The 114,896-nt window shown below is 66.0% G+C and carries 95 protein-coding genes, 1 tRNA gene, 2 pseudogenes and 1 riboswitch (2 of these 99 cut by a window edge); of the genes and pseudogenes, 47 read left to right on the plus strand and 51 right to left on the minus strand.

What is annotated here, in order from left to right:
- The 4 genes from dnaA to gyrB form a co-directional block, all read left to right on the plus strand.
- Positions 1–277, plus strand: partial view of a chromosomal replication initiator protein DnaA gene (gene dnaA, locus GIW81_RS12430; RefSeq protein WP_229309402.1) — the end only. The gene continues 1,139 nt to the left of window position 1, outside the view; the window shows 277 of its 1,416 coding nt (coding positions 1,140–1,416); the start codon falls outside the window, past its left edge; the stop codon is at positions 275–277.
- Between the two features lie 336 nt (positions 278–613).
- Positions 614–1,732 carry a DNA polymerase III subunit beta gene (dnaN, locus tag GIW81_RS12435; protein WP_154739711.1) on the plus strand — a complete coding sequence of 373 codons (1,119 nt, stop codon included), beginning with the start codon at positions 614–616 and terminating at the stop codon, positions 1,730–1,732.
- Between the two features lie 50 nt (positions 1,733–1,782).
- Positions 1,783–2,958, plus strand: a complete 1,176-nt coding sequence (gene recF, locus GIW81_RS12440) for a DNA replication/repair protein RecF (RefSeq protein ID WP_154739712.1) — start codon at positions 1,783–1,785, stop codon at positions 2,956–2,958.
- 112 nt (positions 2,959–3,070) lie between these two features.
- The gene (gyrB, locus tag GIW81_RS12445; protein WP_154739713.1) at positions 3,071–5,512 is read left to right on the plus strand and encodes a DNA topoisomerase (ATP-hydrolyzing) subunit B; all 2,442 of its coding nucleotides are present in this window, start codon (positions 3,071–3,073) and stop codon (positions 5,510–5,512) included.
- 19 nt (positions 5,513–5,531) lie between these two features.
- Here the strand turns inward: gyrB and GIW81_RS12450 are convergent, their stop codons facing one another.
- Together GIW81_RS12450 and GIW81_RS12455 are read right to left on the minus strand one after the other, a co-directional pair.
- Positions 5,532–6,407 (minus strand): hypothetical protein, encoded by an 876-nt coding sequence (locus tag GIW81_RS12450; RefSeq protein ID WP_154739714.1) that lies wholly within the window; start codon positions 6,405–6,407, stop codon positions 5,532–5,534.
- On the minus strand, positions 6,404–8,179 hold the full coding sequence (locus GIW81_RS12455; RefSeq protein ID WP_154739715.1) for an AAA family ATPase: 1,776 nt from the start codon (positions 8,177–8,179) through the stop codon (positions 6,404–6,406). Before GIW81_RS12455 ends, GIW81_RS12450 begins: the two co-directional genes overlap by 4 nt.
- A 157-nt stretch (positions 8,180–8,336) precedes the next feature.
- Here GIW81_RS12455 and GIW81_RS12460 point away from each other — a divergent pair, with 157 nt between their 5' ends.
- Positions 8,337–8,828, plus strand: coding sequence for an MmcB family DNA repair protein (locus tag GIW81_RS12460; protein WP_154739716.1), 492 nt, complete (start codon positions 8,337–8,339; stop codon positions 8,826–8,828).
- Between the two features lie 16 nt (positions 8,829–8,844).
- Here the strand turns inward: GIW81_RS12460 and GIW81_RS12465 are convergent, their stop codons facing one another.
- On the minus strand, positions 8,845–9,414 hold the full coding sequence (locus tag GIW81_RS12465) for an ActR/PrrA/RegA family redox response regulator transcription factor (protein WP_154739717.1): 570 nt from the start codon (positions 9,412–9,414) through the stop codon (positions 8,845–8,847).
- 256 nt (positions 9,415–9,670) lie between these two features.
- Positions 9,671–11,038 (minus strand): ActS/PrrB/RegB family redox-sensitive histidine kinase, encoded by a 1,368-nt coding sequence (locus tag GIW81_RS12470; protein ID WP_229309282.1) that lies wholly within the window; start codon positions 11,036–11,038, stop codon positions 9,671–9,673.
- A 324-nt stretch (positions 11,039–11,362) separates the two neighbouring features.
- Here GIW81_RS12470 and GIW81_RS12475 point away from each other — a divergent pair, with 324 nt between their 5' ends.
- Positions 11,363–11,971, plus strand: coding sequence for an SCO family protein (locus GIW81_RS12475; protein WP_154739718.1), 609 nt, complete (start codon positions 11,363–11,365; stop codon positions 11,969–11,971).
- A 214-nt stretch (positions 11,972–12,185) separates the two neighbouring features.
- A complete protein-coding gene (locus GIW81_RS12480; protein WP_229309283.1) occupies positions 12,186–12,911 on the plus strand; it encodes a M48 family metallopeptidase in 726 nt (241 codons plus the stop codon).
- A gap of 6 nt (positions 12,912–12,917) precedes the next feature.
- On the opposite strand, the gene GIW81_RS12485 is transcribed toward GIW81_RS12480, so the two are convergent.
- Together GIW81_RS12485 and GIW81_RS12490 are read right to left on the minus strand one after the other, a co-directional pair.
- The gene (locus GIW81_RS12485; protein ID WP_154739720.1) at positions 12,918–14,891 is read right to left on the minus strand and encodes a transglycosylase domain-containing protein; all 1,974 of its coding nucleotides are present in this window, start codon (positions 14,889–14,891) and stop codon (positions 12,918–12,920) included.
- Between the two features lie 130 nt (positions 14,892–15,021).
- Positions 15,022–15,312 carry a hypothetical protein gene (locus GIW81_RS12490; protein ID WP_154739721.1) on the minus strand — a complete coding sequence of 97 codons (291 nt, stop codon included), beginning with the start codon at positions 15,310–15,312 and terminating at the stop codon, positions 15,022–15,024.
- Between the two features lie 172 nt (positions 15,313–15,484).
- On the opposite strand from GIW81_RS12490, the gene GIW81_RS12495 reads away from it, so the two are divergent.
- A complete protein-coding gene (locus GIW81_RS12495; protein WP_154739722.1) occupies positions 15,485–15,952 on the plus strand; it encodes a DUF4112 domain-containing protein in 468 nt (155 codons plus the stop codon).
- A gap of 9 nt (positions 15,953–15,961) precedes the next feature.
- On the opposite strand, the gene ppk2 is transcribed toward GIW81_RS12495, so the two are convergent.
- Positions 15,962–16,843 carry a polyphosphate kinase 2 gene (gene ppk2, locus GIW81_RS12500; protein WP_154739723.1) on the minus strand — a complete coding sequence of 294 codons (882 nt, stop codon included), beginning with the start codon at positions 16,841–16,843 and terminating at the stop codon, positions 15,962–15,964.
- A gap of 138 nt (positions 16,844–16,981) precedes the next feature.
- Here ppk2 and GIW81_RS12505 point away from each other — a divergent pair, with 138 nt between their 5' ends.
- The 8 genes and pseudogenes from GIW81_RS12505 to phoB all read left to right on the plus strand — a co-directional run bounded on the left by GIW81_RS12505 (position 16,982) and on the right by phoB (position 25,300).
- Complete coding sequence (locus GIW81_RS12505) at positions 16,982–18,340, plus strand: ATP-binding protein (protein ID WP_229309285.1); 1,359 nt, start codon at positions 16,982–16,984, stop codon at positions 18,338–18,340.
- 263 nt (positions 18,341–18,603) lie between these two features.
- Entirely contained in the window at positions 18,604–19,668 is a 1,065-nt protein-coding gene (locus tag GIW81_RS12510; RefSeq protein ID WP_324615026.1) for a PstS family phosphate ABC transporter substrate-binding protein, read from the plus strand.
- 89 nt (positions 19,669–19,757) lie between these two features.
- Positions 19,758–21,134: a phosphate ABC transporter permease subunit PstC gene (gene pstC, locus GIW81_RS12515; RefSeq protein ID WP_154739724.1), complete on the plus strand. Its 1,377-nt coding sequence runs from the start codon at positions 19,758–19,760 to the stop codon at positions 21,132–21,134.
- 25 nt (positions 21,135–21,159) lie between these two features.
- A pseudogene (locus GIW81_RS19100) lies at positions 21,160–21,597 on the plus strand (DUF3333 domain-containing protein); the annotation flags it as partial.
- Positions 21,598–22,155: 558 nt separating this feature from the next.
- Positions 22,156–22,962, plus strand: a pseudogene (gene pstA, locus GIW81_RS19105) (phosphate ABC transporter permease PstA); the annotation flags it as partial.
- A 38-nt stretch (positions 22,963–23,000) separates the two neighbouring features.
- On the plus strand, positions 23,001–23,789 hold the full coding sequence (gene pstB / locus GIW81_RS12525; RefSeq protein WP_229309403.1) for a phosphate ABC transporter ATP-binding protein PstB: 789 nt from the start codon (positions 23,001–23,003) through the stop codon (positions 23,787–23,789).
- An 89-nt stretch (positions 23,790–23,878) separates the two neighbouring features.
- On the plus strand, positions 23,879–24,589 hold the full coding sequence (gene phoU, locus GIW81_RS12530; protein WP_154740745.1) for a phosphate signaling complex protein PhoU: 711 nt from the start codon (positions 23,879–23,881) through the stop codon (positions 24,587–24,589).
- 24 nt (positions 24,590–24,613) lie between these two features.
- A complete protein-coding gene (gene phoB / locus GIW81_RS12535; RefSeq protein ID WP_154739726.1) occupies positions 24,614–25,300 on the plus strand; it encodes a phosphate regulon transcriptional regulator PhoB in 687 nt (228 codons plus the stop codon).
- 85 nt (positions 25,301–25,385) lie between these two features.
- Here phoB and GIW81_RS12540 read toward each other — a convergent pair whose 3' ends face one another.
- Positions 25,386–25,931, minus strand: a complete 546-nt coding sequence (locus tag GIW81_RS12540) for a GcrA family cell cycle regulator (RefSeq protein ID WP_154739727.1) — start codon at positions 25,929–25,931, stop codon at positions 25,386–25,388.
- 717 nt (positions 25,932–26,648) lie between these two features.
- Between GIW81_RS12540 and GIW81_RS12545 the strand changes: the two genes are divergently transcribed.
- The 3 genes from GIW81_RS12545 to GIW81_RS12555 are packed head-to-tail and all read left to right on the plus strand — an operon-like array spanning position 26,649 to position 29,763.
- The gene (locus tag GIW81_RS12545) at positions 26,649–27,815 is read left to right on the plus strand and encodes an aspartate aminotransferase family protein (RefSeq protein WP_154739728.1); all 1,167 of its coding nucleotides are present in this window, start codon (positions 26,649–26,651) and stop codon (positions 27,813–27,815) included.
- Between the two features lie 29 nt (positions 27,816–27,844).
- On the plus strand, positions 27,845–28,792 hold the full coding sequence (gene argF / locus GIW81_RS12550; protein ID WP_154739729.1) for an ornithine carbamoyltransferase: 948 nt from the start codon (positions 27,845–27,847) through the stop codon (positions 28,790–28,792).
- Positions 28,792–29,763, plus strand: coding sequence for an Hsp33 family molecular chaperone (locus GIW81_RS12555; protein WP_154739730.1), 972 nt, complete (start codon positions 28,792–28,794; stop codon positions 29,761–29,763). Before argF ends, GIW81_RS12555 begins: the two co-directional genes overlap by 1 nt.
- 291 nt (positions 29,764–30,054) lie before the next feature.
- On the opposite strand, the gene GIW81_RS12560 is transcribed toward GIW81_RS12555, so the two are convergent.
- The 4 genes from GIW81_RS12560 to GIW81_RS12575 all read right to left on the minus strand — a co-directional run bounded on the left by GIW81_RS12560 (position 30,055) and on the right by GIW81_RS12575 (position 33,442).
- The gene (locus tag GIW81_RS12560) at positions 30,055–30,399 is read right to left on the minus strand and encodes a c-type cytochrome (RefSeq protein ID WP_229309286.1); all 345 of its coding nucleotides are present in this window, start codon (positions 30,397–30,399) and stop codon (positions 30,055–30,057) included.
- Positions 30,400–30,559: 160 nt separating this feature from the next.
- Positions 30,560–31,735 (minus strand): acetylornithine deacetylase, encoded by a 1,176-nt coding sequence (gene argE / locus GIW81_RS12565; RefSeq protein ID WP_154739731.1) that lies wholly within the window; start codon positions 31,733–31,735, stop codon positions 30,560–30,562.
- A 10-nt stretch (positions 31,736–31,745) separates the two neighbouring features.
- On the minus strand, positions 31,746–32,138 hold the full coding sequence (gene apaG / locus GIW81_RS12570) for a Co2+/Mg2+ efflux protein ApaG (RefSeq protein ID WP_154739732.1): 393 nt from the start codon (positions 32,136–32,138) through the stop codon (positions 31,746–31,748).
- 92 nt (positions 32,139–32,230) lie between these two features.
- A complete protein-coding gene (locus GIW81_RS12575) occupies positions 32,231–33,442 on the minus strand; it encodes an O-succinylhomoserine sulfhydrylase (RefSeq protein WP_154739733.1) in 1,212 nt (403 codons plus the stop codon).
- An 80-nt stretch (positions 33,443–33,522) separates the two neighbouring features.
- A riboswitch (SAM riboswitch) is annotated at positions 33,523–33,601 on the minus strand.
- 126 nt (positions 33,602–33,727) lie between these two features.
- On the opposite strand from GIW81_RS12575, the gene GIW81_RS12580 reads away from it, so the two are divergent.
- The gene (locus tag GIW81_RS12580; protein WP_154739734.1) at positions 33,728–34,753 is read left to right on the plus strand and encodes a 2'-deoxycytidine 5'-triphosphate deaminase; all 1,026 of its coding nucleotides are present in this window, start codon (positions 33,728–33,730) and stop codon (positions 34,751–34,753) included.
- A 79-nt stretch (positions 34,754–34,832) separates the two neighbouring features.
- Positions 34,833–35,144: a hypothetical protein gene (locus GIW81_RS12585; protein WP_154739735.1), complete on the plus strand. Its 312-nt coding sequence runs from the start codon at positions 34,833–34,835 to the stop codon at positions 35,142–35,144.
- 5 nt (positions 35,145–35,149) lie between these two features.
- Here GIW81_RS12585 and GIW81_RS12590 read toward each other — a convergent pair whose 3' ends face one another.
- Together GIW81_RS12590 and GIW81_RS12595 are read right to left on the minus strand one after the other, a co-directional pair.
- Positions 35,150–36,877: a histone deacetylase family protein gene (locus tag GIW81_RS12590; RefSeq protein ID WP_154739736.1), complete on the minus strand. Its 1,728-nt coding sequence runs from the start codon at positions 36,875–36,877 to the stop codon at positions 35,150–35,152.
- A gap of 245 nt (positions 36,878–37,122) precedes the next feature.
- Positions 37,123–37,785, minus strand: coding sequence for a pyridoxamine 5'-phosphate oxidase family protein (locus GIW81_RS12595; RefSeq protein WP_154739737.1), 663 nt, complete (start codon positions 37,783–37,785; stop codon positions 37,123–37,125).
- A 165-nt stretch (positions 37,786–37,950) separates the two neighbouring features.
- On the opposite strand from GIW81_RS12595, the gene GIW81_RS12600 reads away from it, so the two are divergent.
- The 3 genes from GIW81_RS12600 to GIW81_RS12610 all read left to right on the plus strand — a co-directional run bounded on the left by GIW81_RS12600 (position 37,951) and on the right by GIW81_RS12610 (position 39,275).
- Positions 37,951–38,349 (plus strand): hypothetical protein, encoded by a 399-nt coding sequence (locus GIW81_RS12600; protein WP_154739738.1) that lies wholly within the window; start codon positions 37,951–37,953, stop codon positions 38,347–38,349.
- Between the two features lie 84 nt (positions 38,350–38,433).
- Positions 38,434–38,838, plus strand: coding sequence for a hypothetical protein (locus tag GIW81_RS12605; protein ID WP_154739739.1), 405 nt, complete (start codon positions 38,434–38,436; stop codon positions 38,836–38,838).
- Positions 38,839–38,861: 23 nt separating this feature from the next.
- A complete protein-coding gene (locus GIW81_RS12610; protein ID WP_154739740.1) occupies positions 38,862–39,275 on the plus strand; it encodes a hypothetical protein in 414 nt (137 codons plus the stop codon).
- 38 nt (positions 39,276–39,313) lie between these two features.
- Here GIW81_RS12610 and GIW81_RS12615 read toward each other — a convergent pair whose 3' ends face one another.
- Complete coding sequence (locus GIW81_RS12615) at positions 39,314–40,879, minus strand: S1C family serine protease (protein ID WP_195930550.1); 1,566 nt, start codon at positions 40,877–40,879, stop codon at positions 39,314–39,316.
- 246 nt (positions 40,880–41,125) lie between these two features.
- Between GIW81_RS12615 and GIW81_RS12620 the strand changes: the two genes are divergently transcribed.
- The 6 genes from GIW81_RS12620 (at position 41,126) to GIW81_RS12645 (ending at position 45,215) form a co-directional block, all read left to right on the plus strand.
- A complete protein-coding gene (locus GIW81_RS12620; protein WP_154739742.1) occupies positions 41,126–41,503 on the plus strand; it encodes a hypothetical protein in 378 nt (125 codons plus the stop codon).
- A gap of 125 nt (positions 41,504–41,628) precedes the next feature.
- On the plus strand, positions 41,629–42,252 hold the full coding sequence (locus GIW81_RS12625; protein WP_229309289.1) for a DUF2796 domain-containing protein: 624 nt from the start codon (positions 41,629–41,631) through the stop codon (positions 42,250–42,252).
- Entirely contained in the window at positions 42,252–42,986 is a 735-nt protein-coding gene (locus tag GIW81_RS12630) for an ABC transporter ATP-binding protein (protein ID WP_154739743.1), read from the plus strand. Before GIW81_RS12625 ends, GIW81_RS12630 begins: the two co-directional genes overlap by 1 nt.
- Positions 42,983–44,257, plus strand: a complete 1,275-nt coding sequence (locus GIW81_RS12635) for an ABC transporter permease (RefSeq protein ID WP_154739744.1) — start codon at positions 42,983–42,985, stop codon at positions 44,255–44,257. The genes GIW81_RS12630 and GIW81_RS12635 overlap by 4 nt, the downstream gene beginning before the upstream one ends.
- Positions 44,254–44,829, plus strand: coding sequence for a DUF3299 domain-containing protein (locus tag GIW81_RS12640; protein WP_154739745.1), 576 nt, complete (start codon positions 44,254–44,256; stop codon positions 44,827–44,829). Before GIW81_RS12635 ends, GIW81_RS12640 begins: the two co-directional genes overlap by 4 nt.
- A gap of 110 nt (positions 44,830–44,939) precedes the next feature.
- Positions 44,940–45,215: a 2TM domain-containing protein gene (locus GIW81_RS12645; protein WP_154739746.1), complete on the plus strand. Its 276-nt coding sequence runs from the start codon at positions 44,940–44,942 to the stop codon at positions 45,213–45,215.
- Here the strand turns inward: GIW81_RS12645 and GIW81_RS12650 are convergent.
- The 6 genes from GIW81_RS12650 to dapD form a co-directional block, all read right to left on the minus strand.
- On the minus strand, positions 45,212–45,592 hold the full coding sequence (locus GIW81_RS12650; RefSeq protein ID WP_324615027.1) for a Crp/Fnr family transcriptional regulator: 381 nt from the start codon (positions 45,590–45,592) through the stop codon (positions 45,212–45,214). The two genes, GIW81_RS12645 and GIW81_RS12650, sit on opposite strands and share 4 nt — an antisense overlap.
- Positions 45,593–45,683: 91 nt before the next feature.
- Positions 45,684–46,853, minus strand: coding sequence for a succinyl-diaminopimelate desuccinylase (gene dapE, locus GIW81_RS12655; RefSeq protein WP_154739748.1), 1,170 nt, complete (start codon positions 46,851–46,853; stop codon positions 45,684–45,686).
- Positions 46,850–47,314, minus strand: a complete 465-nt coding sequence (locus GIW81_RS12660) for a DUF805 domain-containing protein (protein WP_154739749.1) — start codon at positions 47,312–47,314, stop codon at positions 46,850–46,852. The genes dapE and GIW81_RS12660 overlap by 4 nt, the downstream gene beginning before the upstream one ends.
- Positions 47,311–47,775 carry a DUF805 domain-containing protein gene (locus tag GIW81_RS12665; protein WP_154739750.1) on the minus strand — a complete coding sequence of 155 codons (465 nt, stop codon included), beginning with the start codon at positions 47,773–47,775 and terminating at the stop codon, positions 47,311–47,313. The genes GIW81_RS12660 and GIW81_RS12665 overlap by 4 nt, the downstream gene beginning before the upstream one ends.
- Positions 47,776–47,781: 6 nt before the next feature.
- Positions 47,782–48,540 carry a hypothetical protein gene (locus GIW81_RS12670; RefSeq protein ID WP_154739751.1) on the minus strand — a complete coding sequence of 253 codons (759 nt, stop codon included), beginning with the start codon at positions 48,538–48,540 and terminating at the stop codon, positions 47,782–47,784.
- A gap of 240 nt (positions 48,541–48,780) precedes the next feature.
- Positions 48,781–49,635: a 2,3,4,5-tetrahydropyridine-2,6-dicarboxylate N-succinyltransferase gene (gene dapD / locus GIW81_RS12675; protein WP_154739752.1), complete on the minus strand. Its 855-nt coding sequence runs from the start codon at positions 49,633–49,635 to the stop codon at positions 48,781–48,783.
- A gap of 179 nt (positions 49,636–49,814) precedes the next feature.
- Here dapD and GIW81_RS12680 point away from each other — a divergent pair, with 179 nt between their 5' ends.
- Positions 49,815–50,315 (plus strand): hypothetical protein, encoded by a 501-nt coding sequence (locus GIW81_RS12680; protein WP_154739753.1) that lies wholly within the window; start codon positions 49,815–49,817, stop codon positions 50,313–50,315.
- Here the strand turns inward: GIW81_RS12680 and GIW81_RS12685 are convergent.
- The gene (locus tag GIW81_RS12685; RefSeq protein WP_154739754.1) at positions 50,312–50,956 is read right to left on the minus strand and encodes a TlpA family protein disulfide reductase; all 645 of its coding nucleotides are present in this window, start codon (positions 50,954–50,956) and stop codon (positions 50,312–50,314) included. The two genes, GIW81_RS12680 and GIW81_RS12685, sit on opposite strands and share 4 nt — an antisense overlap.
- A gap of 56 nt (positions 50,957–51,012) precedes the next feature.
- Between GIW81_RS12685 and argH the strand changes: the two genes are divergently transcribed.
- The 6 genes from argH to GIW81_RS12715 all read left to right on the plus strand — a co-directional run bounded on the left by argH (position 51,013) and on the right by GIW81_RS12715 (position 57,981).
- The gene (gene argH, locus GIW81_RS12690; protein ID WP_324615028.1) at positions 51,013–52,422 is read left to right on the plus strand and encodes an argininosuccinate lyase; all 1,410 of its coding nucleotides are present in this window, start codon (positions 51,013–51,015) and stop codon (positions 52,420–52,422) included.
- Between the two features lie 91 nt (positions 52,423–52,513).
- The gene (locus GIW81_RS12695) at positions 52,514–52,735 is read left to right on the plus strand and encodes a lipoprotein (RefSeq protein WP_154739755.1); all 222 of its coding nucleotides are present in this window, start codon (positions 52,514–52,516) and stop codon (positions 52,733–52,735) included.
- 27 nt (positions 52,736–52,762) lie between these two features.
- Positions 52,763–54,031 (plus strand): diaminopimelate decarboxylase, encoded by a 1,269-nt coding sequence (gene lysA / locus GIW81_RS12700; protein WP_154739756.1) that lies wholly within the window; start codon positions 52,763–52,765, stop codon positions 54,029–54,031.
- 97 nt (positions 54,032–54,128) lie between these two features.
- Entirely contained in the window at positions 54,129–54,365 is a 237-nt protein-coding gene (locus GIW81_RS12705; protein ID WP_154739758.1) for a hypothetical protein, read from the plus strand.
- 169 nt (positions 54,366–54,534) lie between these two features.
- Positions 54,535–57,186 carry a TIGR02302 family protein gene (locus tag GIW81_RS12710; protein ID WP_154739759.1) on the plus strand — a complete coding sequence of 884 codons (2,652 nt, stop codon included), beginning with the start codon at positions 54,535–54,537 and terminating at the stop codon, positions 57,184–57,186.
- Positions 57,187–57,330: 144 nt separating this feature from the next.
- Entirely contained in the window at positions 57,331–57,981 is a 651-nt protein-coding gene (locus GIW81_RS12715; protein ID WP_154739760.1) for a hypothetical protein, read from the plus strand.
- Positions 57,982–57,987: 6 nt separating this feature from the next.
- Here GIW81_RS12715 and GIW81_RS12720 read toward each other — a convergent pair whose 3' ends face one another.
- From GIW81_RS12720 to GIW81_RS12760, 9 genes are all read right to left on the minus strand, one after another.
- Positions 57,988–58,935 carry a hypothetical protein gene (locus GIW81_RS12720; RefSeq protein ID WP_154739762.1) on the minus strand — a complete coding sequence of 316 codons (948 nt, stop codon included), beginning with the start codon at positions 58,933–58,935 and terminating at the stop codon, positions 57,988–57,990.
- Positions 58,936–59,074: 139 nt separating this feature from the next.
- Positions 59,075–60,142, minus strand: a complete 1,068-nt coding sequence (locus GIW81_RS12725; protein WP_154740749.1) for an extracellular catalytic domain type 2 short-chain-length polyhydroxyalkanoate depolymerase — start codon at positions 60,140–60,142, stop codon at positions 59,075–59,077.
- A 36-nt stretch (positions 60,143–60,178) separates the two neighbouring features.
- The gene (gene pbpC, locus GIW81_RS12730; RefSeq protein WP_154739763.1) at positions 60,179–62,422 is read right to left on the minus strand and encodes a penicillin-binding protein 1C; all 2,244 of its coding nucleotides are present in this window, start codon (positions 62,420–62,422) and stop codon (positions 60,179–60,181) included.
- Positions 62,423–62,427: 5 nt separating this feature from the next.
- Positions 62,428–67,734, minus strand: coding sequence for an alpha-2-macroglobulin family protein (locus tag GIW81_RS12735; RefSeq protein ID WP_154739764.1), 5,307 nt, complete (start codon positions 67,732–67,734; stop codon positions 62,428–62,430).
- A gap of 227 nt (positions 67,735–67,961) precedes the next feature.
- Positions 67,962–68,543 carry a hypothetical protein gene (locus tag GIW81_RS12740; protein ID WP_154739765.1) on the minus strand — a complete coding sequence of 194 codons (582 nt, stop codon included), beginning with the start codon at positions 68,541–68,543 and terminating at the stop codon, positions 67,962–67,964.
- A 151-nt stretch (positions 68,544–68,694) separates the two neighbouring features.
- Entirely contained in the window at positions 68,695–71,298 is a 2,604-nt protein-coding gene (locus tag GIW81_RS12745) for a hypothetical protein (protein WP_154739766.1), read from the minus strand.
- Positions 71,299–71,515: 217 nt separating this feature from the next.
- Positions 71,516–73,960, minus strand: coding sequence for a transglycosylase domain-containing protein (locus tag GIW81_RS12750; protein WP_154739767.1), 2,445 nt, complete (start codon positions 73,958–73,960; stop codon positions 71,516–71,518).
- 549 nt (positions 73,961–74,509) lie between these two features.
- Positions 74,510–77,890, minus strand: coding sequence for a BREX system ATP-binding domain-containing protein (locus GIW81_RS12755; RefSeq protein ID WP_154739768.1), 3,381 nt, complete (start codon positions 77,888–77,890; stop codon positions 74,510–74,512).
- 21 nt (positions 77,891–77,911) lie between these two features.
- Positions 77,912–79,045 (minus strand): hypothetical protein, encoded by a 1,134-nt coding sequence (locus GIW81_RS12760; protein WP_154739769.1) that lies wholly within the window; start codon positions 79,043–79,045, stop codon positions 77,912–77,914.
- A 390-nt stretch (positions 79,046–79,435) separates the two neighbouring features.
- On the opposite strand from GIW81_RS12760, the gene GIW81_RS12765 reads away from it, so the two are divergent.
- Positions 79,436–80,107, plus strand: a complete 672-nt coding sequence (locus GIW81_RS12765; protein WP_154739770.1) for a CAP domain-containing protein — start codon at positions 79,436–79,438, stop codon at positions 80,105–80,107.
- Positions 80,108–80,131: 24 nt separating this feature from the next.
- On the opposite strand, the gene GIW81_RS12770 is transcribed toward GIW81_RS12765, so the two are convergent.
- Positions 80,132–81,535 (minus strand): lipopolysaccharide biosynthesis protein, encoded by a 1,404-nt coding sequence (locus tag GIW81_RS12770; RefSeq protein ID WP_195930552.1) that lies wholly within the window; start codon positions 81,533–81,535, stop codon positions 80,132–80,134.
- Positions 81,536–81,551: 16 nt separating this feature from the next.
- Positions 81,552–81,767: a hypothetical protein gene (locus GIW81_RS18860; RefSeq protein WP_195930553.1), complete on the minus strand. Its 216-nt coding sequence runs from the start codon at positions 81,765–81,767 to the stop codon at positions 81,552–81,554.
- Positions 81,768–81,954: 187 nt separating this feature from the next.
- On the opposite strand from GIW81_RS18860, the gene GIW81_RS12775 reads away from it, so the two are divergent.
- Positions 81,955–82,140 carry a hypothetical protein gene (locus GIW81_RS12775; RefSeq protein ID WP_154739772.1) on the plus strand — a complete coding sequence of 62 codons (186 nt, stop codon included), beginning with the start codon at positions 81,955–81,957 and terminating at the stop codon, positions 82,138–82,140.
- A gap of 46 nt (positions 82,141–82,186) precedes the next feature.
- Here GIW81_RS12775 and GIW81_RS12780 read toward each other — a convergent pair whose 3' ends face one another.
- From GIW81_RS12780 to GIW81_RS12840, 13 genes are all read right to left on the minus strand, one after another.
- Positions 82,187–83,284: a D-alanyl-D-alanine carboxypeptidase family protein gene (locus tag GIW81_RS12780; RefSeq protein ID WP_154739773.1), complete on the minus strand. Its 1,098-nt coding sequence runs from the start codon at positions 83,282–83,284 to the stop codon at positions 82,187–82,189.
- 156 nt (positions 83,285–83,440) lie between these two features.
- Entirely contained in the window at positions 83,441–84,076 is a 636-nt protein-coding gene (locus GIW81_RS12785) for a DUF975 family protein (protein ID WP_154739774.1), read from the minus strand.
- A gap of 145 nt (positions 84,077–84,221) precedes the next feature.
- On the minus strand, positions 84,222–85,496 hold the full coding sequence (locus GIW81_RS12790; RefSeq protein WP_154739775.1) for a porin: 1,275 nt from the start codon (positions 85,494–85,496) through the stop codon (positions 84,222–84,224).
- 617 nt (positions 85,497–86,113) lie between these two features.
- A complete protein-coding gene (gene cobA / locus GIW81_RS12795; protein WP_154739776.1) occupies positions 86,114–87,043 on the minus strand; it encodes a uroporphyrinogen-III C-methyltransferase in 930 nt (309 codons plus the stop codon).
- Positions 87,040–89,724: a nitrate reductase gene (locus GIW81_RS12800; protein ID WP_154739777.1), complete on the minus strand. Its 2,685-nt coding sequence runs from the start codon at positions 89,722–89,724 to the stop codon at positions 87,040–87,042. The genes cobA and GIW81_RS12800 overlap by 4 nt, the downstream gene beginning before the upstream one ends.
- Positions 89,725–89,726: 2 nt before the next feature.
- The gene (gene nirD, locus GIW81_RS12805; RefSeq protein WP_154739778.1) at positions 89,727–90,056 is read right to left on the minus strand and encodes a nitrite reductase small subunit NirD; all 330 of its coding nucleotides are present in this window, start codon (positions 90,054–90,056) and stop codon (positions 89,727–89,729) included.
- 5 nt (positions 90,057–90,061) lie between these two features.
- Entirely contained in the window at positions 90,062–92,512 is a 2,451-nt protein-coding gene (nirB, locus tag GIW81_RS12810) for a nitrite reductase large subunit NirB (RefSeq protein WP_154739779.1), read from the minus strand.
- Positions 92,513–92,517: 5 nt separating this feature from the next.
- Positions 92,518–94,278, minus strand: coding sequence for an ABC transporter ATP-binding protein (locus tag GIW81_RS12815; RefSeq protein WP_154739780.1), 1,761 nt, complete (start codon positions 94,276–94,278; stop codon positions 92,518–92,520).
- 7 nt (positions 94,279–94,285) lie between these two features.
- Positions 94,286–95,371 carry an ABC transporter permease gene (locus GIW81_RS12820; RefSeq protein WP_154740750.1) on the minus strand — a complete coding sequence of 362 codons (1,086 nt, stop codon included), beginning with the start codon at positions 95,369–95,371 and terminating at the stop codon, positions 94,286–94,288.
- 79 nt (positions 95,372–95,450) lie between these two features.
- Complete coding sequence (locus GIW81_RS12825; protein WP_154740751.1) at positions 95,451–96,803, minus strand: CmpA/NrtA family ABC transporter substrate-binding protein; 1,353 nt, start codon at positions 96,801–96,803, stop codon at positions 95,451–95,453.
- Between the two features lie 361 nt (positions 96,804–97,164).
- The gene (locus GIW81_RS12830; RefSeq protein ID WP_154739781.1) at positions 97,165–98,388 is read right to left on the minus strand and encodes a CmpA/NrtA family ABC transporter substrate-binding protein; all 1,224 of its coding nucleotides are present in this window, start codon (positions 98,386–98,388) and stop codon (positions 97,165–97,167) included.
- A 2-nt stretch (positions 98,389–98,390) separates the two neighbouring features.
- Entirely contained in the window at positions 98,391–98,999 is a 609-nt protein-coding gene (locus GIW81_RS12835) for an ANTAR domain-containing response regulator (protein ID WP_154739782.1), read from the minus strand.
- Between the two features lie 150 nt (positions 99,000–99,149).
- Positions 99,150–101,381, minus strand: coding sequence for a TonB-dependent receptor (locus GIW81_RS12840; protein ID WP_154739783.1), 2,232 nt, complete (start codon positions 101,379–101,381; stop codon positions 99,150–99,152).
- 285 nt (positions 101,382–101,666) lie between these two features.
- Here GIW81_RS12840 and GIW81_RS12845 point away from each other — a divergent pair, with 285 nt between their 5' ends.
- The 3 genes from GIW81_RS12845 to GIW81_RS12855 all read left to right on the plus strand — a co-directional run bounded on the left by GIW81_RS12845 (position 101,667) and on the right by GIW81_RS12855 (position 104,947).
- Positions 101,667–102,248: a hypothetical protein gene (locus GIW81_RS12845; RefSeq protein ID WP_154739784.1), complete on the plus strand. Its 582-nt coding sequence runs from the start codon at positions 101,667–101,669 to the stop codon at positions 102,246–102,248.
- Positions 102,248–103,777 (plus strand): PepSY-associated TM helix domain-containing protein, encoded by a 1,530-nt coding sequence (locus GIW81_RS12850; protein WP_154739785.1) that lies wholly within the window; start codon positions 102,248–102,250, stop codon positions 103,775–103,777. Before GIW81_RS12845 ends, GIW81_RS12850 begins: the two co-directional genes overlap by 1 nt.
- Positions 103,778–103,906: 129 nt before the next feature.
- Entirely contained in the window at positions 103,907–104,947 is a 1,041-nt protein-coding gene (locus GIW81_RS12855) for a linear amide C-N hydrolase (protein ID WP_195930554.1), read from the plus strand.
- Between the two features lie 37 nt (positions 104,948–104,984).
- On the opposite strand, the gene GIW81_RS12860 is transcribed toward GIW81_RS12855, so the two are convergent.
- Positions 104,985–105,071 (minus strand) — tRNA-Leu (locus tag GIW81_RS12860).
- Positions 105,072–105,230: 159 nt separating this feature from the next.
- On the opposite strand from GIW81_RS12860, the gene GIW81_RS12865 reads away from it, so the two are divergent.
- Together GIW81_RS12865 and GIW81_RS12870 are read left to right on the plus strand one after the other, a co-directional pair.
- Complete coding sequence (locus tag GIW81_RS12865) at positions 105,231–105,992, plus strand: hypothetical protein (protein WP_154739787.1); 762 nt, start codon at positions 105,231–105,233, stop codon at positions 105,990–105,992.
- Between the two features lie 130 nt (positions 105,993–106,122).
- A complete protein-coding gene (locus GIW81_RS12870) occupies positions 106,123–107,181 on the plus strand; it encodes an AI-2E family transporter (protein WP_154739788.1) in 1,059 nt (352 codons plus the stop codon).
- A 1-nt stretch (position 107,182) separates the two neighbouring features.
- Here GIW81_RS12870 and GIW81_RS12875 read toward each other — a convergent pair whose 3' ends face one another.
- The 3 genes from GIW81_RS12875 to GIW81_RS12885 form a co-directional block, all read right to left on the minus strand.
- The gene (locus GIW81_RS12875; RefSeq protein ID WP_154739789.1) at positions 107,183–107,536 is read right to left on the minus strand and encodes a hypothetical protein; all 354 of its coding nucleotides are present in this window, start codon (positions 107,534–107,536) and stop codon (positions 107,183–107,185) included.
- Between the two features lie 31 nt (positions 107,537–107,567).
- A complete protein-coding gene (locus GIW81_RS12880; RefSeq protein ID WP_154739790.1) occupies positions 107,568–109,562 on the minus strand; it encodes a protein meaA in 1,995 nt (664 codons plus the stop codon).
- A gap of 101 nt (positions 109,563–109,663) precedes the next feature.
- Positions 109,664–110,044 (minus strand): hypothetical protein, encoded by a 381-nt coding sequence (locus GIW81_RS12885; RefSeq protein ID WP_154739791.1) that lies wholly within the window; start codon positions 110,042–110,044, stop codon positions 109,664–109,666.
- A 238-nt stretch (positions 110,045–110,282) separates the two neighbouring features.
- On the opposite strand from GIW81_RS12885, the gene ccrA reads away from it, so the two are divergent.
- On the plus strand, positions 110,283–111,599 hold the full coding sequence (gene ccrA / locus GIW81_RS12890; protein ID WP_154739792.1) for a crotonyl-CoA carboxylase/reductase: 1,317 nt from the start codon (positions 110,283–110,285) through the stop codon (positions 111,597–111,599).
- Between the two features lie 72 nt (positions 111,600–111,671).
- On the opposite strand, the gene GIW81_RS12895 is transcribed toward ccrA, so the two are convergent.
- Positions 111,672–112,550 (minus strand): YihY/virulence factor BrkB family protein, encoded by an 879-nt coding sequence (locus tag GIW81_RS12895; protein WP_154739793.1) that lies wholly within the window; start codon positions 112,548–112,550, stop codon positions 111,672–111,674.
- Positions 112,551–112,709: 159 nt separating this feature from the next.
- On the opposite strand from GIW81_RS12895, the gene GIW81_RS12900 reads away from it, so the two are divergent.
- Both GIW81_RS12900 and GIW81_RS12905 read left to right on the plus strand, forming a co-directional pair.
- Positions 112,710–113,255, plus strand: coding sequence for a hypothetical protein (locus tag GIW81_RS12900; protein ID WP_154739794.1), 546 nt, complete (start codon positions 112,710–112,712; stop codon positions 113,253–113,255).
- Between the two features lie 103 nt (positions 113,256–113,358).
- Positions 113,359–114,896, plus strand: partial view of an acyl-CoA dehydrogenase family protein gene (locus tag GIW81_RS12905; protein WP_195930555.1) — the 5' portion only. 148 nt of this gene lie beyond the right edge of the window; only the first 1,538 of its 1,686 coding nucleotides appear in the window; it begins with the start codon at positions 113,359–113,361; its stop codon lies off the right edge, out of view.

The following is a 114,896-nucleotide window of genomic DNA, read 5'->3' on the forward strand; positions in this document are numbered from 1 at the left end:
CGAGGACATCCTGCGCATCATCTCGCGCCACTTCGGCGTGTCGAAGGGCGACCTGCTCTCGCAGCGCCGCCATCGCTCGGTCGTCTGGCCGCGCCAGGTCGGCATGTACCTCGCCAAGCAGCTGACTGCCCGTTCGCTGCCCGAGATCGGCCGCCGCTTCGGCAACCGCGACCACACGACGGTGTTGCACGCAATCCGCAAGATTGAGGGCGAATTGGCGGGCAACCCCCGTCTGAAGGAAGAGCTGGAGGAACTGAAGCGCCTGCTCAGCCATTGAAGGTCGCCCGTCACAAACGGCCCGCCGCGCTTGGGGCGAGTGCGACGGGTTCTAGCGGGGAGGGGCGGCGTCGCACGGCGCCGCTCCTTTACCGTAGCTGGGCCCAGCCAAGGCAGCCGGGCCCGGCAAACCCTGCGGGATACCCGCCGGCTCTTGAAAATAACCGCCGCATCGGGTCATGTTGACCGGGGGCGAATCCTTTAAAAGACCGCCAGTCTCTGGTCCCGCCGAGCTTCCCCCCTCTCAACAAGGCCTGTCTTGCGACCTCGGCCGAGGTCGGCTCCAGGCAACGCGGTTCAGGCAATTGGCCAAAATGAACGTGCCGAGGATGCTTCCATGCGGCTAGTGATCGAACGTGGTGAACTGTTGCGGGCGCTCGGCCACGTGACCAGCGTCGTCGAACGGCGCACCACCATTCCCATACTTTCCAACGTACTGTTGCGGGTGCGCGAGTCGACGCTCGAGTTCAAGGCGACCGACCTGGAGCGCGAGGTGATAGAGGGCGTTGCGGCCGACGTGCAGCAGCCCGGCGCCGTGACCGTGCCAGCGCACATGTTGCACGACATCGTCCGCAAGCTGCCCGACGGCAGCCAGGTCGACATTCGCCGCGACGCGGAGAAGGAGCGGCTGACGCTCGCCGCGGGGCATGCGCGCTTCGCGCTGCAGACGCTTCCCGCCGAGGACTTTCCCGACATCGGCATCGGCGAGATGGGCCAGGAGTTCGAGCTCACCGCGCAGGACTTGAAGCGGCTGATCGACAAGACGCGCTTCGCCATCTCGACGGAAGAGACGCGCTACTACCTCAACGGGATCTATCTGCACACCGCGCAGTCGAACAACAAAGCGACGCTGCGCGCCGTGGCGACCGATGGGCATCGTCTGGCGCAGGTGGAGCTGCCGCTGCCGAAGGGCGCGGAAGGCATGCCGGGCGTCATCATCCCGCGCAAGACCGTGCACGAGCTGAACCGCCTGATCGAGGGCAGCTCGGCGGCGGTGAAGGTGGCGGTGAGCCCCGCCAAGGTGCGCTTCGAGATCGGCAGCGTGACGCTGACGTCGAAGCTGATCGACGGCACGTTCCCCGACTACGGCCGCGTCATCCCGCAGGGCAACGACAAGGAGCTGACCGTCTCCAATGCCGAGTTCATGAGCGCCGTCGACCGCGTGTCGACGATCGCGTCGGAGCGCGGCCGGGCGGTGAAGCTCAACATCAAGCCGGACAAGCTGGTGCTGTCGGTCAACAACCCCGAGGGCGGCAGCGCCACCGAGGAGATCGGTGTCGAGTACTCGTCATCGCCCCTTGAGATCGGCTTCAACGCTCGCTACCTGCTCGACATCGCCGGGCAGCTCGAGGGCGAGCGGGCGACGTTCAAGCTCGCCGATCCGGGCTCGCCGACTATGGTCAACGATCCGGGCGACGCGACGGCGCTCTACGTACTGATGCCGATGCGCGTCTAGCCGTGGCGTTGGCCGCCCGCTGCATCGCTATCGAAGGCGCGAACTAACCCATGCTCTGGGTCGAGCGGCTCACGCTGTCCAACTTCCGCAACTACACGCACGTGGCGCTCGAGGCAGGGCCCGAGCCGCAGGTGCTGATCGGCCCCAACGGCGCTGGCAAGACCAACCTCTTGGAAGCCGTGTCGTTGCTGTCGCCGGGGCAAGGCATGCGCCGCGCCGCTTATCCCGATCTCGCCCGCGCGACCGGCGACGGCGGCTGGGCGGTCGCCGCGCATACGCATACGCACACGGGGCCGATCGACATCGGCACCGGGCTCCTCGCCGAGAATGCGGAGAGCGAGCGCGCGGGAAGAATCGTCCGCATCAACGGCGAGACGGCGGGGGCGGGTTCGCTCGCCGACTACATAGAGGTCGTCTGGGTGACGCCGGCGATGGACGGGCTGTTCTCCGGCCCGGGTTCCGAACGCCGCCGCTTCCTCGATCGGCTGATCCTGTGCTTCGACCCCGGCTATCGCAGCGTCGCCTCCCGCTTCGAGCGCGCCATGCAGCAGCGCAACCGCCTGCTCGCCGACGGCGTACGCGATGCGTCGCGCTTCGAGGGTCTCGAATTGCTCATGGCGGAGACCGGCGTCGCCATCGCCGCGGCGCGGGCCGAGGCGGTCGCCGCGCTCGCTGCAATCATGGCCGAGCGTACGGCGCGCGATCCGCATTCGCCGTTCCCGCCCGCTGGTCTGGCGCTGGAAGGTGGCCTCGAGGCCGATCTCGAACGACTTCCGGCCGTGGACGTCGAGGACACCTACATCGAGCGCTTGCGTGCCGGCCGCGAACGCGACCGCGCCGCCGGGCGGACGCTCGACGGGCCGCATCGCACTGATCTGCTCGTGGCGCACGCGCCGAAGGCCATGCCGGCGCGGCTGTGTTCCACCGGCGAGCAGAAGGCGCTGCTCATCGGCTTGGTGCTCGCCCACGCCGAGCTGGTGACGCGACGGCGGGAGGCGGCGCCCATCCTCCTCCTCGACGAGGTGACGGCGCATCTCGACGCCGAGCGGCGAGCGGCGCTGTTCGCTGAAATCCTGCGTCTGGGCGCGCAAGCGTGGATGACCGGGACCGACGCGGAGGCCTTCTCCTGGCTCGCCGGAAAGGCTCGATTCTGGCGGGTGGAGGACGGCCTTCTGAGCGCTTTGCCGATTGTGCCTGCGCACGGTGCCGCAGCACCTTCTAACTAACGGAAATTATTCATATTTTTGTTCAGGCTCGCACGGCCCAAAAGGTGCTTTTCGCGGGCTTTTGTGGTATACATAAAAGCGACGCAGAACGACCCCTAGGACAATCCGGAAAATGAGCGCTTCGCCCGCGAAGAAAACCACGGGCGCCGAAGAGTACGGCGCCGACCAGATCAAGATGCTGAAGGGCCTCGACGCCGTTCGCAAGCGCCCGGGCATGTATATCGGCGACACGGACGACGGGTCGGGCTTGCACCACATGATCTACGAGGTCGTCGACAACGCCGTCGACGAGGTCCTCGCCGGACATGCGAAGGCGTGCACCGTAACGCTCAACCCCGACGGCTCGTGCACCGTGCGCGACGACGGGCGCGGCATACCGACCGGCATCAAGTCCGACGACGACAATGACCCCAAGCGCTCGGCGGCGGAGATCGTGTTCACCGAGCTGCACGCCGGCGGCAAGTTCGACCAGAACTCCTACAAGGTCTCGGGCGGCCTGCACGGCGTCGGCGTGTCCGTCGTCAACGCGCTGTCCACGTGGCTGCGGGCGCGCATCTGGCGCGAAGGCAAAGAGCACTTCATCGAGTTCCACGACGGCGTTCCGGTGGCGCCGCTGAAGGCCGTCGGCGACGGCAAGGGTGAGCGCGGCACGGAAGTGTCGTTCCTGCCAAGCCCCAACACCTTCACCAAGACCGAGTTCGATTTCGCCACGCTCGAGCACCGCCTGCGCGAGCTCGCGTTCCTCAACTCCGGCGCCAAGATCGTGCTGACGGACGCGCGCCACGCCGACGTGAGACGCGAGGAAATGCAGTACGACGGCGGCACCGCCGCGTTCGTCCGCTACCTCGATCGCTCGAAGCAGTCGCTGATCGCCGAGCCCATCATGCTGACGGGCGAGCGCGACAAGGTCATCGTCGAGGCGGCGCTGTGGTGGAACGACAGCTACCACGAGAACGTGCTGCTGTTCACCAACAACATCCCGCAGCGCGACGGCGGCACCCATCTCGCCGGCTTCCGCGCGGCGCTGACGCGCATCATCAACAAGTACGCGGGCGAAAGCGGCATCGCCAAGAAGGAGAAGGTCGACCTCTCCGGCGAGGACGCGCGCGAGGGTCTCACCTGCGTGCTGTCCGTCAAGGTGCCCGACCCGAAGTTCTCCAGCCAGACGAAGGACAAGCTGGTCTCGTCGGAGGTGAAGCCGGTCGTCGAGAGCATCATCGGCGACCAGCTGATGGCGTGGTTCGAGGAGCACCCCAAGGAAGCCAAGACGATCGTCGGCAAGATCGTCGAGGCGGCGCTCGCCCGCGAGGCGGCGCGCAAGGCGCGCGAGCTGACGCGGCGCAAGAGCGCCCTCGACGGCCTGCGGCTGCCCGGCGGCCTCGCCGAATGCCAGGACCGCGACGCGGCCAACACCGAGCTGTTCATCGTCGAGGGCGACTCGGCAGGTGGCTCCGCCAAGCAGGGCCGCAAGCGCGAGTTCCAGGCGGTGCTCCCGATCCGCGGTAAGATCCTCAACGTCGAGCGGGCGCGCATCGACAAGATGCTGTCGTCGGAGCAGGTGACCAACATCATCGCCGCGCTCGGCACCGGCATACGTGACGACTTCGACGTGTCGAAACTGCGCTACCACAAGATCATCATCATGACGGACGCCGACGTCGACGGCGCTCACATCCGCACGCTGCTGCTGACGTTCTTCTACCGGCAGATGGTGGAACTGGTGGAAAAGGGCCACGTCTTTATCGCCCAGCCGCCGCTCTACAAGGTGGCGCGCGGCAAGTCGGAGACCTACCTCAAGGATCAGCCGGCGCTGGAGGACTTCCTCGTCAATTCGGGCCTCGAGGACACCGTGCTGGTCACCGGCGCGGGCGAGGAGCGGGCCGGCAAGGATTTACGCTCGATCGCCGATCAGGCGCGCCGCGTCGTCGCGCTGATCGACGGATTGCATTCGCGCTATTCGCACAGCGTCGTCGAACAGGCGGCGATTGCCGGAGCCTTCGACACCACATTGGTGCAGTCGGCGGCGCAAGCCAACGCCATCGCCGAAGTCATCGCCAAGCGGCTCGACTCGATCTCCGAGGAGACGGAACTCGGCTGGCACGGGCGCTACGGCAACGACGGCTTCCATTTCAAGCGCGAGGTCCGCGGCGTTACCGAGGCACACACGCTCGACCTGGCGCTGCTCGGCTCGCTCGATGCGCGCCGGCTGAACGAGCGGCACAAGTATCTGGCCGAGGTCTACTCGAGCCCGGCGAAACTGCGCCGCAAAGCCGAGACGATCCCGGTCTATGGCCCGCGCACGCTGCTCGATGCGATCTATGAGGCGGGCAAGAAGGGCATTTCGCTGCAGCGCTACAAAGGCCTCGGCGAGATGAACCCCGATCAGCTGTGGGAGACCACCCTCAACCCGGATGTCCGCACCCTGCTGCAGGTGAAGGTGGGCGAGGTGTCGGAAGCGGACGAGATCTTTTCCAAGCTGATGGGCGACGTGGTGGAGCCGCGGCGCGAGTTCATCCAGGACAACGCGCTCACCGTCGCCAATCTCGACGTCTAGCCGTCGCCCGCGCTCGCACCTAGCGGACGAGGAAGAGCGGGCACTCGAGCACTTGGGTAAGCGGCCGCAGGCTGGCGCCGGGCGCGATCAGCCGGCCGCCGTACTGCGCGAGGGCAAAGCCCGGCTTGTGCCGCTGCAGGACCGCGGCGAGCGGCGCCGGGTCGTCGTTGGCGGCCAGCACCGTCTCGAACTCGGCGATCTCGCCGTCGTCGCCGTCGGCACAGAGCAGCCGCGCCTCGCCCTCCATCCAGGCAAGCTCGTCGCGGCGGTCGCCGACCAGGGTCAGCTTCACGTCGCCGCCGGTGACCGTCGTCAGCCGCTGTGCCGCTTTCAGCATCGGTCCGAGGCGCTCGAATTCCTCCACCACGGCCACCACCGGGCCTTGGGTGCGCCGCGCCAGCGGGCCGACGATCACGGCGCCGGTCGTGTCGCGCACCCGCTCGAACAGCTCGGACAGGCGGGCTTCGTCGCTCGGCGCCAGCGGCTCGCCGACGACAATGACGTTCCACGGGCCGTTCTCGGCGCAGGCGCGTGCCAGACCACGCAGCGGCTCGTCGCGGACGACGCGCGCGTGGCAGGGCACGGAAACGGCTGCGCCGGCCTCTGCCACCTGCCGATGCAGGGCGGCGGCGGCAAAGCGCATCTCGCGCTCGAGCGTCGCTTGCGGCAGTGGCTGCCAGCTGCCGCCCGAAGATCCGATGGCGCGGGCGAAGGGGAACTCGGCAAGGTCGAAAAGTTGCTTGTCCTCGATGTAGAGACTCTCGACCGCGGCCTGGAAGGCCTGGGCGATCGACATGGCCGCGTCGATGGCGATACGGCTGGCGCCGGCCGAGCCGCCGAGCCACAGCACGACGCGGCCACTGCGTTCTCCGGCGGCGGCGACGTGCGCGATCATGATGCCTCCGCCAACTTTCCACTAGGCTCCGACGAGCGCCGCTGGCGCAGCGCTCGTTCGACGTCGAGGGCGGAGATAGCGTCGCGGCTCTCGTTTGCCGCCCAATGGTCTGCCCCGCGGCAGACGTCGATAAGATCGCCGATGAGCACGGACAGCTTGCCTTTACCGCCGGCACGGTGCGCCGCCTCATCGATCAGCAGCGCAACGCCCGCAGCATCCACCGGCCGCAGGCCCTGCTTGTCGATGATGCCGGCAACGATACGTGCCAACATCTCGACCGTCTCTTTCGTACGCTCCACCGCGTGCTCGAACACCGCTTCGACCTTGAACATGCGGCGCAGCGCGGCGTTGCTGGTGAGACGGCGTTGCATCTCTGCGTTGGCGAAAACAACCAATCGCACATTGAGCGGGATCGACTCTAGGTCCGGCACCTCATCGCCCACGGCGCCGATGGGGCTCGTCGGTGGATCGAAGCGGATCTCCTCGGCATCGAGCGCGCGCCGCAGCGCCTCCGCCGTCGAAGGACTGTCGAGCAGCGCATCGCAGTCGATCAAGAGATAGCCGCCGTTGGCGCGATGCAGCGAGCCGGGCTTGATGCGCACCACCTGGCTCGGTCCATCTCCGCCGGGCGCGAGCTCGACGCGTCCAAATAGATTGGCATAGGTGGGGTTGGCGTCCTGCACGATCGGGGCGCCCGACCCGGCCGAGGTCGTCGCCATCACGTGGACGGCATAGCGGCCAAAGCGCGGGTGCGCTGCCGCCGCGCGCGAAGGCTTGCCGACGTGGGCTCCGGGCTCGGCGACGAACAGCCCGGCGTTGCGCACGAGGTCGCGCGCCGCCGCCTTGAGGTAGCTTTCGACACCGGCAACATCGGCAAATTCCGATTTGATATCGTCGAGAGCCGCACGCACGTGGCGGCCGGCGATCTGCTCGTTGAGCGCAGCGAGGCGGGCGCGGCGGTCCTTCTCGGCTTCGGGCCGCTCGGCGAGGATCGCCTCGATCTCGGCCTCGAGCGCTGCGATCTTCGTTTCCACCTCGCGGCGTAGCGCCTCGGGGACCGAGTTGAAGACATCGGTCTTGACCACCTTGCCTTCCAGAACGGGTGCCACGGCGATGCCGGCAGGCGTGCGCAGCAGCGCTATGTTCTGCGACTCGGCCTCGCGGCGCAGGGCCTCGAGCGCGTCCTCGCGGCTGAAGCGGAACTCTTCCTCGATGGTGCGCCGCTTCAGGTCGTAGTCATCGGCGGCGAATGCGGCGGGAAGTGCCTCGGCAAGGTGATCGATAGCGAGCGCCATCTTCTCCGCGAACGGCTTGGCCGCCCCTGGGGGCAGTTTCAGAGCGCGAAAGCCGCCAGTTGGATCGAAGGAGCTGACGTAGACCCAATCGGCTGGCCGATCGGCCTTGGACGCGGCCTCTTGCAGCTTGGTGCGCGTCGCCGTGCGTCGGCCGGAGCCCGTCGGCCCGACGACCAGCATATGATAACCCGAGCCCTTCATGCCGGCCGCAAATGCGATGGCTTCCATCGCCTTCTCCTGGCCGATGGGCCCCGCGGCGGGTTGCAAGTCGGCGGTGGTCTTGAAGCCGAGGCTCGCCGGATCAGTTAGCCCGGAGGAATTCGTGTGCGCGCCGAGCGGCAACGCCGGCTCGATGGGTTCGGCCGGTGTGGCAGCGACGGGCGCTTCCCCGGGCTCGGCGGATTGTGCGGCCGGCGCCGCTTCGGGCGCTTCGGCAGCCGCCTTGCTCTTGTCTACCTTGGAGCGTTTGAAGAACATGGGGTCGGCGCTCGTCCCTCGATGAGTTGCCCGCGACACCTAGAAGATTCGAGCACGCCACGGCCAGCTCGATTGGCAGCGGTACGAGCGCAAGACGCGCCGAGCGTTCCACCCCCTCGATCGTCGCCAGCCGAATGCACCCGTGCATGGTGGTTAAATGACGGCAGTTACGCATAAACCCGGGGAAACGGGCGGCGATGTGGCAGAAGCGCCGTGCCGCGACGCGGTCACGCGCGAGGTGTGCCGCGGGGTAGGGCGGCTGCTGCGGGCGCTCTCATTCGCAGTCATCAACGAGCTGCCGCTGCCCAACGGCCGGCGCGCCGACGTGGTGGGATTGTCGCCATCGGGCGACATCTGGATCGTCGAGGTGAAGTCGTGTCTGGAGGACTTGCGCGTCGACGCCAAGTGGCCGGAATACCGAGAGTTTTCCGATGCGCTGTTCTTCGCGGTGGCCCCGGACTTTCCGCAAGCCGTGCTGCCGGGAGACACCGGGCTGATCCTCGCCGACCGCTATGGAGCGGAGATCGTTCGCCAGGCGCCGGAGACGCGGCTCGCGGCGGCGCGGCGCAAGGCGATGACGCTGCGCTTCGCGCGCGCGGCGGCATTCACCCTGCAGGGGCTGGTGGACCCAAGCCTGGAGAACTCGTGAAGGGTGCGGCGCCGAATTACTTCGGCGCGCGCTTGGCGAGGATGCGTTGCAGGGTCCGGCGGTGCATGTTGAGGCGACGCGCCGTCTCCGACACGTTGCGGTTGCACAGCTCGTACACGCGCTGAATGTGCTCCCAGCGAACGCGGTCGGCCGACATCGGATTCTCCGGCGGCGGCGCCTTGTCGTCGGAAGGAGCGAGCAGCGCGTCGGTGACGTCGTCGGCGTCGGCGGGCTTCGCCAAATAGTCGACGGCGCCGAGCTTCACGGCGGTCACCGCGGTGGCGATGTTGCCGTAGCCGGTCAGCACGATGGCGCGGGCGTCGGGACGCGCGCGGGCAAGCTCGGCGATGACCTCGAGGCCGTTGCCGTCCTCAAGACGCATATCGACGACGGCGAAAGCAGGCGCGCGCTCGCGGATGAGATCGATGCCCTCGGCGATCGAGTGCGCGCCGCGCACCTCGAAGCCGCGCAGCTCCATCGCGCGCACGAGGCGCTGCGCGAACGCGCGGTCGTCGTCGACGATGATCAGCGATCGATCCTCGGGAAGCTCATCCTGTCGGAAGGAAAGATCTTCTGGTTGGTTCATTGTTCCTCCGGCCGCTCCGGACTCGGCAGCAGCGTTTTTCGCCTCCACGGACGCCTCCTACGCAAAACGAGAATTGCTATTTGAGGGTCGTCTTGGCGATCGCAGGCCGACCCACGGCGACCTCAAACCTGGCTCAGGCGTGTAAGGTCGCACCTTGTCGCAGGTCTGTCAGCCTCAAGTTAGCCTTTTTGTCAACGCGGAATTAGTTGAAACGCCGTTTTTGAGCGCTGCGGGGCCTGAATCTCAGGCCGCTTGGTTACTGACTGAGAATAACTGCGCGGGGCCAGCTGACGGTCACGATCGCTCCGCTCTGGCCGCCGGTGCGATTGGCGAGGCCGACGGTCGCGCCGGATCGCTCCAGCAGCGTCTTGGCGATGAAGAACCCTAGCCCCAGCCCGGTCGAATCCTCATCCAGCACGCCGTCCGACGTTTCCGCCGGCCGCGTCGTCACATAGGGCTCGCCGATATTGTCCATGACCTCGGCGGGGAACCCCGGCCCGTCGTCGGCGATGGTCACCGTGAGCCCGCTGGCATTCCAATGGGCCGTGACGTCGACGCGCGATTTGGCGAACTCAGAGGCGTTCTCGATGATGTTGCCGATCCCGTAGATGACACCGGGACGCCGTTCGACCTCGGCCTGCCGCCGTCCCGGCGACGTGGACTCAGCTGCCGGTGCAGCGGCGATGTTGATGGCGATCTTGTCGGAAAAATAGGGCTCTGCCGCTTCCTCCAGCATGGCGCGGACACTGACGCGCGCGTGCATCGGGTCTTCTTCGCCAGGATGACGCGTCAGCTTCTGCAGGATCTCGCGGCAGCGCAGGGCCTGCGTCTTCAGGAGCGCGATGTCCTCGTACAACGGGTTGTCGGGCTTGATCGTGAGCTCGAGCTCCTTGGTCACCAGGACGATTGTGGAGAGCGGCGTACCAAGCTCGTGCGCGGCAGCGGCGGCGAGCCCGTCGAGGGCGTGCAGCTTCTGCTCGCGCGCCAGCACGATGTCGGTGGCGGTGAGCGCGGCCGACATCTGCCGCGACTCCTTCGTCAGCCGCCAGGCGTAGAGGCCGATGAACGTCGTCGAGACGCACAAGGCCGCGAATGCGCCGAGCTTGTAGGCGATTGGAAGCTCCAGCTCGATGCCGGGAATCCACGGCAGCGGCTCGTGGAAGCGGACGAGAAATGCCGCCGCGGCCAGCGCGACGAGGCCGAGCGCGATGGTGTTGCGCAAGGGTAGGGTCGCGGCCGAGACCGTGACCGGCGCCACCATCAGCATGGCGAAGGGATTGTCCATGCCGCCGGTGAGGAAGAGAAGCGCCGAGAGCTGCAGGATGTCGTAGACGAGTAGCCCGCTGGCGTAAGGGATGCTGAGGCGGTGCCGCGACGGATAGGAGACGGCCAGGAACACATTGAGCCACGCCGAGAGCGCGATCACGGTGAGGCAGGCGCCGATCGGCACGTAGAAGCCGAGGACGAGCGACACAATCGAAATCGCGGCGAGCTGGCCCAGTACCGCAATCCAGCGCAAGCGAATGATCGTGTGCAGACGCAGGCGGCTGTTGACCGGATCGGCGAGGATGCGCTGGGTCTTTTTCTTCTTGGTGAAGGTGAGCGAGCGGAACGTCTGCAGCAACGCGCAAAATCCCTAAATAGCGGCCAAGGGGAGCATAGCATGCCGGCACGAGACTGGAGTGCCGCGCTAGCCGTGCATATGCGAACAGGCCCGCATGGCGCATCAACTATATGAGATCGCGGTTTCCGCGCGGTGCTATCTTGCGCCCGATTGGGTCGCCGGACCGACGCCATCGCCGCCCGGCGCGCTAGGGTGGACGTCGTTTGGCCGCGCTGGCTGGCCTATATCGGCGCGATGGAAGCAACGCGACGCTAACGCATGGTGCGGTGAGTTGCGCTCGCGGCGCTGACGGCTTAATTGGCCGGGGCGGAGGAAGACGGCAGCATGCATACAAAGATCATCGTCAGTGTCGTGTTGGGAGTCTTGCTCGGCGCGGTGGCGGCCGTCGCCGTGTTCCCCGAGGCCCGCAATAAGTTCTTTCCACAATCGCAGACGCAGACGAGCGGCAAGGCACTCATCGGCGGACCGTTCACGCTTACCGATGCGAGCGGCAAGACGGTAACAGACGCCGACTATCGCGGACGCTACATGCTCGTCTTCTTCGGCTTCACCGGCTGCCCGGACATTTGTCCTGCGGGCCTGCAGCTGATTTCCGCGGCGCTCGACAAGATCGGCGCGAAGGCCGACAAGGTCACGCCCATCTTCATCAGCGTCGATCCGGCGCGCGACACGCCGCAGAAGGTCGGCGCCTACGCGAAGAACTTCAACGATCGCATCGTCGGGCTTACTGGAACGCCGGAAGAGATCGCCGCCGTCGCCAAGGCCTATCGAGTCTTCTACGAGAAGACGCCGAACGAAAGCGTGCCAGCCGAGTACGGCATGAACCACACATCGATCATTTATTTGATGGGTCCGGACGGGACGTACGTCGCGCACTTCAATCCGACGACGAGCGTCGATGCGATGTCGGAGAAGTTGAACAAGCTTCTTTAGCCATAGTTCCATTACGCGGCGGGATGGCCACAGTGTTGCCTCATCGACCGCTCAATGGAGCTTTGTGTCTGGCGGGGCGCTCGAATTTCGATTAGGTCAGAAGATGCCTGTCGACCAATGTGTGTTGCGCATTGGCTGCACCAGGATGTTCCGACCAACGCCGTGTTGCTACACGAGGGGGAAGTCGGTGCGGAAAAAAGTTCGGGGGCCTGCATTGAAGCGACCGCGCATCGAAGAACTCGATTGCCCGGTTGAAGTTAGACGACACCCAGGCGCGCGCCGTCTAACGCTGCGTGTCAGCCGCACGCGACGTGCGGTCATCGTAACGCTTCCCGTCCAATGCGATCTCGGCGAAGCCGGCTCCTTCCTCAATCGCAATCTCGAGTGGGTGCGCGAGCGCCTCAGCTCCATTCCGCAGCCTGTGCCGTTCACGAATGGCGCGCTGCTGCCGCTGCGCGGCGAGTTCCACAACATCGTGTTCACCGGCAAGCGCGGGACCGGCGGCGTTGTGCGCGCGCAGGCTAATCCATCTGGTCTGCCGGAGTTGCGCGTGTCGGGTCGCGTCGAGCATGCACCGCGCCGCTTGCGCGACTGGCTCGCCGAGGAGGCGCGCCGCGATCTCGATGCGCGCGTGCTCGTCCACACACGCGCGCTCGGCATGAAAGCCAAGCGCATCGCCATTCGCGATCAGGCGACGCGCTGGGGTTCGTGCTCGACGACGGGCGTGCTGTCGTTCTCCTGGCGGCTCATCCTCGCGCCAGCGCGCATCTTGGATTACGTCGCGGCGCACGAGGTCGCGCATCTCGCCGAGATGAACCACGGTCCGCGCTTCTGGGCGCACGTCGAGCGGCTGCTGCCGACGATGAAAGAGGACAAGCGCTGGCTGCAGCTGTACGGCCTCGACCTGCATCGCTACGGGCCGACCGAGCACGCCGACTGACGGCGGCTACCGCGCCAACAATTGCTCCACAGAGCCGGTTTCGCTCGGCGGTTGCTGCTGTTCCAACAGCGCGCGGGCGATGAAATCGTCAGCGATAGGCTCGGCGGGATAACCGCGCAGCGGTTCCGCCACGCGGCTCGGCTCGCCACCGGCGAGCGGCACCGGCGGCTTGCCGGCGTGGGCGCCAATCATGATCTCGCGCCAGATCTCGGCCGGCAAGCTGCCGCCGACCACACGGTTCATGCCGCTGCCGTCGTCGTTGCCCGCCCAAACGCCGGTCGTCAGGTACCCGGTGTAGCCGATGAACCAGGCGTCGCGGAAACCCTGGGAGGTTCCGGTCTTGCCGGCGGCGGCGTGCATGGGAATGGCGGCGCGCCGGCCGGTACCTTCGTTGAGCGCCGTGCTCAGCATGTCGTTGATGGCGACGACCTTCTCCGGCGCGAGAACTTGTGCGGCGACCGGAGCCTGGCGGGCGAACAGCACATCGCCCGCGAAGGTGCGCACGCGGCGCACGGCGTAAGGCTCAACGGCGCGGCCGCCGTTGGCGATGACGTTATAGGCGCCCGTCAGCTCGAGCAGCGAGACCTCGGAGGTGCCGAGCGACAACGTCGCGTCCTTGGCGAGCGGGGAACGGATGCCGAGCCGCTTTGCAACGTGTGCGACGCGCGCCGGCCCGACCTGCACCGTCAACCGTGCCGCAACCGTGTTCACGGATTTGGCCAGCGCCGTGCGCAGCGGCATCGGCCCGAGATATTCGCCGTTGTCGTTGCGCGGCGCCCAGCCGCCGACGCTGAGCGGCAGATCCTCGACGACGCTGTCGGGTGTGTAGCCGGCTTCGAGCGCAGCGAGATATACGAACGGCTTGAAGGCGGAGCCGGGCTGGCGCATCGCCTTGGCGGCGCGGTTGAACTGGGTCTCGGCATACGAGCGCCCGCCGACCATGGCGAGCAGCGCGCCGTCGCGATCGAGCACCACGGCCGCAGCCTCGCCCGCCTGCAGCGTCGGGCCGCGCTGGTCGACGAATTGCTCGACGATGGCCGAGGCATTGGCCTGCATGTGGCGGTCGAGCGTCGTCTCGACGATCAGACCTTCGGCGCCGCCGGCGACCGCCATCACGTAGACGGGCGCCAACTGATCCATGACGAAGTCGACGGCATAGTCGGCGCCGGCCGGCTTGGCGTTCTGGGACCGCTCGAACGAGCGCGAGACCTCGTCCGATGCCTGCCGTTCCTGGTCCTCGGTGATGAAGCCGGCTTCCTGCATCTGCGACAGCACGAGCTTGGCGCGCGAGCGGGCGAGGCCGGGGTTGGACAGCGGCGAGAATTTCGATGGCGCCTTGAGGAGACCGGCGATCATCGCCGCCTCGGCGAGCGTCAGACTGCGCGCCGGCTTGCTGAAATAGCGGCGCGATGCGGCGTCGATGCCGTAGGCGCCGGAGCCGAGATACACGCGGTTGAGGTACAGCTCGAGGATGTCGGCCTTCGACAGCCGCGACTCAAGCCACAGCGCGAGCGTGAACTCCTCGAGCTTGCGCGACAGCGTGCGGTCGTGGCTGAGGTAGAGGTTCTTGGCGAGCTGCTGGGTGAGCGTCGAGCCGCCCTGCACGGTGCGGCCTTCGCGGAGGTTGATGAACGCCGCACGCACCATGCCCCAGGGGTCGACGCCGTGGTGGTCGTAGAAGCGCTGGTCCTCGGTGGCGATGACAGCGTCGGTGACGTAGTGCGGCAGCAGATCGAGCGGCACGTAGTCGTCACCCCCACCACGCTCGCTGATGATGGTTCCATCGCGGGCGAGGATACGCACCAGAGGGGCGTTGTCCTTGCGGCGGAGCGTCAGCGGATCGGGATAGATGACGGAGTAGTAGATCATCAGCCCGACGATGCCGGCGACGGTACCCGCCAGCGCGTAGATGGGCGCCACGATGGCCAGGCGCTTCAACGATGAGCGCTTGGGTTTCGGCGGTGACGAAAAGAGGCCCATGCGAGGCCTGCTCCGAACGGCAAATGTTGCTGAAACCTTGCGGCACGCAGCGCGCGCCTTCTTAAGATACTCCGGCTGCCGCTAAGGCGCAGTAAACCTTGCTGTCGCAACAGGCTAAGTGCCGGACGCCTCAGGTTTTCTCGCGCAAGAGCACGATCGGATAGGCGAGAACCGCCAGGATGATGCGGGCGATGATCGTGAAGAACATCAGTAGAAGCTGACGTTCCTCGAGAAGGAGTTGCAGCCAAATGTTGTACTTGGCGTCGAGCCCCGTGCCGGTGATCACCGCTTTGAAGCTGCGTGCCCAGTCGAGCATCGTCGACAGGGTTTCGGGAGAGTAGATGGCGACGAATGCCATCAGCAACGCGCCGAGAATGAGCGAGAAAACGATGTTGCCGACGGACAGAAGAATACGCAGCACGGGAAATCCCCTCGATCGGCGCCCTGACCCCAAGGGGTCAACCTAGCACCCTGCTCTCCGCCACGAAACAGGCCTAACACTGTGGGTACATGCGTACCTATATGGAACCGCGGCGGCGGGCCGCCGGTTGGGCAGGCGACCGCGCAGTTTCCAATTTGGAGCATGGATTTAGATGGCCTACGTGAACCCCGGCGCCCCTGGCACCTTCGAGCGCGTCGAGAAGCTCGAACGGCGCAAGGTGGAGGCGGCGCTGGCGCGTCTCAACATGGTGGCGCGGACGATGGATTCGCTGTTCGCCATTCCGGGGACACGGCTGCGGCTCGGCGTCGATAGTGTCATCGGCCTGGTGCCGGTGGTGGGCGACATCGTCGCCCACGCGGTCGCCGCCTACCTCATCTGGGAGGCGAAGCAGCTCGGCGTCTCCAAGTTGACGCTCTGGAGGATGGTCGGCAATACGCTCATCGATACGGTCGTCGGCGCGGTGCCGCTTGTCGGCGACGCCTTCGACGTCGTCTTCAAGGCCAACATGAAGAACATGCGGCTCCTGCAGCGGCACCTGGAGAAGCAGGGTTATCAGATGGCCGCGCCCGGCGCCGGCTCCGGTCCGATCATCCAGGGGGACTACCGGCGCGTCGCCTGAGCGCGGGTCTCAGTCCGCTTTGAAGTAGGTGGGGCCGGTGCCGACGATGTTGGCGTCGGGCTCGCCGACCGCGCGCGCGTCCTTGCCGGCATAGTCCGAGTGGAACAGAACCCAGCGAATGGTTTCGAGGCGGGCGCGGCGCTGGTCGTTGGCGCGCACGATGATCCACGGCGCGAGCTTGGAGCTCGTGCGCTTGAAGATGTCATCCTGCGCGCGCGTGTAGTCGCTCCACTTGTCGATGGCGGCGAGGTCGACGTCGGTGATCTTCCAGCGCTTGAAGGGATCGTGCCGGCGCTCATGGAAGCGCATGAGCTGCATGTCGCGGCCGATCACGAGATAGAACTTGAAGAAGGCGAAGCCGTCGCGCACGAGCAGCGCCTCGAAGTCGGGCACGTCGCGCAGAAACGCCTCCGTCTGCGCCGGCGTGCAGAAGCCCATGACCCGCTCGACACCGGCCCGGTTGTACCAGGAGCGATCGAAGAGGACCATGTCGCCGGCAGTTGGGAAGTGGCGGACGTAGCGCTGGAAGTACCACTCGCCGCGCTCGACCTCGTTGGGCTTCGACAGGGCGACGGAGCGCGCGTGTCGCGGATTGAGCCGTTCCAGGAAGCGGCTGATGCAGCTCCCCTTGCCCGACGCATCACGCCCCTCGAACAGGGCGAGGAAGCGGATCGCCTTGTCCTCGATGTGCGCCTGCAGCTTCAGAAGCTCGAGTTGCAGGTCGGCCAGCTGCTCGCTGTAGACCTTCTTTTTCAGCTCCTCGTCGTAAGGGTAGCCGCCCGAAGTGAGCGCGTGCTCGGCGATTTCCTCCGGCAGCTCGGGGTTGCCGATGTCGAACGCATAGGGCTTTCCGGCTTTGTCCTTACCGCTCTTACCGTTCTTGGAGCTCATGGTCGACGTCCCGTTTCTGCCTCAACCCGCATTGTAAGGTGAATCCGATGACGTGCGCCTGTCATGTTTGAAAGGCGTTATGATCCCGACTAAGTAGCTTTCATGCTCTCTACGAACGATCCCGAGCCGGAAGAGAAAATGTCCCTGGTCACGGCGTTGAGCAACGTGCGCTGGGCGGAGCGCCGCGCCGAGGCCGAGGCGTGGAGCCGCGGGGCGTTGACCGCGGGTCGCCGGCGGCTTGCTGCGCGGTGGATGCCGGTGGGCGCGGCGGTCGGAATTCTGCTTGCGCTCGTGGTGGTCGGCTCGTTGAGCGGTTGGGCGGCGCTGGCCTCGGTCCTGGCGCTACTCTTCGCGGCATCGATCTGGCCGTTGGATTCGAGCGGTATCCTCGGCGCCATTGCCGGCAACGCACCGCCCGCGGTGGGCGTGCGTCAGGGCGAGTCGGAGCGCACGACCTGGCATGCGGTCGTCGATGCCATTCCGACGGCAGCGCTCGCTCTCGATGCCGCGGGCACGCTGCTGCACCACAACCGGCTCGCCGCCGAGATGTTTCCGAAGATCCGCGACGGCCTGCCGATGAGCCAGGTGTCGCGCAGCCCGGATCTGCTCGTCGCCGTCGATCGGGCGCTGGCTTCCGACGAGGAGCGCATCGACGTCGAGCTCGTCGAGCGGGTGCCGGTGGAGCGGCGCGTGGCGGCGACGGTATCGCGGCTGGCACGGCCGGGACGGCCATATGCGCCGCAAGTACTCGTTACCTTTCGCGATTTGACCGAGCAGGACCGGCTCGGGCAGATGCGCGCGGACTTCATCGCCAACGCCAGCCACGAGCTGCGTACGCCGCTCGCTTCCCTGCGCGCCTTCGTCGAGACGCTGCAGGGTCCGGCGCGCGAGGACGCCAACGCCCGTACGCGCTTTCTGAAATTGATGGCGTTGCAAGCCGAGCGGATGACGCGGCTCATCGACGATCTCCTGTCGCTCAGCCGTGTGGAGATGCGCGTGCACTTGCCGCCGCGCGGCATCGTCGAGCTGAACGAGACGGCCTCCTACGTTTGCCAGTCGCTGGAGCCGGTGGCCGAGGCGGCCAAGGCCAAGGTCACCGTCATGCGGCAGGAGGCGCCGGCGCGCATTCGCGGCGATCGCGAGGAGGTGGTGCAGGTGCTGCAGAACCTCATCCAGAACGCCATCAAATACGGACGCGAGGGTGGCACGATCGAAGTGCGCGTCGGGCGTGATGCGCCGCGCGGCTCGGCTGTGGCCAAGGTGTGGGTGAGCGTCACCGACGAGGGACCCGGCATTTCGCCCGAGCATCTGCCGCGCCTCACCGAGCGCTTCTACCGGGTGAACGCCGCCTCGAGCCGCGAGAAGGGCGGCACCGGGCTCGGCCTCGCCATCGTCAAGCACATCCTCAACCGCCACCGAGGCGAGCTGCGCATCGCCTCGCGGCTCGGGGCGGGCTCGAGCTTCACGGCGAGCTTTGAGGAGCTCGGCTCCTCCTAAGGCGGCAAAAAACTCCGCGTGCGGATGCAACGCGATGGCCCGCGGGGCGTGTAACGCGCGCTGGGGCGCACGTGCCGACCGGGGTTAGGGCAAAAAACAGAAATCTTGAAATTCATACATAAGTTCCAAGCAATTAACCTGTCACGAAAGTATTGCTAGGCTGGTCTATCAAACGGCCACGGCGCAAGGGCGCCGAAGCGGGGGGAGGTCCGCGAGTGTGGTTTCGACTGCACAACCCCGTAATCCAGCATTAGGAGATCAGTGTGAGCAAAAAGCTTATCGCCTGCACGGCGGCGGCGGCCGTCGTTGGCACGTTTGCGTTCGCCGGCACGGCCGTTGCCCGCGACCAGATCCGCGTCGTCGGTTCTTCGACGGTTTATCCTTTCACTACGGCGGTTGCTGAGCAGTTCGGCAAGTCCGGCACCGGCAAGACCCCGGTCGTCGAGTCGACCGGTACCGGCGGCGGCCTGAAGCTGTTCTGCGCCGGCGTCGGCCCTGACCACCCCGACATGGCCAACGCCTCTCGCGCCATCAAGAAGAGCGAGTACGAGGACTGCCAGAAGAACGGCGTCAAAGACATCGTCGAGCTTAAGGTCGGCTTCGACGGCATCGTTATCGCGAACGCCAAGGACGGTCCGGCCCTCAACCTGACGCAGGACCAGGTCTTCCGCGCCCTCGCCAAAGAAATCGCTGGTCCGGACGGCAAGCTCATCGCCAACCCGAACAAGACCTGGAAGGACGTTGACGCTTCGCTCCCCGACGAGAAGATCGAGGTCCTCGGTCCCCCGCCGACCTCCGGCACGCGCGACGCCTTCCTCGAGCTGGTGATGGAGAAGGGCGCCGAGAAGAGCGATGCCCTCAAGGCCATCAAGGAAGACGACAAGAAGAACAAGACCAAGAACTTTGAGAAGATCTGGAAATCAGTTCGTGAGGACGGCGCCTGGATCGACGCCGGCGAGAACGACAACCTCATCGTCCAGAAGCTCGAGGCCAATCCGAAGGCCGTCGGCGTGTTCGGGTACTCCTTCCTTGAGGAGAACACGGCGAAGATCAAGGGCGCCACTATCGGTGGCATCGAAGCGAACTTCGACAACATCGCGGGTGGCAAGTATCCCGTGTCGCGTCCGCTGTTCGTCTACGTGAAGAAGGCGCACGTCGGCGTGATCCCCGGCATCAAGGAGTTCGTCGCCGAGTACATCTCCGAGAAGGCCATGGGCGAGGAAGGCTATCTGTCGAAGAAGGGCCTGATCCCGCTTCCGTCTGATGAGGCCGCCAAAACGGCCAAGACGGGCGCTGATCTCGCTTCGATGTCGGGTCCGAGCAGCTAGGTTGCCACGATAGGACTGAGCCGGCGCGGCAATGATGCCGCGCCGGTGCCGCTCAGTCCTCGCTATTCTTCGACGTCGGCGGGACGCGTATGAGCGCGATTTATCTTCTTTCACTCGTGGCCATAGCGGTCGTGGGGTACTTGTTCGGTCGCATGCGCGGCTCGAGCTTCTATAGCAGCGGTGTGTTGCCCCACTCCTTGCCGTCGTATCACGGCTGGTTCGTTGCCATCTCGGCAGCGCTGCCGATGCTGCTCCTCTTCATCATTTGGTCGATTGCAGCGCCCAAATTTATCGAGGCGCGGGGATTGGCCGAGTTGCCCGCCGCCATGCAGCCGACCGACGATCTATCGCGTGCGACCGTGGCCCGCGAGCTGCAAAACGCGGTGACCGGCGGCGGCCTGACCGAGCAGGCAAGTCCCGAGATCCGACACGCGGCTGAGACCATGCAGTGGTTGTCGTCCGCTAGCGGATGGGCACTGCTCGCTGGCGGACTTGCCGTCGGGGCTATCGGTTTCTGGTGGGCGACGTCGCAACAGCGACCGCAGTTCCGTGCGCGCAATGTCGTCGAACGGGTCGTGGTATGGGTGCTGATAGCGTGCTCTGTAGTGGCGGTCCTAACCACGCTCGGCATCGTATTTTCGGTGCTATTCGAGACGTTGCGTTTTTTCAGTAAGTATCCCTGGTACGACTTTCTCTTCGGGACGCAGTGGTCACCGCAGATCGCCATGCGCGCAGACCAGGTTGGTCAATCTGGCGCCTTCGGATTTCTTCCGCTGTTTGTCGGAACGATGCTGATTACCGTAATCGCCATGCTTGTGGCGGGACCGATCGGTCTGTTTGCCGCGATCTACATGGCCGAGTACGCATCTCCGCGCTTCCGGGCAACAGCCAAACCGATCCTTGAGATCCTCGCCGGTGTGCCGACTGTCGTGTTCGGCTTCTTCGCGGCGCTCACTGTGGCCCCGCTTATCCGCGATCTGGGCGCCGCGGTAGGCCTCAGCGTAGCTTCCGAGTCCGCGCTGGCCGCCGGTCTCGTCATGGGCGTGATGATCATTCCCTTCGTTTCTTCACTTTCCGATGACGTGATCAATGCCGTGCCGCAGTCCTTGCGCGATGGCTCCTACGCCATGGGCGCTACGCGGTCGGAGACGATCAGGCAGGTCGTCCTGCCAGCCGCGCTATCGGGCATTGTCTCGGCGATGATGCTGGCCATTAGCCGCGCCGTGGGCGAAACCATGATCGTGGTGATGGCTGCGGGTCTTGCCGGCAACCTGACGTTCAACCCGCTCGAAGCGGTGACCACGATCACCGTGCAAATCAAAACGCTTCTCGTCGGCGACCAGGAGTTCGACAGCGTCAAGACACTGTCGGCATTCGCCCTCGGGTTCGTCCTGTTCTTCTTCACTCTCACGCTCAATGTGATCGCGCTGCGCATCGTCGAGAGATATCGAGAGCAATATGACTGATACCACTGTCTCAGGCTCGGCTCCTATGCAGCGTCGCCTCGATGTCACATCTGATGCTGCGCGCGCACGCGTTGCACGGCGCTACCGAAGCGAGCGGCGCTTCCGGCTTTATGGGCTGGCGGCAATCTTGTTTGCCGCAGTGTTTCTGCTCGCGCTCCTAACCGACATCTTCATAAAGGCCATGCCGGCCTTCACCCAGTCGGAGCTAGCGCTCAGCGTCATGGTGTCGAGCGATCTCGTCGACCCGCAAAAGATTGCGGCCGGCGACTTCGACAAGATCGTGCGCGAAGGGCTTTACGCCCTGTTCCCGCAGATGCAGAGCCGGACCGAGCGCCGCGCACTTCAAGACGTACTTTCGTCCGGTGCCGCGGACGACCTGCGCCGCATGGTTATCGCGAACCCGGCCCTTATTGGGCAACGGATCACAGCGCCAGTGCTTCTTAGTGCCGACGCAGATCTCTACCTCAAAGGCATTTCCACTGACATCCGCGTGCTGTCGGGTGCCGGCGAGGCAACCCCGAGCGCGACTGCGGGCAAGGTGACGGTGTTTTCCACCTCCAATGCCTTTGCCGACCAGCTATTGGTCGTCAAACAAATGCTGGCCAAAAATGCCGAGCGGCAGACGCACGAGGCGGACCGTCTCAGTACCATCGTGCGTTCGATGGACGCCGACCTGAAGGCGGCGCTTACGCGGCTCGATGAGGCGCGCAAGGTGAACGATGGTCCGCAGATTTCGGCGCTGGAGTCGCGTGCAAAGTCCTTGCAGAGCGACAAGGCGCGGCTCGAGGGGCAGGTGGGTGATCTGCGCGGTAAAGCTGACGCATTGATGCAGCGGCATGCCGGCCTGGGGGTTACGGAACAGCTGACGTCCGATATGCCGTCAGTCCTCATCGTCATCAACGGCGGCGTGATCAAGGCTGCCGCCGTGGGTGGGGACCGTGTCGAAGGCGACGTACTCATTCCTTTGGATTCGGTTGCTGGCGCCGCCGCCGGGCAGTGGCAGCAGGTCGTCGTCGCCACGCCGGAGACCAGCCGCAAAATTCGGGATCCGAGCATCGCCATTCTCCAAGAGCTGAAAGGGAAGGGGCTCGTCAGGAGCGTCCCCAATCTCTCGTTCTTCGAGCAGGGAGATAGCCGGGAGCCTGAGCTTGCGGGCGTCCTCGGTGCCCTCGTCGGCTCGGCGCTGACGATGTTGATCACACTTGCACTCTGCCTACCGATCGGCGTGCTAGCCGCCATTTATCTCGAGGAGTTCGCTCCCAAGAACTGGATCACGCACATTGTTGAGGTGAACATCAACAATCTGGCGGCGGTACCGTCGATCGTGTTCGGCCTGCTTGGCCTTGCGGTGTTCCTCAACTTCTTCGGCCTACCGCGCTCGGCGCCGCTGGTCGGAGGGTTGGTGCTGGCGCTTCTCGTTCTGCCCACCATCATCATCGCCAGCCGTGCCGCTTTGAAGGCGGTTCCCCCCTCCATTCGCGAGGCGGCGCTTGGCGTCGGTGCATCCAAGCAGCAGGCGATCTTTCATCACGTGCTGCCGCTGGCGATGCCAGGCATCCTTACTGGAACCATCATCGGCATGGCGCACGCGCTCGGTGAGTCTGCGCCGCTGCTTCTGATCGGCATGGTCGCCTTCATCGTCGACGTGCCTGGTAGCTTCACGCAAGCGGCGACCGTCCTCCCGGTTCAGATCTTCCTCTGGTCGGATTTGCCAGAGGTCGGTTTTCAGGCAAAGACCGCGTTCGCCATCATCGTGCTCCTCCTGTTCTTGTTCGTCATGAACGGATTGGCCATTTGGCTGCGCAAAAGGTTTGAGCGTCGCTGGTGACAGCGCTAACACTCGAGGCGAATATGGACAGTATGGTTATGCAGCATTCGGAGGCTTCCTCCGTCACCGCGCCGCCGAAGGTGGTAGCCAAGGACGTGAATGTCCATTACGGGGAGAAGCACGCCCTGCAGAACGTTTCGGTCGAGATCCCCGACCGCGCCGTGATGTCCTTCATCGGCCCCTCTGGCTGCGGCAAGTCGACGTTCCTGCGCTGCATCAACCGGATGAATGATACGGTCGCCAGTGCGCGGGTGACCGGAAGAATTACGATCGACAACCAGGACATCTACGACAAGAGCCTCGACGTGGTGCAGCTGCGCGCCCGCGTCGGCATGGTGTTCCAGAAACCAAACCCGTTCCCCAAGTCGATTTTCGAGAACGTCGCTTACGGCCCGCGGATCCACGGGATGAGCCACTCGAAGGCCGACATGGAGGAGATCGTACATACGAGCCTCGGGAAGGCCGGCCTTTGGAACGAGGTGAAGGATCGCCTCGATGATTCCGGCACCAGCCTCTCAGGCGGCCAGCAGCAACGCCTGTGCATCGCCCGCGCCATCGCCGTCAATCCCGACGTCATCCTCATGGACGAGCCGTGCTCGGCCCTCGATCCAATCGCCACCGCACGCATCGAGGAACTGATCGACGATCTGCGCAAGAACTTCTGCATCATCATCGTCACCCATTCGATGCAGCAGGCGGCGCGCGTGTCGCAGCGCACGGCCTTCTTCCATCTCGGCATCCTGGTCGAGGAAGGCGCCACGCCCGATATCTTCACCAGTCCCAAGGACAAGCGCACCCAGGATTACATCACAGGACGGTTCGGCTGATGCTGCGCACCCTCTTCGGCCGCCAGGCCGCGCAGCCCGCCAAGCCCGCCCCCGAAATCCGCCCGACGCGTTCGGCAGGAGACAAGCCCATGAATGAGCACACCGTAAAATCCTACGAAGAAGAGTTGGCGTTGCTCGACAAGAAGATTGCCCAAATGGGTGGCCTCGCCGAGCAGTTGCTTGGCCAGTCGCTCGGCGCGTTGGAAAAGCGCGATCCCAAGCTCGCCGAGGAAGTCGTCGCCTCCGACCGGCAGATCGACAATCTCGAGCGCGAGATCGAGGAGCAGGTCATCTCGATGGTGGCCCGCCGCCAGCCGATGGCCGACGACCTGCGCCACATTATGGGCGCCCTGCGCATCACTACGGACCTCGAGCGCATCGGCGACCTCGCCAAGAACATCGCCAAGCGCGCGCTGGCGATCGCCGATGAATCGCACCCCAAGCCGCTGATGTCGGGCATCCGCCACATGGTGGAGCTGGCGTTGCATCAGTTGAAGGAAGTGCTCGACGCCTACGCCGAGCGCGACGCCGACAAGGCGCTCGCCGTGTGGCGCGAGGACGCGCAGATCGACGCGATGTACAACTCGCTGTTCCGCGAGCTCCTGACCTACATGATGGAGGATCCGCGCAATATCGGCATCTCCACGCATCTGCTGTTCGGCGCCAAGAACGTCGAGCGCGTCGGCGATCACACCACCAACATCGCCGAGACGGTGCACTTCCTGGTGCGCGGCTTCAACATCGCCGACGATCGTCCCAAGGACGATCAGACCAGCTCGACGCTGATCTCCGGCAGTTGATGAGAGGGAGGCAGGGCAATCGGAATGTCCGCTAAGGTTCTCATTGTCGAGGACGAGGCGCCGCTCGCTGAGATGCTGCGCTACAATCTCGAAGCCGAAGGTTTTCGCGTCGCCCATGCCGAGACCGGCGAGGAGGCGCTCATCCTACTCGAGGAGGAGCGTCCCGATCTCGTCGTGCTCGACTGGATGCTCCCGGGCGTGTCCGGCATTGAGCTTTGCCGGCGCCTGCGCTCCAAGTCGGACTCGCGCAACGTGTCGATCCTCATGCTCACCGCGCGCGGCGAGGAGAGCGATCGCATTCGCGGCCTGTCGACAGGGGCCGACGACTACGTCGTCAAACCGTTCTCGCTGCCGGAGCTGATGGCGCGCGTGAAGGCCATCCTGCGCCGCACGTCTCCTGACCGCGTCGCCGAAGTGCTGAAGATCGGCGACATCGAGCTTGATCGGGCGGCGCACCGCGTGATGCGCGGGTTGCGCCAAGTGCGCCTTGGACCTACCGAGTTCCGCCTCCTCGAGTTTCTGATGGAAAGCTCGGGCCGGGTGCTGTCGCGCACGCAGCTGCTCGACGGCGTGTGGGGCCGCGACGCCTTCGTCGACGAGCGCACGGTCGACGTGCACATCGGCCGGCTGCGCAAGGCGCTCATCCGCGGCAACGAGCGCGATCCAATCCGCACCGTACGCTCCGCGGGCTACGTCTTCGGCGAAGCCTGACACTCCCTCCCTGCCGGCCAAAAAAGAGCGCCGAGCTCATCGCCCGGCGCTGTTGGCTAGTTGCCGAGATTGGCGCGTTGACCGCTTAAGCGGTTTCTTTGCGCTGAATGACGTCGAGAGCGCCGCCCATCGCCGGCTCCACCACCTCGCGCTCGCGGCGGCGAGCTTGAGGCGGCTGGAACGCACGGCGGGCATGAAACTCGCAGTAGGGCAAGCCGGGAACCTTGTCCTTGCCGCAGAAGTGGAAGTCGGCCATTTGCGGGTCGCCGATCGGCCAGCGGCAGCTGCACTCGAGCAGCGTCGGGATGGTTTTGCGCTCGGCGAGCGGGATGACGATCTCCTCCACCGCGGGCATGTAGGGTTCTTGCTGCTCCTGGTAGAGCGCCCGGAACGCGGGGTTGCCGGTGGCGGAAAAACGGGCCTTCGCCATGCGCTTCGACGCCATCCGCGGGCGCGGGCGATGGCTCTTCATGCGTGAGGTGGTGGCGCGACCGGAGAGGCCGAGCCGGTGAACCTTGCCGATCACCGCGTTGCGCGTGACGCTGCCGAGGCGTCCGGCGATTTGGCTGGCGCTCAGGCCTTCGCCCCAGAGCTTTTTCAACAGCTCCACGCGCTCATCCGTCCAAGCCATAAAGTCTCGCTCCCTGAGCCACAGGGGCGCGCGCAAGCCGAGGCGCACACCGATTGTCAATCGGGACAGACAGGGGACGCGACCGCGCAGTGCGAGACGCACTACGGCGAACGCGACAAGCCAATGCCTGGCCGGTTACGGGACGCTGTTACTGGGATGACGCGAACTGATTGACGCTTGACGCGAAGCGCATATTCGACAGGGCGAGCAACTGCTTCGCCGATGCGCGTCGTGGCTACTCGAGCGAGTGTCCCGCATTAAGCGCGAGACCTCGTGCCGCGACGGAGGGAAACCTACAACAGGCAGAATTGGGCCTACAAGATCAGAGATCTGGCGCGTCGGGCATCCAACGGGACAGGTGGTATATTCGCAACATGCAATGTCGCGCCACGTGGCCCAATTGCCCATCGATGCTGGGGCCGGAGGCTCCCCCGCCCGGTTTCCACAATGAGCCATCCCCAAGTGTGAGTTGCGGAAGGCGCAATTGACCGATGGACGCGCGAAAGGGGTCCCGGAGTTGACGGAAAACACTCATTCCGTTGACAGAAAAGCACCTCGCGCGTATCTACAGCCGTTCCAGGGCCGCCGCGGAGGTGGCCTTTTTTGATTTCAGCGACGCTTCGCTGCTTGAGGGTGGGCTGACCGATGTCCGCATCCTTGGCGGCCTCGGAATCCTCAACCAAGGCTGCTCCTACAACCGGCCCTTCGCCGGCCGTTATGGGTACTTACGCGCGCCAGAACCTCGTTTTCGAGCGTGGGGAGGGGGCGTGGCTCATCACGCCGTCGGGCGACCGCTATCTGGATTTCGCGTCCGGCATCGCCGTCAACGTGCTCGGGCATGCGCACCCACGTCTCGTCGCCGCGCTCACCGAGCAGGCCGGCAAGCTGTGGCATACCTCCAACCTCTACCGCGTCGAGGGGCAGGAGCGGCTTGCCGAGCGGCTCGTCGCCTCGACGTTCGCCGACAGGGTGTTCTTCTGCAATTCGGGCGCCGAGGCGTGCGAGGCAGCGATAAAGGCGTCGCGGCGCTACCAGTTCGTGAGCGGCAAGCCAGAACGCTGGCGGATCATTACCTTTACGGGCGCCTTCCACGGCCGCACGCTGGCGACCATCGCCGCCGGCGGCAACGCCAAGTATCTGGAGGGCTTCGGTCCCGCGGTCGAAGGCTTCGACCAAGTTCCGTTCGGCGATCTCGAGGCGGTCGAGCAGGCGATCGGGCCCGAAACGGCGGCGATCATGATCGAGCCCACGCAGGGCGAAGGCGGCGTCAACGTGGCGAGCGCCGAGTTCCTGCGGGCGCTACGCGCGCTGTGCGACAAGCACGGGCTGCTGCTGGTGTTCGACGAGGTTCAGTGCGGCATGGGCCGCGCGGGCACGCTGTTCGCCTATGAACTCGCCGGCATAACCCCCGACCTCATGCCTATCGCCAAGGGCCTCGGCGGCGGCTTTCCGCTGGGCGCGCTGCTCGCCACCGAGGAGGCGGCGAAGGCGCTGACGCCCGGGACGCACGGCTCGACGTTCGGCGGCAATCCGCTCGCTACGGCGGTCGGCTATGCGGTGCTCGATGCGGTTCTGGAGCCTGGCTTTCTGGAAGGCGTGCAGCAGAAGGCCCTGCGCCTGAAACAGGGCCTTGCAAGCATAAAAGACGCCCATCCCGATCTCGTCGAGGAAGTGCGCGGCCAGGGCCTGCTCGCCGGCATCAAGGTGAAAGTGGCACCCGCCGAGGTCGTCAAGGCGGCGCTCGGCGAGAAGCTGCTCGTCGCCGGCGCCAGCGACAATGTCGTGCGTCTTCTGCCGCCCCTCAATATCGCCGACGAGGAAATCGCCGAGGCGATGGAACGCTTGTCGCGCGCGCTGGGTCGCGTCGCGGCGCCCGCCACCTAAACCAGTATTCTTCAGCCGGCCGGAGTGCCATGGCAACGAAATCGCAAACCACTAGACAGCCGAGACATTTTCTCGACCTCGACGCGCTCGAGCCGAAGACGCTGCGCACCATCATCGACATGGCGCACGCGATGAAGAGGGCGGGCAAGCGCACGCCGGCAAAGTTCAAGCCCGACGAGATCGCCGAATCGACGCTGGCGATGATCTTCGAGAAGCCATCGACGCGCACGCGCGTGTCGTTCGACGTCGCCATGCGCCAGCTCGGCGGCCAGACGCTGTCGCTCAACAACAGCGACTTGCAACTCGGCCGCGGAGAATCCATCGCCGACACGGCGCGCGTGCTGTCGCGCTACGTCGACGCGATCATGATCCGCGCCAACTCGCACGAGACGCTGCTCGACCTTGCCGAGTACGCGACCGTTCCGGTGATCAACGGCCTGACCGACAAGAGCCATCCCTGCCAGGTCATGGCCGACATCATGACCTTCGAGGAGCACATGGGCCCCATCAAAGGCCGCTCGGTGGCCTGGGTCGGCGACGGCAACAATGTCGCCGTGTCGTGGATGCACGCTGCCGTGCGCTTCGGCTTCGAGCTGCGCATCGCCACCCCCGATGCACTTCGCCCGGAGGAGGCGGCGGTCGACTGGGGCAAGCGCGAGAAGGGCGCCATCAGCTATACGTCCGATGCGGCGAAAGCCGTGCGTGGCGTCGATTGCGTCGTCACCGATACCTGGGTGTCGATGGGGCAAACGGATGCGGCGCGCCGCAAGAAGATGCTCGAGCCCTACGCGGTCGACGCCAAGCTCATGAGCAAGGCGGCCGACGGCGCCATCTTCATGCATTGCCTCCCCGCCTACCGCGGCAAGGAGGTGACGGCGGACGTCATCGACGGTCCCCAGTCGGTCGTGTTCGACGAGGCGGAGAACCGGCTGCATGCGCAGAAGGCGATCCTCGCCTGGTGTCTCGGAGTTTCTTGATGGCGGGAACGGTCGCAACGACGGAGACGCCGAAGAAACCGAGCGACGACCTCGTGCTGCCGTTCCGCACCGTGCGTTCGGGCGTCATCGGCCGTCTCGTGCGTCTCGGGGCAGCCGTCGACGAGATCCTCTCGCATCACGCCGCGCCGGAGCCGGTGTCGCAGACGCTTGGCGAGGCCGTGGCGCTGACGGCGATGCTGGGCACGGCCCTTAAGATCGACGGCAAGCTGACCCTGCAGACCAAGACGGACGGGCTGCTCGATTTCCTCGTGGTCAGCTACGAGTCGCCGGGGCGCCTGCGTGCCTACGCGCGCTACGACAAGAAGCGCGTCGGCGCCGGCGATGCTATCGCGCAGGGCGCGCTGCTCGGCGAGGGACACCTCGCCATTACCATCGACCCGGGCGAGGACATGGAGCGCTACCAGGGCATCGTCGCGCTCGATGGCGAGGGTGTCGGCGACGCCGCGCTCAGCTATTTCCGCCAGTCCGAGCAGCTGCCTTCGTTCATCCGCCTCGCCGTCGCCCGCCACTACACGGCCGGTGAGAACGGTGCGCCGGGGCGCTGGCAGTGGCGGGCCGGCGGCTTGATGATCCAGCACCTGCCGAGCGCCGGCGGCACCAATACGGATCTCGAGGAAGCCTTCGAGAGCGACGAGCCGGACAGCGAGGAGGACGACGACTGGGAGCGCACGCGCATCCTGGCGTCGACGGTCGAGGATCACGAGCTGCTCGATCCGACCCTGGCGCCCGAGCGGCTGCTGTACCGGCTGTTCCACGAGGAAGGCGTGCGGGCTTTCCCCGCGGCGGCGATCGAGGCCTACTGCCGGTGCTCGCGTGAGCGCGTCGCGGCGTTCCTGAAGAGCTTCGGCGCGGCCGAGCTCACCGACATGCGCGAGCCGGATGGGTCGATCAGCGTGACGTGCGAGTTCTGCACCAAGACCTACAAGTTCGCGCCCGACGAGTTCGGCTAGCCCGCACGTTTGGGATCGCGTCCCCCTCAAAGTCATTCCCGCGCAGGCGGGAAGCCAGCCGCGCATATCGCTGGATCCTGACGCCGGCGGGAAGCGCAGCGGCGATCTGACGGCCCATTCGATCGGCTAAGTGCCCTGGGTCCCCGCCTGCGCGGGGATGACGGGGAGGCTCGGATAGCCTGCGCCATCCCCAACGTCATTCCAGCGTCATAGCGAAGTCATGCTCCGCATGGACGGGAGAGGTCGGCTGGACGCGCGTAGCGCGACAGCCGGGTGCGGGATTGCTGGCAGCTACTTCAGCGTCTTCAGGTAGTCGACGATCTTCTTGCGCTCGCCGGCGTCGGCGACGCCGCCGAACGGCTTCATGCCGTTGCCGTTCACGACAGCCTCGGGATTGGCGATGAACTTGTCGAGGTTGGCCTCGTCCCAGGTGATGCCGGAGCTTTTCATCGCCGAAGAGAACGCGAAGCCTTCGACGGAGCCGGCCTTGCGGCCGACGATGCCGTGCAGCGTCGGACCGAGGCGGTTGTCGCCTTCCTTGAACGAGTGGCAGGTGCGGCAGGCGTTGTTGTAAGCGACCTGGCCGTCGTCGCCCTGCTCCTCGGCGGCGAGCGCCGGAGCGAAAGAAGCGAGCAAAGCCAAGGTGCTAAAAAGGGTTTCGCGGAATGCGGGCCGGTTCACAGCGAGCCTCCATTATCGTTCGACTTAATCCGATACGGTCATAAGTCGAACGGCTTGCCGAAAGTTCCCGGCAAACTTTGGAAGCGCGCTGAACAAGACGTGATGCTGCCGTGCGTCAGCGCACCGCCGAGCCGTGCTCCGCCCAGTCGCCGAGACGCCCGAGGAAAGCGCTGCACTTGTCGATCTGGTCCTTGGCGATCCACTCGTTGGCAGTGTGCGCCTGCGCGATGTCGCCCGGGCCGATGACGACCGAAGGCGAGCCGGCAACCTGGAAAAGTCCGGCTTCGGTCGCGTACGAGACGGCGTGCGTCTCGTTCTGCCCGGCAAGTTTCAGCGCGAGTGCCACGGCCTCGGACTGCGGGCCGGCAGCGAATGGCGGAACCTGGTTGGCGATCACCATGTCGATGCCGGCTTCGGGTGCGACCTTGCGCATCTCTTGCACGCACACGTTGTTGGCGAAGGCGCGGACGCGCCCGTCGATGGCGGCAATGTCGACGCCGGGAATGGCGCGCACGTCGAAGTCCAGGCGGCATGAGACGGGCACAATGTTCGTCGCAGTGCCGCCGTCGATGCGAGTCACCTGTAGCGTGGCGTAGGGCGGATCGAAGCGCGGATCCTGCGGGCGCAGCTTCAATTCGTGCTCGATGTCGGCCAGCTCGCGCAGAATTTTGCCAGCGATCGCGATGGAATTGACGCCGAGCGGCGCCATGCTCGAGTGCGCCGCGCGGCCCTTGATGTGGACGTGCCAGCGCACGGGGCCTTTGTGGGAATCGACGACGCTCATCGACGTCGGCTCGCCGACGAACACCATGCGCGGCTTGACGAGGCGGGTGCCGAACTCGGCGATCATCGGGCGCACGCCGAGGCAGCCGATCTCCTCGTCGTAGGAGAAGGCGAGGTGGATCGGCACGGTGAGCGGGCGGCGCAAGAAATCCGGCACCGCCGCGAGCACGCAGGCGAGGAAGCCCTTCATGTCGGCGGTGCCGCGCCCGTAGAGCTTGCCGTTGCGCTCGGCGACGATGAATGGATCGGTTGTCCATTGCTGGCCGTCCACGGGCACGACGTCCGTATGGCCCGAGAGCGCGACGCCGCCCGCATGCGCGGGGCCGACGGTAGCGTAGAGACCGGCCTTGCGGCCATCGGCGGAGGGCACGATTTGGCTCACCACGCCGTGCTGTAAGAGGTAGTCCTCCACGAAGCGGATGAGCGGCAGGTTCGACTTATGGCTGGTGGTGTCGAAACCGACGAGTCGCGCCAGCAGCTCCGTCGCCGAGTAGCTCGGTCCGCTCATTGGTGGCTCGCTAGTTGACGCTGCGCACGGCGAAGGGGCTGTCGAGAGAGAACGCCGGAATGGCGACGTCGAACAGCTCTCCCTTTTCGTCGGTCATCTGATAGCTGCCGACCATGATGCCGGACGGCGTGCGCAGCGGACACCCCGACGTGTAGCTGAACGAGGCGCCCGGCTGAATAACCGGCGTCTCGCCGACCACGCCCGGGCCACGCACCTCTTGCGTTTGCCCTGCGCCGTCGGTGATCAGCCACACGCGCGAGCGGAGCTGCACCGTCTCGTCGCCTTCGTTGGCGATGTCGATGGTATAGGCCCAAAAGAACTCGCTCTCGTCCGGGGACGACTGATCCTCCAGATATTGCGGGGTCACGCGGATGCGGATGCCGCGGGTCACAGCTTCGTACATTTGCGGCAAATCTCCTCGCGCCGGGCAAAAGCGGCGCAACGGCGCGGATTCTAAGCGCCCGGCGCGCCGGGTCAATGCGCTGCGCGTCGTGATTAACGGCGCACTGCGGCGAGTCCGGCGTCGAGGTCGGCCGCGAGATCCTCGAAGGCTTCGAGGCCCACGGACAGGCGCAGCAGACCGTCGCCGATGCCCAACTCGGCACGCGCCTCCGGCCCGATCCGGTAGTGCGTCGTCGTGGCCGGATGGGTAATGAGCGATTTGGCGTCGCCCAGGTTGTTGGAAAGCTTGATCAGGTTGAGCGCGTTCTGCAGCTTGAACGCCGCCGCCTTGCCGCCCTCGACCTCGAAGGCGATCATCTGCCCGCCGCCGGTCATCTGCTTCTTGGCGATGCCCGCCTGCGGGTGGTCGGCACGACCGCAATAGAAGACGCGCGTGACGCCCTTCTGGGCCGCCAGGTGATCGGCGAGCCTTGCCGCCGTTGCCGTCTGCGCCTTGACCCGAACCGGCATCGTCTCCAGGCCCTTGAGCATGACCCAGGCGTTGAACGGGCTCATGGTGGGGCCGGTCTGGCGCAGGAACTCCTGCAGGTGGTTGGTCACGTAATCCTTCGAGCCGAGCACCGCGCCGCCGAGACAGCGGCCCTGGCCGTCGATGTGTTTGGTGGCGGAATAGACGACGATGTCGGCCCCGTGCTGCAGCGGCCGCTGGAATAGCGGCGTGGCGAACACGTTGTCGACGACGACGAGGGCGCCGGCGTCATGCGCAATCTTGGAGACGGCCGCTATGTCGACCAGCTCCAGCGTCGGGTTCGAGGGCGTCTCGAAGAAGAACATCTTGGTATTCGGCCGCACGGCCTTCTTCCAGGCGTCGAGGTCGCGCCCGTCCACCAGTGTGCAGCCGATGCCGTAGCGCTGGCTGAGCGTCTCGACGATATAGCGGCAGGCGCCGAACAGGGCGCGCCCCGAGACGATATGGTCGCCGGCCTTGAGGTACGACATGACCGCGCCGTTCACGGCCGCCATGCCGCTGGCGGTGGCGCGGGCATCCTCGGCGCCCTCGAGCAGGCGCACGCGCTCCTCGAACATGGCGACCGTCGGATTGCCGAAGCGGCTGTACTGGAAGCCCGGGTCCTCGTTCTTGAAGCGCGCCTCGGCCTGCTCGGGGCTGTCGTAGACGAAGCCCTGCGTCAGGAACATGGCTTCCGAGGTCTCGCCGAACTGCGAGCGCAGCGTTCCGCCGTGCACGAGCTGCGTCTCGCGTGCCCACTGTTGCGGGTCTGCCGGCCCGTTCTTCTTGCTTGCCATGCGCACTTCCTCCAGGGCTCCCGCCCAACAAAAAACCCGGCCAGCCGATGCGGCGCCCAAAAAAGGTGGCCGCGCTCAAGCTCCGGGTGCGCACGGCCCTTTTAGCGAGTTGTTTTACGTGGCTGCAAGCCGGCCGGCCAAATGACCACGAGGTAGAAGCGGGGATTACTCCCGCTTGAAGCTTGGCGTCAAGGCCTGCTTGCTCTAAGCGACAAAGCAGTGCTTGGCGGTAGGGGTTTAACGAAGATGGCTAAGCCCGAGCTTAAAGCTCCGAGGTCTGCACCGATGGCGCCCGCCGAGGGCATCCTGCCGTCGCAGGCGATCCGTGCCCTCATCGTCAGCGAGGAGGTGAAGCTCGCCGAGCCGCTGCTGCCCAACCAGCTGCAGCCCGCGAGCCTCGACCTGCGTCTGGGCAACATCGCCTACCGGGTGCGGGCGAGCTTCCTGCCGGGTCGGGGCGAGCGCGTTTCGACAAAGCTCGACGATCTGCAGCTGCACGCCATCAGCCTGTCGCAGGGCGCCGTGCTCGAGACCGGCTGCGTCTACGTCGCGCCACTTCTGGAGAGCCTGGCGCTGCCTGACGACCTGTGCGCGGCGACGAACCCGAAGAGCTCAACGGGACGCCTCGACGTTTTCACACGCGTCATCGCCGACGGCGTCTCCGCCTTCGACACGATCCCGGCGGGCTACAAGGGGCCGCTGTTCGCCGAGATTTGCCCGCAGACCTTCTCCGTCGTCGTACGCAAGGGCTCGCGCCTGTCGCAAATCCGCTTCCGCGCCGGCAGCAGCGAGGCGCGGCCGGTGCAGGATATTCCCCTGTCGGTCGATCTCGCGGGCGACAAGGACGGTCTCGTCGGCTACCGCGGCAAGCGCCACACGGGCCTCGTCGATGTCGATGCGGTCGGCGCCTGCTCGACGCTCGACTACTGGGAGCCGATCTATGTGCGCGGCAAGAAGCGGCTGATCCTCGATCCGGATCAGTTCTACATTCTCGCCTCGAAGGAATCCGTGCAGGTGCCGCCCGACCAGGCGGCCGAGATGGTGCCCTTCAATCCTCTGGTCGGCGAGTTCCGCGTGCATTACGCGGGCTTCTTCGATCCGGGCTTCGGGCATGCCGAGGCCGGCGGTGCCGGCTCACGCGCCGTGCTCGAGGTGCGCTCGCACAAGGTGCCATTCATCCTGGAGGACGGGCAGATCATCGGCCGCCTCGTCTACGAGAAGCTCACCGCGACGCCGGAGCTGATCTACGGCCGCGACCTCGCCTCGCACTACCAGGCGCAGGGCTTGAAGCTTTCCAAGCACTTCAAGTAATCCACAAGTTGCCGTTCGTTAAAGGTGCGCCGCTAGGCTGCCGGCGGCGCTTTCCGTGCGCCGTTGCCGAGGGCGCACCATGCAAAGCATTTTCGAGATCGATCCGTGGCTGGCGCTGGGCGTCGTCGTGGCGACGGCGCTGACCGACGCGGTCTACGTCATGTTCACCAACTCGGTCATCGCCCGCAAGCGCGTCGCCGCCGCTAATTGGAGCAGCCTCTGGTACACGCTCTCCTCGTTCGCGGTGATCAGCTACACCAACAACTGGGCATACGTGGTGTTCGCGGCCGCCGGCTCGTGGATCGGCGCCTATGTGACCATGACCTTCCTGCACGGCGCGGGCGGCAAGCCGCCGGCGCCGCTCGCCCCCGAGACTGCCCCGCCGGCCTGATCGGCTCAAACGTGCCAGGCCTCGACGATGCCGCGGAAGAAGGCGTGCGAGCCTGAGCGCAGGTTGCCGAGCGAGTAGCCGCCCTCCTGCACGATGAGCGTCGGCAGCCCGAAGCGGCCAATGCGCTTGCCGATGCGGTGCATGCCCTGATTGGTGACGGCGAACGAGCCGGTCGGATCGCCGCGCATGATGTCGAAGCCGATCGACAGCACGAAGAATCGCGGCTTGAAGGTTCGAACCACGCCGAGCGCTCGTTCCAGCAGCGCCAGGTAGCGCTCGTCGTCGACGGGCGGCTCGGTGGGGAAGTTGTGATTGAAGCCGAGCCCGGCCCCTTCGCCGCGCTCGTCGCTGTAGCCGGAGAAGTTGGGATAGGCGTGGCTCGGGTGGCCGTGGATCGACACTGTGAGCACGTCGTCACGGGCATAGAAGATGTCCTGGCCGCCGTTGCCGTGATGGTAGTCGATGTCGAGCAGCGCCACCTTGCCTTGGCGCGAGAGATAGTTCGCGGCGATCGCCGAATTGTTGAGGAAGCAGAAGCCGCCGTAGATGCGCCGCTCGGCGTGGTGCCCGGGCGGCCGGCAGAGCGCGTAGGCAAAGCGCTCGCCGTTGGCGACCAGCGTGGCGGCGGTGAGCGCGACGTTCGCCGCGTCCTTGGCGGCGGTGAACGAGTTCTGCGTCAGCGGCGTGAACGTGTCGGCGCAGAAATAGCCGGCGCGGTCCTCCAGCGCGCGTGGCACGCGGTCGGGGCGACGGATCGGGAACACTTCCGGGTAGATGATCGCCTTCGGGTCGAGCCGCTGGCCCATCGCCTTCAGGTAGCCGACCAGCGCCGGCGTATGCACGGCGGTGAGATGGTCCTCGCTGAAGTTGCGCGTCGGCACGCGCTCGATCGGCAGCCCTTCGAGGCCCTTGAGGATGGAGGTGACGCGCACCGGGCGCTCCACGTAGCCCTTCTCGCGCAGGTGGTGGATCATGTGGCGCTCGGAGACGACCATCTTGATCGGCAGCAGGTACTTCGCCTTGGTGGGCGCGGCGCGCTCCGGCTGGGGACCGAGCGCTTCCAGCTTCACCGGATTGTCGGTGAACGAGCGGACGATGCGCATGACGAAAGGGTCGTCGTGCTCGAACGCGTACTGATCGACGAGGATGTTGCGTACGACGACGCGCGCGTCGCGCTGGGGCAGTTGCGACTTGCGGCCGAGCGGATCGTAGAGAAGCGTCGTTAGGAAGCCGTCGTTACGCGGGTTGGCTTCGACGTCCCACAGCGTGCCGGCGACCTTTTTCGCGTCGTAGCGGGCGTAGAAGCGCATGCGCCTGCGGTTGACCGCAACGCGCGTGCGGTCCTTCAGCTTCTCGGGCTCGACCGGCGGCACGTCGAGGAACAGCCCGCGCGCTCCACGCGCCGCCAGCAACTCGCGCAGCGCCTCGTAGAGCGCGATGCCGATGCCGCGCGCCGGCTTGCGCGGGTCCGAGGCGATGTACTGCAGGTAGCCGTAGTGGATGTCGGAGAAGTAGTAGACGAAGGCCAGGCCGGTGATGCGGTCGCGGGCGTCGGTCGACAACAGCAGGATCGGGTCGAAGCCGATCGTCCGCCGGTTGAGCAGCATGTGGGCGATGCGGTCGATGGCATCGGCCTCGTGCGGGAACGCCGTGCGAAACAGGTCGCTGGCTTCGGCGAAGCGGCGGCGGTCGACATCGGAAACGAGCTCGAAAAGCCGGCGGAAACGGATCATTCCGTTAGTCTATCCTTCACCCTGCGAGCCCGGCGCCCGGTGCATATCGAACGCGTGAGCTGCGCGGAAGCAGCAGTTGTCCGCCTGCGGCACGAGGTCCAAAGTCGCGCCGACGGATGCTCTGCCTGTGGGCTGAAGGTTCAGCTAACGGGCCAGGAATTATCGCGAATAACGCGCAAGGAGCCGCCTCGCAAAGAGGCGGGCACGCCGCCGGAGACCGCTCCGGCGGCGTTGCTGATTTGTGTTCAGGCCTTCTCGTCGCCGGTGACGACGCGGCCCATCCATTCCTCGATAGCGATGGTGCCGCCGGAGGCCGCCACCTGCTCCAGCTCCTTGGGGCGCAGCACGTCCTGGATGCCGTCGATCCGCTTCCACTCACAGACCGGCGTCTCGGCGTCGACTTGCGGCACGTAGCGCGAGGTCTTGAGCCGCTCGTAGCGGTGGATGTAGCGCGGGCAGTTCATCCACAACTCGGTCACCTTCACGCGCACGACGAGCTCCGCCTCCTTGTAGGTGGCGAGCTGCTCGGGGGCATCGGAGACCTCGGCCAGGCCCTGCACCCGCAGGCGGCACGGACGCTCGAAATCGATGAACAGGAAGCCGACGTGCGGGTTGGCTGTGATGTTGCCCATCGACAGGTACATGCCGTTGCCGTCGTAGCTGGGGAAGGTGAGGTGGGTATCGTCGATGGCCCGGACGAAGCCGGGGGCGCCCCCCTTGTAGGAGACGGTGGGCCGGCCTTGGCCGTCGACGGTCGTCAGGAAGAAGAAGTCGCGGCTCTCGATGAAGGCCTTCTCGTCCGGGCCGATCTCGGTCTTGAGGGCGATCTGCTCGATCCGGTCGGCCATGGGCCGCGACTGGAAGCGGTCCTGGAGGGCGCGGTGCGGGTCCTGGTAAAGCCGGCTCATGGGTTTGATTGTCCTCCCTTTATTGACTGGTTGTTGACCGGCATCTTGGCACGGGGCGCCGTCTGGCGCGACGGCCGTTTACGGCGCCGCCGGCTATCTCTTTTCCGCAGTCAGATCCAAGGATAAGAATTGTAGGATTGCGCACGTCCACCGAGGTTTTCCCGTATGTCATTTCGCTTCCTCGCTGTCCTCGCCGTTTGTCTTGCACCCGTGGTGGCCGCTGCGGAACAGGACCCAATCGTCGGCGTATGGGCGGGCGACATCGTGCAGGGTGACATCACTTTCCAGGCGCGCGTGGTTTTCGTCTCGCCGCGCGGCGGCGTAAGCCGGTATCCCACCTATTCGTGCGGCGGCATTCTCTCCGGCGATCGCAAGGGCGACGACTACGAATTCACCGAGACAATCACCTACGGCGGAACGGACGAAAAAGTGCAGGGCTGCATCCCCGGCTCCGTGCATGTCAGCGTCAACGGCGACAAGTTGAAGTTCGTGTGGAGCGGCACCGACAAAGGCGAGAACATTTCCGCCGAAGGCGAGCTGCGCCGCGTCAAGCGACGGCGATAATGGAAGGGGCGAGTAGAGGTGAGCACTAGAGCGCATATTGATGGCCATCGGCGCATGATCGGCGCGGTGCTCGGACTATTGACCATGGCAGCAGCGGCCAGCGCATCGCTCGCGCAGGACGTCGACGGCGTCGCAGGATCTCTGACGGACGCCATCGTCGGCACCTGGACGGGCACGGCGGCGGAGCCGGAGAAGGAGGCATACCAAGTGCGGCTGACGTTCGTCTCTCCCAAGGGGGGGATCGTCCGCTATCCCGGGGAAACACCTTGTGGAGGTATGCTCACGGGGGATCGCAAAGGCGACGACTACGAATACCAGGAGAGCATCAACTTCAACGGGCTCGACGAGCGAGACGACGGCTGCTTTGACGGGGTCATGCGCCTGTCAGTCGACGGCGACACGATGAAATTCGATTGGTCCGGGACGTTCGAGGGCCAGGAGCGTACGGCTACCGGCGAGCTGAAGCGGCAGAGCAGACGCGGTAGATAGAAGCCGTTCATGGAGGGTGCACTGTGCAGCGTTGTTTTCGCGTGATCGCCGGAGCAATGGCGTTTGTCGCGGCGCCCTGTCTCGCGGACGCGGCCGAAACCGATCCGATCGTCGGCACGTGGGTCTGTAGCGGCAGCCACGAAGGCAGAGAAGGCCAGTTCAATATGCGCCTGACGTTCGTCTCTCCGCGGGGCGGGATCAGTCGATATGTGGACATTCCGTGTGGCGGCGTCCTGGACGGCGGCCAGGACGGCGATGCCTACGAATTCACCGAGACGATCACGTTCAACGGGTCGGAAGAGCGCAGCGACAACTACTGCGTCAGCGGCAAGGTCCGGGTGACGGTCGATGGCAGGTCCATGACCTATGAATGGCTGCCGACGAACGAGCCTGCCCCGCCCAGGGCGTCCGGGACGCTCAAGCGCGTAGGCCGCTAGACGGGCGGCGGCTGAGGCCGCCGCGCCCGCCCGCGTCATCACTGCTGCTGCTTTTCGACGAACTTGGCCTTGAGGCAGGGCGCCAGAACCTGATCGGCGCCATTGAGTGAAAAGGTCTCGTCGAGCTCCACCTTCGGCTCCTCAAAGGTGACGACGCTGCCGACGCTGAGTTTTCCAATCATCTCCTTGAGCCAGCCACGCGTGTTGAGGTTCTCGACGTGCTTCTTGCCAGCCGTGAGGTCGGCGCCGTCGGTCTTCAAATCGAGTTGTAGCGGCTCGGAAAAGGCATCGATCGTCATCTGCACGCCGCGCGTACCCGTCCAGCGGTCGCGCTTGCCTTTGACCTCACCGAGGAGGACGACGCCGTCCCCGGGGCTTGGTCCGGTGATATCGCAGGCGACGACGAGGGCGGCACCCTTTTCGTTGGTGACCATCGCCATCCAGACGCCTTTGTCCTTCTCGCCAGCGCGCCAGACGCCGGGGGCCGAGGCCGTGCGGCAATCGTCCTGGGCTTTGTTCCGGGCGCGGTCGAACAGTGTGCGACGAACCTTGAGGCTTTCGACAGCGAGGGCTTCCTCGACGTTCTTGGCGCAGGTCTTGTCGAAGTCACATGGGGTGTTGATGGCACAGCGCCGGAATTCCTGAAACGCTTCTGTCTCCTTCTGCTCGGTGCACCGCGGCTCGGAAGCGGTCACGCGCACATCGATATCGGCCTGGCGCGCGTTGGCGAGCTCCGTCGAGACACGTCTTGTGTAGCGTCCCTTGCAGAGGTTGCGGTCGCACGGGCGCGCCTTGATGCAAGCGGCAAAGCGGTCGAACACCGCGGCTTCGGTCTCTTTGGTCGTGGCCGGTGCGACGTCGTTCTTCGCCTCGATGCCGGGCGTGCAGGGCTTGTCGACGCTGGTGAATGGAATGAGGTTTTCCTTCAGCATCGCCTCCAGCTCGCGAATATCGACGGCGAAGAAGATGCCCTGCGCGAAGTCCGATTCCTTGGGGAGCGTGCGCAGCGTGTTGATGCCGATGACGCGCCCGCATTCATCGAACAGCGGGCCGCCGCTGTTGCCTGGATTGATGACCGCGGTGTGCTGGATGAGTTTGGCGCCGCCCAGAACCGTCGCGTTCGACACGACGCGAGCCACGGTTCCCACAGAGTAGGAGGGCTCGAAGATGATGTTCGGCAGCACGGCTCCGCCGGTTATGGCATCGGCGGCGCTGGGATAGCCGATGGCAGTCACTTTCGCCGGAGGGTCCGTATCGTAATTGGCCAACACCACGGGCTCGCCGAAGATGTCGAAGGCCGTCTCAACGATGGCCAGGTCCTTTTCCGGATCGGTCGTGACAACCTGGGCCGGGACGGCGGTCGGCTTGCCGGCGGCCAGGAACGTGACGTAGATCGTCTTGGCGCCGGCAATGACGTGGTTGTTGGTTACGATGGTACGGCGGTCATTGATGATGAAGCCGGTCCCCTGCTGCACGCCCTGGCCGGTATCAACCTCGAGGCGCACGACGCTCTCGCGCACCTCATCGCGGTCAGAGAAGGATATCGCGGCGCCGGGGTGGCTCGATCCGAGTAGAGCGGCCGCAGCCAGAAGCGTCGAAAGCACGCTATACATCTTGCCGCAAAACGACCCGCGCATCCGAAACCCCTTAAAAAATATCCGTGTCCAGATTGCCAAACTTGCTTGCGTTCAACAAGCGCGAGTGCACTGCGGCGCCCCCCAAACACCGGGTTGTTTAACGGCGGGTGCCCAGAGTTGGCCGATGGGTAGGGGGGCGGCGTCGAGGCCTGCCGGGGCGTCTTTCGCTCGCCCTAGTTTTGAGCGTATCGTGCCAGAACCCCTGGAGACACAATGCGCTTCCTTCGGCGGCGATCGACACCTGGACTGGTAGCCCTGCTCGCGGTGGCGATGCAGGCTGCCCTGTTCGTCGCCCAGGCGCACGTGCATCCGCACGCGCATGGTCACGCGGTGCGGGTCGCCGATGCCGCGATCGCCTGCCGCGCCATCGTCCGCACCGCCCAATGCGATGCGCCCGTCAAGCCCCACGACCATCGGCATGATTGTCCGCTGTGCTGCTCGCTGGCGGCGGCAAACGGGGTGCTCCCGGAGGCGCCGGTCGCCGTCATCGATGTACGGCGCTTCGAGCCGCCGCTTCCCCTGGCTTCAACGCCTAGCCTGGCCGCTCCTGTCGCCCTATCCTTTCAGGCGCGTGCGCCGCCTGCCGCCTGAGCGCTGCGCCAAGCATCGCGTGTGCTGTTCAAGCGGCGCGAGCACTAGCCACCCCTGAACATTGCATCTTCCGCTCGCGCCAGAGGCTCGCAGCCTGTGCGAGCGACACATCTGAGGATCATGTCATGCGCTCGCCGCTGATATCTGCTCTCGCCGTCTCTTCGTTCGCCCTCCTCCTGTCGCCGGCATTCGCCGAGGATCAGCACCGGGAGCTCGGCGCCCACGTGCACGGGCACGGAACGCTCAACATCGCCATCGAGGACAAGCGCGTGGCGCTGGAGCTTGAGGTCGCCGGCATGGACGTCGTGGGATTCGAGCACGCCGCCTCCACGCCCGAGCAGAAGGCGGCGGTCGACAAGGCAAAGGGACTGTTGGAAAAGCCGCTCGACGTCTTCGCGTTGCCGGCGGCAGCGGGATGCTCTGCGGCCGAAACCAAGGTTCTCATCGAGACCGAGGCGCATGGCGACCAAGATCACGATGACCACGATCATGACAAGGACGCCAAAGGTGGCGACGATCACGACGGTCACGACCACGGCGATAAGGCCGAGGGCGGTCACAGCCATTTCCACGCGACCTATGCCCTCGACTGCACCAGCCCCGCCGAGCTGACGACCATCACCTTCAACTACTTCAAGCTCTTCGCTGGCGCGAAGGAGCTGACCGTCAATGTGGTCGGCGCCAAGGGCCAGAGCAGCTACGAGGTCAGCCGCGACCGGCCCACGCTCGATCTGGCCGGGGTCATGTGATGCAGCGCCCCACTCCCGACCCCGTCAACGCGGACGTAGTCCGCATGTCGGGCGTCCACTTCCGCTGGCCCGGCGCCCGGCCGTTCTCGCTGACGATCGACAGCTTTGTGCTGCCGGCGCGCCAGCGGGTGCTGCTGCTCGGTCCGTCGGGGACGGGCAAGTCGACGTTCCTCAGCCTCCTGTGCGGCATCGTCGCGCCGTCGGCGGGGGAGCTCGAGGTGCTGGGCACCGATCTGACGAAATTGTCCAACGCCGTGCGCGATCACTTCCGGGCCGAGCACTTCGGCATCATCTTTCAGATGTTCAACCTGCTGCCGTACGGCTCGATCCTTGACAACGTCATGCTGCCCCTGAGCTTCGCGCGGCAGCGTGCGGCGCGTGCGGTGCGCAAGGGTCCGGCGGAGGACGAGGCGAAGCGGTTGCTGAAAAGCCTCGGGCTCGACGTGGCGGAGCTGGCCCATCACTCGGCGGCCGACCTCAGCGTCGGCCAGCAGCAGCGCGTCGCCGCCGCACGAGCGCTGATCGGCGGCCCCGAGCTAATCGTCGCCGACGAGCCCACCTCGGCGCTCGACCGGGACCGGCAGCTCGCCTTCCTCGATCTCCTGTTTGCCGAGGCCGAAGCCGCGGGCGCTTGCGTCATCATGGTGAGCCACGAGGAGCAGTTGGGCGCCCGCTTCGACCGCGTCGTCCGGCTGGACGAGATCGCCCGCGCCGAAAGGAGCGTGGCCGCATGAGCGTTCCGCGCCACATCGTTCCGCGCCTTGCCCTGCAGTCGCTCGGCAACCGCGCGCTCACCGCATCGCTGACGGTGCTCGCCATCGCCTTCTCGGTGATGCTGCTCCTCGGCGTAGAAAGGGTGCGCACCGGCGCGCGGCAGAGCTTCGCCGATACCATCTCCGGCACCGACCTGATCGTCGGCGCGCGCTCGGGTTCTATCCAACTCCTGCTCTATTCGGTGTTCCGCATCGGCAACGCGACGAACAACGTCACCTGGCGGAGCTACGACGACATCGCCAAGCGGCCGGAGGTTGCGTGGATCGTGCCACTGTCGCTGGGCGACAGCCACCACGGGTTCCGGGTGATGGGCACGACGCCGGAATTCTTCGAGCGTTACAAGTACCGCCACGGCCAGAAGTTGGCGTTCGCCGCTGGTGCGCCGTTCGGCGACTTGTTCGACGCGGTGATCGGTGCCGACGTGGCGAAAGCACTCGGTTACAAAGTCGGCGACCTGATCGTCGTCGCCCACGGGCTCGGGTCCGTAGCCTTCGTCGAGCACGCAGACAAGCCGTTCCGCGTGGCGGGGATCCTCGCCAAGACGGGCACGCCGGTCGACCGCACCGTACTGGTGAGCCTCGGAGCCATCGAGGCCATCCACGTCGACTGGCAGAGCGGCATGCCGGTGCCGGGCGAAGAGATTTCGGCGGATCAGGTGCGCCAGATGGACCTGAAGCCGAAGGCCATCACCGCCGCACTGGTGGGCCTGAAATCGAAGCTCGCCACCTTCAAGCTACAGCGCGCCATCAACGAGTACGCGCAGGAGCCGCTGTCGGCGATCATGCCGGGTGCGGCGTTGCAGGAGCTGTGGGGGCTGGTCGGCACGGCAGAGACGGCGCTGTCGGTGGTCTCCGCCATGGTCGTCGCTACGGCGCTGCTTGGCATGGTGACCATGATCCTCACGACGTTGAACGAGCGCCGCCGCGAGATGGCGATCCTCCGTTCGGTCGGCGCACGGCCTACGACCATCCTCGGACTACTGGCTACGGAGGCGGGTCTTCTCACTCTCGCCGGCGTCGCGCTCGGCGTCGCTTTGCTCTATGCGGCGCTGATGCTACTGCGGCCGTGGGTCGATGCCACCTACGGGCTCAACCTCGACATCGACGCGCCGACGCAGCGCGAATGGCTGATGCTCGCGACCATCGTCCTCGCCGGTTTTCTGGCTGGCCTGCTGCCGGCGGCACGCGCCTATCGACTTTCGCTCGCCGACGGCATGACGGTGCGCACATGAAGGAGACGAAGATGCACAAGGCGTCACTTGCCCTTGCGTTCGCGCTGGTGATCTCACCGGGAGCGCAGGCTGCTGATCCGCCCATCGACCTCAAGTGGGCGCAGCTCATGCCGCCGCTCGAGGCAAAGCCGAAGCCGAAGACGTTCTTCTCCGGCGCGGCGCCGACGACGATGGCCGGGCACGACGGCGGACCGCCTCCACCCTCGACGTATCAAGAGGGCAAGTTCATGTCGATCAAGCGCCGCCAACCGGGGAGCGATCAGCCGCCTCGCGTCGTCGCCGACCTCAACGGCAAGCGGGTGAAGCTGGGCGGCTATGTCGTGCCGCTCGACTTCGAGGCGACGACCATCAAGGAGTTTCTGCTGGTACCGTTCGTCGGCGCCTGCATCCACGTGCCGCCACCGCCAGCCAACCAGATCGTCTACGTGAAGTCGGATAATGGCTTCCAGATCACAGGGCAGTTCGACCCAGTCTGGGTCACCGGCACGCTCAAGACGGAGACCGCCTTCACCGGGCTTGCCGATGCCGGCTACTCGCTCGATGCCGAGAGCGTCGAGGCGCGTCCGGAATAAAGGATATGCCCGCGGGAACAGCTGGTTAAACGTGACGCTTGTATCGCAAGCAGCTGCGCCGCGGGGCGTGCTAGGATGCTCCCGCCGCACGTCCGAGAAGGAACACGCTGATGCTGTCCTATCTTTCCAAAGGCTATGACGCGACCAGGCAGTCTGTCGGCGGGACGGTGCTCGGCGACACCGGTTTCTTCTTCCATTTCTCCGCTTACGTGCTGGTCAACCTCATCCTGATCGCCGTCAATCTCATCTTCACGCCCGACAAGCTGTGGTTCTACTGGCCGCTGCTCGGGTGGGGCATCGGCATTCTCGCGCACGGGCTGGCGGTCAATTTCTCGAAAGAGGAACAGGTGCGCCGGCGTGGCCACTCGCGTCGCGCCGCACCCTAGTTCCCGGCGGCGCTCGGCGGCTTGCGGCGCACGCGCTCGGCCATCAGCTTCATGATCTGTAAGGCAAACTCCGGCTCCTCGGCGATCAGCGCGAGGAACGTCGGCTTGTCGATCACCACGACCTCGGTCGGCTCGCTGGCGAGCGCGGCGGCGGCACGTGGCGCATCGTCGATCAGCGCCATCTCGCCGAACACGCCGCCGGCGCCGATCCGGTCCAACACGTTGCCGAAACTGATGACGTCGACGGCGCCGCTGCGGACGACGTACATGGCGTCACCGGCGTCGTCCTCCAGAAAGATGCGCTCGCCGGCGGCGAAGGCGCGCAGCGGGATGCCACGGCGGGTGAAGATTTCGAGATCGAAGAGTGCGTCCGACACGGCGCAATTCCTTTGCAAGAATCGCATGCAAGAATCGCACAACTCTATGGCGCGCGCACGCGCCACGACAACTGACCGAAGGTAGCGGCGTTCAGGCGCGTGCGAAATACAGCGCGAGGAAGCGGTCGTAGATCCGCGTCAGCGTCTCCAAGTCGGACACCGGCACGCGCTCGTCCACCTGGTGGATCGTTTCGTTGAGAAGGCCGAGCTCGATCACCGGGCAGTGGTCCTTGATGAAGCGCGCATCCGACGTGCCGCCCGTCGTCGAAAGCTTGGGAGTTTTTCCCGTCACCTCTTGCACCGCGGCCTGCATGGTCTCCACGAGCGGGCCGGGCTCGGTGACGAACACGTCGCCGGTGCCGGAGTAGGTGAGGGTGTAGCGCGCGCCGAGCTCGGCCGCTGCCGCGTCGCAGGCTTCGCGCAGGTGCGCCTCGAGGCGCGGCCGGTCGTGGGCGTCGTTGTAGCGAACGTTGAAACGGGCGCGCGCCTGCCCGGGGATGACGTTGCTCGCCGTATTCGGCACCGAGATCACCGTGAACACCAGGTGCGACGGCTCGAAATGCGCCGTGCCGTTGTCTAACTTCACGTGCGACAGCCGGTCGATGATGCGGGCGAGCTTCGGCACCGGGTTGTCGGCGGTGTGCGGGTACGCGGCGTGGCCCTGCTTGCCCTCGACGATGAGCTCGCCGTTGAGCGAGCCGCGCCGTCCGATCTTGATCTCGTCGCCGACCGTGTGGCGGCTGGACGGTTCGCCGACGACGCAGGCGTGCAGTACCTCGCCGCGCGCCTTGAGCCAGTCGAGCACCTTTACGGTGCCGTTGACGCTGTCGCCTTCCTCGTCGCCGGTGATGAGCAGCGAGATCGACCCAGGGAATGCACCGCCTCCGCGGGCGAGGAAGCGCTGCGCCGCGGCGATGAAGCAGGCGATCTCGCCTTTCATATCGACGGCGCCGCGGCCGTACAGCACGCCGTCGCGGATCTGGGCGGCGAACGGCGGCGTCGTCCAGGCTTCGAGGTTGCCGGGCGGGACGACGTCCGTATGGCCGGCGAAGCAGAGGTTGGGACCGGTGTTGCCCAGTCGGGCATAGAGGTTCTCGACGTCGGCGAAGCCCGGCTCGGAAAAAGTCATGCGGTGGCAATCGAATCCGGCCGGCACGAGCACGCCTTCGAGCATCGTCAGAGCGCCGCCCTCCACGGGCGTGACGCTTTCGCAGCGGATCAGTGCTTGCGCGAGGGCCACGGGGTCGGGTGCTGAGGTCATGCGGGCGTCTGGCCTTCTGCGAGGGGATCGGGACCGTAGCGGTTCGGACCGTGAGTGCCGCGAATGAAGCCGTTGTCGATAAAGGCGGCGACGAACGTCACTAGGAACAGCCAGAAGACTGTTACCCCCGCGATTTCCGCGTCGGGATCGATCTGAAACGCGAAGTGCGGCGCGGCAGTCACGAAGGCGCCGAAAGCGCCGAGCGCATAGCCGAGCCACCAGGGCCAGTCGCGGTCGTTGAAGCGTTTCACGGTGATCGCCGTGGCGGGTATGAGCCAGACAAGCTGCCAGATCGTATCGGGCCAGGAGGCCGGCGGCGGTCCCTCCGCGGTGAACACGGCGGGATTGAACAGGGCCATGCCCGCCAGGGTGCCGACCATAGTGATGACGAAGCCGATCCACCAATGACTTCTGCCGATGCGGCCGTCGAAAGTGGTCAAGAGCTTGATGATGTCGGTCATGTGGGGGGCGTGCTCCGAGCCAGCGGATCGGGACCATAGCGGTTCGGACCGTCGGTGCCGCGAACGAAGCCGTTGTCGATCAGGGCAAACACGAAATAGACGAACAGCACCATGAGCAAAGGTAAGAGCTTGGTGGCATCCATCGGGCCCACCCAATCCTTGAGGTGCGGTCCCAGGTAAAGGACCGCGCCCAAGGGTGCGAACAGGTAGCCGAGCCATGCCGGTCGGTCGGTGTCGTTGAAGCGCTTTACCGTGATGGCCGACATGGGGATCAGCAAAGCGACCTGCCAGAGCGTGTCGGGCAACGAGGGAGGCGGCGGCTCGTCCGCCAAAAAGAAATCCGGGTTGATGAGCAGGCCGCCGGCGATGTTGGCAATGCCGAGGACCACGAGTCCCAGCCACCACTTGGCGCGATTGATGCGGCCGGTGAAGCTGAACAGCAATGAGAACGGCGCGCCCATCCGCTCCTATCCTTCCGACATATGCCTGAGCGCTGACTCACCGGCCGACACTGCCCTGGCGCCGCGCACGTCGTCGATCTCGGTCTCTACCAGCGTGATCTTCTGCCAGATCTTCTGGCTGAGGTTGGTGGTCAGCCGTTCGATGTCGCCGACGGCATCGACCACGGCAGGGTCGCCGATCTTCTCGGCGTAAACGGCGGCCGACTTGCTGGCGAGAGACAGCATCTCCGAACAGTAGCTGAGGTAGCGCACCAGCTCGAAGCGCGTCATCTCGCGGTCGGGCGACGAGCTCGTGCGCGGTCCGCCGAGCGCGCTCGGGTCCTTGGTGAGCTGGTGCATGTCGATGACGTGGGCGATCGAGCGGAACTCGTGCAGCGCCTTGAGGACGGCGCGGCGGCGCCAGCGGCTTTCGAGGCTCGACAGGTAGAAGGCGGCACCGCCCAGCACGATGAGCAGGCTCACGCCGGCATCGACGCCCTGCATGACGTTGGTCAGCTCCGTCGACGCCTCGAGCTGCATCGCCTTGCCGAGCAGCCAGACGACGGTGCCGGCGGCGAGGAGCAGCAGCAACCACACGCCGGCGATCAGCGGGACGTTGGGGCGGGCGATCTTGTCCGCCCGCTCCGACGTCTGCTCGGCCATGACGATGAGCTCGCGGCAGACCTGCAAAAGCCCCGAGCCCGGGAACCGCTCGTTGATGCGCTGCGCCAGCGTCGTCAGCGTGTCGGCGATCTTCTGACTGGCGAGATTGCGGTAGGAGTTCATGTATCTCCGCGTGTTACGCGCCTGAACCGTCATTCCCGCGGAGGCGGGAACCCAGAACACATAGACACGCTGCGAAGGTCGAAATGCGCCGCGCTCCATGTCCGCAGGCAACGGCGCAACCGCTCCGCTCATCCGAGATCGGCTCAAGTCTAGCATGTGGCCGGCACTGAAGCATTCGCGGAGACATGGCTGGGTCCCCGCCTTCGCGGGGCTGACGGGAACGGGGACCGCCTCGGGACCCTAGTCGCGGAGCAGTTCGTTGATCGAGGTCTTTGAGCGCGTCTTGGCGTCGACCTGCTTGACGATGACGGCGCAATAAAGATGCGGGCCGGGCGACCCGTCGGGCAGCGGCTTGCCCTGCATCGAGCCCGACACAACCACCGAGAACGGCGGCACCTTGCCGAAGAACTTCTCGCCCGTGGCGCGGTTGATGATCGTCGTCGAGGCGCCGAGATAGACGCCCATCGACAGCACGGAGCCCTCGCCGACGACGACGCCTTCGGCGACTTCGGCGCGGGCGCCGATGAAGCAGTTGTCCTCGATGATCACGGGGCCGGCCTGCAGCGGTTCGAGCACGCCGCCGATGCCGGCGCCGCCGGAGATGTGACAGTTCTTGCCGATCTGCGCGCACGAGCCGACCGTCGCCCACGTATCGACCATGGTGCCTTCATCGACGTAGGCGCCGAGATTGACGAACGACGGCAGCAGCACGACGCCCGGCGCGATGTAGGCCGAGCGGCGCACGATACATCCGGGCACGGCGCGGAAGCCGGCGCGGCGGAAATCGTCGGGCGTCATGCCAGCGAACTTGGAGGGGACCTTGTCCCACCACGAGGCGCCGCCCGGGGCACCGGAAATCGCGACCATGTCGTTCAGGCGGAACGACAGCAGCACGGCCTTCTTGAGCCACTGGTTGACGGTCCAGCCCTCGGGCCCCTTTTTGGCGACGCGCACCAGGCCCTTGTCCAACAGATCGAGTGCCGTCTCGACGGAGTCGCGCACGACTCCGGTGGTGCCCGCCGAGATGCCTTGCCGCTCCTCCCAGATCGCCTCGATCGCGCTCTGCAACTCGGCGGTATTGACGTTGGCTGACATCGGGCCCCTCGGCTGACTTTTCTCGGTTGGCGGCCCGGGTTGTCGCGCGCGTGGAAAATGCTGTCAATGCAAACGCCTTCTTTCGCCCTTCGCGTCAATTGGATACGTGCCGTTAAATCCCATTGGCCATACTCAGGGAAATTCGGGCGTCGGGTCGCGTAAGACGGAGTTGCGTTGTGTTGCAGGGCGATAGAGTGATTGCCGTCCCCGGGCCCAAGGCCGTTGGGAACAAGGCTGGGGGCAAGTGGGTCGGGCGCGAGGGCTTCGTCGCCGAAGCCGCCGTCCAGTTCGACCGCCTCAATGCAACCATCGCACGGCTCGAGCGTGAGCTGGAAAAGTCGAAGGCGGCCGTCGCCGAAATGGCGGAGGAGGCGAACCGCAACCGGCGCTTCCAGGCCTTCGAGGTCAGCCTCGAGAATTCCCGCGACTACAAGATCACCGACCTGCAGCGCACCTGTAAGGACGTGAAAGGTCGCCTCGATGTCATCGAGGGCGACCGCGGCACCTTCGCCGGGCTCACCTACAAGTCGTTCGCCCAGATCGATCGCCGCCTGGCCGAGCTCGGCACGCTTCTGACGCAGGTCGAGCGGGCGGAGATCGCCGCGCGGCGCAACGAGGTGCTGTTTTTCGGCGCACTCGCCGTGGCGGCCGTCGCGCTCGCCTCGCGCTTCGTCTTCTAGAGCTGGGCTTCGATCAGCCTCTTGGCTTCCGGGCTGTCCCATTTGGCCGGCCCGATCAGCCGGCCGATCTCGCGCCCCTGCGCGTCGATGAGGATGGTCGTCGGCATGCCGATCACCTTGAGGCGCAGTCCTTCCTTGGCCGTCGGATCGGCGAAGGGCTCGAGCTTTTCGGTCTTGATGTCGGCGAGAAACTTCCTGGCGCCGTCGATGCCGGACTTGTCGACCGCCAGCGCCACCACCTGGAACTTGTCGGAGCCGAGCGCGGCCTGCAGCTTGTCGAGATCGGGCATTTCTTCGCGGCAGGGCGCGCACCAGGTAGCCCATACGTTGAGCAGCACCACCTTGCCCTTGAAGCTGGCGAGGCTCATCTCGGCGCCATTCCCGTTCAGAAAGCGGATGTCCGGGAGGGCCTCGGGTTGCGGCTTGAACACGAAGGTGGTCACCGCCCCGGTGGCGAGCGGATGCGCCCCGGTCTTAACCTCTGACGATGGGGAGGCGGACCGATCGACCGGCGGCGCTTGATTGTCAGGACCGCCCATCGTGACGTATACCCCCGCAAACGCCGCCACTGCTGCGAGTGCGGCGACCCATACGTACACCAGCGAGCGGTTGCGCTTCGGTAGCGGAGGCTGCTGGTTCATATGCCTTCTTTCGCCCAACGCGTTTTCGACCGGACCCCTGACGGAGCAACCAAGCCGTGACGGACAAGCCTGCTAACCGCATGTGGGGCGGCCGTTTCTCGGCTTCACCCGCAGAGATCATGGAGGAGATAAACGCCTCCATCGGCTTCGACAAGCGGCTCGCCCCCCAGGACATCCGCGCCTCCAAGGCGCATGCCGCCATGTTGGCCGACGCCGGCATCATCGATGCTGCCGACGCCAAGGCGATCATCAAGGGCCTGGATGACGTCGCCGCCGAAATCGAAGGCGGGAAGCTGCAGTTCTCGCGCGCGCTCGAAGACGTGCACATGAACGTCGAGAGCCGCCTGAAGGAAGTGATCGGCACGCCGGCCGGACGCCTCCACACGGCGCGCTCGCGCAACGACCAGGTGGCGACCGACTTCAAGCTCTATATCCGCGACCGCCTCGACGCGCTCGACGAGGCACTTGCGGTGCTGCAGTTTGCGTTCGTCCGCAAGGCGGAGGCGCACGCCGGTACCATCATGCCGGGCTTCACGCATCTGCAGCCGGCGCAGCCCGTCACCTTCGGCCATCATCTGCTGGCTTACGTGGAAATGCTCGGTCGCGACCGCGGCCGGCTTGCGGATGCACGCGCGCGGCTCAACGAATGCCCGCTCGGCTCCGCCGCGCTCGCCGGCACCTCGTTCCCCATCGACCGGCAGGCGACCGCCAAGGCTCTGGGATTCGACAAGCCCACCGATAACTCGCTCGACGGTGTCTCCGACCGCGACTTCGTGCTCGAGACGCTCGCCGCGGCTTCCATCTGCGCCGTGCATTTGTCGCGGTTTGCGGAGGAGGTCGTGCTGTGGTCGACGCCGCAGTTTGGCTTCATCAAGCTCAGCGACAAGTTCACCACCGGCTCCTCGATCATGCCGCAGAAGCGCAACCCGGACGCCGCCGAGCTGACGCGCGCCAAGGTCGGGCGCATTGCCGGCGCCTTCCAGAGCCTGCTCATCGTCATGAAGGGGCTGCCGCTCGCCTACTCAAAGGACATGCAGGAGGACAAGGAGGTCGCCTTCGACGCCCTCGATAGCCTCGGCCTCGCCGTCGCCGCGACGGCCGGCATGGTCGACGACATGCAGCCGCAGGCCGACACGATGCTGGCCGCGGCGGGAAGCGGCTACTCCACCGCCACCGACCTCGCCGACTGGCTGGTGCGGGTGCTGAAAATGCCGTTCCGCGACGCCCACCACGTGACCGGGCGGATTGTGGCGGCGGCGGAAGCGGAAAAACTACCTCTGGATAAGTTGTCGCTGGCGGCCATGCAGGCGGTCGAGCCGCGCATAAGCGCCGATGTTTTCTCGGTTCTGAGCCCGGAAAACTCGGTGGCGAGCCGGGTCAGCCATGGGGGAACCGCGCCACAGAACGTGGCCAAAATGGCTGCCGCCTGGCGGAAGCGGTTGGAAAAGACCTCTCCCAGGGGCTAGATTTAGCGAATGTGGCTGGGCGCCCCAGTTCCGCCTTGAGGGTGGGGTGCCTTGCTTATGCTGCTGTTTTTCAGCGTGGGACTACGGGGACATGCGCGTATCGTTGACACCAAAGGCGATGGCTGGCGCCTTGCTGGCGGCCGGACTGTGCCTTGGGTTCGGCGGCTGCGGCGTCCGCGGCTCGCTCGATCCCCCGCCCTCAGCCACGGCAACCGGCACCGCCAAGTCGGCCGAGGCCTCGGGCACCCAGCCCGAATCGGCCGCCCCGCCCAAACCGCACGACGGATTCATACTCGATCCGCTGCTGCGCTAATCCGAATCTAGGGCTAAGAAGCCCGCCATGCACCACTTCCATTACAAGGACGGCGTGCTGCACGCCGAGGAAGTCTCGCTCGCGCGCCTAGCCGCCGAGGTGGGCACGCCCTTCTATTGCTATTCGACGGCGACACTCGCCCGGCACTACCGCGTGCTGACTGAAGCCTTTGCCGACCAGGACGCGCTCATTTGCTTTGCCGTCAAGGCGAACTCGAACCAGGCCGTCTTGAGGACGCTCGGCAAGCTCGGCGCCGGCATGGACGTCGTGTCGGAAGGCGAGCTGCGCCGCTCGCTCGCCGCGGGCGTGCCTGCCTCGCGCATCATTTTTGCCGGTGTCGGCAAAACGCGCGCGGAGATGGCCTACGCGCTCGAGCAGGGCATCCTCGGCTTCAACGTCGAGAGCGAGCCGGAGCTGCGCGCGCTGAGCGAGGTTGCCGCTGGCCTCGGCAAGACGGCGCGCATCGCCCTGCGCGTCAACCCGGACGTCGACGCCAAAACGCACGCCAAGATCTCCACCGGCAAGGCGGAGAACAAGTTCGGTATTCCCTACGGCCAGGCACGCCAGCTCTACGCTGCGGCCGGCAAGCTGCCGGGCATCGCCGTGTCCGGCGTCCACATGCACATCGGCAGCCAGATCACCGACCTGGAGCCGTTCCGCAACGCCTTCCGGCTGATGCGGGCGCTTGCCGAGGAGCTGATTGCCGACGGGCACAAGCTTGAGCATCTCGACATCGGTGGCGGCTTGGGCGTTCCGTACATGTCGGATGGCGAGGTGGCGCCCCCGCCGATGGATTACGCGCAGGTCGTGCGCGAGGAGCTCGGCGACCTTGGTTTGAAGCTGGTCATGGAGCCAGGGCGCGTCATCGTCGGCAACGCTGGCGTGCTCGTCACTCGCGTCATCTACGGCAAGGAGGGCGTCGACAAGACGTTCACCGTCGTCGACGCGGCGATGAACGATCTGATCCGGCCGACGCTGTACGAGGCCCAACACGAGATCTGGCCGGTCGACGAGGCGAAGCGGGCGATGCCGGCGATCGTGCAGGACATCGTCGGACCGGTGTGCGAGACGGGCGACTATCTGGCGCTCGACCGCAAGCTGCCGCCGCTCGCAGCGGGCGATCTCATCGCGGTGATGACCGCCGGCGCTTATGGGGCAGTCATGTCGTCGAGCTACAACACGCGGCCGCTGGTGCCGGAGGTGCTGGTCAACGGTGCCGACTATGCCGTCGTCCGTCCGCGCTTCGGCACCGAGGAGCTTATCGCCCTCGACAGGCTGCCTGCTTGGCTGAAGTGAATAGCCCGTCTTGATGCCGGAACCCCTTGTGGCGCCTGGGCAAACGTGGGCAAGCTAGCTGCGCCAGTCCCCAGTTCAGCCTTTGCGAGGCTGTGCAATGAACGACCAGCAACCTTATCGTATGCTCATCCGTCACTCGATCATCGGGCTCCCGCCGGGCGCGACGCACAAGCTTAGGTTTGACCAGATCGGCGACGTTTTCCCGCCCGGGATGGTTGGCAACGACATCCACCCGCATGCGATGGCCGATCTGCGCGCGTTTGCCGACGACGTGGGCTGCGCCGTGACGAAGGACGATGCGCTGAAAGTCTTCGTCTTCCGCAAGCGGGACTAGATCGCGCCGCCGCGGTGCGCCCCGCGTTTCGGCCGCGAAAAGCTTATCGCCCAAGGGCGCCTTCCGGCCGGAGGAAGTAGCAGTGTTTCCCGGCAGGATGACCAAAGTTTAATGCAGGGGCGACGGCGCGCCGCTAGGCCCGCCGTAATGTTCCGGCTATCGTTCCGCCATGACGGAGCCGAAGGCCGCCCCCACTCCTCTCGACGCGAAATTCGCGCGCAAGGTGCGCGCGAGCCGTTGGGCGCTGTTTTTCGAGCGCCTGTGGCCGCGCGTCTGGCTGATCCTGGGCCTCGTCGGCCTTTTCCTCCTGGTGTCGCTGGCCGGCCTTTGGCCGATGCTGCCCGACCTTGCCCATTACATCGTGCTCGCCCTGTTCGCGATCGGCGGCGTGGCGGCGCTATTGCACGCCGTGCGCACGCCTTTCCCCAGCCACGACGAAGCGGTCCGCCGCATCGAGCGCGTCTCGGGCGTGCCGCACCGTCCTGCCTCGTCCTACGAGGACACCGTTACCGCCAACGCCGATGACCCGCGCACCGCCGCTATCTGGCAGGCGCACCGCGCCCGCCTTGCCGCCGCGCTCGCCCGGCTGCGCGTCGGGCCGCCGCATCCGCGTGCCGACCGGCAAGATCCGATCGCGCTGCGCGGGCTCATGGTCCTGGGCGTCGTCGCCTTGCTCGCCCTCGTCGGCGACAGCGTGTCCGACCGTTTGCGCTCCGCCTTCCGCTTCAACTCCGCGATCGCCCTGGCCGAGGCACGCCTCGATGCTTGGGTGACGCCGCCATCGTATACGGGCAAGCCGCCGGTGATGCTGGCCGACGGCGCGCGCGGGGTAGCAGCCGCCGAGGCGCAGCCGAAGCTCGTCGAGGTGCCCGAGCGCAGCGTGCTGATCGTGCGCACGAGCGGCAAGGGGCTCGGAGTTCCCTCGCTCGAGGTGTTCGCCGAGGGCTCGGCGGAACGCACCCACGTCGAGGCGAAGAAGCCCGACGCAGGCAAATCGTCGGCCCCCAACAGCGATATCGCCGAGATCCGCTACGAGATGCGCAACTCGGCGGAGATCCGCGTTCTCTCAGGCGGCAACGAGCTGGCGCGCTGGCAGTTTTACGTGAAACCCGACAAGCCGCCCGTTATCTCGATGACCAAGCCGCCGGAGCGCACGCGCCGCGGCTCGATGAAGCTTCTGTACACCGCCGAGGACGACTACGGCGTGGTCTCGGCCAACGCCGACGTGAAGCGCGACCGCAGCGCCGACAAACCCGTCGATCCGAAGAAGGCGTGGGCGCAGCCCGAGGCGCTCAAAGGTCCACGTCCGCCATACGAGAAGCCGCCGGAGATCACCCTGCGCCTGCCGCGCCCCTCGCAGAAGGAGGCGCAGACCTACATCGATTTCGGCCCGCACCCCTACGCCGGCAAGCCCGTCATCCTCACGCTCGAGGCCAAGGACGTTGCCGGCAACATCGGCCGCTCCAAACCGATGAAGCTCGTCCTGCCGCAGCGGCAGTTCGACAAGCCGCTGGCGCGCGCCGTCGTCGAGCAGCGCGCCAAGCTCATGGATGACCCGCGCACCGTGCCGCTCGTCAAGCGAGCGATGGAGGCGCTGACCATCGAGCCGGAAGGCTTCATCGATTCGACCTCGATCTATCTCGGCATGCGCAGTGCCATCCGCGGGCTGGACCGCGACACCTCCCGCGAGGGCCTGAAGAATATCGTCGACGGCATGTGGGAGCTGGCGCTGCGCATCGAGGATGGCGATCTCTCCGACGCGGAGAAAGCGCTCAAGGACGCGCAGGATAAGCTCGCCGAGGCGCTGGAGAAGAACGCGCCCGATTCCGAGATCGACCAGCTCATGCAGAACCTGCGCGAGGCGCTGTCGAAGTACGTCGAGCAGCTGACCAAGAATGCGCAGGACCAGACACCGCCCGAGGGGCTCGACCAGCAGAACCAGCAGCTGAGCCAGCAAGACCTCGACCAGATGATGAAAAATCTGGAGGACATGACCAAGGCCGGCTCGCGCGATCAGGCACAGCAGATGCTGAGCCAGCTGCGCGATCTATTGGAGCGGCTGCAGTCGGGGCAGATGTCGAAGCAGCAGGCCGAGCGCAGCCAGAAGATGCAGAAGAAGCTCGACGAGCTCGGCGGCCTTGTCGGCCAGCAGCAGCGGCTGATGGACGACACCTATCGCGAGAACCGCAAGCAGCAGCGGACGCCGGGGGGCAGTGTGCCGGGCGAGAACGGCCAGCAGCAGAGCCAGAGCCAGATGGGCCAGGGCATGCCCGGCCAGCAAGGGCAAGGACAGTCCGGCCAGAAAGGCCAGAAGGGTCAACAGGGCCAACAGGGCCAGCAAGGTCAACAGGGTCAGCAGGGCAAGGGCAGCCTCAGCCAGCAGCAGCAGGCCTTGAAGGAGGAGCTCGAGAAGCTGCGTCGCGAGCTGGACGAGCTCGGCGCCGGCAAGGACGAGCTCAACAAGGCGCGCGACGCCATGGAGAGCGCGCAGAAGTCGCTGGAGCAGGGCGACACCGACAACGCGCTGGGCGACCAGTCCGAGGCGCTCGACCAGATGCGCCAGGGCGCGCAGAAGATGGCCGAGGGCATGAGCAAGGAAGGCAACTCGCGCTACGGCCAGAACGGCGACCAGCCGCGCGATCCGCTGGGCCGTCCGCAACGCTTCCAGGGCCCGGATGCCGGCAACTCGGTGAAGGTGCCGGACGAGATCGATATGCAACGCGCACGCGAGATCCTCGAGGAGCTGCGCAAGCGCCTGGCGCAGCCATCGCGTCCGATGCAGGAGCTCGACTATTACGAGCGTCTGCTGCGCCGCTTCTGACCCGGCTGAAATTCACCATTTCTGTAATTGGTGCCGCACGACCGCGATTTCGCCACGGGTATGGCCGATGACATCGCCATGTACCGTGCGTGGGGGTTACCTCTTGTCCTCGTCCTCCTGTTGGCATGGCCCTTAGTGGGCGCCATGGCCGCTGATCCGTGCGCGACCGGCACGTTGCGCCCGGTCAAGTTCAGCAAGGACGACAAGCTGCTGCTGAGCTGGGTCGGTACGGTGAACGAGAAGATGGCGGCGAAGATCGATGCCGCCTTCGAGGCGCACAAAGGTCGCGCCAAATCGGTGGAGCTTTCCCTGCACTCCTGCGGCGGCCGCACCGACTACATGGCCGAGGCCATCGGCGTCCTGACCAACATCAAGAAGACCATCACCCTCACGACCGTGGTGGAGCCGGGGTCGACCTGCGCGTCGGCCTGCATCCCCGTGTTCCTGGCGAGCGACCGGCGCCGCGCGGCGATGAGCAGCCTCTGGTTCTTCCATCGCTCCTGGCGCTACCAGCTCAAGGGCGGCGTCGACGCGGTGCTCACCGCGGCGCCGGGCGCCTACACGGTCGACGGCTTCCTCAACCGGTTTTATGCCCCGTCGGGCCTCTCGCCTGATTGGCTAAAGCACCTGAAGCAGGTCATTGAGAACAACGACGGCTACTGGCAGACGGGCCGCGATCTGTGGGACGCCAAGAGCGGCATCATCACGGAGACCATCGGGGATATTCAGCCGCAGGACGCGCGGCCGGTGTATCTCGCCCCCGCTCCCGGCTGCACCACGATGTGCCGCGGCTGAAGTCCGTCAGCGCCCCGGCGCGAGCCGCACCGCGAGGCCGCTGACCACCTGATGGCTCACCACCTTCGTCTCGATGTGACCGCCTGGCGGCGGCTCGCCGGCGAACCAGCGCTTCACCTGCCGAATGATATCGAGGGGCAGCCAGCTGCCTTCGACCTCGCTCAAGGGCGCTTCGTAGTCGGCGTAGGTGAACTTGTACTCGACGAAGAACGACAGCTTGGCGAGACGGATCTCTACCCCGAGCAGCGCTTGGCCAGCGGGGCCGGCGTAATTGTATTCGTAGGTGCGCGGACGGCTGTTGTTGGCGAGCTGAAACTCGGTGTGCGGCAGCAGCACGCCGCCGCCAACGCCAACGTAGGGGCTTACACGCGGACCGATGCTCGGCAGGCGCAACAGGCCATTGAGCAGCAGCATATTGTGCCCGTGCGAGAACTCGAACTTCGAGGCGATATCGCGGATGCGTGCGCGCGGCGGCAGCGGCTGTCCGTCGAGCGTGCCGGAGAAGTTCGTCTCCGCGTCGAGCGGCGCGATCGCCTTCGAATGGATGAAGTCGACGCCGGCGCCGGTCTTGCCGCCGGCGAACCACTGGGCGACGCGCGCGCCGTAGTAGATGGGGCTCTTGAACGGGTCCGTGTACCAGTTGACGGGGTCCAGGGTGAAATCGGTGGCGGCCTGCGCTCCCGGGTTCACGACGCGCGCCGCGCTCGGGTAATTGTAAGGCGCACCCGAAAAGGCCGCGATAACCGTCTCGCGACCGAGGGCGATCGAGCCGTCGCGATTGCCGGAGGACGTTGATTGCGCCGGCTCGTTGTCGACGCGTGCTTGCTCGAGGATGCCGCCCAGGGCCTGTGCGGTTACGAGCACAGCGGCTGCAAGCGTGACCGCGACGTCCCGGCGTCGCCGGCTCGGCGGCCGAACGGCGCCGGTCCAGCCGAGTGTGAGCAGTTCCGCCATCGGCACGTCTCCCCCGTAAGCATTCTTGCGCCGCGCACGGCCGTTTGCTTGAGAGCAAGGTATGCGACCCCCGCCCCGCCGCCAATTCACCCGGCCCGGTGTTCGGTGTGCCCCGTTGACGCGGGAGCCGTGACAGGCCTCAGGAAGAGGTCCGCGGCGATGCCAGTCGCTCCAGCATACGGTAAACGGCGATGATCTGCGGCGCGTCGCGCGTCAGATACTCGGGCCCGGTGTAGCCCCACCAGTCCCAGCAGCCCTGCGGATTGAGCGGCGTCGCGGCAGTCTGCGGGAATAGCACGACGATGTTGTTGGTGTCGGCCCAGCGGGCGTAGCCGGAATCGCGCGCGAAGGCATCGCCGACGAACGTGCGGTTCTGCCCGCAGCCGTGGAATGCGATGTGCACGCGGCAACCGCCGTTGGTCCGGCAGGCCTCGGGCACGTAGACGACGCCGTCGTCGCTCAACCCGTGGTTGGACAGCCCCTCGGTAAAAGCGTCTTGGTCGAAGACCTGGAAATGCCCGGTCGTCTTCGCGGCCGGCTTGTTGAGCGTGCCATAAATCTGACCGAGCAGCGCGCCGGCCTGATCGTAGTCGCAGTCGACGATGTAGGGCTTGCCCGCATGGTCGCATTCCGGGCCGCGGACGTCGGTGACGAAGGCGTGCGCGGCGGGAATGTTCGAGACGAAGAGGACCTGCGAATTGGGTACGCCCACGTCCTCGTAGAATTTGCGCGCGGCTTCGACGATGGCCGGAACCACGGTCGTATCGTTCGTGCCCGAGAACAGATAGATGCGGTCCGTCTTCACGTCGGCGATCGGGTCGATGCGATCGTGCTCGGCAAGGCGCTCGGCGCGTTCAGCGAGGTGCTTGGGGTTCGGCACGCCGAATGCCTGCAGCCCACTTTGCATGCAGCCATTGATGGCCTTGGTGAGATTGAGCAGCGCGCTGCCAGGGCCGGGAATGATGTCCGCGAACAGGCTTTCCGAACAGCCATAGGGTCCTCCGGCGATGATGCCCGCGCCGACCACGTCCTTGGCGTGCGCCATCTCGAACTGGCCGGCCATGTAGGCGCCGGAGGAGATGCCCGAAACGGAGGTGGCTTCGCGCTTGGCATCAAGTGCCGGAAGTTCCGCGGACGGGTGCTCGCTACAGCCGCCAAGTATGGCGGCGAGTGCCAGAAGAAACAGAGGAAATAGCCGTCGTTTCATCGTGCTCACGCCGCTGCGGGTCCTCAAGCGCGGAGACTACCGCTTCTGCTCCTCGCCCGCCATCGTGACAACGCCCTCGGAGCCTTTGAGGCGGACCGTGACGCGGTCGACCCGGCCCTTCGCGTCGACCACCGACAGCCTTACGAAGCCGTTGCCGTCCGGCTGCCAGACGACCTGGCGGGCGCGCGGGTCCGACGTGATCGGCGCGCCGTTGACGAGCCAGGTCAGCGGCAGCACGCCGCCGCTCGCCTTGAGCAGCAGCTGGTCGCCGGTTTCGGTCTCGACCTCGGCCCGGTCGGGCGGGAAAGAGATGAGGACGCGTGGCTCGAGGAATGGACCCTGCGCCACGTCGGCAATGCCGCCTTCGCGGAAGCGTTTGAGCGGCGGTGGCAGCTCGGAGCCCGTCACGCGCAGCGCCCCGGACGGCGGACCGGACAGCGGCGTTCGCTTGTCGCCCAGGCGCGCGAAGGCATCGAAGAGGATGGGCGCGGCGGCGACGCGGCCGGACAGCCCCGGGGTGGATGCCCCGTCGGGCCGGCCGACCCACACGGCGACGGTGTACTTGCCATCGTATCCGACGGCCCACGCGTCGCGGTAGCCGTACGAGGTGCCGGTCTTGTAGGCAAAGCGGCCGGCCTTGGCATTCACGGGCGGGGGGGCATCCTTGAGGATGTCGCTGACGTACCAGGCGGCGAGCGGCGATAACAGGCGCTTACGCTCAGCCTGTTTCCCGTGAAGCAATGCCTTGGCGGCATCGGCAACGTCGGCGCGCCGGTGGACAAGCGGTACGACATCGCCGCCGCGCGCGAGGCCCGCATACAGCGTCGTGACGTCGTGCAGCGTCAGTCCGACGCCGCCGAGCGCCATGGCGAGCGTCGGCACTGTCTTGTCGGGGAAGGCCGGCTCGACGCCGATCTTGCGGAAGCGGCCGGCGAGCTTGCCGGGTCCGACGGCCGACAAAACCTTCACGGCCGGGATGTTGAGCGACTGGGCCAGCGCATCGCGGATCGTCACCGTGCCGTGGAAGTCCTCGTCGAAGTTCTTCGGCGCGTAGCTGCCGTAGCGTACCGGGCGGTCCTCGATCAGCGTCTCGGGATGGGCGAGGCCGGCCTCGAACGCCAGGCCGTAGATGAAGGGTTTCAGCGTCGAGCCGGGCGAGCGCATGGCGTTGACCATGTCGATGGCGCCGGCGCGCGCATCGTCCAGGTAGCCCGCCGAGCCGACGTGGGCGATCACCTCGCCGGTGGTGTGGTCGACGGCGAGAATGGCGGCCGACAGCTTGCGGCCTAGGAGCTTGGTCTGCTCCTCGGCGAGAGCCTCGAGCGCTCGCTGCACGCCGCGATCGATGGTGAGCAGGTGCACCGTTTCCTTCGGCTGCGCCATTACCTCGGCTTCCGCGAGGTGCGGGGCGAGCTTGGGGAAGGCGCGCCGCCCGATGGGGACCGGCTCGAGGGCGGCCCGGCGCGCCTCCGCCTCGGTGATCACGCCCTCTTCGGTTGCCCGCTGGAGCACCCGGTCGCGGGCAACGCGCGCGGCACGCGGATTGCGATCGGGTCGCCGCCACTCGGGTGATTGCGGCAGGGCGACGAGCAGCGCCGCCTCGCCGATCGACAACCGCCGCGGCTCCTTGCCGAAATAGGCGAGAGAAGCCGCGCGGACGCCTTCGATGTTGCCGCCGAACGGCGCCAGCCGCAGGTAGAGCGACAGGATCTGCCGCTTGTTGAGATGATGCTCGAGCTGCAGCGCGCCGACGATCTGGCGCAGCTTGGCGCCGCCCGAGCGCTCGTAGCGCCCTTCGATGAGGCGCGCGACCTGCATCGTGAGCGTCGAGGCGCCGGAGACGATGCGGCGGTTTTCGACGAGCTGCACCGCGGCGCGCGCCAGCGACCGCATGTCGATGCCGCCGTGCTCGTAGAAGCGCTTGTCCTCGAAGGCCATGAGCATGGCGAGGTAGCGCTGGTCGACGTCGCTCGCCTCCACCGGCAAACGCCAGCGGCCGCTTTGGGTGGTGAAGGCGCGCAGCAGGTGACCGTTGCGGTCGAGCACCGTGGTCGAGAGTTGGTTGACCTGCGCGAGGTCCGGCGCCCCCAGCCGGTCTACGGCGATGTAGCCGCTGACGGCAGCTACGGCGACTGCGCCGGCCAGCGTCCCGGCGCCGATCAGTGCGTGGCGAAGATAGCGCTTGGCGCGCGGCGCGGCCGGCGGGGAGCTGTGTGTCTCCCCGCCGTTGGACGTTCTCCTCCAGGAAAAGGAGAGCCGTCTTTTGATCGCGTCGCGCATCTGCATCACTTGCCCGGCGTCACGGTGAGCTTGCCCGCCGCCGAGCGCGCGTAGCGCTCGGGCCGGTACATGTCCTCGACCGTGGCCGCAGGATGCACGAACGCACCCGGCGTCACCGCGCGGACCATGTAAGCGACCGTTGCCGAGGCGGCCGGTCCCTTGGTCACGGCCTGACCGTCCGGCGTGCTTTCGCCCTCTGCCGTCGCCTGCTCGGAGCCGGCGCTGGAGAAGTTGAAGGCGGCGACGAAGCGGTCGTCACGGAACTCGGAATGCTCCGGCTGCACGGTCGTCTTCAGCCAGTCGAGAGCCTTGACGTCGCCAGAGTCGACCAGACGCGGGTTGTCGATCTCGAAGCCGGCGGGTAGCCGGTCGACGAGCAGCACGCGGCCGCCGGGGTCGGTCGCCGAGATTTTGACGACCGCGACCAGACGCTCGTTCTGCTGGATCTGCGCGGTACCGCCGGTGGCGCTCTTCAGGTCCACGGGCGTGCCGTCAAGCGTGTAATAGCTGCGCTCGATGGTGAAGCCCTTGGAGACCGGCGGCTCGGGCGTAAGCGCCGAGCCGATGACACTGACGACAGCGTCGACCGGCGCCGTGCCGTCGTTGGTGACGGTGAGCGGCGACTTCAGCAGCTCTTCCGCCGACATGGCGCGGGTGACCGCACCGACGACCGGGGCGCCGTTGACGATCAGCTTCAGATCGTTGCCTTCCTCGGCAAGCGCGTGCGCCGCCATCAGCATCCACGCCTGCTCCTGCGTCGACGTATAGCTGCGGCCCGTGTAGGCCTGGGCGATGACGTTGACGAGCTTCGGCGCTTCGACGTTGGAGACACGCGTTTCGGTGGCGAGCGTCACCAATGCCGCGCTGTCGCGCAAGTCGGAGCCGTAGTCGGCACGGTAGCCGCCGAGCCCCGTCGCCTCGGGCAGATCGAGGGCGTCGAGGGCCGAGGCGAACGCCGTCTCTGCACGCGGCTTGTCGCCCATCATCGCCAGCGCCGCGCCGAGCTGCGCCTTGGCGAGCGGCGTGGAGAAGCGGTCGAGACGCGTGTCGGCGTAGTAGCGCAGGTCGCCGATGGGCGCGCGGCCGTTGCGGGCAAGGACGTAGAGCGCGTAGGCCCGATCCTCACCGCCCTTCTGGAAGTCCTCCGCGTAGGCGATGAAGTTCTGCAGCCGGTCGAGCGCCTGGTTGAAGCCCTGCGGGTTGACCACAAAGCCCTGCTCCTTGGCGCGGGTGAGGAAGTCAGTGACGTAGCCGGTCAGCCACAGGTCGGTGGTGACCGGACCCCAGACGCCGAAGGCGCCGCCGGAGTCCTGCATATCGAACACGCGGTCGACGGCCGCCTGCACGCGCGCTTTCAGCTCCTTGTCCGGCGCGATGCCGAGCTGGGCGGCAACCGCGTTGGCGTAGACGAGTGGCAGCGCGCGGCTCACGGTTTGCTCGGCGCAACCGTAGGGGTAGCGGTCGAGCGAGGTGAGCAGCGCCGGGATGTCGAGCGTGGCGATGGGGCCGACGGCGATCGACACGCGGGTACGGGAGGCGATCATGTCGCGCACCAGATCCGGGCTGAGCGAGATGTTTCCACCCGCCTTCAGCTTGGCGATGGTCGTGCGCTTGATGTCGCCGGCCGGCGGTTTCACATCGAAGGTCAAATGACGCTTGACGTCGATGCCGTTGGGACCGGTGACGCGGATGTCATACTCGACGAGGCCGACGGTCTCAGGCTTCACCGGCACGTGCTCGGAGCGCCGCTCGTTCGCCTTGAGGTCGAGGCTCGCCGTGTGCACGGCGTTTTCGCCGTTGATGAGCTCGACCTTGTAGGCGGCTTGCGGTCCTTCCACGTTGTGCACGGCAATGTCGAGGCGTGCCTCGTCGCCGAGCGTCAGGAAACGGGGACCCGAGGCGGTGAGCGCCACGGCGTCGCGCACGATGACGTCCGATTGGCCGTGACCTAGCTTGTCGGCACTCCAGGCGACCGCCATGACGCGGACGGTACCGTTGAAGTCGGGGATGTCGAAGTCGACCTTCGCCGTCCCGTCGGCACCGATAGTGACGATCCCGGAGAACTCGGCGACCGTCGCTTCCACGGGCGGGCTGCCCTGCAGGCCCATGTCGGCACCGCCGTCACCGCCCGAGCGCAGCGTGCCACGCTCGGCGCGCATGCCGTCGATCAAACGGCCGTAGAAGTCGCGGATCTCCAGCCCCATGCGCCTTTGTGCATAGAACCAGGATTCCGGCGACGGCGTCTGGAAGCGCGTCAGGTTGAGGATGCCGAGGTCGACGGCGGCGAGCGTGACGCGCGCCTCCTCGCCGGCTTTCAGCCCGTCAACCTTCACGGGCACGGTCAGCGTGGTGCCCGACTTGATCTTTTCGGGCGTGCCGAGCTCGACCTTCAGCGTGTTCTCCGCCTGGTCGAGGCCCAGCCACTGCACGCCGATGGCGCGCGAGGGCATGCGCTTCAGGCCTTCGTCGAGCGGACGGTAGAGCATGGCGGTGACGTAGGCGCCGGCACCCCAGCCCTCGCCCACCTTCACGTCGGCTTCGCCGCCGCCGTTGGGAACGTCGATCTCCTGCATGGAGAGAAGGCCGCCCGACAGCACCGAGATGAGCGCCTTGCCGCCCTGCTTGGTAGCAATACGCAGCTTGGCGGTGTCGCCCGGCTTGTAGCCGGCACGATCGAGAGCCACATCGAGGATCTCCGGGCTCTCGGCCTCGCTCGCCGCCGTGTACCAGCCGGCGTTGAACGTCACGCTGGCAGACGGGCCGTTCGGGTCAGCCGAAACGATCTCGAGCTTGTAGCGGCCCCAGTCGACGTTGGCATCGATCTTGGCGAAGGCGCCGTCGGCGGTGGTCGAGATGGTGCCGTCGGCGACCTTGCGGGTAAGCGTCACCGCCTCGTAGTTCCACTGTCCGTCGCGGCGATACCACTGCCAGTTCGTGTCGAGCCGGTTGAGCACCCACGTCAGGCCATCGGCAGCGGCACGCTTGCCGGTGCTGTCGAGCTGAACCACTTCGAACGACGCGGTCTGCTTCTCGTCGAGGTCGGTGCCTTTGAACAGCGGCTTGATGCCGATGCGCGCCTGATGCAGGTCGACGGGGATGCTGATGCTCCGCTCGATGGTGCGTCCGCCCGATTCACGCAGGCGCAGGATGACGCTCGCTTCGAGCGGCTTCGCCGTCTGCGTGACCGGCGGCAGCGTAACAGCGACCTGGGCGATGCCCTCCGCGTCGGTCGTGGTCGCCGCGTCGAGCGGCTTGCGCACCGGCTCGATGGTCTCGTCCGCCTGACCGAACTGGAAGCCGGGGTAGCCCTCGACGTCCTTCTTCGACGGCTTCACCACGATGTCGCCCTCGATGGCGAGGTCGGCAGCCGGCGGGCCGTAGAGATAGCGGCCTACCGCCTTGATGGTCTGCGTCTCCTGCGGCGACAGCGCTGCGGCCGGCGGCTCGAGCTTGAGGTCGAGGCGCTCGGGAACGAAGTCCTCGACGAGGAACGTCACCTGGGTGATCGGGTCCTTGTCGGGGTCGGTGTGGAGCTTGGCGCGCCAGGTGCCCGTCTGCGACGACGGCGCCAGCGGCAGGGTGATGTCGCGGCCGCCGAGGCCGCGGTCCTTGAGTGTGTAACGGGCGTGCTCGACGCCGTCGGGACGGCTGACGATCAGCGTCACGGGCAGAGTCGCCGCCTTTCCGGCGCCGTCACGCACCAGTGCCGCGATGTGCACGTCCTCGCCGGGGCGGTAGACGCCGCGCTCCGTATAGATGAAACCGTCGAGCGGGCCGGGAGGCTCGCGGCCCTTGACGCCGCGGTCGCTCAAATCGAAGGCGCCGGACGTGAGATCGAGGAAGGCATATTCGCCTGTCGAGCTCTCGGCCATGAGAAGCGCCGGCTGCAGGCCGCCTTCGCCGCGGCTGAGGCCCGACTCGAAGCGCGCATAGCCGCGCGCGTCCGTTTTCGCCGTGCCCAGCACCTCGTTGTTGCGAGCGATCAGCTTGACGTTGACATCGGCCGACGGGTTCGTGTCGGCGAGCGAGCGAACGAAGGCATGCACGCCGTCATCGCCGGAGAAGGCGGTGAGGCCGAGGTCGGAGACAATGAACCACTGCGTCGCCTCGCTGCCGTAGTCGTTCTTCGACTTTTGCGTCGGCTTGGCGATCATCACGTAGACGCCGGGCTTCAGTTTGCCGACCGCGTCGGTGACGGGGAGCGCCGTGGTGATCTCCTCGTTGAGCTTCTGCGGTACGTCCATCGAGCCACTGAAGATCTTCTCGCCGGTACGGGCGCGGATCTGCTCGAGCTCATAGCCCTGCAGCTGCCTCTGGAAGTCGCCGTTCTCGAGGGCACCGACGAGGTTGCGGTCGCCGATACGGTAGACCTCGACCTCGACCTTGGCTGTGTTGATGGAGACGAGCGGAATACCCTGCTGGCCGCGGCTCGGCAGCACGTACGACTTGCCGGAGAAGCGCACGAACGGCTTGCGGTCGGGCACATAGACGGCGATGTCGATGGTCTTTGTCAGCTCCTCCTCGACGGCGGAGGGAAGGCCTTCGCGCACCTGCACCTTGTAGCGCTGGCCGTGGCTTAACCCGTCGATGCACAGCTGCTCGTTCTCGGGGGTGACGCTCTGCGGGTCCTTGCCGTCGACAGAGACGAACTTGGCGAAGTCGACCTGGCCGCGCGCGAGGCCCTCGGAGAACTGCAGGCACAGACGCGGCGACGCCGTTTCGGCTTCTGCCTTGTAGTCGGTCATGCGGAAGCCGTGCTCGGTGCGCAGCTTGTCGTAGGACTCGCGTACCGCGCCGTTGTCGGCGAGCGCCAGGCTGATCTTCAGGGCGTCGAGTGCCGGTCGCCAGTAGGAGCGGCGCACCAACGCGTCGCCGAGGACGGCGAGGGCGCGCGCCTTCTGCGGATCGTCCTTGGCGCGCTCGTAGGCGATGTAGGCAGCGCCGGAAGCGTTCACCGGCAAGTCGTAGCGCTCGCTATCCTTGTTCGGATCGGCGGGAATGGCGAGCAGCGAGCGAGCGAGGCCGATCCATGCGTCGGCATCGCGTCCGTCGGCAACCGCGGCACCGGCGAAAGCGCGTGACGCCGCGCGCGCGTCGCTGCGCAACGCCCGGTCGCCTTCACGCCGCAGATCGGCGGCGCTCTTGCCCGACAGTTTCCAGTTGGATTTGAGGTACGCCTCGTAGCGCTGCGAGTCCTCCTTCACGCCCTGGTGGGCGAAGGGATGCACCGCTTGGGAGGTCTGGGCCATGACGGGCGCCAGCGGGGGGAGGAGAAGCGTGAGGGCGAGTATGAGGCGCGCGAGCAAAGGCATGGTGGCCACCCTGAAGGTCTGAGCCGGAACGATCCAAGTGCATTATCGAGAAGGCGGATGTCCCGGTGAAGGCGATCAGGGTCCAATGTCCATGCGGTGGGGATAATGGTTTTCTTATCGCCTTTTCCTGGCAGTTGCGCCCGCTTGTACCCGGCCCAAAACGCAGCGGGGCCAATGCTTGCGCACCGGCCCCGCTGTCGTCGGGAGACGAAAGGTGTTTGAGGCCGTTACTGGCGGCGCATGCCGTACGGCAGGCCCTCGGCGGCGAGCATGTCCGGCATCTGCGCCAGGGCGGCGGTGATGGGCGGCATGGAGTGGAGGGGAGCGGTGGCGCGCCAGAGGCTCTCGAAGGAACGAGAGGCATGCGCCCCGGTCTGGGCGCAGTCCGGGGCATAGCGCTCGAGCGCATCGCGCTTGCCCGGCTCGCGGCGCATGCAGTCTCCGACCCAGGTGCAGGTGGGGGTCAGGGTCAGCTGCTCATGCGCGGCCAGCAGGCGCGGGTCGCGGGTGAGGCGGCACTCGCTCGGCATAGAGAACGGCGCCATCAGCTGAGCCGGCTTGGAGATATCCACCTCGCTGAAGATGGCGCGAACGTGGATGCCCATCGCTGACAGGCGAGCGGCGTGCGCGCGCAGGGCTTGGGCGACGGGACTGTCGGGCGAGCGGGCCACCAGCAGGTAGCAACCGCCGGTGACTTGCATGCCGTGGGCCGAGCGCGCGTCGAGATCTTCGCCGATGAAAGCAGTCAGCTTGGACACTTTGTCGGCAATGGACAGGCCATGGAGATATGAAGGCGTTTCAATTGTCATGACCGTAGTCCCCCATGTTGCCCGGTTTCGTAGCGCGCCACACATCGCACCCGGGATTGTTGCTGTTGCCGGCCATTAAGATGTCATTTGGGTTAAACAAGTGTTGCGGAGCGCCCTGCGCGCGCTCCCTTCTCGATGTTCCGCCAACGGCTTAATCCACCATCTTGCGTAAGACCCGTGGCGGCTCGAAGTCAGCCGATTCGAAATCCTGTGGAGTGGATTCGTCCTGCAGCGCGATCGCCTCGGCTTCTTCGATCAACTGGGCGGCCACCGGAGCGGCAGGTGACATCTCGAGCTGCGGCAATGCGGCCTCGGCCTCGAGCCGGTAGGCACCGCCGCTCAGCTTCATCAGGGCTTCCGGCAGCGACGCCTCGCTCACCGGCACGTGGAAGGTGGCGGTTTCACGCCGCAGCTCCACCCCGATGGTCGGGCGTCCGTCGACAGCTTCCGTCAATGGCTCGGCCGCCAGCGCCGTGGCGATGCGCTCGGCGAACGAGGTGGCGGGGCGCGGAGGGGCAACCGCTGCCTGCGCAGGTGCCGGGAAAGGCACGACGACTGCCGCTTCATCGGATTCGGGGCGCTCGGTATTGCTGTTGGCGTGCTCGGGAGCGTCGTCGACATCGCGATACGTCGTCAACTCCGCCTCGGCGAGGCCCGCATAGCTGCCAAACCGCTGGCGGAACGCCTTGTCGCCGGCTGCCGGCGTTGGGCGCAGCCCCGGTTCGCGCCGCCGCTCCTCGGGTGCCGGTCCAATCGACAACGTATGCCGTGGCTCGGGCGCCGCGCCCGGCCGATGCTTGAAGATATTCGGACGCTTGCGCGTGCGGCGGCGGACCATGAGCTCGCTGTCGAGCCCGCTAGTGTCGATACCGGCGCGGCGCGGCTTGGCGGCAGCCGATACCTCGCGCTCGAACTCGGCGCGCACCTCGGCGACCTCCTCGACCGTCGGCTTCACGTGCTCTTGGCGGCGGCGCTCCGCCTCGATGCTCCCCGCCGCGCCCATGACGGCGCCGAGGATCAACTCCGGCCACGCCCCGCTCTTGAAGGCGTAGATGCGAAAGGCAGGGCGGTCGTCGGCCAGGCGGTCGGCAATGAAGAGGGACTTGAGCGCCCGGGCGGCGCGCGGCACCGGCGCGACGTGGTTGTCGCGGTAGCACTCGATGAACTTCGAACCCTGGCGGCGCAGCTTGCGGGTGGCGACGAGCCCAGGCGCGATCTTCCACGGGCGGGCGAGCACGCCCTGGCCCTCGAGCGCATAGCAGAGGTTGGCGAGGGCCTGCGCATCGCGGCGGAGCTGCTCGCGCTGGGGGTGGCCAAGCGGGGCATTGAGCGGCACGGCGACGTAGTAGGTGCCGCCCGATTCGAAGATCACCTCACGGAACACGTCGAACGTGCGCCGCAGCTCGTCGTGGTTATGGATCTCGGAAAAGCGCGACAGGATGGGAAACACCGGTCCGCGCTCGGCTTCGATCATGCTCTGGCGCGTGGCGACGAAGCGGTTCATCGGCCGCCCGATCGAGACGAGCAACAGGCAGAGGTCGACGAATACGGCGACGCCGAGAGGGATGTAATCCCGCTTCGAAAGCCCGACCGCCTCATGGTTGAGGGCGTGGAGAGAACCCGGATTCTCGATCGACTGCACCGCCCTCTGCTGGAGTTCGCGCAGTTCGTCCGCCGAGGGCGGAAGCTCGAACGACAGGAGGCCGAAAAACGTGGCGGTCAGACGCCGGAACGCCTCGATGGTCGCTTCCGAGCCCTCGACCGCGGCGATCTCCGGCTTCTCGAGCGTCGGGAGCTGATCGATCGCGCGCACCACGCCGCGCACTGCGACCTGCAACTGCGCGTCGGGACAGACGATGTGCTTGCCGTTGCCGCCGTCGATGGTGGTGCGCTCGGCGCGGTCGGCCAGGTCGGTGCGGATCTGGCGCAATTGGGGATCGGTGCGGAAGGCGTTGAATCCGGTCACGGTCATGTCGAGGCGCCGGCCGAGGGTGCGCATGAACTCGTTGCGCGTACCGTGCGCATCGATGATCGAGGTGTCGTTGGAGACGATCTTGGCGAGTTCGGCATCGAGGGCGCCCATGTCGCCCTTGATGGCGCCGACGCGGCCCTTCACGAACTCGGAGGCGAAGTTGAAGCGGGCGGCGTCCTCGTCGCGCATCTTGCGCCGCGGGCCGTCGCCCGGGGACGAGTTGGGACAGGAGGTGCCTTTGTCGCGCTCCAGCGTCGCCTTGTCGGTCGACATGGTGGAGAGCTGCACCAGCGTCGCCTGTAGTTGCTCGAGGCGCGTTGCCGCGGCGTGCAGCGACGATTGCACCTGGCCGACGGCGCTTTCCGCCGAACGGCCGGCCTCGGCGCGGCTTTCCAGGACTTTCCAGTAGAAACCGAAGCCGAAGCCGATCGAAATGATGGTCAGGAACACGTAGCCGAAGATGTAGGCGAGCCGCGTGAACCAGTCGACCGGCGAGAACATCTGGTCGAGCAGCCAGACGACCATGGTCATCAGCATGGCGACCGAGAAGCCGATGATCAGCTTATGGACCAGCGGCAGCGAGCCCATGTTGCTCTCGATGAGCTCGAGCATGCCGACATAGGTCGCGACCCACGACAGGCCGGCGAGCCCGACGATCAATACGAGCTTCTTCCAGTCGCGCTTGGGTGCATCTGGATCGGCCCAATCGGAAGGGGCCTCGTGGCCGAAGCCGCCGGTGGTAGTCCTCGTGCGCGACCATGGCGCGCCCGTCCGCAACGACATTGGTGACCTGCTCAACCGATCGGCGCACAGATGGTCGTCGACCCGCAACGCCGTTAGCGCGCGGGACCGCCCACCACCGAATGCGCGAAACGCCTCTTTCGCTGTTCAGTGTCTTCCGTCGTGCCGGTAAGTGATCCAACGCCTTGGTAGGCGCGGTTTTTGTCGCCAGTACGGCGCGCCGATGGCGGAACGCGGCTGGTGCGGAACTTCGCACAGCTCAGTTCGATGTGAGGCGCGCCGGCTTCTTCGCTCCGGATACTGAAGCGGCCGGCGCCTTCTTTGCGGGCACAATCGGCGCCCGCTTCTTGCCCGACGCTTCCGCCTCCAAATCCGCCAGCAGTGCGTCGACGAGCGGTACGGCAACCTGCGCGGCGTGCAGGTTCCGCGCCCACGGCTCGCGCGCCGACCCGGTGCCGACGACGACGACGTAGGAGTAAGCGGCACCGCTGGCGAACTGCAGTCCGCCTGCGACCCAAGCGTCCACGGTGGCGTCGGAATCCTCCGTCACCTGCGTACCGGTCTTGGCGAAGTGCAGGTTGAGCCCGGGGCGTCGGGCCGCACACCAGGCCGAAAGATCCTTCAACGTGCCCGTCGGCTTGCCGGCCGCTTCATAGCAGAGCGGGGCTTGCAGGAGCGCCCGCACGAGGCTTCGCCCGCCGGCGCGGATGATCGAGTTGGGTACGATCTTGCGCGCCCGGTCGGGCTCCGGCTCGTTGGTGTTGGTGAAATCGTACTGCTTGACCAGCGTCGGCGCCGGAAGCGGCGTGCCGCCCCGGCCGATGAGACTGGCCAGAACGACGCCGGCCAGGTGGTGCACCCTCCGCGGCGCCGCTGCAACCTGGCCCAGCACCACGGCGGTCGACGGCGGGGTGCCGCTGCCGTCGGCGTTCACCGGCGGCATGTTGAAGCCGAGCTGATCGATCAGGCGTTGCACGCGCCCCTGTCCCACCTGCGCGGTGCGGTTCATGAGCGGGTCGTTGAGCGAGCAGGCGAAGGCAACGACGGCGCGCCGCCCCTGCCGCTGTTCGCCGCGCGCACAAGTCTCCAGCCCCTGCGCCGGTGCGTGCGCATCGAGATAGAGCGACTGCGGCGTGTCGCGCATGGTGTTGGCGATGGCGATGGCGGCGATGATTTTGCCGGTCGATGCGACCATGCGGCTCTCGCGACCGCTGTCGTAGTAGCCGGTGCCCGTCTCGCGCGCGAATGGTGAGCCGAAATAAGCGGCGTTCTCGCCCTGCTCGTAGTAGCGGACGATCTCCCCGTCGGCGTTGGCAGCCGCCACGATGACGCCGGGGCTGTGGCGCTCGTCCGATATTTTGGCCGGGTCGAGGGTGAAACCGGCGTCTATCTTGTCGGCATACTTGCCGTCGACGTTGGCCAGCTTGCCGCGGATAACTCCACCGAGAGCGAGGTTCTTCACGACGTCGAAAGTGGTGGTGATGCCGCGCACGTGGTCGCGCCAGGCGAAACCGTAGCGCTGCTTCATCTCCTCGCGCACGCCGTAGCGCGCCGCCGGCATCAGTGCATTGGCGCGGATCACGGGGTTGGCCAGCGCCGCCAGCGCCTGACCGGGCGCGTACTCGTCCAGCGCGTGCTGCAGGCGCGGCTTGATCTTCGGGTCGGGCGGCCCGGCAGCCATGGCGACGAGATCGAACAGCACCTCCTTCTGCAGCGCCTCGTCCTTGATGAGCTTCTCGGCACAGGTACGCGCCCGCACCTCGACGATGTAGCGCCAGCGGTCGAGCCGCACGGCATTGAGCCGTTCGCTGCCCTCCATGAGAATGATCGGCCGGTTGACGGCGGAGGCGAGCACGAACTGCTCGGCGATCGTCAAGTCGGGAGATTCCTTGCCGAACACGATGCGGCTCGTGAGCTCGATGCCGTGCAGGGGCGCGCCGCCCGTCCGCTGCGCCAGCCAGAGGTGGTTCGCGGCCCATTGCTTCAACGCCGTCTGGCTGCCGTTTCCGGTCAGCTCGCGGTAGATGACCGGCGCCAGCCACCATTCGCCGAACTTGCGCTTCAGCTTCACCAGCGCGCCTTCGCTGGCGTGCGGCGGGGTCTTGTAGATGACGCGGACGAGCTGCATCGAAAGCGTCGATCCGCCCACGCCCAGCACCAGCCGCTTGGCGGCGATCGAGCGGCGCACGGTCGAGAACGGGATCTTCAAGACGCCTGGCAGGTCGATGCCAAACGGGTTCAGCACGCCACCGAGATTGCGGTCCTCGTGATAGACGAGGCACTGCCAATATTGCTCCGGGACTTCGCGCACCGGGATCGACTTGTGATCGGGGTTGGCGACGTAGTCGCCGACGTCGATCGCCTCGCTCGTGTAGTTTACATCGCGCAGGCTATCGAGGCGCGGATCGAACGTTCCAACGAAGCTGCCGCGCGCATCGTAGATCGCGGTCGCCAGCCAGCGCTCGGCGTCATAATGCAGCTTTGGCCCGAGCGTGTAGTGGCCGACCGCGCCGCGGATCGGAGCCAGCACATAGACGAGGATGAGTGCGCTGCAGACGTAGAAGATGCCGGCCGCAGCGACGTGGCGCAGCGGGCCGAGGCGGGGGTTGAACGCCACCCGATCGAGCAGAAGATGCAAAATGCGGAACGGCAGCAGCGCCAGGAGCTCTAGCGCTCGCACGAGCACGCGGAATACGACGAGCATTGGCCTGCCGGCTCGCACGAGGGATGAGCGCAACGGCGCTCTGAACCCGCGAGAGCTAGCGAGGGTTTATGGCGATATTGGCCCCGCCCGATGGCGCAATGCTGAAATGCCGCTCGTCAGAATGTATGCAGCAGCACGAACAAGCCGACGCCCACGGCTGGTCCTAATACTGTCGCAACGACAAGCATCATGAATGACTTCGCAACCATAACACTACCCCGCACAACCCGCCGTCGAAGACACGCGACGACGTCCGCTTTCACTGCCGCATTGTCACTGGAGACCCCCTTAAAATTTCCAGTGACTTATAGAAATTACATCAACAGAAAGAAGTTGACACGCCCTGTTTGCGGGGGAAGTAGCGTTCAGGTTCGCACTTGCGAAGCGTACGCCGTTTGCATGCGCATCGAGCCCTGTGGACCAATGGCGAAAACGCGAATTTTCAAAGCCATTTAGCAGATGCTCTAGTGGAGTTTGGTTGAACTCCACGTGGTGCTCACGCCGCCAACTGCTTGTTGAAGCAACCTGTGGACGCGTGGCGAAAGCGCATCAGCCGCGCTTGCTATTTTGCATGGCCGCCCTGCGTGCGGGCGCATCGAACAAGCGCAGCTGGCGCTCGTCCTGGCCCTTCGTTTCGCGGGCCAATTGCTCGATGCGATCGAACGGCACCTGCTCGGCCATGATGAGCGAACGCTGGGCCTTCATCGGCCGCACAAGCCCCTCCTGCACGAGGTGGAACTCGCCGACCGTCTGGCCTGGCAGCACCGCCGCCGGCTCGAGTCCCGACTCGCTCTGGAACGCCGCCTTGAGCTTGCGCAGCGCCGTGTCCTCACGCACGCGGCCGATGAACCAGCTCGTGATCTGATCGCGGCTCTTGTAGTCGAGGTCGCCCGGCGACTGCGTCGCCAGCATCATGCCGAGACCGGCCGACCGGGCGCGCTTGAGCAAGCTCTGCAGCGGCTCGGCGGTAGCCGGCTTGGCATTGGCCGGAATGTAAAGATCGGCTTCGTCGAACATGACGACCGCCTGTAGTTCGTCGTTCGGGTTGCGCTGGCAGAAGCGCAGCGCCTCGGCCAAGAACTGCGAGACCCAGAAGAGGATGTTCTCGTTGTCGCCGAGGAAGCCCGTATAGATGATCGACAGGCGCGTGCGCCCGTCGCGGGCATAGGGGCCGAGCCCCAGCAGCGATTCCATGCGCAGCGATTCACCGCCCGCCTCGAACAGCGAGGAGTTGCGGTGGCGGAGGCTGTCGAGCTGGGCGACCAGGTCGCGGCGCAGCTTGCCGGAGGGATCCATGCGCTGCGTCAGGTCGGCAAGCTCCGGGTCATCGTCCTCGAGGAGGTGGATGAGGTCGTTGAGCGTCACCTCGCGGCTGTGGCGCGAGCCGAGGATGCGCAGGGCAACCGACAGCGTGCCGGACTGCTTCTGGTGGGTCGCTGAGTTCTTCAGGTGCAGCATCTCGCCGATCGCGGCAGATGACAGGTTGGCCAGCAGCTGCTGCTCGTGCTCGGGCAGCTCGTTGATGCCGTTGGGCAGCAGCGTGATGGAGATCGGGCGTCCCGAGGAGCGCCCCGGCGTGAACACCGCGACGTCGATCGCGTCGGCCAGCTTCTCGCGCTCGCCGCGGCGCTCGGAGAATTCCTCGTCGTTCTCGCGCCAGACATCCGGATTGGCATAGCTGCACAGGTCGCCCTTGCGGTCGATGAGCACGGCCGGGATGCCGCGCAGCAGGAGCTGCTCGATGATGGTCAAAGCGAGCGTGGTCTTACCGGAGCCGGAGCCGCCGAGCACCGCCGCGTGGCGCTTCAAGACGTTCTTGTTGAGCGTGATCGACTTGGCGCCAGGGCGCAGCTCGCGGCCGGCAACGATGCTCGAGCCGCCGCCGTTCTCATCGAGGATGACCGACAGGGGCAACTGCTCCTCCTCGTCACCAATCACCGGCTCGGAGGGCTGCACTTCATGGAGCGCGCTGACGAGGCTGCGCCCGCCGTTCGCCTTGGTCCCGTTGACTGCTGCCTCGGCTTCCGCCGCGGCGGACTTCGGCAGCGCCCGGCCGAGCAAGTCGAGGCGCAAGAGCTGGATGATGAGCGGCAGGTTCGACAACAGCTTGGCATTGCCGAGCCAGCCGGCGAAACCCGGATCCTGGCGATGGTGCGTGTGGAACTCGCGCACCATCATCATGCGCTCCCACTCGGCGATCGGCACGGTGGCCGTGCGACCGCCGTTCTCGCGGAACTTGCGCACCGCCTGCGCCGTCTGGTTCTTGCGGTTGGGCGGGAAGTCGGAAGCCCGCAGCATGAAGCACTGCTTGGCGCCCATGTTCGGCAGCACGCGGTCGAGCTGGCGCTTCAGGCCGCCGCCCTGGGTCGGCTTGTTGCACACGAACACGCGGCCGTCGGTGGCGTAGCCGGCCTTGTGCTTCAGCGTGAAGTCGATGGCCGAGATGTCGTCGCCGAAGTCGAGGCGCTCGACGTTGAGCTGGATGGTGCCGGCCCACTCCTCCTTGGAGAGCGCCAAGGCGCCGGCAAGAATATCGAGAAGCTCGCGTTCGTCGGACGGGATCTCCGCCTCCGACGCGTTCTGGAACCGCTCCCACGTGTCGCGGTAGTCGACGCTGGCATCGGACGCGGCCGCGCCGTCGCCTTCAGCCGCGAAGCCGAGCCCGAGGGCTGCGGCGAGGCGGGAGATGAAGCCACCGCCGGTTTCGGGTACCGCGGCGCCCTCCTCGGGCTCGTCCGCGTCGGGCGCTGTCTTGGTACGCAACCGATTGTGGGCGTGCTCGAGCAGCCGCCGCGTCGATAGTCCGGCGAACTCCTCGTAGAACTGTGGACCGAAGTAGGCGGACGGGTCGGGATAGCTGGCGCTGATGTCGCCCGTAGCGGACAGGTGGGCGAGGCGCTTGGCGATAATCAGCCTCGCCTCTTCCGGCGTCCGGCTCTCCAGCAGCGCCACCGGGCCGGCCTTCTCGATGCGATCGATGTAGGACTGGGCGAGCACGCCGCGCACCTGTCCGTAGAAGTCTTCCAGGCAGGAGATGATGAGAATGGCGTTGGGGACGCGGTTGGCGATCTGGATCAAGTCGCGCACGGCGCGCTGGAAGCGCTCCTCGGCGTCGGAGAAGAAGCGCAGATCCTCGACCTGATCGACGCAAAAGACGAGCGCGGCACGGTCGACCGTCCACATCAGCGCGCCGAGCGCGGCGATGATCTCGAAGGCGCGGTCCTCGCCGCCGTTGGGATCGAGCGCGGCGACGGCCTGATGCGCGAGATCGGTCAGCGGGCGGCCGTGCAGATACTGGCGGATGCGCTGGTCGACGCGCGGGTCGCGGCGTTCCAGATAGAGCAGCGCGCGCACGACGTTGATGTCGAGCTCCTGCGCGGAATACTTGGGCGAGGCGACGATATCGTCGGCGATCTTGAGGACGAGCTTGGCAAGCTTCGCCTCATCCAGGCTCGCCTCGCGCAGGTTCTGCAGGTCCTTGGCGTCGATCGCGGCTTTCGCGACAATGCGGTCGGTCAGGCGGGTCAGCGCGCTCTCGCCGGAAGAATCCGGGTCGTAGGTCTTCTCGAGCGAATGGACGAGGCGGCGCAGATAGTAGTCAGCGTAGTTCGCCACGTCGGGCGTCATCTGTGCATAGCCGAAGTAGGCGCTACCCGCGCGGTGCGCGTTGGTGCGCAGCGCGCGCAACAGGTGCGTCTTGCCGGCGCCCGACTGACCGTGGAACAGCAGGATGCGATCCTGCGTGCCGGGGCCCTTGCCGGCGATGATGCCGGACAGAAGATCGTTGAACTTGCGCCGAGCCTTGGCGTGCACCTCCGCGACGTCGACCGGGTCGGCGCGCCAGATATCGTCTTCCCAGGTGATCGACTGCTCGAACGCCGAGAACAGGCGATCAGGTGCTGGCTGCGGAGAAGCTTCTTTGAGCTGCATCAGTTGACGGCCCTCTACGTCTCAGTCTTCAACGCGCACGTAGTGCCAAACGGTATTTTTGTAGAGGATCGCGGAATCCTCGAACTCCTTGATGTGTTGTTTGTTCTTGAGGTCCGCGCCGGCGAGAACCAGCTGACCCGCCCGGTGGGCGCCGGACAGCATGTCCTTGAACTCGATCTCGGAGAGGCCCCATTCGGGGTGCGAGGTGCGAATCGCGTCCCACACCTTCGAGATAAACGCCTTACGGGCCCCTGGCCAGCCCTCGGCGCAGGTGCGTGCCGTGTTGAGCACACCGGCGGAAAATTGCGCCAGTCCAGGGCGCTGCGGCGTCGCATCGGCTTGTGGTGTGAACTTGGGCGCCGCCGGCGGTGGCGAATCGCCAACGGCTCGCAACGCCGATTTGGGCGTGACGGGCGCGGCGCTCGGTGCATCGGCAAGTACGAGCTTGCGCAGCACGGCGAGGCGCAGCGCGTCGATGTCGAAGCGTGGGCTCGCGGCATAGTCGGCGCACAGCGCGGCGACGAGGCGTGTATCGGTCGGCAACTCGCGCGGCTTCTGCAACAATTGCCCGGCCAGCACGCGCCCGGCCTTGGCCGACAGTGCCGTTCCCTTGGCGAGGCCTTCCTTGACGTTGCCGCCGAACGCCCGCTCGAGCGCCACCAGCGCCAGGGCGGCGCGCAGCTTCGACGGTGACAGCGCTTGGCGCACGGCGAGCCCGAAGGCGTGCTGAACCACGAGGGCACTCAAGCCGTCGGGACGCGATAAAGCCGCACGCAGCGCCGGTTTTCCGGGATCGACGCCGAGCGACTTGGCGACGAGCCAAATATCGCGCTGGTCGTTCCAGGTGCGGGCGTGCACCTCTTTCTCGCCGAAATATGCGGCGACGGCCGCTTCGCCTCCGTCGGTCAGGCGCAGACGTCCGCGTACATCGCGCATCTGACCGTTCATCATCAGGCGGGCGAGGGCCGTGTCGGCGGCCGTCTTCCACTGGGCGGTCGACAGGTTGCCACTCATCAGCGGACCCAGGTCGCGCACGATCTGGGCGCGCGTGGCGCCGCCCGAGCAGGCGATGCGGGTCAGGACGAGATTATCGACAGCGGAAGGCGCGGCTCCGCCTGCAGGCGCTGGCTGCGCTTTGGCGCTCAGGGCCGACATACAACGCGTCTCCTCATGCCGTTGGCATGGCCGTACGCGCGAATCACCGGCCGCTAGCGAGGAATTGTGTGAGAGATCGCCGTGGCTTCAAGAGGGCACGGCAAATGGGACGTGGATGGTTGCATGGGCGCCCGTCACTTTTCGCTGCTTCGCCCGCCTTTCGCCGCAAGCGGGTCAAATTGGCGACACCATAATGAAGCGAGATCGGACAAGGCGTTCGCGGGGCCGCCGACGCAAACAGGGGGAAAAGACCACACGAATTCAAAGATATGCGGCAGTGAGCCCCGTATCCGGACGTGCGGTTGCAACTCCTTAGCATTAACGGCGAGTTAACGGGTTTACGCGATGATCAATCGTTGTACCGCAATCGTCCACGCGGGAGTGGCTCGTATGTATCGCGTCGCGCTATGCGCAACTGCTGCTGTTGCCTTAGGGGCCTGCAGCCTGGGTTCCGGATCCATCTCCTCCGGCTTCAATGAATCGGACACGACGGCTTCGATCACGTCCTCACCGCAGGCCGAGAGTGTCGCGCTGGGCGGTGAGCCGAAGGCGCCGCGCGCCCCGGCCGTCGCCGGCCAGCAGTACGCCAAGCTCGACGATCAGGCGCCGAACGGCTCCTACGAGAAGGCGCCGACCGGCGCGCTCGCCGATCGCGACTATTCGCACACCGCGCTGGACGCCGAGAGGGCGCGCGACATCATCAATCAGTACCGCAAGGACAAGGGCCTGAAGCCGCTCAAGCTCAACGCCGAGCTCTCCGAAGCGGCGAAGGCGCACTCGCGCGATCTGGCCAAGTGGGATCGCATCTCGCACTACGGCTCCGACGGCTCCAATCCGTGGGACCGCGTGAAGCGCGTCGGCTTCAAGGCACGGCTCGCCGCCGAGAATGTTGGCACCGGCCAGGTAGACTTCAACGAAGTGATGCGCGGCTGGAAGGAAAGCCCCGGTCACAACAAGAACCTGCTGCTCGGTGACGCGACCCACATGGGTATTGCGCTGGTGCAGGATCCGCGCACCGAGTTCAAGTCGTTCTGGACGCTGGTGATCGGCACGCCGATGTAGGGCGGCTGTTGCAGGGCGGGCGCCTCAGCCCGCCTGCTTTCCCTTGAACAGGTTGCTCCACACCGCCACCTCGATGCCGAGCGTGCGGCTTACCGCGTAGTTGTTCATGAGCGCGCCCACTACCAGCACGCTCGACGAAGCCACCGCGGCGCCGATCAATCCGTAGTACGGCACCAAGAGGAAATTGAGCGCCACCGCCGCCAGCGCCATGGTGACCTGCACCGCGGCGCTGATCCGCTGCTTGCCCATCATGTTGAGCAGGAACTCAGTCGGCCCCATCGAGGCGCGGAACAGGAAGCCGACGACGAGGATCAGCATCACCGGGTAGCCCGAGGTGAACTGTGGTCCGAACAGCCACAGCAGCGGCAGTCCGAGCGCCAGGAGCGCGCATCCAGCGGCGAGCGACGGCCAGAACGTCCAATGAGCGGCGTCGCGGGCGAACTTGTCGAGTTCAACCCTATCGCCGCGTGCGGCAAGAGCCGCGAAGTGGTTGGCTACCGAGCTGCCGACCGCATAGTGCACGAACAGAATGAGCGACATCGTTTTTGCCGCGGCAAAGTAGATCGCCACGTCGGTCGGCGTCATGTAGTGCGAGATGATGAGCACGTCGGCGCTCTGCAGCGCGAACTCGCTGGCATTGGTGGCGAGCAGCGGCCAGCTCGCCTTGAGCCACACCGGGAATTCGTAGCGGTACGTGCCGCTGCCGATGGCCTCCTTGAGGCGCACGTCCATCAGCACGGTTTGCAACACGCCCGTGACCCAGGTCGCGATGATGGCCGCGGCTGCGGCGGTTTTCGCCTCCATGGGAAGGCCGATGGCGTGGGCCACGATCATGGCGATGAGCAACAGCGCCGGGCGCACGATATATCCCGGCACCAGCGACAGCCCCATCCACGCGAAGGCCTTGCCGATGCCGTCCTGCACCCAGGTGAGCGCGTAGAGCGGGACGCAGACCAGCGCCAGGTAGGCCGGCAGCATGAACGGTCCGTCCAGCGGCTCGAAGGCGTAGAGCAGCGCGACGCCGCCGAAGGCGATCAGCGTGCCGACGCCGAGCGAGAGCCAACGCGAGCCGCGCACGATGCCGCGCACGAGCGCCGGATCTCCAGACTCACGGTAGTGCGGCACGAAGCGAATGGTCGCGACACCCAGGCCCAAATCGGCGAGGCCACCGAGGATCATCACCCAGGTCCAGACGAAGACGTAGATGCCGTACTCGTAGCTTCCCATCCAGCGGGCGAGCGCGATCTGCGAAAGATAGAGAAGCGCTGCACTGGCGCAGCGGACTGAAAAGGCGGTGACGGCGTCGCGCTGCGCACGATGCCGATCGTTCTTCCCCTCGAGCACGGCGAGTATCTGGGACGGCAGCTCCCTCACCGCCAGCCAGAGCATCGCCGGCGTTGAAATTCCGAGAACTGTCGCGTGGCTCATGGCTTCGGCTTCAGCTTCAGGAGAGCAGCCGGTCGCGCTGGCGCTCGCGCACGCGCTCGGCGACGTCGGCCCATGCGCTGGATCGCTCGGCATCGCCGTTCTTATAGTGCACGGCCGCGAAGAAGTCGGCCACTTCCGCTGCGTGAAGACCATGCTTTGCCTCAAGGACGCTCGCCATCGCGTCGAACTCGGGCTCGTCTATGGACATCTTGTGTTGCCAGAGGTTTGTCATTGCCGTGAAATCCCGTGTGCTTCCTCTCCTGCCTGGGGAGCAAAAAGCGCGCCATAAGGTGCGTGCTCCAAAATGAAACTGCGCGGCAAGGGGCGGCATCGTGCTAGGCTCGGCGCAAAGTTGCGCAGGAGGATGCGAGATGCCCTCACAATTGCGGTTAACGCTTCTTTGCGCTGCGTGCGTAGCGATGCTCGGAACGGCGTCGGCAGCGCTGGCCCAGGCGGGGTCGTCGGTCGGCGCGGCGAGGCCCCAGCCGCAGCAGCAGTCGGATGATACGACTAGGAAGGCCGTCGAGCCGCCGACCGCCCCGCAGCAGGGCGGTACGCCGTCCGGCTGCCCATATCGAGACGGCAAGCTCGAGCTGATCGTTTAGAGACGTTCGGAGCGACTGCCCGACGATCGGTCGGGCCGGTAGGCCTCTATTGCTGCTGGAACGAGGCAGCGGCGGGCGGAGGCATCGTCCCACGAAGCTCCACGGTCGCCGGCTCACCGCCCGCATCGGGAACGACGTCGAGGGTGACGGGCGCCGGCTTCTCCGCGGCCTCCGTGGCCAGCTTCTTCTTCGCAGCCTTGGCGGCCGTGCGCTTCTTGCCGGCGCCGGCCTTGGCCGTGCGAGCCTTGCGCTCGTTGCAGCCCCAGGACGTCACGCCGGTGCGCACGCTCTTCACCGGCGAGGCGCTGGCGAGGGGCATATTGTCGATGGTCGTGGAATTGAAGAGCTGTTTCCAGCCGTGCTGCTGGAAGCCGTACTCGAGCAGGCTCGCGGCGCGCACGTTGCGCTCGCCGCTGGAATGGTCGCCAAGGACGACGGCGATGATGCGCCGGTTGTCGCGGGTGGCGGTGGCGACAACGTTGAAGCCGGAATCGCAGGTGAAGCCGGTTTTCATGCCGTCAGCGCCTTCGAACGAGCGCAGCAGGCCATTGTGGGTCACGAGGCGCTGTTTGCCGAGCCGCATCTCCGGCTTCATCCAGTAATGCGCGTATTCGGGGTAGTCGTTGATGATGGCGCGGGCGAGCTTGGCGAGATCGCGTGCCGTGGTTACCTGTTGCGGCGACGGCAGGCCGTTGGGATTGACGAACGAGGTGCGCTCCATGCCGAGCCGCTTCGCCGTCGCGTTCATCTGCGCGACGAACGCCGGTTCGCTACCGGCGACCGCTTCGGCGAGCATCACCGCGACGTCGTTGGCCGATTTGATGATCAGCGCCTGCAGACCGTGGTCGACCGACATCTGCCCGCCCACCGGCAGGCCGATTTTGCTCGGCGGCTGCCCGTTGGCGGTCGCCGAGCAGGATATCTTCGTCTTGAGATCGAGCTTGCCGCCTTTGAGCGCCTCGAACACGAGGTAGGCCGTCATCATCTTGGTGAGCGATGCGGGATACCACGTGCTATCGGCTTCCTCGGCGTAGAGCACCTTGTTGTTCGAAAGCTCGATGACCAAGGCTGGTCCAGCCGCGACGGCACGCGGCACGAGGGCTGCGAGCAGCAGTAGGGTGACGTATGCGGTGCCGCGGCGCATGCAATTCCCCCGACAGTCTCTGATCTTGCCGGATAACATATTCATCGCCGCTGCTGCAACGCAGCGCGGGGGCCTTTCCCAGGCTGTGTGACTGTTGGCGCACAGTGCGCGGACGGCCTTATTTCGGCCGTCCGCGTGTTGCTGGCCGCGCAAAGACTAGGATGTCAGCGTGCGGTAGGCATGGGCGGCCGCCAGCATCGTTACCGGCACACTCACGAAGAGGCCGACGACGAGGGCGATGGCGCCAAGGATGTTCAGTCCGATCAACGCCAGGAACAGCAGGAACAGCTGCCACTTATGACCCTTGGTGACCCGCCAGCTCTCCTTCATGGCCTCGATCGGCCCCGATCCGCGATCGATGACGAGATAGGGCACGAACATCAGTCCCATGGCGAGGATGACGCCGGGGACGATCAAAGCAATAAAACCGAGCGCGATGGCGATCACGGTCAAGATGTGCGCGCCGAGGAAGCGCCAGAAGGGACCCGGGTTCCAAAGATCGGTGATCTGCACGGCCTGGATATTGTCGTGGGCGCGCAGCGAGAACGTCGTCAGGCCGAGGCTGACACCGATCGACACGAATAGGCTGACGAGAGAGACGATCGTGCCCCACGTTGAAACCGGTGCCGGGATGATCTGTCCATCCGGTCCGACTGTCGGGTAAGGCGCGAAGACCTGCGGCAGACCGGCGATGATCATCGACAGCAGCAGTGCGCCGATGAGGATCCACGGGCGCTGCTTAAAAGTATCCCAGGCGAAGCGAAGGCAGTCGCCGACAGACAAAGTGTGCATGCTGCACCCCCCATTGAAATGAGCTGCTGATATACGCTGGTGCTCAAGCGAACCGACGCATCAAGCCTACAACGAAGCCCCCGGGCTGTGGAGAGCCCAGGGGCGTTGTGGCATGGGACTGATGACCGGAGCCTTTCCGGGGCGCCTAGAAGTTGATCAAGGCGCCAGTCGAGACATAGCGGAAGTCGTCGATACCGGCCGGCGCGAAGCCTGTCACTTCGGCCGTATGCTCCCGATACTTCAACCAGATAGACATTGAAGCCGCATCGATTTCCTGCACGGCGCCCACGCCCCAGCGAGTGAACTCCGAGGATGTCGCGCCGGCGCTGAGGGCGATGGGCCCCATCTGGTCGATGTACGTGCCGGCTTCGCCGTAGAGCACCGTATGCCCCAGAGACATCCACTGCCGGCGGATACCGCCCTTCACGTACCACTGGTTCGAGTCGGGCTCGGTGAAGCCGGCGAGCGTCTTCTTGTTGTTGTTGTCCTCCTCGCCATAGGCCGCGTGCAGGAACAGGCCCGTGGCAAGATGCTGAGCATAGCCGCCGACCTGAAAGACGGCCGATTCCTTGCTAAAGGAGATGGGCGGCGGCTGCGTCAGCTGGTCCGTATTGACCGAGTAGCCGATGCCGAAGGCAAGCTTGAAGCCGGATACGGTCCCGGTGTAGCGGCCAGCCACCTCCCAATCGTCGTCCTCGCCGTAGCTGGCGGAGATGGAGAAGCCGGCCATCACCGGACTATCGTAGCGCACTCCGTTCATCACGATGCCGTCGCAGTCACCGCCCCACGGACGCTGCTGCGCGTAGCAATAGCCGAGGTCACCCCACTTCACCGGCAGCAGCACGCCGTTACTACGCATGAAGAAGGCGCCGCCATCGAACAGCACGTAGTTGGCGATCACCTGCGTGCCGGAGAGGTCGGTGAACATAGCAGCGCTCTTCGCCGCGAGCGCGTTTCTGCCGACGGCGAGTTTGCCGTAGTCCTTGCTGGCAATGTACCAGTGCGCCATCTGCACGTTGAGGCCCTGGTCGATGCTCGACACGTTCTGGTCTGCTCCCATGGGATTGTCGGTCAGATCCTGGATGCGCATCATGTAGCCGGCCTTCCATCCAGGGGCGATGGTCGCCTCGCCGGTAATGCGGAAGTTCGTCGCCTGCGTCGGGCCGATGTCGTTGATGTAGGCGTTGTGCTCGACGCCATCATCCCAGAACATGATCTGCTTCGTCACGTAGCCGGTGATGGTGACCGAGACCTTGCGGTTGCCCTTGCGCGCCGTCGTCATCTCCAACTCGGCGATGCGCTCCTCGAGATCGGCACAACAGCCCCCCCCGAGATCAGCTGCCTGAGCGAGGGTGTTACCGCTGGCCGACAGGACAGCGAAGGTTAGAGTGAAGGCGAAAGCCGAACTGAATTTGCGCATGGGCCGTCCTACAGGTGCGATTTTCGATGTCGCCGCGAACAAACAACCTTGCCCGATGAGGGCCGAAGGGAGGTCGCGGCGTGGGAATGTCCGGGCCGGCGCTGGCCCTGTTCGCAGCCTTGCAGAACGGCACCAAAATAGACCACGTCCGCGAGCTGTCACCGTTCTTCATGCTCTTAACCCTGGCAAAGATGCAGCCGATAGCAAGAACATCACAGCTTGCTCGGCCGGCAGGCAATCTAGTGTGAGTTGCCCGATTTGCAGCCACACAGGCACTGAAATTCTGCACACGGAGCATTGGCGTAGCAACCAGATGGGTCGGACGACGAAGCGCCCAAACGGCTGGCGGCCTCGGCGAAAAGGTTGTGCAAACGCTATCCTGCGCGCAGACCGATACGGTGAGCCGGAGTGACCCCCAGAGCCGTCTTAGGCGGTCCTCCACGCGGCGGGGACCCTCGGCGCACATCGGCGAGGTTGGAGGTCTCGCGCGGGTGAGAGCGTCGAGCGCCGAACGGCTCGTCGAGCAGGGGAACACTCCGCTTCATCACGCGCGCGCCGGCAACGCCGACGCGCTGCTTGCAGGTGAATTCCCGAACCTACGCTACAACTAACCTGTCCTAAGCTTCACTACCGGCGTGCGCGCGGGCGGAGCTAGCAAGGCACGCTGCACGCCGCGTGGCCGCGACGCCGATAAGAATGATGCATGGACCTTGCGATGGTGCCGCGGCGATGCGCTGCGGTAGCGTCGCAAGATCGGCGGACATCATCACTTCATCCGCGCGCGTGGCGTTGAACACTGCCGCCGCCGGATGCGGGCCCGGCAGGCCGCGCGCCATCAGCTCGCTGCAGAGGTCGGCGATGGTTGCCTTCGGCATGTAGACGGCGGTGGTCGCTTTCGGATCGGCGAGGCCGGCCCAATCGAAATCTTCCGGCAGCCGGCCGTGGTCGGCATGCCCGGTGATCGCCTGGAAGCGGCGCGCGCCGCGGCGGCGGGTGAGCGACACGCCGAGCGATGCCGCCGCGCCCTGCGCCGCCGATATGCCGGGGACCACGTCGAACGAGATTGCGGCCGTCTCCAGCGCGACGATCTCTTCCTCGAGCCGTCCGAACACCAATGGATCGCCGGCCTTCAGCCGCACGACGCGGCGCCCCGCCTTGGCGAATGCCACCATCAGGTCGTTGATGTCGCTCTGTTTGCAGGCGCGTCCGTATCCCTTCTTGCCGACGTCGATGCGCTGCGCGTGCTGCGGCACCAGCGCCAGAACCTCAGGCGAAACGAGCTGGTCATGCAGCACGACGTCGGCGGCGGCGAGCGCCTTCAAAGCCTTGAGCGTGATGAGATCCGGATCGCCTGGTCCGGCGCCGACGAGGCTGACGTGACCGACGCCGCGCTCCTGCGGCTCCGCGTTCGAGATGTCCGTGTCGGTCGGGCGCGAACGCAACAGCGCGCGCCCAATGTCGGTGACGCGTCGCACGATGGTGCCCGCCAAGTTGGCGAGCGTAGGCGGCATCAGGGGCTGCAGGTATTCGTGCATCGGTGCCTTCATGCCGGTACTACGACACGTGGCGCCGCTGCAGGGGCGGCAAGTTGCGCGTCGAGGATGCTGCGGATTTCAGCGCGGCAGGAGCCGCAATTCGTGCCGGCCTGGGTTGCGGCGCCCACGGCGGCGACGCTGGTGCAGCCGCGCGCGACCGCCCCGGCGATCTCGTTGGCACCGATCCCGAAGCAGGCGCAGACGATGGCGCCGCGATCGATGCCACCGGCGCCTGGACGTCCGGCGAGAACGGCGCTGCGCGTGCGCGGACTGGAGTTGCCCTCGACGAGCTGCGAGACCGCCCATTCGCGCGACACGGCTACAGGCTCGCGCGCTAGAAAAACCGTACCGGCGAGATGGCCGTCCTCGTAGCATGCAAAGCGCATGCGTCCGGTCTCACTGTCGCTATAGGCGGCGGGCTCGCCGTCGCTACCGACGAGGTCGCGAACGAACGCCGGCCAGTCGTCGGAATTGGCGGCGAACGCCAATTCGACGCGCCATCCACCCTCACACTTGGCGATGGCCCAGTATTCCGCTGCGATCTGCGTGGGCTTGCGGCGCAGCACCGCAAACCCGTACGTGGCGGCGACGAAGCGCTCGATGCGCGCCGGCACGTTCTTCAAGGCTGGCTGGCCGGAGGTGGGATCGGTGACCGAGGCGGCCAGCACGTCGACGCGGGCGCGCGAGGCGAACTGGTCGTTCCAGTGCATTGGGACAAAGATCGAGCCCGGTTGCTGGCGCGGAGTGATGAGGGCGCGCACGAGTATGGCGCCAAGCCCCGTCGAGACGCGCACCAGATCCGCCTCGCCGATACGATGGCGCGCCGCGTCCTCGGGATGAATCTCGACGAACGGCTCGGCATAGTGCCGCGACAGGCGGGCGCTCTTTCCCGTGCGCGTCATGGTGTGCCAATGGTCGCGCACGCGGCCGGTGTTGAGCGTCAGTGGGAAGCCTGGCTCGGTTGCCGCGAGGGCGGGTGCTTGCACGTTGACGAAGCGAGCCTTGCCGTCGGGTGTGAAGAAGCGCCCGTCGGTGAACATGCGCTCGACAGAGCTGCCCTGTTTGGTGCGCGGCCATTGGAAGGGTTCGAGATCTTCAAAGCCAGCGGCGTCTATCGTCCCGTGCGCGCCGATGTCGAAATCGCGCGCCCCATCGTTCTCGAACGCCGACAGTGCCGCGTGCTCGGCGAAGATTTCCGCCGGCTCCGAAAATGTGAAGGCGGCGCCGTGTCCCATACGGCTCGCCACTTCGCTGATGATCCACCAGTCGGGGCGCGCGTCGCCCGGTGGCGTGAGGAAGGTCCGCTGGCGCGAGATACGCCGCTCGGTATTGGTCACCGTGCCGCTCTTCTCGCCCCAACCGGCGGCCGGCAGCAGCACGTGCGCCAGGCGCGCCGTGTCGGTTGCCGCAGTCACGTCGGACACGACGACGAACGGGCAGTTGCGGATGGCGGCCTCGACGTTGCCGGCGTCCGGCATCGACACGACCGGATTGGTCGCCATGACCCATAGCGCCTTGATGCGCCCATCGGCGACGGCGCGGAACATGTCGACGGCCTTTAGCCCCGGCTTCGCTGCGATGGTCGGCGCCTGCCAGAAGCGCTGCACGCGCTCGCGATGCACCGCGTCCTCGATGTTCATATGCGCGGCGAGCATGTTGGCCATCCCGCCGACCTCGCGTCCGCCCATGGCATTGGGCTGCCCCGTCACCGACAGCGGTCCCATGCCCGGCTTGCCGATGCGGCCGGTGGCGAGGTGGCAATTAATGATGGCGTTGACCTTGTCGGTACCCGACGCCGACTGGTTGACGCCCTGGCTGTAGACGGTGACGACTTTCTCGGTGGCCGCGAACAGCGCGAAGAACTGCTCCAACGTCGCCCCGGCAACGCCGGTGCGGCGCACGAGGTCGTAGAGATCGAGCAATTCCGCCGACTGCAACGCTTCCTTGAAGCCGGTCGTGTGCCCGTTGATGTAGCGGCGCTTGAGCGCGCCGCTGCGCGCCAGATAGCGCAGCAGCCCGAGGAACAGCGCGACGTCGCTGTCCGGCTTGATGGCAAGATGCAGGTCGGCGATGTCGGAGGTCGCCGTGCGCCGCGGATCGATCAGCACGATCTTCATCCGCGGCCGCTTTTCCTTAGCCGCCACGATGCGCTGATAGAGCACCGGATGGCACCAGGCGAGGTTGGAGCCGGTGAGCACGATGAGGTCGGCGACCTCCAGGTCCTCGTAGCACCCGGGCACCGTGTCGGCGCCGAAGGCGCGCCGGTGCCCGGCAACCGACGAGGCCATGCACAGGCGCGAGTTGGTGTCGATATTTGCCGAGCCGATGAAGCCCTTCATCAGCTTATTGGCGACGTAGTAGTCCTCGGTGAGGAGCTGGCCCGACACGTAGAAGGCAACCGAGTCGGGACCGTGGTCGCGGATCGCGGCGCCAAACTTATCGGCGACGAGATCGAGCGCCGAACCCCAGTCGGTGTGCGCGCCGTTCACCTGCGGGTAGAGCAGGCGGTCGTCCAGACCGATCGTCTCGGCGAGCGCCGCGCCCTTGGAGCATAGGCGCCCAAAATTTGCCGGATGGCTTTCGTCGCCGCGCACGCTGACGTCGCCCGTGCCGCTGACCTCGGCGATAACGCCGCAGCCGACACCGCAGTACGGGCAGGTCGTCTTGATATGGCGCGGCGCGGCCATGTCCATGCTCAGGCCGCCTTGTGCGCGTGCGCTTCGAGGGCGATGAACAGCAGGTCGCCTTCGACCTTCACCGGAATTGTGCGCACGCAGCCTTCGTCCGCACCGAGCGCCTTGCCGGTCTCCAGCGAAATCACCCAGTTGTGCAGCGGGCACGTCACTGCAGCACCGTGCACGATGCCCTGGCTCAGCGGGCCGCCCTTGTGCGGGCAGTGGTCATCGATGGCGAACACGCGATCCTCTGCCGTGCGGAACACGGCGACCTTGCCGCTCGGGGTGTCGACGCAGCGCGCCCCGCGCTGCGGGATGTCCGAAAGGGTACCGATGGCGATCCAGTTCATTGTCGTCACTCCGCCGCCTGTGCCACGCCGACCGCGGCCAGCGGACGGAACTCGTGCTTGTGCAAGCCGGAGACGCGCTCCGACCACGGGTCGACCTGGGCAAACTTTTGCGAGTAGACGAAGCGCTCGTAGAAGGCGCGGCGGCGCTCCACATCGTCGAGCACCTGGCGGCGGACTTCCGCAACGCCGACGCGTTTCGTCCATTTGTAGATGCGCTCCAGATAGCGCCCCTGCTCGCGGTACATCTGGACGAGCGCGACGATCACCTCGAGCGCTTCGTCCTCGGTCTTCACCAGGCCGAGCACCTCGGTGCCCTTGATGTCGAGCCCGGCGGCACCGGCGAAGTGGATCTCATAGCCGCTGTCGACGCAGACGACGCCGACGTCCTTGCAGGTCGCTTCGGCGCAGTTACGCGGGCAGCCGGACACGGCCATCTTCACCTTCGCCGGCGTCCACGAGCCCCACATGAACTTCTCGATGCGCACGCCGAGGCCGGTGGAATCCTGGGTGCCGAAGCGGCACCAGTCGGTGCCGACACAGGTCTTCACCGTGCGCAGCCCCTTGGCGTAGGCGTGCCCCGAGACGAACCCGGCCTTGCCGAGATCGGCCCAAACCGCCGGCAGGTCCTCCTTCTTGATGCCGAGCATGTCGATGCGCTGTCCGCCGGTCACCTTAACCGTCGGGATGGCGAACTTGTCGACCACGTCGGCGATGGCACGCAGCTCCTTCGAGTTCGTCACGCCGCCCCACATGCGCGGCACCACCGAGTAGGTGCCGTCCTTCTGGATGTTGGCGTGGGCGCGCTCGTTGATGAAGCGCGACTGGTAGTCGTCGGCGTATTCACCCGGCCAGTCGCATACGAGGTAGTAGTTGAGCGCCGGCCGGCACTTGGCGCAGCCGCACGAGGTCTTCCACTCGAGCTCCTGCATCACCGCGTGGATGGTCTTGAGGCCCTTGGCCTTGATCAAGCGGCGCACGTCGTCGTGGCCGAGCGACGTGCAGGCGCACATCGGCTGCACGGCAGCGGGGTTGTAATTGTCGCCGAGCGTCAGCGTCATCAGCTGCTCGACGAGCCCCGTGCACGAGCCGCACGATGCGGACGCCTTGGTATGGGCGCGCACATCGTCGAGCGATGCGAGACCTTTCTCCTTTATGGTGCCGACGATCTTGCCCTTGCATACGCCGTTGCAGCCGCAGATTTCTGCGTCATCGGGCAACGCTGCAACGGCCGCCATAGGGTCCAGCGGCGAGCCGCCCTGGTACGCCTGGCCGAAGATCAGCGTGTCGCGCATATCGGAGATGTCGACCTGCTTTTTCTTCAGGTCGTTGAACCAGGCGCCGTCCGTTGTCTCGCCGTAGAGCACGGTGCCGATGATGCGATTTTCCTTGAGGACGAGCCGCTTGTAGACACCGGCGGTAGCGTCGCGCAGCACGATTTCCTGGCGGTCGTCGCCGTCGGCAAAGTCGCCGAGCGAGAAGAGGTCGATGCCGGTGACCTTCAGCTTGGTCGGCGTGTCGTTGTGGACGAACGTTGCGCTGTCGTCGCCGGTGAGGCGCGCGGCGGCGACGCGCGCCATTTCGTAGAGCGGGGCGACGAGGCCGTAGACCTCGCCGCCGATCTCGGCGCACTCACCCACAGCGAAGATGTCGGGGTCGGACGTGCGCATCCCCTCGTCGACCAGGATGCCGCGTTTGGTCTCGAGGGCGGCGTCCTTGGCGATCGACGCGTTCGGCCGAATGCCGGCGGCCATGATGACCAGTGTCGCCGGGATCACGCGCCCGTCGGCGAGCATGACGCCCTCGGTGCGGTGCTGGCCGATGATCGCCTGGGTCGTGGCCTTGGTGACGACCTTGATGCCGCGCGCTTCCAGCTCCCGCTGCAACATGTACCCCGCCGCCGGATCGAGCTGACGCTCCATCAGGGTCGGCATCAGATGCACGACGGTCACGTCCATGTCGCGCGCCTTGAGGCCCGCAGCGGCTTCGAGGCCGAGCAGGCCGCCGCCAATGACCACCGCCTTGGCCCGCGACTGCGCGGCGACGAGCATCGCATTCACGTCGTCGAGGTCGCGATAGGAGAGCACGCCCGGCAGGTTGTTGCCGGGTACGGGCAGAATGAACGGCACCGAGCCGGTGGCGATGACCAGCTTGTCAAAACTCTCGGTCACACCGTGCTCCGACGTTACCGTCTTCGCCGTGCGATCGATCTTGGTAATCTTGTGCCCCTTGTAGAGGGTGATGCCGTGCTTGATGTACCAGCCGTCGCCGTGGATGATGATCTGCTCGTAGTCCTTCTCGCCCGACAGAACCGGCGAGAGCATGATGCGGTCGTAGTTGACCCGCGGCTCGGCATTGAAGATCGTGACCTCGTAGCGCTCCGGTGAGCGCTCGAGCAGGTGCTCGAGCATGCGTCCCGGAGCCATGCCGTTGCCGATGATGACGAGTTTTTCGCGCATGCTGTTCATTCCGCTGCTTGGATGCGCAGGCGCGGGCCGGCAGCCAGACGTTCGGCTCGCTTGCGCTTGATGTCTTCGAGAAGGGCAGGCGGCGGGTTGGCGCCGCCTTCATACGCTTCGAGGAAGTCGAGGAGCTCCTCGCGGTACGCGTAGTAGTCGGGGTGTGACAGAAGCATCTTGCGCGAACGCGGACGCGGGAGGTTCACCTCCATGATGTTGCCGATCGTCGCGTTCGGTCCGTTCGACATCATCACCACGCGATCGGCGAGCAGGATCGCCTCATCGACGTCATGGGTGACGCAGACGGCGGTGACCTTGGTACGCGCCCAGACGTCCATCAGCACGTCCTGCAGCTCCCAGCGAGTAAGGCTGTCGAGCATGCCGAACGGCTCGTCGAGCAGCAGCAGCTTGGGCGACAGGGCGAAGGCGCGGGCGATGCCGACACGTTGCTTCATGCCGTTGGACAGCTCGGCGGCGCGCCGGTGCATGGTGTCACCGAGGCCGACGCGGTGCAGATAGTATTCGACGATGTCGCGCCGCTCGGCGGGGCTGGCCTTCGGATAGACGCGGTCGACTCCGAGCGCGACGTTCTCGCGCGCCGTAAGCCAGGGCATGAGCGAAGGGGACTGGAAGACGACGGCCCGATCGGGGCCGGCGCCGGCAATCTCGCGACCGTCGAGGACGATGCCGCCGCTCGACAGCTTGTTGAGCCCCGCCGCCATCGACAACACCGTCGACTTGCCGCAGCCGGAATGGCCGATGAGGGTGACGAACTCACCCTTCTTCATTTTCAGGTTGAAGCCGTCGACGACAGTGAGCGGGCCCTTCGGGGTGGGGTACGTCTTGCGCACCTCGTAGAACTCGACGTAACGCTCCTCGATGGGCGAATGGGCCGCCTTCTGATAGGCGAGCGGCAGTTCGTTCTTGGGCGCCTTCGCCGTGATCGGCGTAACGTTCGGCAGCACGGGTTCGGCCTGCGTGCTGGCGGCGCGTGACGCGCCAAGCTCCATGAGGCAGGCGGTCACCTCGCCGCGGATACGGATGAACTCGGGGTCCGAGTTCATAGCCGCGCGGTCGCGCGGGCGCGGCAGATCGACCTTGAAGGACGGTCCAAGCGTCGCCTTCGGCCCGGGCGTCAGTGGAATGATGCGGTCAGCGAGGAGGATGGCCTCGTCGACGTCGTTGGTGATGAGGATGATGGTCTTGCGCTCGCGCGAGGAGATCTCCGCGAACTCGTCCTGCAGCTTGGCGCGCGTCAGCGCGTCGAGCGCGGAAAGTGGCTCATCGAGCAGGATGATCTCGGGTTGGATGGCGAGTGCGCGCGCAACCGCCACGCGCTGGCGCATGCCGCCAGACAGCTCCGCCGGGCGCCGGTCGAGCGCGTGCGAGAGGCCGACCATATCGATATACTTGTGCGCGATGGCGCCGCGCTCGGTGGCGGACTTGCCCTTGTGGACGGCGTCGACAGCGAGCGACACGTTGCCGTAGACGCTCAGCCAGGGCATCAGCGAATACGACTGGAAGACGATGCCGCGCTCAGGTCCCGGGCCGGAGATATCCTTGTCGCGAACCTTGATGCTGCCGCTGTCCGGCTTGGTCAGCCCGGCGATGGCGGAGATCAGCGTCGTCTTGCCCGATCCTGAGAAGCCGACGATGGCGATGAACTCACCCTCGGCGACGGAGAGGTTGATGTCGGCCAGCACATCGGTGCGCGCCGCGCCCTCGCCGTAGCCTTTCGAAAGTCCGGTGATTTCGAGGAAGCTCATCTGTGTCTCACCGGTTCGTCTGGAAGGTGAAGGCCGACTGCAGCGCGTACATCACGCGGTCCAGCATGAAGCCGATGATGCCGATGGTGAGCACCGCCACCATGATGCGTGCCAGCGAGAACGACGAGCCGTTCTGGAACTCGTCCCACACGAACTTTCCGAGCCCAGGGTTCTGCGCCAGCATCTCGGCGGCGATCAGCACCATCCAGCCCACGCCGAGCGACAGGCGCATGCCGGTGAAGATCAGTGGCAAGGCGGACGGCAACACCAGCTTGCGAATGGTCGTCAGCGTCGAGAGCTGCAGCACCTTGCCGACGTTGACGAGATCCTTGTCGATCGAGGCGACACCGAGTGCGGTATTGATGAGTGTCGGCCAGAGCGAGCAGAGCGTTACGGTGATCGCTGAGATCAGCAGCGCCTTCGGCAGCGCATCGCTCGGGTTCACGTAGAGCGCCGAGACGATCATGGTGACGATCGGCAGCCAGGCGAGAGGTGACACCGGCTTGAAGAGCTGGATGAGCGGGTTGATCGCGCCGTTCAGCGTCCTCGACAGACCGCAGGCGATGCCGAGCGGCACTGCGAGTATTGTCGCGATAATGAAGCCGAGGCCGACGGTCTTCAGCGACGTCAGGATCTGGTCGAAGAAGGTCGGCTTGCCCGTATAGGCACGCCACTTAACCTCTTCCGGCTTGCCCGCTGCGGCGAGGGCGGTATTGCGCTCCTCTTGGCGGGCGTAGAACGCGGCTTCCTTGGCGCGCTCGGCGTGGTGATCGGCGAACAGGTTCAGCGCCTGCTCCCACACTTGCGCCGGCCCGGGTAGAGCCCCGAGGGAGGTGTCGACGCGCGGGGCGAGCATGCCCCAAGCAAGGACAAACATGCCGATCCCGAGCAAGGGGATGATGAGCACGCGCTTCAACTCGCCGAGCTGCTCGCCGACGTTGTCGCCGGCCGCGATCTTCAGCAGGGGCGTCACCCAGGCAAAACCGAGGGCATCGAGCCAGCCGGCAGCCTTGTTGATGCGAGCAAAGCGCCTTTCCTTGCGGAGGAGGCGCCCCGCGTCGGCGGCGGCAATCGTGTCGGATGCGGTGGTCATGCTCATTCAGCCCTGCGTCAAGTCAAGCGGTTGAGAGTGGCGACGGCCGCCGTGGGCAGCGGCCGTCGCGGGGCAGCTGTCATCCCCCGACGACTTCGCTGCCGTCGACCTTCTGCTGGCCCTTCAATCCGATGGGCAGCGCGTCGATGTAGGCGTTCGGCTTGCGCCCGTCGTAGGTGATGCCGTCGATGAACTCGGCCGTCGGTGCGCGATAGCCGTCGGCAGTCCAGGGGAAGTCGGCTTCCTTCGCCTTGCCTTCGGCGACGAGGAGCTTTGCCGCCTGCAGATAGATCTCGGGGCGATAGACGCTCTTGGCGACGGTTGCGTACCAGTCGTCCGGCTTGCCTTCGGGGATCTGGCCCCAGCGGCGCATCTGCGTGAGGTACCAGACGGCGTCCGAGTAGTAGGGGTAGGTCGCGAAGTGGCGGAAGAAGACGTTGAAGTCCGGCACCGCGCGCTTGTCGCCCTTCTCGTACTCAAAGGTGCCGGTCATCGAATTGGCGATGACTTTGGCGTCGGCGCCAACGTATTCCGACTTCGACAAGATCTCGACCGCCTTCATGCGGTTGGCGTTGTTGTTCTCGTCGAGCCACATGGCGGCGCGAATGAGCGCCTTGGTCAGCGCGAGCGTCGTCTTGGGATTCTTCTCGGCGAACGCCTTGGTGATGCCGAACACCTTCTCGGGGTTGTTCTTCCAGATCTCGTAGTCGGTGACGATGGGTACGCCGATGCCCTTGAATACGGCGGCTTGGTTCCACGGCTCGCCGACGCAGTAGCCATGGATGGTGCCGGCTTCGAGCGTTGCCGGCATCTGCGGCGGCGGCGTCACCGACAGGAGCACGTCGGCTTTGATCTGGCCTGAGACGTCGTTCGAGGAATAGAGGCCGGGATGGATCTTGCCGGCGGCGAGCCAGTAGCGCAGCTCGTAGTTGTGCGTGGACACGGGGAAGACCATGCCCATGTTGAAGGTCTTGCCGTCGCCGCGGAACTTGTCGACCACCGGCTTCAAGGCATCGGCCTTGATCGGGTGCGCGGGTTTGCCGTCGGCCACAGGGATGCTCGGCTTCATCATCGCCCACACGTCGTTGGAGACGGTGACGGCGTTGCCGTTGAGGTCCATCGAGAACGGCGTGACGATTTCAGCCTTGGTGCCAAAGCCGATGGTGGCGGCGATCGGCTGGCCGGCGAGCATATGAGCGCCGTCGAGCTCGCCGCTGATGACGCGGTCGAGCAGCACCTTCCAGTTCGCCTGCGGCTCGAGCGTGACGTAGAGGCCCTCTTCCTCGAAGAAGCCGAGCTCCTTGGCGATCGCCAGCGGCGCCATGTCGGTGAGCTTGATGAAGCCGAGCTTGAGCTCGTCCTTCTCGGGTACCAGCGGCTCGGCCCGAGCGGAGAGCATCGAGACGAGCATCATGGCCGCGAAGCAGGCCATGAAGGCGAGCGTGGCTATGGAGAAGCGGTTTGGCTCGCTGGCGGTGGTGCTGGCTGCAATACCTTCGGTGCGCATCAATCGTCCCCTCACGTGGTCCCAAAACAAAAAAGCTGCCGGTCAAGACCGTGCGCACGCGCGCAAGGGCTTGATCGGCAGCTTTGCCTGATGAGCGCCCGCCATTGGGCGCTGTCGGTTACTTAAGAGCAGAAACCGTGCCAACTGGCAGCATTCTGAAAAATCAATATTTATCAGATGCTTAGAAATTCATAGTCGGTTCGAAGGATTCGGCGCAAGACCAAATAATAGTCACTGGCGGCACCAACCGGCATAAAGTTTGTGCAGTGCGGCATGTTGGCATGCACTAGCCACTTTGCGAGTTGATGTACGCCTCAAGCCGGTCCGGATCGAACAGCGTGCCGTCGAAAAACCCGTCCGGCCCGAGTGTCAAGCTGGCCCCCGCCGAGCCGACCGGCGTCGGCGCCTTGAGCGCTCCTTCCACCTTGGCGTTGGCAGTGGGCAGCGCCACGCCGAGCGGCTTCAATGCGGCGCGATAGAGGTCGGGCCGATAGGTCTCGCGGGCGATCGCGGCGTTCTCCGCCGAATGCGCGATCTGCCCCCAGCGGACCATCTGCGAATAGAACCACAGCGCGTGGCTCTTCCAGGGGAAGGTCGCCGCCTTGGCGAAGGGCACGAAGAACTCGGCGAGGCGCCGGACCTCCCCGCCGCCGACGTCGAGCTCGCCCGACAGACCGTGCAGCATCCACGCGGCCGGGCGCCCCAGATAGGCGGTGCCGGCGAGGATGCCGGCAAGCTCACTGTGGTTGCCGGGGTCGGCGCACCACTGCGCCGACCGGCACAGCGCGCGCAACAGCGCCGCCAGCGCCTCCGGGTTATCCGCCGCCCATTTGGCGCCGGCGCCCAGCACTTTCTCCGGGCTCGAACGCCAGATGGCCGCCTTCACCGTGGCGATGCGTCCGTGTCCGGCGATGGCCGCCGCGGTGCTCCACGGCTCGCCGACGCAGTAGCCGTCGATGCCGCCACTCGCCAGGGCGTCGGCCATCAGCGGCGGCGGGACGATGACGATCTCCACGTCGCGCCGCGGATCGACACCGCAGGCGGCGAGCCAATAGCGCAGCTCGTAGTTATGGCCGGAGAACGGGTGCACGACCGCAAAGCGCAGCACCGGCTCCCCGCGCGCCGCCCGCTCGGCGCACACCGCCTTGATGCCGCGGCCCGTCGATGCGGGGTCGAGGTCCGGCGTGGCGCCGTGTCCGAGCATGCTTGCCCAAAGTGCGTTCGAGACGGTGACCGCGTTACCGCCGAGCCCGAGTGCCATCGGGGCAATCGTCGGGACGGCGAGCGGCGTAAGGCCGAGATTGGCGGCTATCGGCATGGGCGCCAGCATGTGGGCGACCTGGAAATGGCCGACGGCCATGCGGTCGCGAATGCTCGCCCACGAGGTCTCCCGCATCAGCACGAGGTCGATGCCCTCGGAGGCGGCGAACCCCTTTTCCTTGGCGGCGATGAGGAGAGAACTGTCCAGCAGCGGCATGAAGCCGGCGAAGATCTGGTGCCCCGAGCTCATGGTCAGGAATCCTCCGGCGGAGCGAGCAAGCCAGCGGCCGTGATCAGGCTCTCGGCGATCTCGGAAATCTTGCGGTTCTGGTTCATGGCGGTCTTGCGCAGCAGCGCGTAGGCATCGGCCTCCGACAGTCCGCGCGTCGTCATCAGGATGCCCTTGGCGCGGTCGATGAGCTTGCGGCTTTCCAGCTCTGTGCGCGCCTCCTGCAGCTCGTGCGCCATGCGGGCGAACGCGTTGAAGCGGCTGATGGCCATGTCGAGGATCGGTTTCACGCGCTCGCGCTTCAGCCCGTCGACCACGTAGGCGGAGACGCCCGCGTCCACCGCCGCCTCGATTGCCGCCTGGTCGGAGCGGTCGACAAACATGGCGATGGGCCGCTTCACCGCTTTGGATAGCTGGAACATGTTCTCCAGCATGTCGCGGTTGGGGTTTTCGAGGTCGATGACGATGACGTCGGGGTTAACGTCGGCGATGCGCCGGGCGATGCCGGCGACATCGTGCACGATGGTGAGATTGTCGTAGCCCGCATCGCGCAAGCCCTCCTCGATAACCGCCGCACGCAGCCGGTTTTCGTCGATGACGAGGATCGAAAGCGTGGTCGGCGCTGCCGGCATGCGGTCGCTCTTGGAGGACGCAGCGTGCGAGCTGCTGCGACGCGCGCCTTAGCACGCGGCCCTCCCCGCAGGCAAACGGTCTGCTTGCCTGCGGCCTCCCAACCAAGCGCGGAGAGCGGCAGATTTTCTGCTCGTCCGCAGTCCCCAAACCTAGAAGCCGACTTTGAGCGAAGTTCCAAACGTCCGCGGCGGCAGAAGCGTGGCGCCGGCCTCATACACCGTCGCCTGCGCCACCTCGTCGGTCACGTTGTTGATGAAGGCGCGCGCCACGATCGGCCCTAAGGTGTAGCTGGCGCCGATATCGAGCAACGTATAGTCGCCTGCCTTATAGGCCGGCGCGTTGACGTAGCTGTAGTAGCTGCTGACGTACATGGCCTTGCCAGTCAGCTCGACGCCTTCAACCGGGCGCCAAGCGAGCATCAGCGACGGCGTCACCGCAGGGTCCAAGCCGAAATTGTCGCCCTTCACTATCTGCAGAGTTGCGGCCGTGACGTCGATCAGCTCGGTCTGCAGAAGTCCCACGCCTGCCGTCACGTCGAGGTCCTTGGTGACGGCCGCTTTTGCTTCCAACTCGAGACCGTAGGAGCGCGCCTTAGGCTCGTTGATGATGGTGTAGTCGAGAACCGACTTCGAGATGAAGAGCTGCTTGTCCTTGTAGTCGTTGTAGAAGGCGGTGACGCCGACCGATAGCTGGTCTTGCAGCAGACGATTGCGGTAGGCGACCTCGTAGGTCCACATCGTCTCGTCTTGGAATTCGAAATAGACCCCGGTGTAGATGTTGGCGAAAGCGCCGCCGGGGTTGTAACCCTTGCGCACCGTGGCGGCGATCGTCTCGTCGACGTCGAGATGGTACTGCAGTCCAATCTTTGGCAGCAGATAAGTTTCCTCGTTGCTGTACAGACGCGTCGTCGGCGGTGCGAACAAGGCGTCGACGTACGTGAACCGGTCGTCACGCCGGTGATCCACGCGTCCGCCGAACAGTAGGTCGAAGCGCGGGGCGAAGTTCCACGCGACGTCCGCGTAGACAGCTTGGTTCTCGATGTCGAAGTCTTGTTGCAACTTGATTGGCACGGTGATGCCGTAGTAGCGGTCATCCTGCGTGACGGACACGCCCACGACGCCAGTCATGTTGCTCACGCCGCGAAAGCCATACTGCAAGTCTTGGGCGAAGCGCGTTTCCGTCACGTCGTCGATCTTGGTTCCAAGGCTCTGCGGCGCGCTGCTGAAATGGTCGGAGAGGTAGCTCGTGACGGATTTCAGCTCTTCCCGGGACGACAGCGCGTACGTGGCGGTCAAGCCGCCGACCCACGCTTCCGTATCGAAGATGCGAATGTCGTTGCTATAGAGGGCGACCCGATCGCGGTACCGGTGCGTGCTTTTCGACGGCAAATCGACAAAAGAGTTGAAGGCATTGTCGAGGCCCGACTGGTATTCCGCCGTCGCCAGCACGGTCAGACCCGGGATGCTGTCGGGCTCGACCAGGAACTTGCCGCGTAGGTTGAGCGTGCGAAAGTCGTTGAGTTCTTCGAGATCCTTACCTGCCGGCGGGATGGCGTCCTTGACGAGCACGTCGTACGGGTCGTCGCCTTCCTCGTATTGGATTACGAGCCGCATCGCCGCCTCCGATGAAAGCGGCGCATTGGCGACGCCGGCAACGCGGTAGTTGAGGCCCGAAAACTCGTTCCACGTGATCTCAGAGAACGATTCGCCATACCACTTGAACTCGGGATCGTTGGTCTTCACCACGAAGGCGCCGGCAAACGCATTTGTGCCGACCACTGCCGGTTGCGGGCCCTTCAGCACGTCTACCCAGCTCACATCGTACAGATTCTGGAAGGACGAGTTGGCGTAGGACGACACGCGCGCGACGTGGTCGACGATCAGCACCGATTGGGGCGAGGTGCCATAGAGCAATGTGCCGCCGAGATCCGACGGTCCGGCGCCTTCGCCGCGGATGGCGGGTAGCGTCGCGCCGCCGGCGGCCGGCGTCAGGTTGGGTGTGGATTTGATGACGTCATAGACGCCCGTATCGCCCGATCGTTGGACGTCGGCAGCGGTGAAGGTCGTCACGCCGCTCGTATTTTGCTGCGACGCGCGCAGCAGTTCGCCGGAGAGCCCTTGGCTGGGTGCGGGAGGCGTAGTTGTGGGTGTCGGTGCAGCGCTGACGACAGGCGCCGCGCTCTTCTGCTTCGCCTTGGCGGTCTTCTTCTTCGGCGCGGCCTTTTTCTGGGCGGGCGCGTCGACGACGACCGGCGGCAGCTGCGTCGAGCCGGCGGCGGGAGGCGCGGGTGTCGGAGGTTCGGGCGCCTGCGCATTGGCGCTGGACGCAAGCAACAAGAAGCCGCCCGCCGCAATGGCGGCGGTGTACGCACACAAACGCATTCGAGTCCCCCGAGGCCCCGTACACTACAGATACACGCGAGCGCTCGGCGCCGACCGGGAGCTCATGCCAAGCAGTGTTCAGGCATGAGCGCGTATTGTCTACCAAAATTGTATTGAATCCGTGCGCGTGTGGCATTTTGCGCGCGAAATCTGCGCAGCTATTGTTTACGTGCAACGTCGACAATCAAATTGTCGCGTGCAAATCTCGTCATGAGGTGGCGTGTCGGTGCATCCACCTGACAGGGGCCGCGTGCGATTGCGTGCGCACATGCCGGGGATGCGCGGATGCGCGAGCTACTATCGATCGAGCTGCTGGGGACGCTTGCGTCGACGCTGCTTTTCTTCGCCGGGCTGGCGCTGCTGCGCTGGCGCTGGCTGCAGCGGTCCTCGCGCTTGCTGACTCTTGCCGGCTGGCTGCTCGTTGGCGCCGGCATCTACGGATACGTCTATAGCTGGGGTGGCGAGGCTGGCACTGCCTACGCCCTGCTGGCGCTCTCGGCCGTCGCCTTCCTCGTCGTTTGGTACGGGCTGGAACGGCGCGTGGCGCGCGTGCGGCCGGGCCGCGAGGTGGCGCTGGAGCCTGAGGACCGGCCGACGAATTGGCCGCGCGCCATCGCCAAAAGCTTCCTCGCCTTCGTGCTTGCCGGCGTCGCTGCGGTCGGCATCGGTGTTGCCTTCGCCATCCACATGCCGCTCGTGCCGACGGACCGCATCGTCATTGGCGGCTTGCTCGTGCCTACGTTATGGGGTGCGGGCATGGCGTGGACGCTGAGCGATGCAAAGCTCGTGCGCGCCACGCTGCTCCTCGCTCTCATCTCCGCCGCAGCCTATGCCGCCGCCTTCCTTCCCAAGATGTTGAGCGCCTGATGCACGACAAGGTTCAAGTGAAACCGCCGAAGCGGCAGTTCCTCTCGCCCGACTTCGTGCGCGCGATGCTCGCCGGACACTCGGCCCTAGGACTGGCATTCGCGGCGCTCATCTACATCGTCTGCCTCACCGGCACCGTCTCCGTGTTCCTCATGGAGCTGCAGCGCTGGGAGCAGCCGGACGGCCCGCGGGTGACGGAGACGCCGTCGCCGGAGGTTATCGCCGCCGCCGTGCGTGCCGGGTACGAGCAGGCGCGGGCCGACAACGCCGCGCACGATCTGTTCGTCAGCGCCCCGCCCCGCACGCCGCAACGGATCATGGTCACCTATCACGATCATGAATCCGGCGTTGAAGGCGATTGGCTTGCCGATGCCGACGGCCGCCTGGTGACGCGGGTTTCGGCGGCGTGGTCGGAGTTCATCAGCTTCCTGCACATGCACCTGCACCTGCCGCGCACTTGGGGCAAATATCTCGTTGGTCTGACGGGCGTGGCGCTGCTGTCGTCGCTCATCTCCGGGATCCTCTCGCATCCGCGTATCTTCAAGGATGCGTTCTACCTGCGCTGGGGCGGCTCGCGGCGTCTGCAGGAGGCGGACCTGCACAATCGGCTCGGCGTATGGGGCTTGCCGTTCCACGTCGTGGTGACGCTCTCGGGCGCGCTGCTCGGCCTGTCGACGCTGATCGTCGGCGTGCTGGCGCTCGCCGCCTACGACGGCGATCGGGAGAAGGCGTTCGGCACGCTGTTCGGTCCGCGCGCCACGGACAGCAAGACGGCGGCGCCGGTGCCGGATCTGGCTCCCATGATCCGCCAAGTGCAGGAGCGCGAGCCGAAGGCCGAGGTGGCGAGCGTCTTCGTCGAGCACGTCGGCACCGCCGGCCAGGTGGTGCAACTCGGCATGCACATGCCAGGCAAGATCGCCTTCTCGGAGACGTTCCACTTCCGCGGCGACGGCAAGCTGCTTCCCGACCCGACCAAAGCCGAGGCTGGACCGGGCCGGTGGATCCTCGGCGCCATCCAACCGCTGCACTTCGGCTGGTTCGGCGGCCTGCCGGTGAAGGTCCTCTATGGCGTGCTCGGCCTCGCGCTGACCATCGTCACCCACAGCGGCGTCGTCATCTGGCTGGCGCGGCGGCGCGACAAGGGACGCCCGGCGCCGGGCTGGGAGAAGGTTTGGGCGGTGGTCGGCTGGAGTCAGCCGCTCGCCTTCGGCGTAACGGCGATCGTCGCGCTGCTCATCGGCGAAGGGCGTTTGGTCGCGATCTACCTCGCGACGATTGCCGCGGCGCTCGTGCTGGCCTTGGTGATGCGCGACGGGACGTCGACGGCGCGGGCGTTGCGCGTGCTGAGCGGGCTGGCACTGCTCGGCGCCGTGGCGACGCACGCCTACCTCTGGTGGGGGCGCATCGCCGATCCGATGGCGTGGTGGGTCGACGCGGCGATCGTCGCGGCTGCGCTGCTCATCGCTCTGCCGGCGCTGAAGCGCCGGGCGCGGTCGGCTTCGCTGCAGCAATTCCCCGTCGCGGCGTAATGCAAGCTCAACTTGAGCCAGAGCCGGCCTGGATCTAGGGGTTCCTCGGCTTTTTACCCGTTGCGCTAAAGCGAAACAAAGACGTCGTCTGACAATATGTCTGGATCGCAAAAACCTAGGTTGCATCCGATGACGAACCGCCTGTCTCGCCGCCAAGCCCTTGCCGCGCTCGCCGGCGCGGGAGCCGTCGCCGCGATGCCCTCATCGGCGCGTGCCTGCAGCCGCGTCTTCTGGAACGACAACAAGGTCAAGCTCGTCGGCCGCACGCTCGACTGGAGCCGCCACTTCAACGAGGAGATGTGGGCGTTACCCGCGGGCATGGAGCGGTCCGGGCGCGTGCCCGACAATGCCGCCACCTGGTCGTCGCGCTATGCGAGCCTGATCATCGCCGGCCTCGGCATCTGCACCGAGGAAGGCATCAACGAGAAGGGCCTCGTCGTCAGCCTGCTCTTCCTCGACGGTACGCAATACGAGACGCGCAACTCCAAGCGGCCCGGCATCGCCTTCTACCAGTGGCCGCAGTTCTACCTCGACAACTATTCGACGGTGAACGAAGTGATCGCCAACCTCGACCAGGTGCAGATCGTCAACACCGGCCTCGGCGACGAATATCCGAACGGCCTGCCGCTGCACGTGGCGCTCGCCGACCGCGACGGCCAGTCGGCGATCATCGAGTTCATCAAGGGCGAGCCGACGATCCACTTCGGCCGCCAGTATCAGGTGATGACCAACGAGCCGGCCTACGACCAGCAGGTCGCCAATCTGCTGCGCTACAAGTGGTTCGGCGGCACGATCGACCAGCTGCCCGGCGGCATCCAGGCCGACGAGCGCTTCGTGCGCGCTGCCTATACGCTCAAGTATCTGCCGAAGACGGACGACCCCGCGCAGGCCGCCGCCAGCATGATGAGCCTCATGAACAACGTGTCGGTGCCCTTTGGCAGCCCCTACTCGGGCGTCTCGGGCACCTACCCGACGTGGTACCGCTCGATCATCGACCCGGACAGCCGCCGCTACTACGTGCAGACGGCGATCACCCCGGGCACCTTCTGGGTGGACATGGACAAGCTCGACCTGAAGCCCGGCGCCGCGGCGCGCAAGCTCCCCATCTTCGATCCGGATCTGGTGGGTGAGGTCGGCGCCGCCTTCAAGGACGGCAAGCCGTCGGTGTGATGTCCTGAATCGCCGAACGCGGCCGCTCAGAAGTAGGTGGTGCCCCAGGCCCGACTCGAACGGGCACATCCTTGCGGACAACAGATTTTGAGTCTGTCGCGTCTACCGGTTCCGCCACTGGGGCAAGCCCGTCTGAGAAGCGCGCCTTGGCCTTCGCGCTGCCGACCGGGGCCCCTTCCCTACACATGAAGCGACCGTCACGCAACGGCGCTGTCGCCACATTTGACGCGTGCATGAACGTGAAAATAGGTACAAAATACCGCTTTGCTGGCTCCATATTGCAATGTCGTTTTCTCAGCTTCGCAGCGTCAGGCGCGCTCCGTCTCCCGAGGCCGATAGCTCGGCGCCGAGCGGCTGGAAACGCTTTCGGGCGGTTCTCGGCGCCTACCTTCTCAACGGCGGGCTCGCGGCCCACGTGCAGGCTGCTGCGGCGGTCGTCGCGGTAGGTTTGGCGATCTACACGCTCAACACGTGGAAGACCCAGGAGCGCGCCAAGAAGCGGAGCGAGCTGGCATTCGAGATCCTATCCCGCACGATGTACGCAGCCGGCGAGGTTCGTGAGTTGCTCGGCTGGGGCGACATTGACCTCCAGTCAAACGATGCCGAAGCGTTTCTCAAACGCGTCATTGCGAGCGATGACCGCGCGCGCTTCAAACAGCTCTCCGGAAAGATGAGCGAGCTCGACCTTTACAGAACCGTGGCCGGGTTCACGGTCCGCAACGGTCCGCTCGATGCAGACCTGCTCTTCATCAGCAGCAGCATCAAGCGGCTCGATGGCTGCTACGACGAACTCGACAGAATGAGCCGTACCGATGTCGGGGCTCGACCCGAGGTGTGGCAGACTATGGTCATTTCCCAGGCCAGAGACCTCGGTCACGCTTGGTCGAAGGCCCTCGATACGGCGTTTCTCAAGACCAACTGCACGCTCGACCAAGACGGCTTCCACGCCAGGGTCGACCTCGTCTACAAGCAACTCGTTCCAGAGCTGGAGTTCAACGCCCCCGCCGAACTGAGGCATCCCGTCGACAGTTCAGCGAAACAGTAGCCGGACGCTGCCGGACGACCGGAATCGCGGCCAGCTGAACGACCCCAACTGAAAATGCTCAGGGCGGTGGGAACCCACGTGCCACAGCCGCCGTTGCCGGGATGCCCGCCGTCCGCAGAGGGACCCCAGCATGGCCGCCGCTTCCGCCCCAACTTCATCCGCGCTCTCCGAGGCCCAGTTCATACGGCGCGTGTTCATCGTCGTCGGCATCCTCGCCCTCGTCGCGGCGCTGTACCTGCTCTCCGACCTGCTGCTCCTGGTCTTCGGCGCGGTGCTGGTTGCGGTGACCTTGCGCGCCATCGCGGCCCCGATCGCGCGCGAGACGTCGCTCGGCCAGCGCTTCTCGCTGCTCGCTGCGGGACTGGGCGTGGTCGCGCTGCTGGGCGGCATCGCCTACTGGTTCGGCGCGCAGATCAGCGATCAGCTCGTTGCTCTGTTCGACAAGCTGCCCGCCGCCGCCGAGGCGGCTTCGCAGCGCGTGCCGTTCCTGGCGATGCCGGTGTCGGATCTCGTGAAGGGCTCCTCCATCGGAGGCCTGCTGGCGGGCGCCTTCACGTGGGGCAAGGCGGTCGCCGGCTCGGTCGCAACGGTGGTGCTCATGGTGATCGCCGGCATCTACATCGCCATCAATCCCGGCATCTACCGGCGCGGGTTCGTGATGCTGTTTCCCAAGCGCGTGCAGCCGCAGGTGTCCGACACGCTGACCCAGGCCGGCGCGGCGCTGCGCCTGTGGCTCGGCGCGCAGCTTCTCGCCATGATCATGGTCGGCGTGATGATCGGTGGCGGACTCGCGTTGATCGGTGTGCCGTCGGCGCTGGGTTTGGGCTTCGTCGCGGGCGTGCTCGAGTTTATCCCCTATCTCGGGCCGATACTGAGCGCCGTACCGGCGCTGCTCATCGCCTCGACGCAGAGCTGGGAGATGGTCGGGTGGACGCTGCTCTTGTTCATCGTCGTGCAGCAGGTGGAGAACAACATCATCCTGCCGCTGGTCACCGGCCGCGCGGTCGATCTGCCGCCGGCCGTCGGCCTGCTCGCCGTCGTCGCCATCGGCATCCTGTTCGGGCCGCTCGGGCTGTTGCTCGCCTACCCGCTCGCCATCGTCATCGACGTGGCCGTGCGCCGGCTCTACGTGCGCGAGATGCTGGGCGAGAAGGTTGCCATCGCCGGCGAAAAGTCAAAAGGCGCTTAGGCTACTTCCAGGAGTAGGTGATGCGGCCGGTGTGGTGGCGGTGCTCGGTGATCTCGATGTGATCGCCGACGTGCGGATCGGTCGTCTTCATCGCCATGACGTTGATGCGGCGGCCGCCGTTATCGAGCGCCACCTCGACCGACAGCCCTTCCTCGATCAGGCGCGTGTTCTTGATGTTGAGCGGGCCGACGTTGGTCACCGTCGCCGGCACGCGCACGTTCTCGACGCGCGCGTCGTAGTCCTCGTAGACGAAATAGGCGCCGATCAGGACCAGCGCCGCGGCGCCGATGCCGATTTTCTTGAAGCGCTCGCGCCACAGGGCGCGCTCGAGCTTGCGCCGGGTTTCTTCACGCATCGTCATTTCTTCCTTGTTGGTTTGCCCCGTCTTAGGCGGCCATCGCCTGGCTGCCGACGAGACGCACGATGTCGCTCATGATGTCGTTGAGTTGGAAGTTCTTCGGCGTGTACACGGCGGCGACGCCGAATGCTTTCAGCTTCACCTCGTCCTCCGGCGGAATGATGCCGCCGACGACGACGGGCACGTCCGTGAGGCCCTCCTTGCGCAGACGCTCCATGACTTCCTGCACGAGCGGCACGTGGCTGCCAGAAAGGATGGAAAGCCCGATGACGTGGGTGCTCTCGTCCACGGCGGCGCGCACGATCTGCGCCGGCGTCAGGCGGATGCCCTCGTAGACGACGTCCATGCCGACGTCGCGGGCGCGCACGGCGATCTGCTCGGCGCCGTTCGAATGACCGTCGAGGCCCGGTTTGCCGACGAGGAACTTCACGCGGCGGCCGAGCTTGGCGGAGAGCTCGTCGACGGCGGCGCGCACGCTGTCGAGCGCGGCGCTGTCACGCGCGACGGCGGACTGGGCAACGCCGGTCGGGGCGCGATACTCGCCGAACACGCGGCGTAGCGTGCCGCCCCACTCGCCGGTCGTCACGCCGACGCGCGCGGCGACAATCGACGGCTCCATGATGTTGCGGCCTTCCTTGGCAGCACGCTCCAGATCGGCGAGCGCGGCACTCACTGCCTTATTGTCGCGTTCAGCACGCCAGGCTTTAAGGCGCTCGACCTGCAGCGCTTCCATTGCCGGGTCGACCACCATGATGGCGCCTTCACCGGCGGTGAGCGGCGAGGGCTCGGTCTCGGTCCACTTGTTGACACCGACGACGGTAAGGTCGCCGCTCTCGATACCGGACAGGCGCCCCGTGTTGCTTTCGACCAGACGCCGTTTCATGTAGTCGATTGCAGCGACGGCGCCGCCCATCGCATCGATGGTCGCGAGCTCGGCCTTCGCCTGCTCCTTCAGCTCTTCGACCTTGCGCGCGATTACGGTCGAGCCGTCGAAGATGTCGCCGTATTCGAGCAGGTCGGTCTCGTAGGCGAGGATCTGCTGCATGCGTAGCGACCACTGCTGGTCCCACGGACGCGGGAGGCCGAGCGCCTCGTTCCAGGCCGGGAGCTGCACGGCGCGGGCGCGCGCCTTCTTCGACAGCGTTACGGCCAGCATCTCGATCAGGATGCGGTAGACGTTGTTCTCAGGCTGCGGCTCGGTGAGGCCGAGGCTGTTCACCTGCACGCCGTAGCGGAACATCCGGTCCTTCGGATTGGTAACGCCGTAGCGCTCGCGCGTGATCTCGTCCCACAGCTCGTTGAACGCCCGCATCTTGCAGATCTCGGTGATGAACCGCAGGCCCGCATTGACGAAGAACGACACACGCCCGACGACCTGGCCGAACTGGTCGGCCGGCACCTCGCCCGAGGCCTTCACCGTGTCGAGCACGGCGATGGCCGTTGCCAGCGCATACGCCAGCTCCTGCACCGGCGTCGCCCCCGCCTCCTGTAGATGATAGGAGCAGACGTTCGTCGGGTTCCACTTAGGAACCTCTTTGTAGGAGAAGACGATCGTGTCCTTGATGAGCCGCAGCGACGGCTCTGGGGGGAACACGTAGGTCCCGCGCGACAGGTATTCCTTGATGATGTCGTTCTGGATGGTGCCGGTGAGCTTGTCGCGCGAGGCGCCCTGCTCGTCGGCGAAGGCGACGTAGAGCGACAACAACCACGCGGCCGTGGCGTTGATCGTCATCGACGTGTTCATCTGGTCGAGCGGGATGCCGTCGAGCAGGGTGCGCATGTCACCCAGGTGGGACACGGGCACGCCGACCTTGCCGACCTCGCCCTTGGCTAGCTCGTTGTCGCTGTCGTAGCCGGTCTGAGTCGGCAGATCGAAGGCGATCGAAAGGCCCGTCTGACCCTTGGCGAGGTTCTTCCGGTAGAGCTCGTTCGACTTGGCGGCCGTCGAGTGGCCGGCGTAGGTGCGAAATAACCACGGGCGGTCGGGCGTCCGACTTCCGGCCCCGCTCTTGCCTTCGGGCATGCATCAACCTCGGTTGGGTTCGGCTGTTGCCGTAAAGTACCCATAACCGCCAGTGCAATGCAAAATGATCTTTGCCGCAACGCCCGTGCGTCGGCAGACGCCTAGATGCGGCGCAGCTCGCGGCGGTAGGGCAGGTCGCGATCGGCCATGTCGCGCTTGAACTGGTGTCGCTCGAGACGGAAGAACGCCATGATCGCCGCGATGCGCATGAACAGCAGCAGCGCGAGCAGGGCCATGACGATGCCCGCCGTGCAGGCGATGACGACGTTGGTCTCGCGGTCGGGGGTGGGATAGAACCCGGTCAGCTCGAAAACGTAGTTCGTCACGAGCGCCCCGAGGGTGAATCCGGGGACGAAGACCAGCGCCAGGACCGTCCGCGACAGGACGTGCAGGGTGAGCACCCCGGCCCATCCGGAAAGCATGGCCACGACAACCAGGGTGTAGGTGTCGACGGTGACGGCTCTGTTCAGAAAATCAAGCATGTGCAGTTTATCCAGGACTGCTCTGCCGGCCTGCCGCCCACAAAGAACTCAAGTCGAACCGGCGTTTTAGGCGCCCGGGGCTTAATGCTCCGTTGACACGATCGCATAGCGGCGCCAGAGCCTCTTCATTGCAGCGCGGAAACGTGCTTGAAACGGCTCCAGGCACGTGCGGCTGTGGGGCCGCGATCAAATGCGCCGCCGACCAGCGGGTCCGGCGGATTCATCACGGGAGCCAAGAATGACGAGCCAAAGCGCCGCCAGGACGGAAATCGCCATGGGCGCGCCGGCAAGCGGCGAGAAGAAGGATCTCTACGAAATTGGGGAGATTCCGCCGCTCGGGTACGTTCCCAAGAACATGTATGCCTGGGCCATCCGTAAGGAGCGCCACGGCGACCCGGACACGGCCATGCAGATGGAGGTCCTCCCCACCTGGGAGCTCGACAGCCATGACGTGCTCGTGCTCGTCATGGCCGCCGGCGTTAACTACAACGGCATTTGGGCTTCGCTAGGCAAGCCGATCTCGCCGCTGGACGGCCACAAGAACCCCTACCACATCGCCGGCTCGGATGCCTCGGGCATCGTCTGGGCGGTCGGCTCCAAGGTGAAGCGCTGGAAGGTCGGCGACGAGGTCGTCATCCATTGCAACCAGGACGACGGCGACGACGAGGAGTGTAACGGCGGCGACCCGATGTTCTCCCCGAGCCAGCGCATCTGGGGCTACGAAACCCCGGACGGCTCGTTCGCCCAGTTCTGCCGCGTGCAGGACCGCCAGCTTCTCGAGCGCCCGCGCCACCTCACCTGGGAGGAGAGCGCCTGCTACACGCTCGTCCTCGCCACGGCCTACCGAATGCTGTTCGGCCATCGTCCGCACGTGCTGCGCCCCGGCCATAACGTGCTCGTCTGGGGCGCCTCGGGCGGCCTCGGCTCCATGGCCGTGCAGCTCTGCGCCACCTCCGGCGCCAACGCCATCGGCGTCGTCTCCGAGGAGGATAAACGCGACTTCGTCATGCAGCTGGGCGCGCGCGGCGTGATCAACCGCAAGAACTTCGATTGCTGGGGCGAGCTACCGAAGGTCGGCACGCCCGAGTACGACGCCTGGTTCAAGAGCGCGCGCAAGTTCGGCGCCGCGATCTGGGAGACCACCGGCAAGGGCAACAACGTCGATTCCGTGTTCGAGCATCCCGGCCAGTCGACGTTCCCGGTGTCGGTGTTCATCGTCAAGCGCGGCGGCATGGTGGTCATCTGCGCCGGCACCACCGGCTACAACCTGACCATGGATGCCCGCTATCTCTGGATGCACCAGAAGCGCGTGCAGGGCTCGCACTTCGCCAACCTGTTGCAGGCGGCGCAGGCCAACAAGCTCGTCGTCGAGCGGCGCATCGATCCGTGCATGTCGGAAGTCTTCCCGTGGGAGCAGATCCCCAAGGCCCACATGCGCATGTTCCGCAACGAGCATAAGCCGGGCAACATGGCGGTGCTCGTCTCCGCTCCGACGACCGGCCTCAGAACCTACGAAGACGTGATCGAGGCCAGCCAGCGCCTGCGCGGCGGCTAGACTGTTTGGAGTTCGGCAGCCGAAGGCTCGATACAGGGCCTTCGGCGCACTTTTTCTGATGAAGACTTGCCGCTAGCGCCCGCGCACGGGCGATAAGGCGGCGACCGCGTCGAGCCCCGTGCCGCTCATGCGCTTGAACTCGAAGATGCCGCGGTTGAGCTCGGCCCCGAGAATGACGATCACCGCCGTCATCTGGAAGAAGATCATCGCTACCATCAGCTGCGACAGGCCCGCATAGAAGCGCGAGTAGTCGCTGAGGTTGAGGTAGTACGAGTAGAGGCTCGCGGCGAGCAGCCACAGCACCGTCGACAGCAGCACGCCCGGCCAGACGTCCTTGATGCGCCGCTTCCCCGCTGCCAGCCACAGGTGGAAGGCGAGCAGCTGCGTGGAGATGACCGCTGCCGCCGACGCGTAGCGCAGGATCGCGCCGAGCCACGTCGAGCGCATCAGCGTGAACGACTGGGTGAGCGATGGATCGAAGCGCGCCGCGAGCGCGGGGCCTACCACCACGACCCACGTCAGCACCAGCATCGAAACCGCACTGGCGAAGACGAACACCATGCTGCGGCCGAGACAGTAGAAGTACGGCCGCTTCTCGACGACTCGGTAGGCGCCGTTGAGTGCCGTGCGCAGGGTCTCGATCGCATTGGTGGCGAAGAACAGCGACAGCCCCGCGCTGACCGTCAGCAGGTCGATGCGGGTGCGTCCCATGATCGCCTCGACCTGCGGGGCGAGCGCCCCGGCGACGCTGGGCGGCAGGATCTGGAACAGCTGCTCGACGGCCTGGGCGGCCAGTTCGCGGCCGCCGAAAATGCCGGCGAGCGCGCCGAGAAAGATGCAGAAGGGAAAGAGCGAGACGACGAACGAGAAGGCCACCGCGCCGGCCATGGCGAAGCCGCTGTGCTCATAGAGGCGATAGATCGCCTCGAGCAAGGTGCGGTAGCGCTGCATTCTACTCTCCCGGAACTCTGGTGGGGCGGAACCTAGCGGCGCGCCCGGGGTAGGTCTATGCCGCGATTGCCGCGCGGTCCCGAATTGCGTAGGCGGCCAGCGTGGACGCGGCGCGTCCTATTCCATAAAGTGGAGCCGAAACCGGGAAAGCGGGCCGACGTGGCAACCAGGAGCGATGATCGGGCGGGTGAAAGCCGGGTTGCGGGCTACGAGCCGACGCGGCCGTCGAAGCTGCGCGCCGACGCGCCCCCGCCCCTCCCGCCCCCGGCCGAGCGCCATTCCGACGGCTTCGGCACGGCCGATGAGGATGGCCTGCGCATGCTGGCGGCGCTGGAAACCCTCAGCAGTCTCGAGCCCGACTACTCCGACGACCTCGCCGCCGAGGCGTCCGTGACGATCATCGAGTCCTTTGGCGACGACGTGGTCGCCGAGGCGCTGACGTCTGACATGCCCAATCGGCCGCTGCGGGCGTTGCTGCACGAGGACAAGGGCCCCGAGCTGCTGCTCAACGGCTATGAGACGTTCTTGGGGCCCGGCGACGAGGCGACCGTCGAGATCGTCGAAATCGGCGCGGCCTTCGCCGAGGACACCGCCGGAACCGAGCAGCCGGCGATCCAATCTACCTCGCTTGCCGAGCGCATCGCCGCGGTGGCCGGCCGGGGCGCCACCGGCAGCCGCTTCTTCAAGGCCTTGTCCGGCGGTTGAACGGCCCTGCGGCACTGATTGCCTTGACGACCGGGCCAGTTATTCTGCAACGCAACTCTTACAGCGGCGCCGACGCGGCGCCACTCATGCGATTCCCAGGAGGATGACGATGTCGACTGCGGTGAAGACGGCCGAGCACGATTTCCTCGCGGCCGGCCCCGATGCGCTGCTCGAGCGCGCCGGACGCGCGGTCGCTTCCGCCGACAAGGTGCTGCAGGCGGCGAAGTCCGGCGTGCGCGCCAAGGTCGCCGAAGCCGGCGGCATCGACAACGCCCAGCACGCGGCGCATGGGCTCGCCTGGCTCGCTACCGCGGTCGAGGGGCTGCGGCAAATGCACGTTTGGGGCACGCGGCTGTCTAGCGAAGGCCGCTTCGGCGAGTTCGAGCAGCTGCTCGTCGCCGCCGCCTTCGCCGAATATCTCGCCCAGATCTCCGGCGGCATTCCGATGGGCCAGCTGGAAATCGTCCGTCCCGAGCAGCTCGGCGTATCGCGCGCCGACGTGCGCCGCTTCGAGGACGAGGTCGCCGACATGATCGCCGCGGGCGGCACGCAGGACGTCAAGAAGCGGCTCGCCGATTTCATTGCCGCGCAGCCCAACGCCGTCAGCTTCGGCGATCCGGGGCTCGACGACACGCACGCGGCCATCCTCGACCAGATGCACACCTTCTCGGTAGAGGAGGTCATTCCCCACGCTCACGAATGGCACCTCGCCAACGCCTACATTCCGCTCGAGGTGATCCAGAAGGTGGCGGAGCTCGGCGTGTTCGGCCTGACGCTGCCGGAAGAGTTCGGCGGCATGGGGCTCGGCAAGGAGAGCATGTGTATCGTCTCCGAGGAGCTGTCGCGCGGCTACATCGGCGTCGGCTCGCTCGGCACCCGCTCGGAGATTGCCGGCGAACTAATCCTCAACAATGGCACCGACGAGCAGAAGGCGAAGTACCTGCCAAAGCTCGCCTCGGGCGAGCTGCTTCCAACCGCAGTTTTCACTGAACCCAACACCGGCTCGGACCTAGCCTCGCTGAAGACGCGCGCGGTGAAGGAGGGCGACACCTACAAGGTCACCGGCCAGAAGACGTGGATCACGCATCCGGTGCGCGCCGACCTGATGACGCTGCTCGTGCGCACCAACCCCGCCGAGGCTGGTTACAAGGGTCTCTCCATGCTGCTCGCGGAAAAGCCACGCGGCTCGGATGAGAACCCGTTCCCGGCGCAGGGGATGACCGGCGGCGAGATCGAGGTGCTCGGCTACCGCGGCATGAAGGAATACGACATCTCCTTCGACGGCTTCGAGGTTCCGGCCGCCCAGCTACTTGGGGGCACCGAGGGCCAGGGCTTCAAGCAGCTGATGAACACCTTCGAGGCGGCCCGCATCCAGACGGCGGCGCGCGCCGTCGGCGTCGCCCAGGCGGCGATGGATCTCGGCCTCAAGTACGCGCTGGAGCGCAACCAATTCGGCAAGCCGATCTACGCGTTCCCGCGCGTCTACAACAAGATCGTCATGATGGCGGTGGAGACGATGATCGCCCGCCAGCTCACCTACTTCGCGGCGCGCGAGAAAGACCAGGGGCACCGCTGCGACCTGGAAGCCGGCATGGCGAAGCTGCTCGGCGCGCGCGTCGCCTGGGCCAACGCCGACAACGC

The organism is Hyphomicrobium album, from assembly GCF_009708035.1.
Taxonomy (GTDB): domain Bacteria; phylum Pseudomonadota; class Alphaproteobacteria; order Rhizobiales; family Hyphomicrobiaceae; genus Hyphomicrobium_A; species Hyphomicrobium_A album.

Excerpts from the sequence above, each read along its gene's own strand:
- dnaN (WP_154739711.1), top strand. The coding sequence starts at position 614 with ATGCGGCTAGTGATCGAACGTGGTGAACTGTTGCGGGCGCTCGGCCAC.
- recF (WP_154739712.1), top strand. The coding sequence starts at position 1,783 with ATGCTCTGGGTCGAGCGGCTCACGCTGTCCAACTTCCGCAACTACACG.
- gyrB (WP_154739713.1), top strand. The coding sequence starts at position 3,071 with ATGAGCGCTTCGCCCGCGAAGAAAACCACGGGCGCCGAAGAGTACGGC.
- GIW81_RS12450 (WP_154739714.1), bottom strand. The coding sequence starts at position 6,407 with ATGATCGCGCACGTCGCCGCCGCCGGAGAACGCAGTGGCCGCGTCGTG.
- GIW81_RS12455 (WP_154739715.1), bottom strand. The coding sequence starts at position 8,179 with ATGTTCTTCAAACGCTCCAAGGTAGACAAGAGCAAGGCGGCTGCCGAA.
- GIW81_RS12460 (WP_154739716.1), top strand. The coding sequence starts at position 8,337 with ATGACGGCAGTTACGCATAAACCCGGGGAAACGGGCGGCGATGTGGCA.
- GIW81_RS12465 (WP_154739717.1), bottom strand. The coding sequence starts at position 9,414 with ATGAACCAACCAGAAGATCTTTCCTTCCGACAGGATGAGCTTCCCGAG.
- GIW81_RS12475 (WP_154739718.1), top strand. The coding sequence starts at position 11,363 with ATGCATACAAAGATCATCGTCAGTGTCGTGTTGGGAGTCTTGCTCGGC.
- GIW81_RS12485 (WP_154739720.1), bottom strand. The coding sequence starts at position 14,891 with ATGGGCCTCTTTTCGTCACCGCCGAAACCCAAGCGCTCATCGTTGAAG.
- GIW81_RS12495 (WP_154739722.1), top strand. The coding sequence starts at position 15,485 with ATGGCCTACGTGAACCCCGGCGCCCCTGGCACCTTCGAGCGCGTCGAG.
- ppk2 (WP_154739723.1), bottom strand. The coding sequence starts at position 16,843 with ATGAGCTCCAAGAACGGTAAGAGCGGTAAGGACAAAGCCGGAAAGCCC.
- GIW81_RS12505 (WP_229309285.1), top strand. The coding sequence starts at position 16,982 with ATGTCCCTGGTCACGGCGTTGAGCAACGTGCGCTGGGCGGAGCGCCGC.
- pstC (WP_154739724.1), top strand. The coding sequence starts at position 19,758 with ATGAGCGCGATTTATCTTCTTTCACTCGTGGCCATAGCGGTCGTGGGG.
- pstB (WP_229309403.1), top strand. The coding sequence starts at position 23,001 with ATGCAGCATTCGGAGGCTTCCTCCGTCACCGCGCCGCCGAAGGTGGTA.
- phoU (WP_154740745.1), top strand. The coding sequence starts at position 23,879 with ATGAATGAGCACACCGTAAAATCCTACGAAGAAGAGTTGGCGTTGCTC.
- phoB (WP_154739726.1), top strand. The coding sequence starts at position 24,614 with ATGTCCGCTAAGGTTCTCATTGTCGAGGACGAGGCGCCGCTCGCTGAG.
- GIW81_RS12540 (WP_154739727.1), bottom strand. The coding sequence starts at position 25,931 with ATGGCTTGGACGGATGAGCGCGTGGAGCTGTTGAAAAAGCTCTGGGGC.
- GIW81_RS12545 (WP_154739728.1), top strand. The coding sequence starts at position 26,649 with ATGGGTACTTACGCGCGCCAGAACCTCGTTTTCGAGCGTGGGGAGGGG.
- argF (WP_154739729.1), top strand. The coding sequence starts at position 27,845 with ATGGCAACGAAATCGCAAACCACTAGACAGCCGAGACATTTTCTCGAC.
- GIW81_RS12555 (WP_154739730.1), top strand. The coding sequence starts at position 28,792 with ATGGCGGGAACGGTCGCAACGACGGAGACGCCGAAGAAACCGAGCGAC.
- argE (WP_154739731.1), bottom strand. The coding sequence starts at position 31,735 with ATGAGCGGACCGAGCTACTCGGCGACGGAGCTGCTGGCGCGACTCGTC.
- apaG (WP_154739732.1), bottom strand. The coding sequence starts at position 32,138 with ATGTACGAAGCTGTGACCCGCGGCATCCGCATCCGCGTGACCCCGCAA.
- GIW81_RS12575 (WP_154739733.1), bottom strand. The coding sequence starts at position 33,442 with ATGGCAAGCAAGAAGAACGGGCCGGCAGACCCGCAACAGTGGGCACGC.
- GIW81_RS12580 (WP_154739734.1), top strand. The coding sequence starts at position 33,728 with ATGGCGCCCGCCGAGGGCATCCTGCCGTCGCAGGCGATCCGTGCCCTC.
- GIW81_RS12585 (WP_154739735.1), top strand. The coding sequence starts at position 34,833 with ATGCAAAGCATTTTCGAGATCGATCCGTGGCTGGCGCTGGGCGTCGTC.
- GIW81_RS12590 (WP_154739736.1), bottom strand. The coding sequence starts at position 36,877 with ATGATCCGTTTCCGCCGGCTTTTCGAGCTCGTTTCCGATGTCGACCGC.
- GIW81_RS12595 (WP_154739737.1), bottom strand. The coding sequence starts at position 37,785 with ATGAGCCGGCTTTACCAGGACCCGCACCGCGCCCTCCAGGACCGCTTC.
- GIW81_RS12600 (WP_154739738.1), top strand. The coding sequence starts at position 37,951 with ATGTCATTTCGCTTCCTCGCTGTCCTCGCCGTTTGTCTTGCACCCGTG.
- GIW81_RS12605 (WP_154739739.1), top strand. The coding sequence starts at position 38,434 with ATGGCAGCAGCGGCCAGCGCATCGCTCGCGCAGGACGTCGACGGCGTC.
- GIW81_RS12620 (WP_154739742.1), top strand. The coding sequence starts at position 41,126 with ATGCGCTTCCTTCGGCGGCGATCGACACCTGGACTGGTAGCCCTGCTC.
- GIW81_RS12625 (WP_229309289.1), top strand. The coding sequence starts at position 41,629 with ATGCGCTCGCCGCTGATATCTGCTCTCGCCGTCTCTTCGTTCGCCCTC.
- GIW81_RS12630 (WP_154739743.1), top strand. The coding sequence starts at position 42,252 with ATGCAGCGCCCCACTCCCGACCCCGTCAACGCGGACGTAGTCCGCATG.
- GIW81_RS12635 (WP_154739744.1), top strand. The coding sequence starts at position 42,983 with ATGAGCGTTCCGCGCCACATCGTTCCGCGCCTTGCCCTGCAGTCGCTC.
- GIW81_RS12640 (WP_154739745.1), top strand. The coding sequence starts at position 44,254 with ATGAAGGAGACGAAGATGCACAAGGCGTCACTTGCCCTTGCGTTCGCG.
- GIW81_RS12645 (WP_154739746.1), top strand. The coding sequence starts at position 44,940 with ATGCTGTCCTATCTTTCCAAAGGCTATGACGCGACCAGGCAGTCTGTC.
- dapE (WP_154739748.1), bottom strand. The coding sequence starts at position 46,853 with ATGACCTCAGCACCCGACCCCGTGGCCCTCGCGCAAGCACTGATCCGC.
- GIW81_RS12660 (WP_154739749.1), bottom strand. The coding sequence starts at position 47,314 with ATGACCGACATCATCAAGCTCTTGACCACTTTCGACGGCCGCATCGGC.
- GIW81_RS12665 (WP_154739750.1), bottom strand. The coding sequence starts at position 47,775 with ATGGGCGCGCCGTTCTCATTGCTGTTCAGCTTCACCGGCCGCATCAAT.
- GIW81_RS12670 (WP_154739751.1), bottom strand. The coding sequence starts at position 48,540 with ATGAACTCCTACCGCAATCTCGCCAGTCAGAAGATCGCCGACACGCTG.
- dapD (WP_154739752.1), bottom strand. The coding sequence starts at position 49,635 with ATGTCAGCCAACGTCAATACCGCCGAGTTGCAGAGCGCGATCGAGGCG.
- GIW81_RS12685 (WP_154739754.1), bottom strand. The coding sequence starts at position 50,956 with ATGAACCAGCAGCCTCCGCTACCGAAGCGCAACCGCTCGCTGGTGTAC.
- GIW81_RS12695 (WP_154739755.1), top strand. The coding sequence starts at position 52,514 with ATGCGCGTATCGTTGACACCAAAGGCGATGGCTGGCGCCTTGCTGGCG.
- lysA (WP_154739756.1), top strand. The coding sequence starts at position 52,763 with ATGCACCACTTCCATTACAAGGACGGCGTGCTGCACGCCGAGGAAGTC.
- GIW81_RS12705 (WP_154739758.1), top strand. The coding sequence starts at position 54,129 with ATGAACGACCAGCAACCTTATCGTATGCTCATCCGTCACTCGATCATC.
- GIW81_RS12710 (WP_154739759.1), top strand. The coding sequence starts at position 54,535 with ATGACGGAGCCGAAGGCCGCCCCCACTCCTCTCGACGCGAAATTCGCG.
- GIW81_RS12715 (WP_154739760.1), top strand. The coding sequence starts at position 57,331 with ATGGCCGCTGATCCGTGCGCGACCGGCACGTTGCGCCCGGTCAAGTTC.
- GIW81_RS12720 (WP_154739762.1), bottom strand. The coding sequence starts at position 58,935 with ATGGCGGAACTGCTCACACTCGGCTGGACCGGCGCCGTTCGGCCGCCG.
- GIW81_RS12725 (WP_154740749.1), bottom strand. The coding sequence starts at position 60,142 with ATGAAACGACGGCTATTTCCTCTGTTTCTTCTGGCACTCGCCGCCATA.
- pbpC (WP_154739763.1), bottom strand. The coding sequence starts at position 62,422 with ATGCGCGACGCGATCAAAAGACGGCTCTCCTTTTCCTGGAGGAGAACG.
- GIW81_RS12735 (WP_154739764.1), bottom strand. The coding sequence starts at position 67,734 with ATGCCTTTGCTCGCGCGCCTCATACTCGCCCTCACGCTTCTCCTCCCC.
- GIW81_RS12740 (WP_154739765.1), bottom strand. The coding sequence starts at position 68,543 with ATGACAATTGAAACGCCTTCATATCTCCATGGCCTGTCCATTGCCGAC.
- GIW81_RS12745 (WP_154739766.1), bottom strand. The coding sequence starts at position 71,298 with ATGTCGTTGCGGACGGGCGCGCCATGGTCGCGCACGAGGACTACCACC.
- GIW81_RS12750 (WP_154739767.1), bottom strand. The coding sequence starts at position 73,960 with ATGCTCGTCGTATTCCGCGTGCTCGTGCGAGCGCTAGAGCTCCTGGCG.
- GIW81_RS12755 (WP_154739768.1), bottom strand. The coding sequence starts at position 77,890 with ATGCAGCTCAAAGAAGCTTCTCCGCAGCCAGCACCTGATCGCCTGTTC.
- GIW81_RS12760 (WP_154739769.1), bottom strand. The coding sequence starts at position 79,045 with ATGTCGGCCCTGAGCGCCAAAGCGCAGCCAGCGCCTGCAGGCGGAGCC.
- GIW81_RS12765 (WP_154739770.1), top strand. The coding sequence starts at position 79,436 with ATGTATCGCGTCGCGCTATGCGCAACTGCTGCTGTTGCCTTAGGGGCC.
- GIW81_RS12770 (WP_195930552.1), bottom strand. The coding sequence starts at position 81,535 with ATGAGCCACGCGACAGTTCTCGGAATTTCAACGCCGGCGATGCTCTGG.
- GIW81_RS18860 (WP_195930553.1), bottom strand. The coding sequence starts at position 81,767 with ATGACAAACCTCTGGCAACACAAGATGTCCATAGACGAGCCCGAGTTC.
- GIW81_RS12775 (WP_154739772.1), top strand. The coding sequence starts at position 81,955 with ATGCTCGGAACGGCGTCGGCAGCGCTGGCCCAGGCGGGGTCGTCGGTC.
- GIW81_RS12780 (WP_154739773.1), bottom strand. The coding sequence starts at position 83,284 with ATGCGCCGCGGCACCGCATACGTCACCCTACTGCTGCTCGCAGCCCTC.
- GIW81_RS12785 (WP_154739774.1), bottom strand. The coding sequence starts at position 84,076 with ATGCACACTTTGTCTGTCGGCGACTGCCTTCGCTTCGCCTGGGATACT.
- GIW81_RS12790 (WP_154739775.1), bottom strand. The coding sequence starts at position 85,496 with ATGCGCAAATTCAGTTCGGCTTTCGCCTTCACTCTAACCTTCGCTGTC.
- cobA (WP_154739776.1), bottom strand. The coding sequence starts at position 87,043 with ATGAAGGCACCGATGCACGAATACCTGCAGCCCCTGATGCCGCCTACG.
- GIW81_RS12800 (WP_154739777.1), bottom strand. The coding sequence starts at position 89,724 with ATGGACATGGCCGCGCCGCGCCATATCAAGACGACCTGCCCGTACTGC.
- nirD (WP_154739778.1), bottom strand. The coding sequence starts at position 90,056 with ATGAACTGGATCGCCATCGGTACCCTTTCGGACATCCCGCAGCGCGGG.
- nirB (WP_154739779.1), bottom strand. The coding sequence starts at position 92,512 with ATGCGCGAAAAACTCGTCATCATCGGCAACGGCATGGCTCCGGGACGC.
- GIW81_RS12815 (WP_154739780.1), bottom strand. The coding sequence starts at position 94,278 with ATGAGCTTCCTCGAAATCACCGGACTTTCGAAAGGCTACGGCGAGGGC.
- GIW81_RS12820 (WP_154740750.1), bottom strand. The coding sequence starts at position 95,371 with ATGACCACCGCATCCGACACGATTGCCGCCGCCGACGCGGGGCGCCTC.
- GIW81_RS12825 (WP_154740751.1), bottom strand. The coding sequence starts at position 96,803 with ATGGCCTGCTTCGCGGCCATGATGCTCGTCTCGATGCTCTCCGCTCGG.
- GIW81_RS12830 (WP_154739781.1), bottom strand. The coding sequence starts at position 98,388 with ATGAGCTCGGGGCACCAGATCTTCGCCGGCTTCATGCCGCTGCTGGAC.
- GIW81_RS12835 (WP_154739782.1), bottom strand. The coding sequence starts at position 98,999 with ATGCCGGCAGCGCCGACCACGCTTTCGATCCTCGTCATCGACGAAAAC.
- GIW81_RS12840 (WP_154739783.1), bottom strand. The coding sequence starts at position 101,381 with ATGCGTTTGTGTGCGTACACCGCCGCCATTGCGGCGGGCGGCTTCTTG.
- GIW81_RS12845 (WP_154739784.1), top strand. The coding sequence starts at position 101,667 with ATGCGCGAGCTACTATCGATCGAGCTGCTGGGGACGCTTGCGTCGACG.
- GIW81_RS12850 (WP_154739785.1), top strand. The coding sequence starts at position 102,248 with ATGCACGACAAGGTTCAAGTGAAACCGCCGAAGCGGCAGTTCCTCTCG.
- GIW81_RS12855 (WP_195930554.1), top strand. The coding sequence starts at position 103,907 with ATGACGAACCGCCTGTCTCGCCGCCAAGCCCTTGCCGCGCTCGCCGGC.
- GIW81_RS12865 (WP_154739787.1), top strand. The coding sequence starts at position 105,231 with ATGTCGTTTTCTCAGCTTCGCAGCGTCAGGCGCGCTCCGTCTCCCGAG.
- GIW81_RS12870 (WP_154739788.1), top strand. The coding sequence starts at position 106,123 with ATGGCCGCCGCTTCCGCCCCAACTTCATCCGCGCTCTCCGAGGCCCAG.
- GIW81_RS12875 (WP_154739789.1), bottom strand. The coding sequence starts at position 107,536 with ATGCGTGAAGAAACCCGGCGCAAGCTCGAGCGCGCCCTGTGGCGCGAG.
- GIW81_RS12880 (WP_154739790.1), bottom strand. The coding sequence starts at position 109,562 with ATGCCCGAAGGCAAGAGCGGGGCCGGAAGTCGGACGCCCGACCGCCCG.
- GIW81_RS12885 (WP_154739791.1), bottom strand. The coding sequence starts at position 110,044 with ATGCTTGATTTTCTGAACAGAGCCGTCACCGTCGACACCTACACCCTG.
- ccrA (WP_154739792.1), top strand. The coding sequence starts at position 110,283 with ATGACGAGCCAAAGCGCCGCCAGGACGGAAATCGCCATGGGCGCGCCG.
- GIW81_RS12895 (WP_154739793.1), bottom strand. The coding sequence starts at position 112,550 with ATGCAGCGCTACCGCACCTTGCTCGAGGCGATCTATCGCCTCTATGAG.